The organism is Nocardiopsis sp. CNS-639, from assembly GCF_000381685.1.
Lineage (GTDB): Bacteria > Actinomycetota > Actinomycetes > Streptosporangiales > Streptosporangiaceae > Nocardiopsis > Nocardiopsis dassonvillei.
Genome location: NZ_KB906865.1, coordinates 115,343 through 217,008, shown reverse-complemented (window position 1 = coordinate 217,008; position 101,666 = coordinate 115,343). Strand labels below are relative to the sequence as shown.

The following is a 101,666-nucleotide window of genomic DNA, read 5'->3' as shown; positions in this document are numbered from 1 at the left end:
TGGCTGAGCTATGACACCACCGACCAGACCCAGATGCGCGGCGTCACCGACGTGCACGAGGGAACCCGGGTGGAGCGGCAGCTGTCCAACACCGCGCTCGGGGTCACCAACATCGCCTCCGAGGGTGAGCGCACCAGCTTCGTGCGCGACCCCGACGGGCGGTTGGTGTCCATGGTGGCCTGGGACGGCGATGAGCGGTTCCACTACACCCTCGACCAGCAGAACACCGTGCTGGCTCTGACAGCCGAGGGTTCGCAGGCCCAGTCCCCGGACGTGGTCTACGACTACAGCCCCTATGGCGAGCGCACCTCTGAGAGCCTGGAGGGGACCGCAGCGGCGGCGTTGAGCCCGTTCGGGTTCACCGGCGCCTACCAGTTCCAGGACGGCACGGTGCACCTGAACCACCGCTTCCACAGCACGTTCACGATGGGCTTCACCCAGCCGGACCCCTCCCGGCAGGAACTGAACAACTACAACTACGCGGCCTGCGACCCCATCAATAACACCGACCCCACGGGACTCCAAACTTATGGTGAGTGCATGGTCACGAACGTCGTCGTGGGTTTTTCTACTGCTGGCATTGTTGGAGCGGTGTGGGGCGGCGTCTCAGGTGGTGTGGGCGGTTCCGTTCTTGGTCCCGCAGGAACGTTCGCGGGAGTAGTCGGTGGGGCGTCGGTGGGCACGCTCAGCGGAGTTGCCCAAGGATTTATCGGCGGTGCAATTGCTGGCGTTCTTCTGTGTTGATTAATTGCCCGGATGACTTTCGATGAATGAAGAAGTAGGCATGAATAAGAAAACGATTTCGGTTGCGCTTGTTGGACTGCTGGTTATTTCTTCGTGGGCGCTTCTGATGCACTTGCTCATGGGGAGTGGTTTTGTGATCTACCTCGCGGTTGGAGTTGTGGTCTACTTTTCATTTCTTGGTGTCAAGGGGATTCTAAGGCGACGACATGAGTGAAGATGATTCTTGTTGTCGTTCGCATCTCGACCAGCATGACGGCCTGGCATAGTTTCTGCCTCCACACCCCTTCGGGGAGGTGGAGGCAGAAGTTATTTCGCAAAGGAAGGATGATGTGAAGAAAGGGTGGATGTGGAATATTTATATCGCCTTTGTGGTATTGGCGATATGTGCTCTGTTTTTCGCAATAAACCTCAGGCAGGGTGGAGGCGTCTGGGGTGCTACTTTGGTTACCATTGGGTTATTGGCGGTAATGTCTGTGTCTGGCCTGATATTCTGGGCTGCGCGTGGGGCAATTAGAAAGAATAGAGAATAATGTAATATTCTAATTTTCTGGAACCTGATTTCTCATGTGTGCTGGCGTTGACAGTCGAGGGTTCAGAGACTGATTCCCCGGACGTGGTCTACGACTACAGCCCCTACGGTGAGCGCACCTCTGAGAGCCTGGAGGGGACCGAGGCGGCGGCGTTGAGCCCGTTCGGGTTCACCGGCGCCTACCAGTTCCAGGACGGCACGGTGCACCTGAACCACTGCTTCCACAGCACGTTCATGCTGGGATTCACCCAACCGGGCCCGTCCCGACAGGGGGCGAAAAACTACGCCTACGCGGCCTGCGACCCCATCAATAACACCGACCCGACGGGTTTGATGAGCTGTAGCTTCAGTGTGATTACCCTACTCATCTCTGGCATTGGACTTGTCGGATCTGCCACGGCTACTGGGGTAAGTTTTGGTGCAGCATATTTTTTCCTCGGTGTCAGCGCATATGGAACACTGGTTTCAACCAAGTCGGCAAGTGAAGCATGTGGCTGGGGGTTTTAGTCTTAAATAAAGAGTTGGTTAAACCTTCAATTTAGTGGCCGCCCGAGTCCTTTTTGGGGCTCGGGCTCGGCCAGATGATTGGATACAATGTCTCGCTGGAAGCTTCTCAAGTATTTCGCACTCGGCATGTGCGCATTCGCTCCACTTTTTATTGTTGGATACCTTTCGTCTGGAGTCGCCTTCGGGTTAATTCTCGTTGCATGTGGGGTGCTCTTCGGTTTGCTTTTTTTGGGACTTCGGTTCACGTTTGATAAATTAAAAAAAGAAGAGTGAAAAGTTTGGTGTGGTGGCAGTGATTTATGGTGTGCACTGACAGGATGCCACTGATCAACGCCGTTTTTTGGGCTGTTCATCGGTTATGAAAGTAGCTTTCCGGGGTGCGTTGCCTTGTATCGTCATCAGATTTCCAGTGCCGCCTCGCGAGGGGAGCGTACTAGTGAACTCCTGGAAAAGGACCGAGCCAGGCAGCTGAAGCCGTCCGGGTTCACCGGTGCCTACCAGTTCCAGGACGGCACGGTGCATCTGAACCACCGCTTCCACAGCACGTTCACGCTGGGCTTCACCCAGCCGGACCCCTCCCGGCAGGAGTTGAACAACTACACCTACGCCCAGTGCGACCCGATCAACAACACCGACCCCAGTGGCCTTGCTTCGTGCGGAGTCGCTGAGGCCGTAGACATGTTCTGGATGGCCTTCTCTGTTCCTGGCCTTTTTGGCTCTATGGGTGTCACCACAGGTCTCTCCGCAGTCGGCCTCGGCGGAAGTCTCGCTGTCTGGACTGCGCGCGCCAACCGGGCGTGCAGTTGGAGTAACCCGGGTGCCCTTACAGAGGGCGCGTCAGCTGGGGCATCCTACCTCGGTGTCTAACCAGGCTTAACAGCCAGCTATCGGGTGGCACCAACATCTGGTGCCGCCCGATAGCCATCCCAGCTTTCTCCTAGTCGGCCTCCTGGCTTCTAAAGGAAGCTACAAACATTGCAATAAAAGGAATGAGTAAAAATGCCGCCCAGATAAATCTTGAAGCATCAGGTGGCCAGAATATGAAAAAAGTCGAACAGGCGCCAAGGATGCCTATGGTTGAAAATATGAGCAAGCCGGGGCGCTTGACTGCCCGCTTCTTCGGGGGGTGATATTCTTCCATGCCAATGATGATTCCCAGGCAGTGGCAACCTAAACCAGCCAGGGGACTGGTGAGGTTTCACATAGCTGCAATTTACTGACGAGCCCCCTTTGGAATACCATGAATTTTCATGATGAATTTTTCTTCATTGAGCTCGTTCGGGTTCACCGGCGCCTACCAGTTCCAGGACGGCACGGTGCGCCTGAACCGCCGCTTCCACAGCACGTTCACGATGGGCTTCACCCAGCCGGACCCCTCCCGGCCGGAACTGGGTAACTGCGCTCGGGCTTGCTGTGGCGGATCGACAACCAAGGAAGGGAGCAGGGCGCATGGAGGGAAGGTTTCCGAAGGACCCGACCAAGAAGGAGCTTCGCACTCTCATCGGGTTCAGGCTTGTTAGCATAGCCTTTTTCCTCGGTATAGCGGTATGGCGCGTGTGGGAGGGCGATTACCTGTGGTCCGCTCTGACCGTGGTCCTCGCCGCCATTCTCTTCGCGGTCTATGTGGCCCCTCGCATGCTGCAACTGCGCCGCAAGAAGAAGGAGTGACCTCCGGGAAAAGGGGGCGCGGGCACGACGGTGCCCGTACCCCCTTCTGTACGTCACCAAGCGCCGCGCAGGCTCCGGGGCGGCTCGGCGTCGAAGGCGGCCCAGACGTGGGTGCCGAGCCCGTAGCGGCGCGGAAAGGCGAAGCCAGCCCACGTGCGGGAGAGCTGGCGCACCAGCAGGAGTCCGCGCTGGCCCTCCGCCGCCTCCCACTCCTCGTCGGTGCGCTCGTTGGGAATGCGGGGCAGGGTGGGGCCGCCCGCGTCGCTGACGGTCAGGCGCAGCGTGCGTTCGTCGGGCATGGACAGGGTGCGGGTGACCCCCTCCTCCGAAGGGGCGTACTTGCAGGAGTTGGCGACGAGTTCGCTGGCCACGAGTTGGACGGTCGCGACCAGGTCGGGGTCGAACCCGGCCAGGTCGCGGGCGAGTTCGGAGCGGACCCGGGAGAGTTCGGACAGGTCGCAGGCGTAGTCGAGGTGTCCCCAGAAGGCGAACGGGCCGGGGACCGGTGCCGGGTCGTGCACGGGCGTGCGGGTCATACCGTCACCCCGTCCGCGTATCGGGCCCGGGCGGGTGCGGCGGCGAGGAGATCGCCGACGGGAACGGGCGCGGGGGCCGGGATCGGTGCCGGGGCCCGGGTCAGAGTCGGGGTCGGAACCGGAGGCGGGGCCTGGGCCGGGACGTGAACGGAGCCGTGCGACCACGCGCGCAGTCGAATGACGGCCTCGGCCTGGACGCGGGAGAGGTCGCGCTCACGCTCTTGTTCGCGGGCGGTGTAGTAGGGCCTGACCAGGGCGATGTCGTCGGCCGGGAAGATCTCCGGGGCGGGGGCCAGGCGGGGAGGGGGCACCGGGCGCGGAGCGGGGCGCGGGGCCCCGCGCTGTGGAGTCGGGGGCCTGCTGGACCGCGCGGAAGCGGGCGCGGGGACCGGGGCGTAGCGGCGGACCCGGGTGGAACGGTGACGGCGGACGGCGGCCGAGTGGCGTCCGCGCGCGGGGATGAAGAGGGATGTCACCAGAGCCAGGGCACGGGTGAGAAGGGCAGCGCTAAACTGGCGCATGCTGGCAGTTCCTGTTCTTAAAGGGTGAATGTTGCTGGCCGTGACCCCGGGCGGTATTCGACCGTCGCGGGGTCTTTCGTGTTCAGTTGTGTGTTCGGAGAAAGGTTAGGGGGTTGGTGGAGGGGTGGAGAACGCTACGGGGGAGTAGGGTTCGGAAAATGTGCGCGGGGGGTGTGTATGTGCTGGTCAGGGGCTTGGTTTGAGTGTGAAAAATCTGGCTGGCCAGCTTTCTCTATTGTCCGGAATGGTTGGTTTTGAGGGTCTTTTCCTGGGGCCTTTTGGGTAAGGAAAAGCCCCCGGCCGAAGCGGGCGCGGGGGCTGGAGGCGGTTAGAGGCGGTTACAGGCCGGAACGCAGGCCGCTGAGCAGCGCCACCCACTGGTCCCCGGGGACGGTGAGGTGTCCGGCCTCGCGGTGGACGGTGTCGCGGACGTCAGCGCCGGAGGCGTGTTCGCGGACCTCGACGCACTGGCTTCCGGTCTCGCTGTGGCTGCTCTTGTGCCACTCGTTGCTCATGATGCTTCCAATTCGCTCAACAGCTGCCGAGACTCTCTGGCGGGCAGCGCGGACGCCAGACACTTTCTTACCAGCGCCTCTGCTCGCGGATGCCCCTCGGCTTCCAGGATGACGTTTCCCGCGATGTAGTCACTCGATACGGCTATCGACCCGTCCACCAGACGGAACAAGTAGCTCGGCGACGTCACCCCCAGCATGGACACTCCGGGAGGGAGTAGGTGAACTTCAGCGCTGCCCTCGCCCATCAACCCGAGAAGGTGTGTCGCTTGCTCCTGCCGTACTTCCTTCGGTACGCAAGCCACTGCGCTGTGAGGGAACACAGCAGTTACCACCGGGTTGTGGTGATGCTCTCGCAGCGTTTTGAGTCGACTACATCGACTGTTAGACCAATGGTCGATATCAGTGTCCGAGGCCAGGGGCTGCCCGTCTTTGAACACTAGGCGGGCGTACGAGGGGGACTGGAGCAGACCCGGGACCAGCACTGGTGACAGGCAGTCGATGGCCACGGCCTGCTCCTGCAACCGGGCCACGTTCAGCTGCCACACCGGCAGCTCCGTCCCCGAGGTCTGCTTGCGCCACGCCTTGAGGAGCCTGCCGTCCGCCTTGAGCATCCGGTCCAGGGCCTCGGCGGTCTCCACCCTGGGCGTGAACTTCCCCGACTCCCACCGGGACACGGACGCGGGTGACGTGCCCATGTCGAAGGCCAGCTGTTTCTGTGTTCTCCCGGAGAAATCGCGAAACGTTGTGAGCAGGGAGGAGAAGTGATCTTGCGTCACCCTGCACAACTTACAGAGCCGTTGCGCTCCCTGTCATCCGTTCTCCCAAAAACGACAGACGCTGGAGATATCCCGGGCCCTGTGACGAGGGTGGATACAGGTCACGAACCCGCAGGTAATTGCGGCCTGTTCGTGGCTATGTTCCGGAGGATGGTGATTTCAGTTGGGATCAGTGACAAGCATGCAATCGCGTCGCGGCGGTTCGGGTTCGGGTTTCCAGGACGGCGGCGGCACCGGGCGTTTCCCCCTGCCCCGCAGGGGAGTGGAACCCCGCGACAGGGCACCCCTGGTGCTGGACCAGCGCTGGAGCAGCCTCGGCACCGCGCTCATCATCGCGGGGCGTCCCGACCAGGCCGCCCTGGTGCGCCACAGGGTCTCCGCCCTCTCCGCCCTGCCGCCGCTGGCGAGGGAAGCGGCCCAGGAACTGGCCGGCGAGGTGTTCAACAACGCGATCACGCACACGCGCAGCGGCCTGTCCGGGGGCGAGGTCATCGTGAGCGTGCACCGGCTTCCGGGCCGCGTGCAGGTCAAGATCACCGACCAGGGGCCGGTCGGCGAGGACGCCGTCACCACCACACCGTGCGTGCGGCCCGCCGACCCGCTGCGTGTGGGCGGGCTGGGGATGCGCCTGGTCGCCGCGCAGGCCAGCCGGTGGGGCACGCTCCACGAGGGCGGCCGGACCACCGTCTGGTTCGAGATCGACCGGCCTGACCGCAACCGGGGTCTTCCGGGTTGTCCGTGACACGGACACGACATCTCCGGTCCCGCGTTCGGTGGTGGCCAGCCCCTCGGGGTGGGCAGAGCGTGGACCGGTGGTGCGCCCGAGGCGGCTGGGCCCGCGCTGTTCCTGATGTCCCCGGCCGCGCGCGCCCTCACCGGCACGACGCTGCACGTGGACGGCGGGTACCACGCGATGGGCGCGCCGCTGTAACCCGGGGAGCCGACCGGGAGGGGGGAAGGGCGTCCGCGCTGGTCACCGCGCCGGGGGGACATTTGCGGACGTTCTTTCTTTCCGCTGAGAAGGCCGCCCCGCGCGTGCTACGGATGGACGCGTTCGCTGCCGGTCCCTCCTCCTTCTTCGCTGGGAATCCCCATGATGACAATGCTGACCGTCCTCGCCGTCCTGGCCGCCATGGTCGGCGGCGCGGTCCTCGCCGTAGGCAGGTTCCGCGTCGACGACGAATCCTCGGGGGGCGCCGTCAGCGTGGTCGTCGCCCCCTGCGTGCTCGCCCTCTACCTCGCGGCGGCGGCGATGGGGGTGGTGATCGGCTGGGAGAACTTCACCGGCGCCGGGGACGGGCTGACCGAGGAGACGGGCGCGGCCGACGCCCTGTACTGGAGCACCACCACCCTCCCCGCCGAGGAGGCGGAGACGGTGCGCCAGCAGTTGCGCGCCTACATGACCGCGGTCGCGGAGAAGGACTGGCCGATGATGCGCGCCGAGGGCGAACTGAGCGAGGAGGGCGACGAGGCCCTGGCCGACCTGGCCGCGTCGGTGCGGGCGCTGTCGGTGTCCGACACCGGCGACGGCCTGGACCGCCTGACCGCCCGCCAGGAACTCGCGGAGCTCAGCGACGCGCGCATCGAGCGCGCCGACGCGGCCGGGGACGGCATCCCGTCCGTCCTCAACGGCATCGCGGCCCTGTCGGCCGTCGCGGTGGCGGTGCTGCCCTTCGCCATGATCCGACGGGGCTCGACCGTGGCCTACTTCTGGGCGTCGGCCAACCTGGTGTTCGTGTTCGCCACGATCCTGCTGCTGTTCTACCTGGGCAACCCCTACAACGGGGCCCTGGCGCACGACGCGGGGGCGATCCAGGACGCGCTGGCCGGGTTCGAGCGGATCGACGCCTCACTCAGCCCCCAGTAGGGGCAAGCGGGCCGACGGGCCCCGGACGCGTCCTCGGGGGCCGCGTGCGGGGCCCGTCTGTCGGTGGTACGCGGCGGGGTCCGCGCCTCCTGCTCGGTGGCACGCCGCCCGCCGTCTCCGGGCACTGGCGGACGGCCGTGTCGGGCCGTGTCGGGTCAGGCGCGGATGCGGTCGCGCCGGGGCGCTCACCCGCGCACGGTCGCTCCGAGGTCTGTCCGCTGTCTTCGGGCGCTGGCGGACGGCCGTCCCGGGCCGGGGCGGGGCAGATGCGGGTGCGGGCCGTGCCGGGGCGCTCACCCGGGATCGGTCACCCCGGGGGCGGCGCCCGTCACGGCGCCGCCCCCGGAGCCGGTCAGCCCGAGGAGCGCGTGGCGGCGCGGCCCGCGCCCGCGGCGACCACGGCGACGACGACCATGAGCACCACCATGGTGCGCATGGGGGTGAAGGCGCCCGCGGCCTGCGGCGCGGAGTGCGGGGAGAGGTCGGCCAGCACCTGCTCCCGGACGGCCCGCTCCACCGGGGGCGGGGCCGACGGGGACTCGGACGGCTCTTCGGGCTGGGCCGCGCGCTCCTGGGCGGGCTCGGCCGGGGCGGCGGCCTCCGCCCCGGGCGGCGCCGCTCCGGGCTCCTCCTCGGCCGGGGGAGCGGGCTCACCGGGGGCGGGCGGTGCGGGTTCACCGGGTTCACCGGGCGCGGGCGGTTCGGGTTCGGGGTAGCCGGGCTCCTCAGGAGCGGGGGGCTCCGGCTGCTCGGGGCCCGGCGAGCACGGCGGCGCCTCGCCCGCGCGCACCACGACCCGCACGCCGTTCGCGCACACCAGGACGTAGGACCCGGGGTTGACGTCCACCAGTGCGCCCGAGGTCTCCACACGGACCCCGCCGGGGCCCACCTCCACGCGGGAGTTCCCGTCGTCCACGCTGACGCCGCCGCCGTCCGCGTTCACCTGCGGGACGGTGTCCACCGCGCCGACCAGGGAGGCCGTGTCCAGCGGTCGAGCGGGCGGGCCGTCCGGGGCGAGCGAGGGCGAGGCCCCGCAGGCGAGCAGGAGCGCGCCCGACGCCAGCAGCGCGGGCAGAGCACGGCGTGAGGGGGGCATGGGACTCCTCGTGTCGCTGTCGGCACTACGGGTGATCGTACGTGGTCAGTCCGGACCCTACACCCGAGAACGCGCCCCCAGTGGCCCGCCCGACACAGACGCCCCTGCTACCAGCGCCACCGCCGGAGCCGACACCGGAGTCGGCAGCAGGTTCACGGCCACGCGGGTCAGGGGGAGTGCAGGCGCAGCACGGCGTGCTCGGCCCAGTCCGGCGGCCTGGTCAGCCGCGAGACGAGCACCATCGTCCCGAAGGCCAGCGGGATGGTCCACGCCGCGGGCTGTGCCAGCAGCACCGCCAGCCACCCGACCGGGGGCGGCAGCAGGATCGACCATCCCACCGCGCCGGTCGCGGTCACCGCCCCCACGATCAGCCCGGACGCGGCCCCGGCCAGCGTCAGCCGCCGCCACCAGATGCCCAGCACCAGCAGCGGGCAGAACGTCGAGGCCGCCACCGTGAACGCCCACACCACCAGCACGTTGATGTCGATCAGCTGCGCGGGCAGCGCCAGCAGCACCGCCACGCACGCGCCCACGGCCACCGCCAGCCGCAGCCGCGGCACGCTGCCCTGGAACAGGTCGTGCGACAGCCCGCCCGCCAGGGCCAGCAGCAGTCCGGAGGAGGTGGACAGGAACGCGCCGAACGCCCCCGCCGCCACCAGCGCCGTCAGCACCGTCCCCACCGAGCCCGGCACCGCCTGGGCGGGCAGCACCACCGCGACCGTGTCGGTGCCCTGGAGCAGCACCAGGTGCGGGGTGAGCACCCGCCCGAGCAGCCCGTACACCGTCGGGAACAGGTAGAACAGCCCCAGCAGGGCGATCACGCCCACCGCCACCCGGCGCGCCGTCCGAGCCGTGGGGCTGGTGTGGAAGCGCATGATGACGTGCGGCAGCCCCATGCAGCCCAGCGTGATCGCCAGCAGCGTGGACCACGTCTCGAACAGCGGGTACCCGCCCACGTCCAGCAGCGGCGAACTCCACCGCTCGCTGCCCAGCTCCGGCAGCCCCGCCGGGTGCGGGATGGGCGCGCCCTCGGGGAACACGTACTCGGCGCCCGCCTCCACGGTGTGCTCCCCGGCCGCGAACTCCACCCGTTCGCCCCCGGAGGCGGTCACCGTCACCGGCTCGTCCAGGCTGAACCGGGTCCCCACGGTGAACTCCACCGGGGTCGTCTCGGGGAAGTGCGTGCCCCACTCGGGGTTGAGCGCCTCCGCCCGGGTCCGGGGACCGGCGTGCACCACCAGGTAGACCGCCGGGATGGCGATGAAGGCCAGCTTGACCACGTAGTGGAAGGCCTGGACGTAGGTCGCCGACCGCATCCCCCCGGCCGCGATCGAGGCGCTCACCACCAACCCGGCGAGCAGCACCCCCACCCAGTACGGCGTGCCGCTGACCAGGGCCAGCACGACACCGGCGCCCTTGAACTGGGGCACCAGGTACAGCAGCATGATCACCAGCACCACGCAGCCGCACAGCTTGCGCAGGCGCGGCGCGCCCAGGCGGTACTCGGCGAAGTCGGGCACGGTGAACGCCCCCGACCGGCGCATCGGCCCGGCCACCAGCGCCACCACCGCCACGTAGCCCGCGGCGAACCCCACCGCGTACCACATGGTGCCCAGGCCGTTCTTGAGCAGCAGCCCCGCCAGCCCCAGCACCGAGGCGGCCGACAGGTACTCGCCGGCGATCGCCATCGCGTTCCAGTTGGGGGAGATCCGCCGCGAGGCCACGAGGAAGTCGGAGGTCGAGCGGGCCGCCCGCACCCCGTAGACGCCGATGACCAGACTGGTGAGCAGGACCAGCCCGATGGCCAGGACCGCGATCACCACGTGCGCCCCGTGTCCTCACCGCTCGCGGATCCCGGTCCCCTCGCGCCTCCGGGTTTCCGTCGGGGCTCCCCGCTGCCGGACCCCGCGTGCTCCGGCGCCCCGGCGCTCTCGGCCCGGTCCTCGATCCGCTCGGCCGAGCGCACGTGCCACAGCGCCATCCCGAACAGCATTGGGTAGACCGCCACCGTCAGCAGCAGCCACGACAGCGGGACCCCGCCCAGGCGGACCTCCCCCAGGGAGGGGAAGAGCGCGAACGCGCCGCTCATCCCGAACAGCAGCACCGACAGCACCGCCACGGTGCGCACGGCGGTCCGCCGCTGGGCCCGGAAGAGCGCCCGGGCCGCCTCGGTGTCCACCGGCTCCGGGATCGGCAGCAGGTGCTGCGCGGGCCGGTTGCCCCGGGCCAGCGCGATCCGGGTCTGCGGGCTGGTCAGCTTCTCGCGGCGCGGGCTCACGGCGCCTGCTCCCCCTCACCGTCCCGCGACCGGGGGGCGGGGCCGCCCTGGGCGTTGGCGGACCGGCCGAGCTGGTCGCGCCGGGCCGCCTCCAGCAGTTGGGCGCGCAGGTGGCGGCCGTGGCGGCGGCTCACCGGCACGTCCCCGGCCGGGGTGCCCGCCACCAGGCCGGACGAGGAGGTCACCCGCAGGTCGCGCACCCACGGGATGGCGATGAGGAACCCCCGGTGGACCCGGACGAACCCGGCCGAGGCCCACACCTCCTCCAGGTAGGACAGCGACAGGCGGATGAGGTGGCCCCCGTCGGCGGTGTGCAGGCGCACGTAGTCTCCCTGGGCCTCCACGAACTGCACGTCGTCGCGCTTGACGAACACCGTGCGCCTGCCGGTGTCGATCTGCACCACGTGCAGGTCCTCGGCGGGCGGGGCCCCGCCCCCGGGCCTGCGCAGCTGGGCGATGCGGCCCACCGCCTCGGCCAGCCGCTCGGGCCGGATCGGCTTGAGCAGGTAGTCCACGGCGCCGATGCCGAAGGCCTCCACCGCGTGGGCCTCGGAGGCGGTCACGAACACGATGGACGGGGGCTCGGACAGCACGCTCAGCACCCGGGCCACGTCCATGCCGTCCAGACCGGGCATGAGGATGTCCAGGAACGCGGCGTCGATGGTGGTCGTCCCCAGCAGCCGCACCGCCGTGGCGCCGTTGTCGGCCACCAGGACCTCCGCCACCTCGGGCATGTCGCCGAGCAGGGAGGCCATCTCCTGGCGGGTGGAGGCCTCGTCCTCGACCACCAGCACCCGCAGTTCGGGCTTCAAGGCGCCACCACCCCCCTGGCGAACCTGGGCACGCGCACGGTCACCTTCGTCCCCTCCCCCAGCGCGGTCTCGATCACCAGACCGTACTCGGGTCCGTAGACGGCGCGCAGCCGCTGGTCCACGTTGGCCAGGCCGACGCTGCGCGACTCCGGGCCGGTGCCCGCCAGCAGGGAGCGGGCCAGGTCGGGGTGCATGCCGACCCCGTCGTCCTCGATCTCGATGACGCACAGCGGGCCCTCGCCGAAACCGGAGACGCTGATGTGGCCGCGGCCCTCCTTGCGCTCCAGCCCGTGCCGGATGGCGTTCTCCACGATCGGCTGCACGACCAGGAACGGGATGGCCACCGGCAGCACCTCGGGGGCCATTCGCACGGTGATGTCCAGACGGTCGTGGAAGCGGGCCCGCTGGAGTTCGAGGTAGGTCTGGGTGGCCTCCAGCTCCTCCGAGAGGGTCGCGTAGTCGCCCTTCTCCGAGAAGCCGTAGCGCAGGTAGTCGGCGAAGTCCGACAGCAGGTGGCGGGCCCGGTCGGGGTCGGTGCGCACCAGGGCGGCGATCACGGCCAGGGCGTTGTGCACGAAGTGGGGGGAGATCTGCGCCCGCAGGGTGCGCAGGTCGGCGGCGGCGATCCGGGCGCGGGCCCGGCGCAGCGCCGCGTGGTCCAGGCAGTCCGAGACCAGCGCGGCGGCGGCCTCCACGTCGGCCTCCACGGGGTGGCCCGAGGCCACCAGGGCGCCGGACAGCTCGTCGGCCACGGTCAGGGGGACCGCGCACACCGACGTGCCGTCGGGCAGGCGCATCCGGGCGTTGCTCCCGTACTCGAAGACCTGGGAGAGCAGCCCCTCGACCTCGGAGGGCGCGGGGTTGGTTCCGTGCGCGGCGACCGGACCGTCCAGGTCGGCCAGGACGACGCCGTCCACGGCCAGGAGCTGGCGCAGCCGCCTGGCGGCCGAGGGGACCCTCCGGCCGTGCAGCCCGTCCCGGAGGTCGACGCCGAGGGCGTGGACCTGGCGCATCAGCTCGACGCTCGCCCGCTGCTCCGAGGACGCTGGGCGACGTCGGGAGGGGGACACCCGCGACAGCCACCGGTATGACACGGAACGACCCTATCCCAGCGCACTGTGTCGGTGCTCACGTGGTCGGGGTCACCTTTCGAATCGTGACGCAAATGCGCGCTCGCGCCGAGGACAGGATCCGGGCCCGCCACCGGGAGCGGTGGCGGGCCCGGGGGAGCGCTCGGGGCGGCGGCCGTGCCGGGAGAAGGGTGGGCTCCCGGTCGGAGCGGGCCGCCGACGGCCCCCGAGCAGGTGGTTCGGGAGTCCTCCGGGCCCACGCGCGGAGCGCGGGCCCGGAGGAGGCACCACCCCTAGTGGTCGGCCGCCTTCTCCGCGCCCGCGCCGGTCAGGGCGCGGACCTGGAGCTGGGCGAACTTGTCGAAGTCGCGCTCCTTGGACGACAGGGTTCCCACGATCGCGCACAGCAGGCTGATCGGCACCGACACCAGGGCCGGGTTGGGCAGCGGGAACCAGGCGAAGTCCGCGGTCGGGATGAGCGCGGTCTCGCTGCCGGAGACCACGGGCGAGAAGAACACCAGGCCCACGGCGCTGATCAGGCCGCCGTAGATGCCCGCGAGGGCGCCGCGGGTGTTGAACCTCTTCCAGAACAGGCTGAGCAGCAGGGTCGGCAGGTTCGCCGAGGCCGCCATCGCGAACGCCAGCGAGACCAGGAAGGCCACGTTGAGGTTCTGCGCGAACACCGCCAGCAGGATCGAGACCACGCCGACGCCGAGGGCGGACAGGCGGGCGACCCGGACCTCCTCGGCGCCCGTGGCCCTGCCCTTGCGCAGGACCGAGTTGTAGAAGTCGTGCGCGATGGAGGACGAGGAGGCGATGACCAGGCCCGCCACCGTGGACAGGATGGCCGCGAAGGCCGCCGAGGCGATGATCGCCAGCAGGACCGCGCCCGCCATCTCGCCGCCGATGCGCTCGCCGACCACCTGGGCCAGCTGCGGGGCCGCGGTGTTGCCCGCGGCGTCCTGCGCCGTGATGGCCTCGTGGCCGACGATGGCCGCCGCGCCGAAGCCGAGCACCAGGGTCATCAGGTAGAAGGTGCCGATGAGGCCGATGCCCCAGTTGACCGACTTGCGGGCGCTCTGGGAGTCGGGGACGGTGTAGAAGCGGATGAGGATGTGCGGCAGACCGGCCGTGCCCAGCACCAGGGCCAGGCCCAGGCTGATCAGGTCCAGCTTGTTCCACAGGGTCTGGAGGGGGTCGCCCGCGACCTCCACGCCGTAGCGCAGGCCGGGCTCCAGGAAGCCCTCCTGGCCGCTGGCCGCGGCGGCGTCGCTCATCAGGGCGCCGAGGTTGAACCCGTACAGGGACAGGGTCAGCACGGTGAGCAGGGCGGCGCCCAGCATGAGGATGAGGGCCTTGATGATCTGCACCCAGGTGGTGCCCTTCATGCCGCCGAAGGTCACGTAGATGGTCATCAGCAGGCCGATGACCACGATGCCGACGATCTTGGCGGTGGCGGCGTCCATGCCCATGAAGGTCTGTCCGGGCTGGATGCCCAGTAGCAGGGCGATGAGCGCGCCCGCGCCGACCATCTGCGCCAGCAGGTAGAAGATCGACACCACGATCGTGGAGACCGACGCGGCGGTGCGCACCGGGCGCTGCCGCATCCGGTAGGACAGCACGTCACCCATGGTGTAGCGGCCGGAGTTGCGCAGCAGCTCCGCGACCAGCAGGAGGGCGACGAGCCAGGCGACGAGGAACCCGATGGAGTAGAGGAAGCCGTCGTAGCCGAACAGCGCGATCATGCCCGCGATGCCCAGGAAGGACGCGGCGGACATGTAGTCGCTGCCGATCGCCAGGCCGTTCTGGAGCGGGGAGAAGCCGCGCCCGCCCGAATGGAAGTCGGTGGCGGAGCGCGTGCTGCGGCCGGCCCAGACGGTGATGCCGAGCGTGGCCGCGATCATGAGGACGAAGAGGACGATGGTGATGATGCGGCTGCTGTCGCTGACCGTCTCGACAGCTTCCTGGGCGAGGTTCATCGGCCGCCCTCCTTGTTCGCCGCGGTGTAGTGGAGCTCGTCGCGCAGCTCGACCGCCTGGGCGTCGAGCCTGCGGCGCGCGTAGTTCGTGTACAGGACGGCGATCCCGAAGGTCGACACGAACTGGAGGACACCGAAGGCCAGGGCCACGTTGACGCTGCCGAAGAGCACGACGCCCATGAGGTCGCGGCCGAACGCGGACATGAGCACGTAGAGCAGGTACCACGCCATGAAGGCGAGGCTCATCGGGAAGACGAACCTGTACAGCCGCCGCTTGAGCTCCACGAAGCGCGGGTCGCCGTGCATGGTGACGTAGGCCTCGGTCGGGATCGCGTCGCCGCCTCCGTCGCCGTCGGGCGGCGGGGCCGGGTCCTTCGTCGGCCGGTCTGTTGACATGCTCTACCTCCGGGGGGATTGCCGTGCGTCCGGCGGCGACGGCGCCGCTCTGGTGTGATCTGCGTTACGGGGAACTGTAAGGAGCGGCACTACCGCGAAGGAGGGGGCTCGTGCGCACGCGCGCCGAACGCGGGGGAGGAGCGTCGAACGGTCGCCCAGCGCGCGGTGAGCGGTCGTCTGACGCGCCGAACGGCCGCCGAACGGCTCCGGTCCAGACCACGGGCCCCGAGCGCACACGCCCGCGGAGCCCGTTTCGCAGGGACTCCGGCACCCGGGGAAGGGCCCGGGGGCGTCCGGCCTCCGCCCCGCCGGGGGCCGTCCCGGCGGTGGGACACGCCTCCACCGGACCCGGAACGCCCGTCCGGCTCGGGGCGTTGTAGCTTGTGCACCATCACCGCCGTCGCGGGCATCCGCGTCGGCGCGTTCCGCGATACCCCGGACGAGGTGCGCCGTACCCGGTGACGACAAGACGGCGCGTTGGAAGACGCACGTCACACGTCACGGAGGTAGGCATCATGGCCTGGATCGTTCTGGTGGTCTCGGGGTTCCTGGAGACCGCGTGGGCCCTCTCGCTCAGCGCCTCGAAGGGCTTCACCCGACTGTGGCCGTCGGTGACCTTCGGGGTCACCCTGTTCCTGAGCATGGCCGGTCTGGCCTACGCCCTGCGCACCATCCCCGTCGGGACCGGCTACGCGGTGTGGGTGGCCATCGGTGCCGTCGGCACCGCGCTGGTGGGCATGTTCTTCCTCGGTGAGGGCTTCACCTGGGCCAAGCTGCTGTGCCTCGTGCTCATCGTCGCGGGCGTGGTGGGGCTCAAGCTCCTGCACTAGGACCCGTCGGGCGCGTCCGCCTCTTATGAGGGGGACGCGCCCTTCCGCTGTTTCGGACGGGGAAAGGCGAGCGGCGAACGGTGCCGGTGCGCCCTCCCCCCTGCCCTTTTCCCTGTTTCCCCGTGTTCCGCCGCCGAGTCCTTCCGTCATGCGGCCGAAAGAGGGGGCGAACGCGTTATTCCCCCGGGCGCGAGCCGTTCGCCGCCGGGGCCCCTGCGCGGGCGGTAAGGCTGATCTCGACCAGCAGTTCGGGGAAGGCCAGACGGGAGACGCCGATCAGGGTGCTCGCGACCTGGGGGTCGGGGCGGCCGTAGGCCTCCTTGCGCACCGGCCCGGCCACGGCGAAGGCCGCGTCCACGTCCAGCACGTAGACGGTCTCCTCCACGACGTCGTCCATCGAGGCGCCGAAGCGCCCCAGCAGCCCGGCCGCGTTGGCGTAGGCCCGGCGCATCTGCTCGCCCGTGTTGGCGAAGTCCGTGACGCGTCCGTCCGCGTCGACCGGAGCGGGAGCGACCAGCCGCTCCCCGTCGTGCGCCACCTGGCCGGACAGGTGGACGGTGTCACCGCGCCTGACCGCCTGGACGTAGCCGTAGCCCTCCTCCCACGAGACGCCGTGCTTCTCCACCTGGATCTCGCTGTTCATGGCACTCCCATATCGAAGACGGAATTTCCGGGGGGTGCTCGACAATCTAGGATTCGGGTCCGACCCGGACCAGCCGCTCGTGTGCCGAAAACAGCAAGGATCGTGCCATTCCGGAAAACGGCACCCTCGGCGGCGGAGAGTAGGATCAGCGGGCAGAGGCCACCCGGCACGGAAAGGCGAGGGAGAGCGTTGCGACCCCCACAGGCCCAGAAGGTCGTGGCGATACTCGCGGTCCCGCGGGGCTTCGCGCTGGACTACCGCATCCCCGCCCACGTCCTGGGCGGCCACCCCGGATACCGGGTCACCGTCTGCGGTGACGACCGCTACGGGACCGCAGGGGAGACGGACGACGGGTCGCCCGGCCCCGGACCGGTCGCGGAGATCAGGCCCACCCACCCGCTGTCCGCGGTGGAGTCCGCCGACGTCGTCGTGGTCCCCGGATACGGCGACCCGCACGTGCCACTGCCCCGGGCCCACCTGGACGCGCTGCGCCGCGCCGCCCGGGGCGGCGCCCGGATGGTCGCCATCTGCTCCGGGACCTTCGCGCTCGCCTCCAGCGGGGTCCTCGACGGGCGCACGGCCACGACGCACTGGCGCCACGCCGACCTGCTGCGGGCCCTGCACCCGGGGGTGGACGTCGTCGAGGACCGGTTGTTCGTCGAGGACGGACCGTTCCTGACCTCGGCGGGGGCGGCGGCCGGGATCAACGCCTGCATCCATGTCCTTCGGACCGACTTCGGCGACGCCGCCGCCGACGAGGCGGCCGCAGACTCCGTGGCCTCCCTGGCGGCGGCCGCGGCCGGACCCGGGTACGCGAACGTGCCCGCCCTCGCGCAGACCGGCCTCCAGGCCACCCGGGACTGGGTCCTGGACAACATCGGGTCCGCGATCACGGTGCAGCGGATGGCGGAGCACAGCATGCTCTCGCGCAGGACCTTCATCCGCCGCTTCGAGCGGGAGACGGGGATGCCGCCCATGCAGTGGGTCGCCCTGCAACGGATCCTGGGCGCGCGCCGCCTGCTGGAGACCTCGGACTGGTCGGTGGAGAGGATCGCCGGGGCGACCGGGTTCGGCACCGCCGCGAACTTCCGCGCCGTCTTCAAGAGGAGGACAGGGACGACGCCGTCCGCCTACCGCAGGTCGCACGGGCCCGCGCGGGTCACCGGTCCCTGACCGCCGCGCCCCGGGGAGCCGGGGCCGCGTACACGACGGCGGGGGCCGGACACCGTGCGGTGTCCGGCCCCTACGCCGTTACGGGGGAGCGGCGGTGCCGCGCGGATCCCCTGGACCGGGCGGGCCGCGGTGGCTAGGACGGGGCCCGGGGGGCGCCCCGGCGGGAACCGCCCCGCCGCCGGTCGAGGTGGACGGCGTGCTCCAGATAGCGTTCGACCAGGGACGCCGCCACGGGGTTGTGGCCCCGGACGCGGAGCAGCCAGTGCGGCGCGATCCGCTCGTGGAGCCACAGGAAGCCGATCGTGAACCCCAGGCTCAGCATCGCCTGGAGGGCCAGGAAGGACAGGAGCGGCTCCCCCAGCACGGTGTCGTCGCCCAGCGCCCACGCCACGGCGTAGGAGTCGATCAGCCGGGAGACGGGGAACCCCACCAGCCAGTACAGCGCCATGGGCGCCACCGCGCCGACCTGGAAGACACCGCGTGCCAGCAGCACGCAGTACCCGGCGCCGAACAGGGCCAGGGGTATCCCCAGTCCGGCCGCGAGGGCGAGGGTGACCACCGGGGACAGCCCGGCCATCACCGCGACGGCCGTGGCGAACAGACCGGCCACCAGGCCGATCAGCGCGCCCGGCAGCGTGATCTCCACGTGGTCGAGCACGGGCCTCCCGGTGGGGAGGACTTCCCGAGCGCCCATCAGTCGATCACGACCCCGAAGGCGAACAGCGAGTAGAACAGGGCGCCGAGGTAGAACACCGCCGCGAAGGCGATGACGGCGTTGGAGAGGATGCCCGGCCGGATCGGCTTGGGCAGGGTGAGGTTGTTGACCAGCAGCAGCACCACGCAGTAGGCGCCCATCGCGAACGCCGACAGGAAGGCCAGCACGTCCAGGATCGCCGCCGGGCCGTCGGCGGGGCCGAAGAGCAGGATGACGATGCCGAAGGCGATCAGGCCCCACAGGAAGAGGGCGTACAGCCTCGACATGCCGACCTTCTTGGCGCCCGGCACGAAGTTGAAGGTCATGTCGGCCTGGCCGCGCGAGAAGGAGTCGAACAGCCCCAGCGTGGCGTTGAGGCCGATGAGCGCGATGAAGCAGAAGAACACCGTGCCCAGGACCGGGCTCCCGGCCGCCGAGAAGGAGGCCGCCATGGCGTCCAGGGCGGCGTCGCGGTCGCCGTCGCGCAGCAGGTCGGTCACGTTCGGGTCGAAGCGGGCCGAGGCCTGGGCCAGCACGGTGAAGGAGATCGTCACCAGCATCGTGATGCCCCAGAACAGGACCATCGCGTCGAAGGTGACCCAGCGCCGCCAGCCCTTCCACTTCTCCATCTCCGAGGCGTCGGAGGTGTCGAACATGAAGCCGCGCGTGGGCATGGCCTCCTGCTCGCCCGCGTGCCGCAGGCCCCGGATCTTGGGGATGTGCGAGCCCATCCCGGCGCCCTTGTCGCGCAGGTGCAGGGTGTACCACATCTGCTGCATGCCCGAGGGCCCGGCGAAGGCGATGGAGCCCACGATCACGGGGAACCACAGGGCCGTGGTGGCCTCCTCCGGCAGGTAGCCGAACGCGAACATCCCGGTGAGGGTGGAGGTCAGGTCGGACAGGTCGCCCACGATGGCCGCGATCACGGCGCTGCCGACCACCAGCATGCCGATGCAGATCGACAGCACGTTCTCCAGCAGGTTGTAGATGACCTTCGCCAGGGTGAACACCACACCGACGAGGAGCATCCCGGCGACCGCCGTGGCCTGCCAGGGGATGCCGGTCACCCGTTCGAAGGCGGAGGCGCCCGCCGAGAGGTGGCCCGGCCAGATGTAGACCAGCATCGCCGTGATGAAGAAGAACCACATGAGCGGTTTGAACACGCGCGCGGCGCCGTAGAAGATGCTCTCCCCGGTGGCCATCGCGTAGCGCGACATCTCCAGCATGACCACGGCCTGGAGGGTGACGCCGACCAGGAACAGCCAGCGGATCTCGGGGCCGAAGACGAGGACCAGCCTCGGCCACATGTAGGACTCGCCCATGCCCACGCCGAGGGCGACGAGGAACACGGTGGGGCCCAGGATGTGGATCGAGGGCGGCGCCTTGGGCAGGGGGCGGATGGGCATCGGCTCCAGCCGGCCCGCCTTCCACACGCGCTCCTCGGGCGGAGCGCCGCCGGGAGCGGCCGTACCGGAGGCGGCCTCGGCCTCGGGGGGAGCGGCCTGCCTCTGGGCGGGGACGAAGGGTGGCTGTGCGTCGGTGGGGGACTGGCGGACCGGTTCGGGCGTGCCGCCGGTCTCGGGGCGTGAGGAATCCATGGCTGGGAACTCCCTGTGGGCTGTGCGGATGCGAGCTGCTTGCTGGCATGGCGCCCCCGGATGGTGCGGACTCCTCTCTGCCGGACGCACGGGCGAGGTCACCGCGACGTCGTGGCTGCGTCGCGCGGTGGGGGACCCGGCGGCCGTATGGCGGCGGCTCCGTGGCCGCCGGGTTCAGGGGTGGTGCGCGTTGCTGCGGGGCCCGGTCGGGGCCGGAGCACCGACCGGGCACTGGGTCAGAGTAGTCCCGCGGCGCGGGCCCAGCGATACTTCGCGCCGAGAATCTGCACGGGCTTCTCGGTGGTGTAGGGGAAGGCCACGACGCCGTGGTCGAACAGGTACCGGGAGGCCTCCTCGACCTCGGTGTCACCCGAGAGCGAGGCGACCACGGGCTTGTCGATCCCCTTGGCCCTGGCCTCGGCCACCACGTCGGCGACCACCTTCGCGAAGACCATCGGCGGCGTGATGATGGTGTGCCAGTAGCCCAGGATGAGCGCGTGCACCCGCTCGTCCTCCAGGCCCAGGCGGATCGTGGCCTCGTAGGTGGAGGGCGGCTCGCCGCCGGTGATGTCCACCGGGTTCCCGGCGGCGCCGAAGGGCGGGATGAAGGCCCGGAACGAGGCGTCCAGGTCCGGCGGGATCTCGTAGAGGCTCATCCCGTTGTCCACCACCGCGTCGGAGAGCAGCACGCCCGATCCGCCCGCGCCGGTGATGATGACGACGTTCTCGCCCTTGGGGGTGGGCAGGACCGGCAGCGCGCGGCCGAACTCCAGCAGCTCGTTGAGCCCGGGGGCCCGGACCACGCCCGCCTGGCGCAGGATGTCGTCGTAGACCTTGTCGTCGCCCGCCAGCGCGCCGGTGTGCGACCCGGCCGCGCGCGCCCCGGCGTCGGTGCGCCCGGCCTTGAGCACGATGACGGGCTTGTGCGGCACGACCTCGCGGGCGGCCTCGACGAAGGCGCGGCCGTCCTTGAGGTCCTCCAGGTGCATGGCGACGGCGTTGGTGTTCTCGTCCTGGCCGAAGAAGGTGAGCAGGTCGTCCTCGTCGATGTCGGCCTTGTTGCCGACGCCGACGATGGCCGAGACGCCGGTGCTCGTGCTGCGGCTGTAGCCGAGGATGGCCATGCCGATCCCGCCCGACTGCGAGGTCAGGGCGGTGCCTCCGCTGACGTCGTAGGGGGTGCAGAAGGTCGCCGACAGCTTCTCGGGCGTGTAGTAGTAGCCGTAGATGTTGGGGCCGAGCAGGCGCACGCCGTGCCTGCGGGCGACGGCGAGCACCTCGTCCTGGAGCTCCTGCTCGCCGGTCTCGGCGAACCCGGAGGGGATGAGGACCGCCGCGGCGGCCCCCTTCGTGCCGACCTCCTCCAGCGCGCCCGCCACGAACTTGGCGGGGATCGCGAAGACCGCCACGTCGACCTCGCCGGGGATGTCGAGGACGCTGGCGTAGGCCGTGCGGCCGTACACCTCGGGGGACTTGGGGTTGACCGGGTAGACCTCGCCCGCGTACCCGCCGTCGACGATGTTCTTGATGACGGAGTGGCCGATCTTGCCGGGCTCGTTGGAGGCGCCGACGATCGCGATCGACCGCGGCTTGAAGACCCGGTTCATCGCGGCGAGGATCTCGTCGCGTTCGAACCGCGCGGGCGGCTCGGGCGGCGCGAAGTCCAGGACGAAGCGCAGGTCCGCGGCCACGGCGGAGGCCGGTCCGGCGAAGACCGGGTTGAGGTCGGCCTCGGCGATCTCGGGGAAGTCGGTGACCAGGTCCGACAGCCTGCTGACCACGTCGGCCAGCCGCTCCCGGTCCACGGCGGGGCGGCCGCGCACGCCGCGCAGGACCTCGGCCGCGCGGATGTCGTCGATCTGGGTCAGCGCCTCCTCGCGGGAGACCGGGGCCATCCGGAAGGTGACGTCGCGCAGCACCTCGACCAGGACGCCGCCCAGCCCGAAGACCACGATCTTGCCGAAGGTGGGGTCGGTGGTCGCGCCGACGAGGACCTCGACCTCCGGCCCGCCGCCGACCTGCTGCTGGATCTGGACCCCGTCGATGCGCGCCCCCGGGGTGTGGGCCAGGGCGTTGGCGGTGATGCGGTGGTAGGCCTCGGTGACCTTCTCGGCGCTGTCCAGGCCGACCTCGACGCCGCCCGCGTCGGTCTTGTGCAGGATGTCGGGGGAGACGATCTTGGCCACGACCGGCAGGCCGAGCTCACCGGCGAGTTCGGCGGCCTCCTCGGCGGAGTGCGCCAGGGCCTCGCCCGGCACGGGGATGCCGTAGGCGTCGGCCAGGACGCGGCCCTCGGGGGCGGTCAGGGCGGTCCTGCCCTCGGCCCTGGCGCGGTCGAGCACCTCGCGGACCGCGGCGCGGTCGTGGTCGGGGCGGTCGGGGGTGTAGGCGGCCATGTGTTCAGATCACTCCGTTCGATGCGAGTTCGGCCAGGTCCTCGTCGGACAGCCCCAGCTCGCCGCCGTAGACCTCGGCGTTGTGCTCGCCGAGCAGCGGGGAGCGGACGACGTCCACCGGTGAGTCCGAGAGCCGGATCGGCGAGGAGACCGTGTCGTAGGAGCCCCGCTCGGGGTGCTCGACGGTGGTGACGACCCCGTTGGCCCGCAGGGTGGGGTCGTCGATGATCTCGCGGGTGGACATGATCGGCCCGCAGGGGATGTTGTGCGCGTTCAGCGCGGCCAGCACGTCCCACTTGGGGAGCTGGCTGGCCCACTCCTCGATGAGGGCGAACATCTTGTCGAGCTTGTCCAGCCGGGCCTCGGGGGTGGCCCACTCGGGGTCCTCGGCCAGCTCGGGGCGGCCGATGAGCCGCGTGATGGGTTCCCAGCCGGTGGGCTGGACGATGACGTACACGTAGTCGTTGGGGCCGCCGGGGGAGGTGCGCACGGCCCAGCCGGGCTGGCCGCCGCCGGAGGCGTTGCCGGAGCGGGGGACCTCGTCGCCGAAGTCGTCGTTGGGGTACTCCGCCAGCGGTCCGTGCGCCAGGCGCTGCTGGTCGCGCAGCTTGACCCGGCACAGGTTGAGCACCGCGTCCTGCATGGCGACCTGGACGCGCTGGCCCCGGCCGGTGGTGGTGCGCTGGTACAGCGCGGCGAGGATACCGGCTACTGTATGCATTCCTGTGCCCGAGTCACCGATCTGGGCGCCCGTCGCCAGCGGCGGGCCGTCCTCGAACCCGGTGGTGCTCATGGAGCCGCCCATCGCCTGGGCGATCACCTCGTAGGCCTTGAAGTCGGCGTAGGCGCCGGGGCCGAACCCCTTGATGGAGGCGTAGACCAGCCGCGGGTTGGCCTCGGCGAGCACCTCCCAGGTGAAGCCCATACGGTCCAGCGCGCCGGGGGCGAAGTTCTCCACCAGCACGTCGCTGCGGCGCACCAGGTCCAGGAAGATCTCCTTGCCCCTGGGGCTCTTGGTGTTGAGGGTGACGCTGCGCTTGTTGGAGTTGAGCATCGTGAAGTAGAGGCTGTCCACACCGGGCTTGTCCCGGAGCTGGCGCCGGGTGATGTCACCCGTGACCGCCTCCACCTTGACCACGTCGGCGCCCATCCAGGCGAGTATCTGCGTCGCCGACGGGCCCGACTGGACGTGGGTCATGTCCAGGACGCGGACCCCGTCGAGTGCCTTGCCCATGACTCTCTCCTTCCTGGTCAGGGCTACTTGTACATGGTCTGGTTCATCGTTCCCGGGGCGTAGACCTCGGGGTCGATCCAGACGTTGATCAGCGAGGGCTTGCCGGACTCGCGGGCGCGGCGCAGCGCCGGGGCGATGTCGGCCGGGTCCCGGACCTCCTCGCCGTGGCCGCCCAGCATCCGGGCGAACTCGGCGTAGTTGACGTCGCCCAGGGTGTTGCCGATCTCGCCCCGGTCCGCGCCGTACTTGGCGATCTGGCCGTAGCGGATCTGGTTCATCGAGGAGTTGTTGCCCACGATGCCGACGAAGGGCAGGTCGAACCGGACCAGGGTCTCGAAGTCCCAGCCGGTCAGGCTGAACGCGCCGTCGCCGAAGAGGGCCACCACCTCCTTGTCCGGGCGGGCGTACTTGGCCGCCATCACGAACGGGACGCCCACGCCCAGCGTGCCGAGGGGCCCGGGGTCCATCCAGTGGCCCGGCGACTTGGGCTGGACCACCTGGCCGGAGAAGGTGACGATGTCGCCGCCGTCGCCGACGTAGATGGAGTCCTCGGTGAGGAACTGGTTGATCTCGCTGACCAGCCGGTAGGGGTGGATGGGCGTGGAGTCGGAGGTGAGCAGGTGCGCCCGCTTGTCCAGCGCGGCCTGCTCCTGGGTGCGCAGCTCCTCCAGCCAGGTCTTGCGGCTCTGGGCGCCGTTGTCCCCGTAGCCCGAGGTCGCCTGGAGCACCGAGGACAGGATCACGTCGGCGTCCCCGACCAGCCCCAGGTCCACGTCGCGGTTCTTGCCGACGGTGGCGTAGTTGAGGTCGATCTGCACCACCGTGGCGGTGGGCGAGAGGCGCTTGCCGTAGCCCATCCGGAAGTCGAAGGGGGTGCCGACGATGATGATCAGGTCGGAGTTGGTGAAGGCGTAGCGCCGGGAGAGCTGGAAGTGGTGCGGGTCCCCGGGCGGCAGGGTGCCCCGGCCCGCGCCGTTCATGTAGGCGGGGATGTTGAGCGCGCGCACCAGGTCGGTGGCGGACTGCGTGGCCCGGGTGGTCCACACCTGGTTGCCGAGCAGGATGCTGGGCTTCTCGGAGCGCACGATCAGGTCGGCGAGCCGCTCGATCGCGGCGGGGTCGCCCGCCTGCCGGGTGGAGGCGCGGTAGCGGCCCTTGGCGGGGACGCGGGCCCGCTCCACGGGCACCTCGGCGTCCAGGACGTCCCGGGGGATCTCCAGGAAGGCCGGGCCGGGGGCGCCGCTGTTGGCCTCGCGGAAGGCCATCGAGACCAGGTCGGCGACCCGCTCGGTGTGGGGCACGGTGGCGGCGAACTTGGAGATCGGGTTGATCATGTCCACGTGCGGCAGGTCCTGGAGCGAGCCCATCTTGTGCTGGCTCAGGGCGCCCTGGCCGCCGATGACCAGCATCGGGCTCTCCGCGCGGTAGGCGTTGGCGATGCCGGTGACCGCGTCGGTGGTCCCCGGTCCGGCGGTCACGACGGCGCACCCGGGCTTGCCGGTGACGCGGGCGTAGCCGTCGGCGGCGTGCGCGGCGACCTGCTCGTGCCGCACGTCGACCACGTCGATGCCCTCGTCCGCGCATCCGTCGTAGATGTCGATGATGTGTCCGCCGCAGAGCGTGAAGATGACGTCGATCCCCTCGGCCTTGAGGGCCTTGGCGACCAGGTGGCCGCCGGAGATCGTGGTCTTCTCGCTGCTGGTGGACTCGCTGGTTGCCTTGTCGGCCATCGGTACGCCGACCCCTTTCGTGCGGGTGTGCGGGATGTGTCCTGCGGTGGCTTGTGTGCTGCGACCGTCTTCTGTAGGCGGGATACTGTATACCGTGTGCATCACATTGGAGCACGGTGCCGCGTCGCTGTCCAGACCCCGTGTGGGGCGGGTGTGGTCCGGACCGGAAGCGGGCGCCTGAGCAGGGCCGCCAGAACGGCCGCCGCGCCGCAGAGCACGCCGGACGCGGCCAGTCCCGCCGGCCACGCGGAGGTCGGCGCCAGGGCCAGGAACAGCGCGGCCCCGCCGACGCCGAGCAGGCCGCCGACCGCCTTGGAGCTGTAGACCAGGCCGTGGATGTCGGCTGTCCAACGCGGCCCGAAGTGGCCCTCGGTGATCGCCCGGGTCAGCGGGTAGCACGAGCCGGTGCACGCGCCCGCCGTCAGCGCCAGGAGCACCAGTGCGGCGCTCTGCCCGGCCGGGACGGCGGCGGCCAGTCCCGCCTGGGCGAGCGCCCCCGCCCCCAGCAGCGCGGTGAGGGTCCGCCTGCGGCCGGCCCGCTCGGCCGCGGCGCCCGCGGCCAGCCGTCCCAGACCGCTGCCCGCGGCGAAGGCCGTCACGGTCAGGGCGACCGCCGCGCCCGGGTGGCCGCCCTCCGCCAGGAGGACGGGCAGCGCGGCGAGGGTGGACAGCGCGCTCGCCCCGGACAGCGCGACCACCGCGTGCAGGAGCGGCAGGGAGCGGCCGGAGGACCACGCCTGGGCCGGGGTGAGGTCGCGGGCCCACGGCGGGTCGGCGCCCGCCAGCAGCGCGTTCGCGCGCGGGTCGGAGCCGGGCGGCCACCACCGGGGCGGGGCCGGGCGCTGCCCCGCGCCGCCCACCAGCCCCAGGACCGCGACCAGCAGGGCGAGCGCCCCGCAGGCGACGGGCAGGGCGGAGGGGGAGACCCCGACCGCGACGGCGGGCAGGAGGGGCAGCCAGCCCAGGGCGAAGGCGCCGCCCACGGCGCCCGAGCGCACGGTGCGCCGGTCCGGGAACCAGCCGTCCACCAGGTGTGTGCAGGAGTGGTAGACCAGCCCCGCGCCCAGGCCGCCCAGGAGGCCGTAGCCCAGGACGGCGGCGGGGAGCGACGGGAAGACGCCGAGCGCGACCAGGGCGGCGGCGCACAGCAGCGCTCCCGCCTGGACGGCCGGTCCGGCCCGCACAGCTCCCCGGGCCCGGAGCCGGTGCAGCGCCGGTGCGCAGGCGCCCTGCACCAGGGTCCACACGAGGAAGGGGAGCAGCGCCTGGGCGGGGGACCAGCCGTGCGCGGCCACCAGCGAGGGGACCGCGGCGCCGTAGCCGAACTGGAGACCGCCGACCGCCGCCGCGGCGGTCAGCGCGCGGAGCAGGATCGCGCGGCGGGACCGGCCGGTGAGCGCGCGGGCCGAGGGGCCCACCGTGTAGCTCCTGCCGCGCCAGTCGCGCACCTCCTCCGGGAGGGGGTGCGCGGAGGAGGGGGTGGAGGGGGACGGATCGGGGGCCGGGCGGCGGCTGCGCATGACGACACCTCCTTGTATGCAGTATGCAAAGAGCGCGCCGATCTGGAAAGGGGTGACCGGGGACACATTTCTGCCCGAGGGGCTATTGCATACTGCATACAGTATGGCGTAACACTGGAGGTGACCGAGAACCACGCACGTGAGGAGGCCCGGTGGATCTGTACGAGTACGAGGCCAAACAGCTCTTCGGGGAGTACGGCGTCCCCCTCGTCGAGGGCGAGATCGCGGACACCCCCGAACAGGCCCGGCTGGCGGCGGGACGGATCGGCCACCGGGTGGTGGTCAAGGCGCAGGTCAAGACCGGTGGTCGCGGCAAGGCCGGCGGCGTCAAGGTCGCCGAGGGCCCCGAGGACGCCCAGGCCAAGGCCGAGCAGATCCTCGGTATGGACATCAAGGGCCACACGGTCCACCGTGTCCTGGTCGAGGAGGCCTCCGACATCGCGGAGGAGTACTACTTCTCCTTCCTGCTGGACCGCGCGAACCGCACCTTCCTGTCCATCTGCTCCGCCGAGGGCGGCATGGACATCGAGGAGGTCGCCCGGACCCGGCCCGAGGCGGTCGTGCGCACCCCGGTCGGCCCCGAGGGCGTGGACCACGGGGCCGCCCTCGCGATCTGCCGCGCGGCCGGGCTGCCCGAGGAGGTGCGCGACTGCGCGGCCCAGGTGGTCACCCGGCTCTGGCAGGTCGCCGTCGGGGAGGACGCCACCCTCGTCGAGGTCAACCCCCTGGTCCGCACGGCCGACGGGCGGATCATCGCCCTGGACGGCAAGGTCACCCTGGACGGCAACGCCGCCTTCCGCCACCCCGAGCGGACCCCGTTCGCCGACGGCGCCGACACCGACGAGCGCGAGCGCATGGCCAGGGCCAGGGGCCTGAACTACGTCAGGCTCGACGGCGAGGTCGGCGTCATCGGCAACGGCGCGGGTCTGGTCATGTCCACCCTGGACGTGGTCGCCCACGCGGGCGGGGCGCACGGCGGGGTGCGACCGGCCAACTTCCTGGACATCGGCGGCGGGGCCTCGGCCGAGGTCATGGCCAACGGCCTGGAGATCATCCTGGGCGACCCCTCGGTCAGGAGCGTCCTGGTCAACGTCTTCGGCGGCATCACCGCCTGCGACGCGGTGGCCGAGGGCATCGTCCGGGCCCTGGACATGCTGGAGGGCCGCAGCGGAGACGAGGGCTTCGACCAGCTCGGCAAGCCGCTGGTCGTGCGTCTGGACGGCAACAACGCCGAGCTGGGCCGCGAGATCCTCACCAAGCGGGCCCACCCGGCCGTGCAGCAGGTGGACACCATGGACGGCGCCGCCGCCCGTGCCGCCGAGCTCGCGGCCGCCAACTGACAGCGGCCGGACACCCTCGACGGGAGCGACGAACACACATGGCCATCTTCGTGAACAGCGACAGCAGAGTCCTGGTGCAGGGCATGACGGGCTCTGAGGGCACCAAGCACACCCGGCGCATGCTCGCCTCGGGCACCACCATCGTGGGCGGGGTCAACCCCCGCAAGGCCGGCCAGAAGGTCGACTTCGACGGCACCGAGGTGCCCGTCTTCGGATCGGTGGCCGAGGGCATGGCCGCCACCGGCGCCGACGTCACCGTCATCTTCGTGCCGCCCAAGTTCTCGCGTGAGGCGGTCTTCGAGGCCATCGACGCCGAGATCGGGCTGGCCGTGGTCATCACCGAGGGCATCCCGGTGCACGACACCGCCGCGTTCTGGGCCCACGCCCAGGCCAAGGGCAACAAGACCCGCATCATCGGTCCCAACTGCCCCGGGCTGATCACGCCGGGCCAGTCCAACGCGGGCATCATCCCGTCCGACATCACCAAGCCGGGTCGGATCGGGCTGGTGTCCAAGTCCGGGACGCTGACCTACCAGATGATGTACGAGCTGCGTGACATCGGTTTCTCCTCGGCGGTGGGCATCGGCGGGGACCCGATCATCGGCACCACGCACATCGACGCCCTGGCGGCCTTCGAGGCCGATGCGGACACCGACGTGATCGTGATGATCGGTGAGATCGGCGGTGACGCCGAGGAGCGGGCGGCGGAGTTCATCCGTGACAACGTGACCAAGCCCGTGGTGGGGTACGTGGCGGGCTTCACCGCTCCGGAGGGCAAGACGATGGGCCACGCGGGCGCGATCGTCTCGGGTTCCTCGGGCACCGCCGCGGCGAAGAAGGAAGCACTGGAGGCCGTCGGCGTCAAGGTCGGCACCACCCCCAGCGAAGCGGCCCGGATGGTGCGCGCCGTCCTGGCCGGGGCTCCCCTCGGAGAGGAGGCGGGCGCCCTCTCCGAGGCGGCGCCCACGGCGCGATGACGGCGATGCTCAAGCCCGGCACCGACTGGGCGACCCTGTACACCCGCTGCCGCGAGGAGGCCCCGGAGGCCTTCGGACCCGACCGGACGCACAACCACTGGGGCGGCCGGTGGCGTGCCGACGGCGAGCCCCGGACCGCGTACTCGCCCGTGGACGGCTCGGAGATCGCGGGCCCGCCCATGCTCGACGGCGCCACCGCGGCCCGCGCGGTCGCCGGGGCGGCCGAGGACCACCGCCGCTGGAGCGCGCTGCCCCTGGCCGAGCGCCGGGAGCGGGTGCGCGCCGCGGTCCGGTCCTGGGAGCGGCACCGCGACACCCTCGCCCTGGCCCTGGTCTGGGAGATCGGCAAGCCCTGGCGGCTGGCCCGCCAGGACGTGGACCGGGCGATCTCGGGGGTCGAGTGGTACCTGGACGGCGTCGAGCCCATGCTGGAGGGCCGCCTGCCCCTGGACGGCCCGGTCAGCAACATCGCGAGCTGGAACTACCCGATGAGCGTGCTGGCGCACGCGATGTGCGTCCAGGCGCTGGCGGGCAACGGCGTGATCGCCAAGACCCCCACCGACGGCGGGCTGGTCTGCCTGACCCTGGCTGTGGCCCTGACGGTCCGCGAGGGCCTGCCGTTCACGCTGGTCAGCGGAGGCGGTAGCGACCTCTCCCCGGCGCTGGTGCGCGGGCCCGAGATCGGCTGCGTGTCCTTCGTGGGCGGCCGGGACACCGGCGGCCGGGTGGCGGCCGACCTCGCCGACCTGGGGCGTCCGCACGTCCTGGAACAGGAGGGGCTCAACTGCTGGGGCGTGTGGGAGTTCGGGGACTGGGAGACCCTCTCCGGGCAGATCCGCAGGACCTTCGACTACGCCAAGCAGCGCTGCACCGCCTACCCCCGGTTCGTCGTGCAGCGCTCCCGGTTCGACGCCTTCCTCGACGCCTACCTCACGGCGGTCCGGTCCGTGCGCTTCGGCCACCCCCTGGCCGTGGAGGCCCCGGGGGACGACCCGCCCGAGCTGGACTTCGGCCCGGTGATCAACGCGGCCAAGGCCAAGGAGCTGACCGACCGGGTGGCCGAGGCCGTCGCGGGCGGGGCCGTGCCGCTGTACCGGGGCGGCCTGGAGGACGCCCTCCTGCTGCCGGGCCAGAACACCGACGCCTACGTGGCCCCCGTGGCCCTCCTGGAGCCGCCGCGCTCCTCGCCGCTCTTCCACGCCGAGCCCTTCGGCCCGGTCGACTCGATCGTGCTGGTGGACACCGAGGCCGAGCTGCTGGCCGCCATGAACGCCAGCAACGGCGCCCTGGTCGCCACGGTCTCGTGCGACGACACCGACACGGCCGCGCGCCTGGCCGCCGGGGTGCGGGCCTTCAAGGTCGGCGTCAACCGGCCGCGCTCGCGCGGGGACCGCGAGGAGCTGTTCGGCGGCTGGGGCGACTCCTGGCGGGGCGCCTTCGTCGGCGGCGAGCTGCTGGTCCACGCGGTCACGAGGGGACCGGCGGCCGAGCGCCTGCCCGGCAACTTCCCGCACTACACCCTGCGCCCCGAGGGACGCGTCTAGGCAGCGCCTCCGGGGGCGTCCGGAACCGGGCGCCCCCGGAGCCGACACCGCGAAGCGGCCCTCCCCGGGAGCGGGAGGGCCTTCGGGGAAGCCTGGGCGGGTCCTCCCCCGGGAGGACCGGATGTCGGGAGCGGTCGGTGCAGGGGGCTGGAGCGCACCGGCCGCTCCCGCGTCTACCGACCCGGACCGCGGACGCCTCCCGTGGCCGCCGAAGGCGCGGTGTGCGCCTTCTTCAGGAGGATCCGGTGCCGTCCGGCGTAGACGTTCATGGAGGTTCCCCGGAGGAAGCCGACCAGGGTGATGCCCGCCTCGACGGCGAGGTCGACGGCCAGGGACGAGGGCGCGGAGACGGCGGCCATCATCGGGATGCCGGCCATCCACGCCTTCTGGACCAGCTCGAAGGAGGCCCGCCCCGAGACCATCAGCACCGTCTCGCGCAGCGGGAGCCGGTCCGAGCGCAGCGCCCAGCCGACCAGCTTGTCCACCGCGTTGTGGCGGCCCACGTCCTCGCGCAGGGCCAGCAGTTCGCCGTCGGCGGTGAACAGGCCGGCGGCGTGCAGGGCGCCGGTGCGCTCGAACACCCGCTGGGCCTCGCGCAGCCGGTCGGGCAGCGAGGTCAGGGTGTCCGCGTCCACGCGCAGCCCGTCCCCGTCCACCGGCCACACGGCCTGGGTGCGCACGGCCTCCAGGCTCGCCTTGCCGCACAGGCCGCACGAGGAGGAGGTGTAGAAGTTGCGCTCCAGGGAGGTGTCGGGGCGGGGGACCCCCGGGGCCAGGGACACGTCGAGCACGTTGTAGGTGTTCGAGCCGTCCTCGGTGGCCCCGGCGCAGTAGCGGATCGCGGTGACCTCCTCGCCCCGGGAGACCACGCCCTCGCTGACCAGGAACCCCGCGGCCAGGTCGAAGTCGTTGCCGGGGGTGCGCATGGTGACGCTCAGCGGGTCCCCGTCCAGCCTGATCTCCAGGGGCTCCTCGACGACCAGCGTGTCCACGCGCTCGGTCGCGGACCCGTCCCTGATCCGGAGCACCTTCTCCCGGACCGTGACCCGTCCCATCCGTTCCACCGCCTTCCGGTGTACCTCTGTCCCGGTTCTATCTGATTTCGTCCGGTTTCTCATCTCCGGAGGTGGGCCCGCTCCCGAGCGGGCCCACGGGGGGTCAGCCGCCGCCGCGCCGCTGTACGTGCTGGAAGCCGAACCGGCCCTTGATGCACAGGTTCCCGTGGGTCACCGGGTTGTCGTGCGGCGAGGTGACCTTGACGATCTCGTTCTCCTGCACGTGCAGCGTAACGTTGCAGCCGACCCCGCAGTAGGTGCACACCGTGGTGGTCTCGGTCTGCGCCTCCTCGTCCCAGGTGCCCGCCTCGCGCATGTCGAACTCGGTACGGAAGGACAGGGCGCCGGTGGGGCACACCTCGATGCAGTTCCCGCAGTACACGCAGGCGGAGTCGGGCAGCGCGACGTCGTGCTCGGTGGAGACGCGGGCGTCGAAGCCGCGCCCGGCCACCCCGATGGCGAAGGTGTTCTGCCACTGGTCGCCGCAGGCGTCCACGCACTTGTAGCACATGATGCACTTGGAGTAGTCGCGCACGTACAGGTCGTTGTCCACCTTGGCGGGCTGCTCGACCGTCTCCGCGACCGCGCCGTCGCCGGGCTCGTGGTCGCCCGCGTGGCGGGCGTCGCGCACGCCCAGCGCCGCGGCCTCGGCGCGCGGGCCGAACCGCCCGGGCTCGGCCTCGTAGCGCTCCATCCACCCGTCCACCTCGGGCGTGGTGGACAGGTCCACGGAGGAGCCGAGCAGCTCCAGGACCATCTTGCGGCTGTGCCGCACCCGCTCGGAGTCCGTGGCCACGCTCATGCCGGGCTCCAGCTTGCGCGAGCAGGCGGGGGCGAGCGTGCGCGCGCCCTCCACCTCCACCACGCACACCCGGCAGGCGTTGCGGGGGGTGAGGGTGTCGCCGTAGCACAGGGTGGGGATCTCGGTCCCCTCCCCGGTGCAGGCCTCCAGGATGGTGGTGCCCTCGGGAACGCGCACGGTGCGCCCGTCGATGGTCGCGTCGATCAGCCGCTTGGGCGGGGCCAGGAGTACGGGGACGGTCATCGGGCCTCCTCGGTAGCCGCCCGGGTGCCCGGGCCGGTGCTCTGGTGGGTGTCGTCGGTCGCGTCGAACAGGCCGAGCCGGTCGATGGCCGACTCCACGGCGTTCCACGCGGTCTGTCCCAGGCCGCAGATCGAGGCGTCGCGCATCGCCAGGCCGACCTCGCGCAGCAGGGGCACCTCGGCGGCGGCGTCGCCCCCGGCCCTGATCCGCAGCAGCGACTCCTCCTGGCGCACGGTGCCCACCCGGCAGGGCACGCACTGGCCGCAGGACTCGTCACGGAAGAAGGCCGCCACCCGGACCAGCGTCGCGACCAGGTCGGCGGTGTCGTCCAGGACCAGCACCACCCCCGAGCCCAGGGACGTGCCCGCCGCGCGGGCCCCCTCGAAGGTCAGCGGGATGTCCAGCTCGTCCCCGCGCACGAAGGTCCCGGCCGCGCCGCCGAGCAGGACCGCCTGGATGGTGCGCCCCTCGGGCAGCCCCCCGGCCGCCTCGATCAGGTCGCGCAGGGTGGCGCCGAAGGGCAGTTCGTACAGCCCCGGGCGGCGCACGCCGCCCGACAGGCAGAACAGCTTGGGACCGGTGGACTGGCCGGTGCCCACGGCCGCGTAGGCCGGGCCGCCCATCAGCAGGACGGGCAGCACGTTGACCAGCGTCTCGACGTTGTTCACGGCGGTGGGCTTGCCGAACAGCCCCTTCTCCACGGGGAAGGGCGGCTTGCTGCGCGGCTCGCCCCGCTGCCCCTCGATGGAGCCGAAGATCGCGGTCTCCTCGCCGCAGATGTAGGCGCCCGCGCCGCGCCGGATCTCGATGTCGAAGGCGAAACCCGAGCCCAGGACGTCCGGGCCGAGCAGGCCCCGCCCGCGGGCCAGGGCGACGGCGTTCTCCAGGTGGCGCAGCGCCCGGGGGTACTCGCCCCTGATGTAGAGGTAGCCGGTCCGCGCGCCCACGGCGTACCCCGCGATGGTCATCGCCTCGACGACGGAGAACGGGTCGCCCTCCATCAGGACCCGGTCCTTGAAGGTGCCGGGCTCGCTCTCGTCGGCGTTGCACACCAGGTAGTGCGGGCCGTCCGGCTGCTGGGCGGTGGCCTGCCACTTGCGCCCGGTCGGGAAGGCGGCCCCGCCCCGGCCGACGAGGCCGGAGTCGGAGACCTCCCGGATGACACCGGCGGGGCCCAATCGCAGCGCCTGGCGCAGCGCGGCGTACCCGCCCGCGGCGCGGTAGTCGTCCAGGCTCAGGGGATCGACGGTGCCGATCCGGCGCAGCAGCACGTGGTCGGGGGAGCCCGCGTCGGGTACGGCCGCCGCGGGGTCGGGCTCGGGCGCGGTACCGGGCAGCGGGTCCGCGCCGAAGGTGGTGGAGGGCCGGTGGCCGTTGGTCTTCGGCGCCCCGTTCTCGGGCAGGGCCCGCGCGACCATGGCGTCCAGCGCCTCGGGTGTGGCGGGGGCGGCGACGGCGTACCGGGCGGGGGCGCCCGCCTCCAGGGCCAGGGCCGCGGGGGCGCGCTCGCACATGCCCAGGCACGGGCTCTCGTGCCAGGCCGCCTCCCCGTCGTGGCCGCCGGGCGGGCCGAGGCGCTCGGTCAGCCGGGCGCGCATCCGGTCCGATCCCGCGGCCGCGCAGGCGATGTCGGTGCACAGGTGCACGACCCGGCGGGGCCTGCGGTGCAGGGCGAACATCGCGTAGAAGGAGGCGACGGCGTAGGCCTCCGCCGGGGGGACGGTCAGCCTGCGGCAGATGTGGTCGAGGGCGGGGCGGCTGATCCAGCCCACGCGGTCGTTCACCGCGTGCAGGGCCGGGAGGAGAAGGTCGCGCCGGTCGCGGGCGGAGTGGCCGCCCCGCGCGTAGCGCAGGTCGGCGTCCTGGCGGGTGCCGCCGTCCCAGCCGGACTCGGGCGGCCCGAGCACGCTCTCGACGGCCTCGCGTTCGGCGGTGGTGGGCGTCTCGTCCAGGAATCGCAGGTCCACGCCGTGGTCACCTCATATCGAGTGTAATCCAGATCACAGGATTCTGTATACAGAGAACAGTATGATGGCGGTGTTCGGGTTGACAACCCCTGTAAGCGGTAAGATCGCGTAAGGATGCGTCCGAGCGTTCGGGCCGCGACCGCAGGGCGCTGACCTGGCATGACGGGCCGTGCCGCCGCCGCAGGGGGCTGGGGCGACGGCACGGCCCTCCCTCTTGCCCTCCCTCAGCTCGCGGCGGCGGTCTGGCGGGCGGAGTGCTCCACCCGTTCGATCCGCACGGCGGCGGCCTTGTACTCCGCGGTCCCCGCGATGGGGTCCGTGGCGTCGATGGTCAGCAGCTGGGTGTCCACCTGGTCGGGGAAGTGGAAGGTCATGAACACCAGTCCGGGCCGCATGGCATCGGTGACCGAGACCGGGACCAGCACCGAGCCCCGCCGGGAGGTGACCCGGACCGTCTCCCCGTCGACGACGCCGAGCTTGGCCGCGTCCTCGGGGGACAGGTCCAGCAGCTCGCCCCGGCGCAGCGGCGAGGAGAACCCGCTGGTCTGCACGCCGGTGTTGTAGTCGTCCAGCCGTCGGCCGGTGGTCAGGCGGAAGGGGAAGTCCTCGTCCAGCAGGTCCACCGGCGGCGAGTGGCCCACGATCCCGAACGGCGCGGGTTCGCCGCGCTCGGCGGGGTCCTCCGACCACAGCCGCGCGTGCAGGTAGCTCGGCTCCACGGTGTCCTCGGAGTAGCACGGCCACTGGATGCCGTGCAGCTCGGCCAGGCGCGCGTAGCTCATGCCCCGGTGCATGGGGGAGAGCGATCGGACCTCGTCCCAGATCTCCTCGGCCGAGGGCCGCGTCCAGTCGTGGCCCAGCCGGGTGGCCAGGTCGCACATGATCTCGATGTCGTCGCGGGCGCCCTCCGGCGGGTCCAGCGCCTTGCGAACCAGCTGCACGCGGCGCTCGCTGTTGGTGAAGGTGCCGTCGGACTCGCACCAGGACGCGCTGGCCGGGAGCACCACGTCGGCCAGTTCGGCGGTGCGGGTCAGGAAGATGTCCTGCACGACCAGGTGGTCCAGGCCGCGCAGGCGGCGGGTGGTCTTGTGCGTCTCGGGCTCGGACTGGACGGGGTTCTCCCCGATCACGTAGAGCGTCCTGAGCTCGCGCTCGTCCATCGCCTCGAACATCTGGGTCAGGTTCAGGCCCTTGACGGGCTGGATCTCGCGTCCCCAGGCGGCCTCGAAGGGCGCGCGCACCCGGGCGTCCAGGATGTCCTGGAACCCGACCAGCCGGTCGGGGATGGCGCCCATGTCGCCGCCGCCCTGCACGTTGTTCTGGCCGCGCAGCGGGTTGAGCCCGGAGCCGTACCGCCCCACGTGCCCGGTGAGCAGGGACAGGTTGATCAGCGAACGGACGTTGTCGGTGGCGTTGTGGTGCTCGGTGATGCCCAGCGTCCAGCACATCTGGGCGCGCTCGGCGCGGGCGTAGGCGTGCGCCAGCTCGCGGATGGCCTCGGCGGGCACGCCGGTCTCGGCCTCGGCGGCGGCCAGCGTCCACGGCTCGACCAGCGCCCGGTACTCCTCCAGGCCGGTGGTGGCGCGCTGGACGAAGGTGTCGTTGGCCAGCCCGGCGTGCAGGATCTCGCGGCCGATGGCGTGCGCCAGGGGGATGTCGGTGCCCACGTTCAGGCCCAGCCAGCGGTCGGCCCACTCGGCGGTGGGGGTGCGCCGGGGGTCCACGACGAACAGGCGCGCCCCGCGCCGTACGGCCTTGAGCACGTGCTGGAAGAAGATCGGGTGGGCGAAGCGCGGGTTGCCGCCCCAGATCACGATGAGGTCGGTGTCCTCGATCTCGGTGTAGGAGGAGGTGCCCCCGCCCGAGCCGAAGGCCGCGGCCAGTCCCGCGACGCTGGGCGCGTGGCAGGTGCGGTTGCACGAGTCGACGTTGTTGGTGCCGACGACGACGCGGGTGAACTTCTGCGCCATGAAGTTCATCTCGTTGGTGGCGCGGGCGCAGGAGAGCATGCCGAAGGAGTTGGGTCCGTGCTCGGCCACCCCGCGCCGGAACCCGGCGGCCGCGCGGTCCAGGGCCTCCTCCCAGGAGGCCGGGCGCAGCTCGCCGCCGTCACGGACGAGGGGGCGGGTGAGTCGGGTGAGGGGTGCGGAGGGTTCGTCGGATCGCATGTGGCCTCGCATGGTGTTCGTGGCCGGATTCGTCCGGGCCGCCGGGCGGCGATATTGTGCGGATACTGCATACAGTATTGAGACGGTGTGGGCAAGGGTCAAGGGGCCGATTCGGGCGCCCCCGGGGTTCTGGAGACGGTGATTGTCTAGGCGGCGACGGAGGGCGCCGCGGGCGTGGGGGCGGACGCGTCGAGCATCCGGGCGTTGAGCAGTCCCGCGACGGCGTCCACCGCCCGGAGAGCGGGGGCGGGGGCGCCGGTCAGGTCGGCCAGCTCCACCACGGCGGACAGGATGACGTCCAGTTCCATGGGGCGGCCGCGCTCCAGGTCGTGCAGGGTCGAGGTGCGGTGGTCGCCGGCGCGCTCGGCCCCGGCCAGGCGCCGGTCGATGGAGACGGCGGGGCGCACGCCCAGCCGCGCGGCCACGTCCAGGGTCTCGGCCATCATGGTGCGGGCCAGCTCCCTGGTCGGGCGGTTGCGGCAGATCTGCACCATGGTGGAGCGGCTCAGCGCGCTCAGCGGGTTGAAGACGATGTTGCCCATCAGCTTCACCCAGATGTCCTCGCGCAGGTCCCGCTCGATCGGACACTTGAGCCCGCCCGCCTCCATCGCGGCCTGGAGGTCGCGGCAGCGCCGGGAGGAGGAGCGGTCCGGCTCGCCGATGGAGAACCGGGTCCCCTCGATGTGCCGGATCACGCCGGGTCCGGCGATCTCGGTGGCCGCGTAGACCACACAGCCCACGGCGCGCTCGACCGGTATCGTCCGGCTGACCGCGCCGCCGGGGTCCACGCTCTCGATCCGGTGTCCGGCCAGGGGCCCCTCGATCCCGTGGAAGTACCACCAGGGGATGCCGTTCTGGGCGGCGACGACCATGGTGGAGGGGCCCATCAGGGGACGCAGCAGCGGGCCGCAGGCCGCGTAGTGCTGGGCCTTCAGGCCGAGGATGACGGCGTCCACGGGCCCGACCTCGGTGGGGTCGTCGGTCGCGTGGGGGTGCGCGTCGAAGTCCCCGCGCGGGCTGAGGACCCGGACTCCCCGCTCGCGCAGGGCCCGCAGGTGCTCGCCGCGCGCGATGAGGTGCACGTCGGCCCCGCCCCTGTGCAGCGCGGCTCCCGCGTAGGCGCCGATCGCTCCGGCGCCGAGTACGGCGATTCGCATGAGGACTCCTTTCCATAAAATACTGTATACAGTATGCTTCGGGGCAGCGTTCTTCACCCGACCACAGGGAGAGAAGGAATGCCCGACCCGGTTGCCCCGGAAACTTCTCCGCTTCTTCCCGGAAAAAGCCGCCCGCGCGCACCGCTGCCCTGGACCAGGGCGCGAGAGCTGGCGTGGGCGACCGGCGCCGAGGGTGGACAGCCCATGGCCGAGGAGCCGCTCGACGGCGCCCTCGGTGCCACCCTCGGCGCCGACCTCGTCTCGGCGGTCGACGTCCCGGTGCTGGACAGCGCGGCCATGGACGGGTACGCGGTGGCCGGTGAGGGCCCCTGGACCGTCCTCGGCCGCTCGCTCGCCGGGCGGCGGGGACCCGTCGTCCGCCTGAACCCGGGGGAGGCGGTGGAGGTCGCCACGGGCGCCGTCGTGCCGGAGGGCACCACCGCCGTCCTCCCCTGGGAGCGGGCGGCGGTGTCCTCCGGGCGCGTGCGCGGCGCGGCCGAGACCGGCAGGCACATCCGCCGCAAGGGCGAGACCACCCCCGCCGGGGCGCTGGCCGCGCGCCGGGGCAGCCCCGTCACCCCCGCCCTCCTGGGACTGGCCGCGAGCCTGGGCCTGGACACGCTGCCCGTGGTCCGCCCCGCGGTGCGCGTCCTGGTCACCGGGGACGAGGTCGTGCGCCAGGGGAGACCGCGCCCGGGCACCGTGCGCGACGCGATCGGCCCGCTGCTCCCCGGCCTGGTCGCCTGGGCCGGAGGGCGCTGCCTGCCCCCGCTGGCGGTCGCCGACCGCGGCCGGGACACGGCCCGCGCCCTGGAGGCGTCCGGGCCCTCCGAGGTCGTCGCGGTCTGCGGCTCCTCCTCGGCCGGGCCCGCCGACCACCTGCGCCGGGTGCTCACCGCGCTCGGCGCGCGGATGGTCGTCGACGGGGTGGCCTGCCGCCCGGGGCACCCGCAGGTGCTGGCCGTGCTGCCCTCGGGAACCGTGGTCGTGGGACTGCCGGGCAACCCCGGTGCCGCGCTGGCCGCCGCGCTCACCCTGCTCGTCCCGGTGCTCGCCGGTCGCGCGGACCGGCGCGACCCCGCCCACCTCGGCCGACGGGTCCGGCTCATCGGACCGACCCGGCCGCACCCGACCGACACCCGCCTGGTGCCGGTGCGCGTCAGCCGCGACCTGGCGGTGGAACTGCCCGGCACCGGCTCGGCCGACCTGCGCGCCGCCGCCGTCGCCGACGCCCTCGCGGTCGTGCCGCCCGGCCGCCGGACGGGGCGCGTCGAACTCGTGGAGCTGCGGTGAGGGCACACGCGGCCGCCGCCTTTTGTACACTGTCTACAAAGCCCACGCATCCGGATGGAGCCGCCCTATGTCCCCACAGGGGTTGAACGCCGTGGCGGGACGGGTCCAGCGCCCCGTGCCGCTGCGTGAAGCCGTGTACGAGGCCATCCTCGACCTGATCACCAACCGGTCGCTCTCACCCGGCCAGCACCTGGTGGAGACCGAGCTGGCCCAGACCCTCGGCGTCTCGCGCCAGCCGGTCCGCGAGGCGATGCAGCGGCTCAGCAACGAGGGGTGGGTGGACCTGCGGCCGGGGTACGGGGCGTTCGTGCACACGCCCACCGAGAGTGAGGCCGACCAGCTCCTGGCCGTGCGCGCCCTGCTGGAGACGGAGTCGGCCCGCCTGGCCGCGCAGAACGCCTCGACCGAGCAGATCGCAACGATGCGCGACCTGGTCGCCGCCGGGCGCGCGGCCACCGACCGCGCCGACACCGACGCGGTCGTCCAGGCCAACGCCGACTTCCACCGCACCGTCACCGAGGCCTCGGGCAACCGGGTGCTCGCCGAGCTGGCCGCGCAGGTCGACCGGCGGGTGCGCTGGTACTACGCCCCGGTCGCCCGCGTCCGCGGCGCCGCCTCCTGGGACGAGCACTCCGCCCTCGTCGACGTCATCGAGGGCCGTGACGCGGACGCGGCTCTGCGGCTGATGAGCGAGCACACCGAGCGCACCCGCCGCACCTACCACGAGCAGGTGGACGGCGTGGAGGCCTGAGCCGCCCCGCGCCCGTCCCCTCACCCGCGGCGGCTCAGGCCTCCACGACCCGGTACGCGCCGCCGTCGTCGTCGCGGGTCAGGTAGCCCTCGTCCACGAGGTGGCGGCGCATGGCCGAGTGGTCGTCGCAGCAGGACCGCAGGGCGGCGTTCACCTGCTTCTCGGTGTAGGTCGCCCCGGGGGCGAAGAACCGGTCGGTGATCCGCGCGAACACCCGCAGGCGCAGCTCGCGCCTGGCGGGCAGCGAGCTCAGCCGCCCGTCGTGGAACAGTGCGTCCACCGGATCCCGGCGCGCGGGCCGGTGCTCCTCCAGAGCGGTGGAGAACACCTCCGGCACGCACACCACGCGGCCGTCGTCCTCGCGCACCAGGCCCGCGTCCGAGAGCCGGGCCAGGTTCCGGCGTCCCCGCCCGTCCGCGCGGACCTCCCCGGCGGGCAGCCCCCCGGCTCCCGCGCCGACCACGCGGGCGTAGAGCGCCAGGCGGTCGGGGTCGGCCAGGGAGGAGACGATCTGGGTGGGGTGCGGCAACGGTGAGCCCTTCTCCGGGTAGGTGTGGGGCGACCCTAGGACGCGGCCCCGGGGCGGGTCCAGGCGTTTTCCAGCCCGGTGCCCGGGGCCCGCTCCCTTTGCCGCGACCTTGTACCCGCAGCGAGGTCCGAGCGCCGACAGCGGCTACGAGTACGAGACCATCGCGGTTCAGCGCTCCGCGAGCAGCCGCTCGACCACCCGGCCCACACCGTCCTCGTTGGCTGGCGGGGCCACCCGCAGCCCCAGCGCCGGGTCGAGCAGGTCCGGGTGCCCGCTGGCCATGGCGTACCCCCCGCCCGCCCAGGACAGCGCGGCCAGGTCGTTGGGCATGTCGCCGAAGGCCACCACCTCCTCGGCGGCCACCCCCCACCGCTCGCAGACCATCGCGAGGGTGCTGCCCTTGTTCACGCCCGGCGCGCTCAGCTCCAGCAGGCTGTAGCTGCCGGAGAAGGTCACCTCCGCCAGCGACCCGACCGCCGCCGCGACCGTATCGTGCAGCTCCTCCACCCGCATGTCGCGGGAGCGCACGAGCATCTTGGTGATCGGGGTGGCCCGCCTCAACAGGGTCTCGGTGTCCTCCAGCACCTCGCGCACCCACTCACCGGACAGCCACGGCTCCAGGTGGTAGTCGGCGTCGTGGAAGAAGTCGGTGCCGGTCTCGATGCCGTAGCCGATCCCCGGCAGCTCCGCGTTGACCTTCTCGACCACCGAACGGGCGGTCTCCGGGGAGATGGCGCGTACCAGCGGTTCGTCGCCGGGCACGTGGGCCAGCGAGCCGTTGCCGCAGAGCACGGCGGCGCAGGGGAGCTGCTCGGCGATGTGCTGCGTGGTCCGCGGCGGTCGCGCGGTGGAGACCACCACCCTGACGCCCGCCTCCGCGGCGGCGACCAGCGCCAGCCGGTTGCGTTCGGAGACCAGGCCCCCCGCGTCCAGGAGTGTGCCGTCGAGATCGGTCGCGATAACCCGGGGAAAGACCATGGTGGGCATTATGTCTGTTCCCGGTGACGTTGCGAAACGGTTTCGACCCGTCTCACACGAGCGGGAGCAGGGAGCCGAAGGCCGCCGGGACCCGTTCCACCACCCCGCCCCGGAACACGTCGTACAGGTCCAGGGACTCCAGGTGGACGTAGCCGATGTGGCAGTCGCAGCTGGTCAGCGGGCACGCACGGGGGCCGAGCCTGGCGGCGAACGAGCCGTCGTACAGGTTGCCCATCGGCGTGTCCACGAAGTGGCACCGGCGCACGTCGCCGTCGCCGTTCACGGACAGCACAGTGTCACCGGTACGGCAGGGCAGACCCCGGCTGGGGTGGGGATCGCGGCTGTAGTGGAAGTGGGGGTCCAGGGCCTGCCACAGCTCGGCCTCGGCGTCGGTGTAGGTGCGCCCCTCGGCGGCGTTCACCCACAGGTACACCCGCTCGGGCAGTTCGGCGCGCATCCGCCGGGCCGCCTCGAGGTGCTCCGGTTCGCCGACCACGCCGACGCTGAACCGCACCCCCATCCCGTCCAGCTCGCGCGCCTTGGTCAGGAATCGCTCATGGGTCACCTGACCGGGGTGGTAGGTGGTCCACAGCGCGGCGGTGCCGGTGTCGCAGTCGGCCAGCCAGCCCAGACGGCCGCTCAGGTTGGTCTGGATGGCCACCCGTTCCACGTGCGGCAGGTGGCTGAGCCGGATGATCGCGCTCCGGTACCAGGACCGCACCAGCCCCTCGCCCCACGGGGTGAACAGCACCGAGACCCGGGTGCCGGGGTGCTCCGCCTCCAGCGCGGACACCCAGCCGGTGAAGCGCTCCAGCGCGGCGCGGTCGGCGCGCAGCGTCTCGGGGTTGTCGCGCCGCTTGGCGAAGGGGCAGTACGGGCAGTCGTAGTCGCAGCTGGCCAGCGGGCCGCGGTAGAGCAGGGTCAGGTGCGGCGGGAGCGCGAAGGCCCGGGCCGGGGACGAAGAGGAAGGGGTCACCGCGCTCACCGGGCCTCGTAGTCGGCCATCAGGGCCGCCACCCCGGCGGAGAAGAACATCGGTCCCACCGCGTCGGAGTGCGCGAGCCCCTCCGGGGTCAGCCTCAGCAGGTCCGGCGCGCCGTCCCGCTCCAGCCAGCCGCGCCCGTCGAGCACCGCCAGGGTCGCGGCGAAGTCCTCCTCGGGGCGGGAGCCGAACCGGTCGGTGTAGGCGGCGGTGTCCATCCCCTCCGCGAGCAGCAGCGACTGGAGCAGGTGGCGGCGGCGCCGCTCGTCTTCGTCCATGCGGAACCCCACCTCGGCCCGTCCGAAATCCGCTTGGTCGCGGCTCGTGTAGTCGGCGATGATCGACCGCACCTGCCCCACGCCCACGGCGTAGTCGAAGGAGTAGTGCGCGGCGGAGGTGTAGGATCGCGCCCCGCAGCCCAGCCCCACCATGCCGTCGGTCTGGCAGGAGTGGTCCGGGGCCTGCGTCTTCGGGGCGTCCGCCCGCCGGAACATGCGCATGGACACCTGCTCGTAGCCGCGTTCGCGCAGGTGGTCGCGGCCCTGCCGGTACAGGCCCAGCCGGTGGTCGTCCCACGCGCGGGCTCGGCGGCCCAGCCCGGTGAGCGGGCGCACGTACAGCGGGTACAGGTAGACCTCCTCGGGCTCCCACTCCAGCGCCGTGTCCAGGGAGTAGGCCCAGGTGCGGGCGTCCTGGCGGTCGATGCCGTAGATGAGGTCGAGGTTGAGGTCGGCCGAGGCGTGCTCGCGGATCGCGGCCAGCGCCCGGTCCACCTCGGCGCGCTTCTGCGGACGCCCGGCCGCGTGCGCCTCGGCGTCCAGGAAGCTCTGCACGCCCATGCTGATCCGGGTGGCGCCGCGCGCGTCGAGCACCGCCAGCCGGTCGGGCGTGGCCGTGGCCGGAGAGGTCTCCACCGACACCGGGATCGCCGACAGGTCCACCCCGAAGGCGCGCTCGGTGAGGTCGTAGACCCGGGTGAGCTCCTCGGCGGTCAGGTAGGTGGGGGTGCCGCCGCCCAGGGCGGCCCGGGCGAAGGCGGCGCCCTCCGGAAGCGTCCCGGCCACCGCCTCCGCCTGGCGCTCCAGCGCGTCCAGGTAGGCGGTGACCTGCTCGACCGGGGGAGTGGAGCGGGTGAACAGGTTGCAGAACCCGCAGCGCATCTCGCAGAACGGGATGTGCGCGTACAGCGACAGCGCGCCGACGTCCTCGCCGCGCCACAGGTCGGCGAGCGCGGGGCGCTCGGTGAAGGGCCGGTAGGCGCTCTTGTGCGGGTAGGCGTAGACGTAGGACTGGTAGGGGGAGTCGGCGCGCACCGGTTCGGGGCGCGGGGTCAGGGTGGTGGTCACGCGGTCGCCTCCTGTGCGTCGGCGGGAGCGGTGCGTCCCCGGGGCAGGAACGCGTGGGCGTAGGGGACCGTCCACACGGTCTCGTGGCCGATCCGGTGGCCGGTGTAGCCGTCCTCCCCGTAGGCGGTGCCGTGGTCGGAGCACACGATCGCGAAGCAGGGGCGGCGGGCCGACATCGCGGCCAGCAGCGGCGGCAGGTGCCGGTCCACGTACTCCAGGGCCGCGGCGTGGCTCTCCCGGGTGTCGCCGTCCTCCCGGACGGCCCCGGGCAGGTGGAACCAGTTGGGCTGGTGCAGCGCCGACACGTTGAGCAGCAGGAACAGCGGCTGGTCCGCGGGGCGCTCCCCGGCGATCCGGGCCGCGCACGCCACCTGGTTCTCGAAGGAGCGGGGGTCGGTCACGCCGAAGGACTCCTCCCAGTGGCTCTCGGCGAACATGTCCGGGATGACCGAGCCCACCGCCGACCGCCGGTTGAAGAAGCCCGTGCCCCCCACGCAGGCCGTGTGGTACCCGGCCCGGGCCAGCCCCGAGGCCAGGTCGGGCGCCTCGAAGGTCCAGGTGCCGGGCGCGGTGGACACGCTGCCGGGGAACGCGGCGGCGAACAGGCGCGGGTGCGGCCCGGGGGAGGCGGGGGTGGGCAGGAACCCGGCGAGCATCGCCAGGTGGGAGGCGTAGGTGAAGCTCGCGGGCGCGTGCCTGCGCTCCCACCGCCCGTCCGGCAGCAGCCGGGCCAGGTTCGGGGTGCGTCCCGCCTCGGCCAGCTCGGCGGCAACGTCGTGGCGGAGGGTGTCCAGGGTGAGCAGCAGGATGTCGTGCGTGCCCACCACGGCGTTCATGTCGGGTGCGGTGCTGTTCATACGCTCTCGGGTTCGGGGACGGGGAAACGGCCGGTGGTCAGGGCGTGCAGCTGCTCGGCGTAGGTGTCGCGGCCCTCGTGCAGGACGCCGGGGAGCAGGTCGCCGAAGGCGTTGACCTCGCACACGGCGAACTCCCGCCACCCCGGGGAGGCCAGCAGGTCCACCCCGGCGTACAGGGTGCGCGGGAAGCACGCGGCGGCGGCCTCGGCCGTGGCCATCGCCTGCTCCCAGGAGTGGGGGTCCACCGACTCCCGCAGGGCCGCCAGGTCGCCCCGGGCGTTGCCCAGGTGCAGGTTGGTCATGGGCGAGGACGAGGAGCGCACCACGACGTGGGCGGCCCGGCCCGCGACCACCACCACGCGCAGGTCAACGGTCCTGCCCGCGAACCCCGCCTTGGGCACCCACCGCTCCACGTGCAGGTGGTCGGGGGCCAGGGCGTCCACCACCGCCGCGACGTCCTCCTCGCGGGTGTAGGTGCGCAGCCGCAGGCTGTTGTACAGCTCCACGGAGCCGTCGGCGCCCCGGACCAGGTCGGCCGAGGTGACCGCGCGGACCCGTCCGCCCGAGGCGGTGGCCAGCGCCACCACGCCGGAGGCCGAGGAACCGTGCGCGGGCTTGACGAACACCCTCGGCCAGCGGTGGGCCTCCATCGCCGCGCGCAGCGACGCGTAGCCGGTGACCGGTCCGGGCAGGGCGGGCGGCACCGGCACCCCGGCCGCCGCCAGGCGGGCGTGGCAGCGCCGCTTGTCGCACATGTCCACCAGGTCGGCGGGCTCCTGGAGCAGGGCCGCGCCCGGTGTGGCGCGCACCGCCTCGGCGAGACGGTCCAGCGCGGCCCGGAACCCGGCGTGCTGGTCGCCGGTGCCCTCGGCCCGGTACAGGTCGGGGGTGTGCTCCCAGCCCCGCAGCAGGCGCTCGGTCTCGGCGTCGCCGCCGGGGGAGTCCACCCGGACCAGGGCGTCCCGCGGCAGCTCCACCGGCCCGGCGGCCAGATCGCGCCACGGCACGACCACCGGCCCGGGCAGGCCGAGGGCCCCGGCCGCGGCGTCGAACAGTTCCAGGCGCCGGTGGCCGGGGACCCCGACGACGACCAGAGGCCGTCCCGGGGTCACTCCGCGACCGCGGTGTAGTAGTACGGCTCGCCGCCCCCGTGGGTGTACGGCTCCCGGTGCTCGGACAGGTCCACCTCCACGCCCGGCAGGGCGGCGCGGATCCGCGCCTGCACGTCCTCGGACAGGTAGTGGTGGTGCAGGTCCAGGCGGCGCAGCCCCGCGAACGCGGACGCGGACTCCACCAGGGCCTCTCCGCCCTTGTCGGTGAGGATGCCCAGGGACAGGTCCAGGACGTCCAGGGAGGACACGACGGGGGCCTCGGCCAGGACGGGGACCCACTCGTCCACGTCCTCGGCGTTGCGCAGGCCCAGGTAGCGCAGTTCGGGGAAGGCCTCGCCGGAGAGCACCCGCGCCAGGTCGTCCGGGGTGGTGTCGCCCCGGTACTGCTCGCAGCCCAGCCACAGTTCGAGGTTCTCCAGGGAGGGCAGCGGCGAGGCGGCGACCTCGCGCGAGACCTGGCCGGGCAGGCCGCCGGTCTGGAGTACCAGGGTCCGCAGGCCGGTGTGCTCGGCCAGGGCCAGCTCCAGCTTGCCGTCGCCCAGGTAGGGGTCGCCGGTGCCGCGCACGGTCAGTTCCTCCAGCAGGGGGAACGCCGCCACCAGGGGGGCCAGGTCGGTCTGGTGGATCCAGGAGATCTCGTACTCCTCCTGGAGGATCTCGCCGAAGAACAGCGCCCGCAGCTCGGGGAACGCGTCGGCGCGGGCGATGAGCGCGTCGCGCGGGACGGTCGAGGGCGGCTCCTCCTCGAAGTCGCCCCAGCCGCCGACGATCAGGGCCCGGATCCGGCCGGTGTCCACGGCCGCGAGGAAACGGGCGAAGTAGTCCCCGAAGTCCTCGGCCGGGTAGACCGACGAGACGCGCAGCCGCCACGCCACCGAGCCGGGGTCGGCGATCGCCGCGGCCAGCGCCTCGGGGGACTGGGGCGGGTCCTCGGTGTAGGTGCCGCCCTCCTCGGTGTCGACCGCGGGGAACTCGACCACGGGCAGGCCCGCGAACTCGGTGATGTGGTGGTTGTTCGGCACAGGGGGCTCCTACCTCGGGGTTTCGGGCAGGAACATATCTAGCAGCCCGGAGTGACAGGACGGACGGCGCGGGCCCTACTCGGCGACGGCCGTGTAGTAGCAGGCCGAGTCGTAGTCGAAGTCCTCGTCCTCCCAGTCACTGCCGACCTCGCGCTCGGACAGGTCCACGTCCACACCGGTCCCGGCGAAGGCGGCCCGGACGTGCTCCTGCACGGCCTCGGACAGGTAGTGGTGGCGCAGGTCGAGCCGCTTCAGGTGCGCGAAGGCGGGCGCGGCCTCGACCAGGGCCCGAGCGCCCTTGTCGGTGAGGGTGCCCAGGGACAGGTCCAGGGTGTGCAGGCGGGAGGTGACGGACGCCGCGGCGAGGACCGGGACCCAGTCGTCGGTGTGCTCGGCGTTGCGCAGGCCCAGCGAGCGCAGCGCGGGGAAGGCCTCGCCGGACAGGACCGGGGCGAGGTCCCCCGGGGTCGTGTCGCCCCCGTAGTCCTCCACACCCAGCCACAGCTCCAGGTGCTCCAGGTTCGGCAGTCCGGACGAGACGACCTCGCGGGTGAGCTTCGCGGGCAGTCCGCCGCCCTGGAGGGTGAGGCGGCGCAGCGAGTCGTGCCGGGGCACGTGCAGGCTCATCTCGCCCGTGCCGCGCACCGCGAACTCCGTCAGCCGGGGGAAGGCGGCCAGGACCGGGGCCATGTCGCCCAGCTCGATCCACGAGACCTCGATCTGCTCGAAGGTCACGTCGCAGTAGAAGAGGGAGCGCACCCCGGTCAGGTCCGGCGCCACCTCCAGGAGGGCGCGCTTGAGGGGGTCGGGACACTGCACGGAGAAGGTCTCCCGCATGTCCCCGAGCACGACGGCGGAGACCCGGTCCTGGTCCACCTGCGCGATGAACCGCCGGTAGTCGTCCAGGGGCTCCTCATCGTCGCTGAGGCGCCAGGCCGCCGACCCGGGGTCGGCCAGGGCCGCGGCCAGCGCCGGGGGCGGGTACGGGCCGGGGTCGGTGAAGCTCCCGCCCCGCCACTTCGCCCTCTCACGCTCCTTCTCGGCCTCCCGGGTCCACCCCTCTGAGGAGCGGTACTCCACGACGGGCAGTCCGGCGAACTCGGTCAGGTGGGCGTCGAAGGCCACGGGATCTCCCAGGGGGTGCGACGGGGTGTCGCGTCCATACCTACCAGCGAGCCCCGACAGCCCGGGCCGTCCGTGTCCGGGCGGCCCGGGGCTCCCCGGCGGTTCCCGGGACTACTCCGACACGGCCGTGTAGTAGTAGAGCTCGGTCTCCTCGCCGTAGGCGTCGGCCTCCGGCTCCTGCCCGTCCGACAGGTCGGTCTCCACCCCGGCTCGGGTGAACACCGCGCGGACCTCCTTCTCCGCGTCCTCGGACAGGTAGTGGTGGTGCAGGTCCAGACGCCTGAGGCCGCGGAACACGGGCGACTCCAGCAGGGGCGGGACGTCCTCGTCGCGCAGGGTGCCCAGGGACAGGTCCAGGGTGTGCAGGCGGGAGGTGACGGGGGCCTCGGCGAGCGCGCGCACCCACGCGCCGGTGTGCTCTGCGTTGCGCAGGCCCAGCGAGCGCAGCGCTGGGAAGGCCCCGCCGGACAGGACGGGGGCGAGGTCCCGCGCCGTGGTGTCGCCGCCGTAGCCGTCCACTCCCAGCCACAGCTCCAGGTGCTCCAGGGCGGGGAGCCGTGCGGAGACGACCTCCCGGGTCAGCCGCGCGGGCAGTCCCCCGCCCTGGAGGGCGAGGCTGCGCAGCCCGTCGTGCTCCAGCGCCTCCAGGCCCAGGTGCATGGTGCCGCGCGCGGCGAACCCGGTCAGCCGGGGAAAGGCGTTCACCAGCGGGGACAGGTCCCCGTGCTGGATCCACGAGGCCTCGCATTCGTCGCAGATCAGGTCCGCGTAGAAGAGGGAGCGCAGACCGGGCAGGCGCGGTGCCGCCTCCGCCAGGGCGTCGCGGACGGCGTCGGAGGACTCCACCTCGAAACCGGTCACCAGGCCGCCGACGACGAGGGCGCGGACCGCGGCCGGGTCACCGACGAACTCCAGGAACCCCTCCAGGTACTCCCGGGGGTCCTCCGGGAGGTCGTCCCCGTACCGGTCCAACCGCCAGGCCACCGCCCCGGGGTCGGCCAGGCCGTCCCGCAGCGGGGACCGGACGCCGGGCGGGACGGTCTCCCCGCTCCGTTCCAGGCGGCGCGCCTCCGCGTAGTCCAGGACGGGCAGCCCGGCGAACTCGGTCAGGTGGTCGTGGAAGGTCAAGGGGGCTCCCGGAGTCTCGGAGGGTGTGTGCGGCCATGCATAGCAGCACACTCCGACACCGAGGCCTCCGCCGGCACCGCCCCCATGGTGGGGCACTCCAGGACGTCCGGCGCCCCGCAGGACCCGCCCTCCGGCGACGGGGAGTCCGCCACCGTCCCGTGCGCGCTCGCCCTGCGCGCCATCCCCGACCGGTACCGCGCCCTGTCCGAGACGCACCGCGTCCTGCGGCTGGGCGGGGTCGCGAGATCCGGCCCTTCGCCTCGGGGGCAGGGGGTTGTCCGAAAACCGTGAGCACACGGCTCTCCGGGGCCGTTGCGGCGCTTCGGCGGGACTTCCCGCGGGTGCGGTGTGACAGTGGTCCCATGGCTACGCACAGCGAACTGCGAGACTTCTGGGAACGCCGTCTCGAAGGCGACTGGACCGAGAGCGGCGTCGGCTACCGGGCCCTGGGCCGCCCCTTCAACACGTGGATGTACAAGGTGCGCGAGGAGGTGTTCCTGCGCGAGGCCGCCCGGCTGACCCCCGGCCGGTCCGGCGCCAGCGTCCTCGACGTCGGCAGCGGCACCGGCTTCTACGTGCGCCTGTGGGAGCGGATGGGCGTCGGTGACGTCACCGGGTGCGACATGACCGACGCCGCCGTGCAGCGCCTGCGCGGCAGGTTCCCCGACCACAGGTTCGTCCGCCAGGACGCCGCCGACCTCGACGCCTTCGACGACGACTCCTTCGACGCGCTGTCCTGCATGGACGTGCTCTTCCACATCACCGACGACGAGCGCTACACCCGGGCCCTCGGCGAGTTCTCCCGGGTGCTGCGCCCCGGCGGTCTCCTCGTCATCTCCGAGAACTGCCTGCGCCGCCCCGAGCAGCGCGGCGAGCACCAGGTCAACCGCACCCTGGAGTGGATCACCGACACCGCGGACCGGGCCGGGTTCGACCTGGTCCGCCGGGTGCCCATGCTCATGCTGATGAACGCCCAGGTGGACGCCCCCGCGCCCTGGCGCAAGGCGTGGGGAGGGGCCCTGCGCGCGGCCACCCTCACCGCGCCGACCGGGTGGCTCGCGGGCGCGGCGCTCTATCCGCTGGAGCGGCGCCTGGTCCGGGGCCGCAGTGAGAGCCCGACCACGGAGCTGGTGGCGTTCCGCCGCCGGGAACGGGGGTAGGAGGAGAGTCCTGTGTCACGGGAGACACGGGGCGGGCGCGCCGCCGTCCGCCGGTGTCCCGGGATACGGTTGACGTCCACTTTGTACCAGGGGCGTCCGCGGTCGGGCCCGGCACCGCGGAGGTCCCTGCCCGGGAGGCGACTGTGCGACGCTCCACCATCACCTCGGTGGCCAAGTGGGGGCTCGTCGGGCTGGTGACCACCCAGGTCGCCGTGGCCGCGACCCTCATGGGGGTCAACCACTGGCGCAGGAAGGTGCGGCCGCGCCGGGCCTTCTTCCCCCGCACGGCGCCCGCCGAGCTGCCGGTGGGCGACACCGGGACCACGGCGACCGTGTACACCTACGGCGAGGACCTGTTCGAGGACATGATCGCGGCGATCCGGGGAGCCCGGCGCCGCGTCCTGTTCGAGTCCTACATCATCAAGGACGACCGGGTGGGCCAGCGGTTCAAGCGCGCGCTCATCGAGGCGGCCGACCGGGGCGTCGAGGTGTACGTCGTCTACGACGGCTTCGCGAACCTGGTGGTGCCCCGGTCCTTCTTCCGCTTCCCGTCCAACGTCCACGTGCTGGAGTACCCGGCCCTCCGGCCCGGCGTGCTGCTGCTGAACATCCGCAAGTCCGGCCGGGACCACCGCAAGATCCTCACCGTCGACGGCGAGGTGGGCTTCGTCGGCGGGTACAACGTGGGCTCGCTCTACGCCACCGACTGGCGCGACACCCACATGCGCGTGACCGGCCCGGCGGTGTGGGAGCTGGAGAACGCCTTCAGCGACTTCTGGAACATGAACCGGCGGTCCCTCCAGCCCGAGCTGGAGAACTTCGGCGACCCCGACTGGGACGCGCACTTCCGCGTGCACCGCAACGTGCCCGAGATGCTCATCTATCCCATCCGGGCGATGTTCCTGGAGGCCATCGACCGGGCCAAGGAGCGGGTGCTGTTCACCCAGGCCTACTTCATGCCCGACCGGGAGTTCCAGAACGCCCTGGTCGCGGCGGTGGAGCGCGGCGTGGACGTCAACATCCTCGTACCGGAGGAGTCCAACCACGTCGTCGCGGACTGGATCTCCCGCAGCCAGTACTCGGTGCTGCTGCGCGGCGGCGTGCGCCTGTGGCTGTACCGCAACGCCATGGTGCACGCCAAGACGGCGACGGTGGACGGCCGCTGGTCCACGATCGGCACCGCCAACGTGGACCGGCTGAGCCTGACGGGCAACTACGAGATCAACGTGGAGATCTTCGACGAGGGCGTGGCCGCACACCTGGAGGAGGTCTTCGCCAACGACCTCGCCAACGCCCGCGAGCTGACCGAGTGGGAGTGGCGTGACCGCCCCTGGTACGCCAAGTTCGGCGAGGCCGTGCTGGCGCCCTGGCGGCCCTTCCTGTGATCGGCTACGTGCTCCGGCCGCGGCGTTGGACCGTGTTCGGCGGGCCGCCGGGCCAACGCCCGCTCAGGAGCGGCGTCGCTTGGGCGGCGGCCCCAGCCGGTTGGGGAAGAACGGGTCCGGGTCCGTCTTGCGGGGCCGGGGCCCGCCCCAGTGCTGGGGGCCCGGGTGAGGGGTGCGGTGGAGCGCCCCGGCGATGGCGGCGGGCGAGCCGCCCCGCTGCCGGGCGGGTGTTCTGTCCGGTTCCTCCGCCTGTCCGTCCCGGAAGTGCTCCGCGTGCGCCATCCGTGTGACCTCCCCCGTCCGGTACCTGCTCCCACCCCATGATCGGACGAGCCGCCCCCGGTGTCATGGCGACACGTGGGGGAAACGGCACCGATGACCGGGGAGAACGCGGACGCGCGGGGCCCGGTCACGGGTCGGTCGGCTCCGGGGCCGCGCCGGACGGCCGCCGGGTCGCGCGCCCGTCACCCGTCCGCCGCGGCGTGCCGCTCACTGGCGCGCCGGATGCGGCGCTGGACGAGGCCGCGGACGCCCGGGAGCAGGACGGCCCGGATCGCCAGGTCGTTCATCCACACGTGCGCGCGGCTGGAGGGGGCGTACTGGCGCGTTCCCCGCCGGGCGAGCGCCTGCCGCCTGCGGGTCTCGGGGCGCAGGCCCGCCTCCCACCGCGCCAGGGCCCCGGTGACGTCGCCGCCGTGCCGCTCCAGGGCGTCGCCGAGCCGGTCGGCGCCACTGAGGGCGAGGGCCGCGCCGTACCCGGCGAACAGGGAGGGGCACCAGGCCGCGTCGCCCAGCAGCACGACCCGGCCGCGGCTCCACCGGTCCGCGCGGACCTGGCTGACGGAGTCGAAGTAGGCGCCGGACGGGTCGGCGCGCAACTGGCGGAGCACGTCGGGCACGCCCCCGCCGAGGTCGCCGAACGCCGCGGTGAGCGCCCGGACCGGCCCCCGGGCCAGTTCGGCGTCCGGATCCGCGCAGCGGTAGGTGAAGAAGGCCGACGACCGGCCCGGACCGAGGTTGACGACCGCCGCCGTGCGCCCCGGCCCGATGAACGTGGTGCCGGTCCCCTCGGGCACGTCCTCGGGGAGCCGGTCGAGCGGGAGCGCGCCCACGACGTGGTCCAGGTCGACGCGGAAGTCCTCCTCCGGGCCGAACACGGCGGCGCGGACGCCGGAGCGCAGCCCGTCGGCGCCGACGAGCAGGTCGGCGCGCTCGGTGGTGCCGTCGCTGAGCCCGACCCGGACGCCGTCGGCGTCCTGGGCCACGTCCACGGCGGTGGTGCCGAATCGCAGGACCGCGCTACCGCGCACGGCCTCGTACAGCGCCGACTCCAGGTTCTCCCGGAACACGGTGAGCGCCCGGTCACCGAGGGCGGCCTTGGCGATCTCGGGAGGGACGGCGAACTTGCGCCGACCGTCGGCCCTCACCAGGACCGTGGAGAACAGGCCGATGTCGCTGGCCGAGAGCGCGGGGACGAGGCCGAGGCGCTCGGCCGCGTCGTATCCCCACCCGACCAGGTTCACCATGTAGCCGCCTCTGCGGCGGGCCGGGGCGCGCTCGACCACGAGCGTCTCCCAACCGGCCCGGTGGAGCCGTAGCGCGGTGGCGAGCCCGGCGATGCCCGCGCCGACGATCACCGCCCGCCCCGGGGGCGAGTCGCCGCCTCCGCCACCGACACGCTGGGAGGAGTCCCCGTCGTTCGTCACCGCGACCTCCGGACCACATTGGTATGAGCAAGCGTTCATTCAAGTATGAGCACGTGTTCATACCAAGCGCAAGCCGGGGCCCGGTGTGCGGCGGCCGACCGCGCCGGGGCCGTTCGAGGACCTAGACTTCCTGGCATGCCACGTGGTGTCGCCATCCCCGAACTCAGGCAGCGGCTCTTCTCCGCGGTCGAGCGGGTGATCGTCCGGGAGGGGCCGGGCGGACTCAGCGGCCGGGCCGTCACGCGCGAGGCCGGTGTCGCCACCGGGCTGCTGTACGCCCACTTCGCGGACACCGACGACTTCCTGGCCGCCTACGCCGTCGACCGGGGCTTCCAGGTCTGCGCCGGGGCCGCGTCCCTGCCGGAGCGCGCCGGTACGGGCGCGGTCGCGGACAACCTGGCCAGGGCTGTGCTGGCGACCCCGCCGACGGTCCTCCTGGCGCTGACCAGGCTCATGGCCTCCCGGCCGGAGCTGGCCGGACGCGTGCGCGCGGTCCTCGGCGACCGCACGGCCGGTCTGGAGGCGGTCGAGACCGCGGCCGCGGACTACCTCACCGCGGAGCGGCGCCTGGGGCGCCTCCACGGGAGTGCCGACCCCGAGGCGCTGGCGCTGGCGGTGGTCGGCGCGGTCCACCACCTCGTGCTCACCGGTGCGAGGGACTCCGTGGTCGGCGACCGGGTCCGGCGGACGGTGGCCGCGCTGCTCGCGGGTTTCACGGAGGCGGCCGACCGGCGGTAGCCACCTGTGGGGGCCGTTACGGGGTGGAGCTCGTGACGGGCCCCGGAACGCGCCGTACGGACCCTGGGAAGACCGACTGCGACCCCCGAGACGCAGCCTCGTGTCGTAAGGGCTCGCTCCGTCTGGCTCGCCGATCTGAGCGGCCCCAGCCGCGGGGGGTCTCCCCCGAAAAGCATCGCGGGCTGCGGCGAGCCGGTCGAAGACCGGCTCGCCGCAGCCCGCGCCGTGCGGCCCCGGCAGGATTCGAACCTGCGGCACCCGCTTTAGGAGAGCGGTGCTCTATCCCCTGAGCTACGGAGCCATGGGTCTGGTGCGGGTATGTCTTACCCCGTCACGGGACCAAGCCTAACCCAGGATGGACGTGGATGGGGTGTCGGTCCGCCTCCGGCGGGGGCGGTTGGGGGACTCTGCGTGCATGGCGGAGTACGCTGACCTACGATTGGTTGTCCTGGTGCGGTGTGACGTTGTTCATGGCGCATGTCGTGTTATGGCCGCATATGTACCCTCGATAACGATGGGGGCGCGGGCTCGGCGTTGACCAGCCCGGCGGTGACCAGGTGTTTCACCGAAGCCCGGAGCGGAGGGCGGCGGGGCGGGGTGGGGCCCGTCCGCGACCCGCTCCGTCCGGTGGACCGATCTCGCGTGGCCGCATGTGGACATGTAGTACGTTGCCTTGCGGCCACGGGTAGGTGTTCGAGGAAAAGCAGCCGGAGGATCATTCGTGCCGTTCACTTCTGATGCGGCGCGGCGCAGGTCCCGCGTACCGGGTGGCGGCGGGGCGCTCACCGCCTTCGCCCTGTCCTACCGGGTCCGCTTCGCACAGGCGCTGACGCTCACGCTCGTCACCGCGCTCCTCGTGGCGCCGGTGCACACCGGCGCGCTGGAACCCGCCGAGGCGAGCCTGGAGGAGTTCCGGGAGAGGGCCGAGACCGCCTCCCAGGAGCTGGAGGAGGCCAACCAGGACCTCGTCGACCGCCAGGACGCGCTGGAGGACGCCCAGTCGGAGCTGGTCCAGACCATCTACGACCTCCAGCAGACCGAACTCGAACTCAACGAGATGCGCGAACCGCTGGCCCAGCTGGCCAGCACGCTGTACAAGCAGCCCGACGGCGGCATGCTCGCCGTCCTGGCGTCGGGATCCCTCACCGAGGACCTGCAGATCCAGTCCTACGCGGCGAAGATCTCCGAGGACAACCAGATGCTCATCCAGGACGCCACCGACCTGCGCGAGGAGCAGGTCGAGCTGGCGAGCCAGGCGCAGGAGCTCCAGACCACCACCCAGCTCGAACAGGTCGAGCTGGCCGCGGACATCGAGGCCCTGCGCGAGCGGTCCGAGCAGACCACGAACGAGCTGGTGCAGGAGCTGGAGGACCGCGGCATCGACCCGGAGGCCTACATGGCCGCCGGGGACTGCGACCCGTCCGCCGCCGCGAACGCCCAGGGGGCGGCCAACGGCCTGCTCCCGGCCAACTCCCTGTGCGACCTCTACGACGACAAGAAGCTGCGCGCCGACGCGGCCGTGGACTTCCTCCAGCTCAACGCCAGGTACGTGGACGAGTTCGGCGAGAACATCTGCATCACCAGCGCCTACCGCGACCTGCCCAACCAGCACCGCGTCTACGGACAGGTCGCGCCGGGCTTCGCGGCCGTCCCCGGCACGAGCAACCACGGCCTGGGACAGGCCATCGACCTCGGCTGCGGCATCCAGAACTACCGGTCCGACCGCTGGCTCTGGATGGAGGCCAACGGCGCCGACTTCGGCTGGCACCACCCTGCCTGGGCCAAGTCCAGTCCCTTCGAGCCCTGGCACTGGGAGTACACCGGCTGACCTTCGGCCGGTGCCTGCCGGGGGCGGTCCCGCACGGGGCCGCCCCCGACGCGTCCGACCGCCTCAGGCGGCCGTCTCGGGCACCACCTCGCTGGTGCAGTGGGCGCAGCGGGACGCCTTCTTGCTGATCTCGCTGAGGCAGTGCGGGCACTCGCGCGTGGTGGCCTCCTCGGCCTTGACGAAGCGCTCCACCACCTTGGCCACGGGCAGGACCACGAAGAAGTACAGGATCGCTGCGGTGATCAGGAACGAGATCAGCGCGTCGACGAACGCCCCGTACAGGAACCGGCTCCCGTTGATCTCGAAGTAGAGGTCGCCGAAGGTGGGGACCCCGCCGAAGATGCCGATCAGCGGGGTGATGAACCCCTCGGTGAACGCGGTGATGAGGTTGGCGAAGACCGCGCCGATCACGACCGCGACCGCCAGCTGCACCAGGTTGCCCTGGAGCAGGAACTTCTTGAAGCCTTGCATGGATACAAGCCCTACATACTCGTGGTGTCCGTACGGGCGCCGGAGCGGGATCCCCGGGCGGGAGCCCGCGGCGCCCGGACAGCTTTGCCCACCGGACGTCGCCGGTCAACCGCGGATGGTGATGGACAGCCGGGAGGCGGCCGCGTGGCCCGCCAGACTCCTGGCCTCGACGGGCGTGGCCGCGACGACGATCAGCGCGCCGCCCTCCCCGCCGCCCGAGGACTCCTCCTCCGGCAGGGCCAGGACGGGACGGTCGCTGACCACCTCCACGGCGGGGCCCGCCCGTGCGGGCGCGAGGTCGTCGCTGCCCCCGGCGGCGAGGACGTCCACCCGGCTGCCGGGGGAGAGCAGGCCCACCGCGCCGGGGTCGGCCACCCGCACCGGAACGGCGACCAGGCCGGGGCCGTAGGCCCGCGCGGGAGGGTCGGCGAGCCGGGCGTCGGTGATCACCTCTCCCCGGCGTACCGGGGCGTTGAGACGGAGCCCGGCGGTCGCGGTGTCGGCCGCGAGCGCTCCGCCCGGCACGGACCCGGCCGGCAGGTCCCGGGCGGTGAGGTCGCCCTCGGCGAGGGGGTCCGCGGCGCCGAGGTCGCGGGAGGCGACCAGGACACGGGTGACGGGTACGGGTGCGGGGCGTACGGCCAGGACGGCGCTGAGGAGCGCGGAGGCGGCCAGGAGGGCGGCGATGACGCGCCGGTGCCGGTCCAGGAGCCGGGTGAGCGCGCGACGGTGCCGGTAGGGCGGGGGTGCGGCGTTGGTCATAACCTCAACGCTAGGCCGCGGAGGGGCCGTCCGGAGGTTGTCCACAGGCCCGATCGCGCGGGCCGCGCACCGGGGCGTCCGGTCGGGGACGCGGCGGGCGGCTGCCCGGCGCACCCGCACCGGGGCCGGACATGCCGCGCGCCGCCGAGGGGTCGGCGGCGCGGTGGGCGGTCAACGGCCCGGCGGTCAGCTCGTCGCGGCGGTGGCGCTGGTGCTGCCGGCCTTGGCCGTGGTGCTGCTGCTGGTGTCCGAGGAGGAGCCCTTGGTGTCCGAGGAGGCGGAGGACGCGGTGGAGGAGTCGGTGGAGCCCGAGTTCCCGCTGTCCTTGCTCTCGGTGGAGCCCGAGCCGGTCAGCACGGAGCTGTTGGAGGACTTGCCGCTGTCGGTGCGGTAGAAGCCGGAGCCCTTGAAGACGATGCCCACGGCGGAGTACACCTTGCGCAGGCGGCCCTCGCACTCGGGGCAGACGGTCAGCGCGTCGTCGCTGAAGCTCTGCACGACCTCCATCTGGGCGCCGCACTCGGTGCACGCGTACTGGTACGTAGGCACTGTTCGGGTCCTCCTTGCTGGCACTCTCGCCCGTTGACTGCTAAATAGTACGCGCTCGCCGACCGGAGCCGTGACAGGGCCTCGCCCACGGGGACCGGCGCGGGGGCGCGAGCGGTCGGACGCCGGGCGCCGCCGGAGCGCGACCGCCAGCGACAACGCCCCCGGGGCCCGGGTTAATCCCGCCCCGGCCCCACCCCGCGGTCCGGCCGCTCCCGCTCAGTCCTTCCGGCTCAGCCGCTCCCGCTCGGCCGGCCCGCCCGGCCACACGCCCGCGCCGAGGACCCGCACCCCGCCGGACGGGGTGACCACGGCGTCCACCGGCCGGTCGTGCGGCTCGGCGGGCAGCGACTCCACGAACTCCTCGTCGTGGACCAGGGCGATCGCCGGGGTGTGCGGGCCCTTGCGGGCCAGCGCGCGGTCGTAGCACCCCGCGCCGCGCCCCAGGCGCGTCCCCCGCCGGTCCACGGCCACGGCCGGGCAGACCACCGCGTCGGCCCGGGCCAGCGCGTCGGGCCCGTAGCGGCGGCCCACGGGCTCCAGCAGCCCGTGACCGGCCGGGGCCAGGGAGTCCGGCCCGTCGAAGGCCGCCCAGTCCAGTTCGCCGCCGGGCAGGAACACGGGCAGCAGCACGTAGGCGCCGCGCTTCCACAGCGCCGCCACCAGCTTGCGGGTGTCGGGCTCGCCGCCCACGGAGTAGTAGCAGGCGACCGTCCCGCCCATGGCCAGCCACGGGACGTCCAGCAGCGCGTCGCGGACCGCCGACCCGGCCCGGGCGCGCTCCTCGGGGCCCCGGGCGCGCCGCCGCTCCAGGAAACCCCTCCGCAGCCCGGCCTTGGCCTCACGCAGTCCGCTCTCGCCCATGGCCCCAGTGTGGCACCGCCCCGACCCGGCCGGTTGACCCGTGCGGTGAACGAGCGGTGGCGGTCCACCCTCCGCCACCCGAAACCATCCGTACTTCTTGGCGCCCTCCTGTGTGTGCAGGCGCGGAGACGGCCGACCGCTGGCCTAAAGTGCCGACATGAACGACTCCACCGACCACAAGCGACCCTCCGGTTCCGTGTCCGTCACGAAGGCGGTCGTACCCGCCGCGGGCCTGGGCACGCGTTTCCTGCCCGCGACCAAGGCCACGCCCAAGGAGATGCTGCCGATCGTGGACAAGCCCGCGATCCAGTACGTCGTGGAGGAGGCGGTGGCCGCCTCCCTCCAGGACGTCCTGATGATCACGGGCCGCAGCAAGCGCTCCATCGAGGACCACTTCGACCGGGCCTACGAGCTGGAGGAGGCGCTGGAGGCCAAGGGCGACGACGCCCGGCTGCGCTCGGTGCGCGAGTCCAGCGACCTCGCCCAGGTGCACTACGTCCGCCAGGGCGAGCCGCGCGGCCTGGGCCACGCGGTGCTGTGCGCGGAGGCGCACGTCGGTGACAACCCCTTCGCCGTCCTGCTGGGCGACGACCTCATCGAGTCCGCCGACCTGCTGCGCCGCATGATCGAGGTGCGCGAGCGCCACGGCGGCAGCGTCGTCGCCCTCATGGAGGTGGAGCCCGAGCAGGTCTCCCTGTACGGGTGCGCGGGCATCGAGCCCACCGACGAGGACGACGTCGTCACCGTCACCGACCTGGTCGAGAAGCCCGCCCCCGAGCAGGCGCCGAGCCGCTGGGCGATCATCGGCCGCTACGTCTGCGACCCGGCGGTCTTCCCCGTCCTGCACGAGACCCCGCCCGGCCGGGGCGGTGAGATCCAGCTGACCGACGCCCTGCGCGAGCTGGCCCGGCGCAAGCCCGAGGACGGCGGTACGGTGCACGGCGTCCTCTTCCGCGGCCGCCGCTACGACACCGGCAACAAGGCCGACTACATCCGCACGGTCGTGGACTTCGCCTGCCGGCGCCCCGACCTCGCCGACGAACTGCTGCCCTGGCTGAGCGACTTCGTCGACCGCGCGCGGGCCCAGCGCCCCTGAGCGGGACCCCCGAGCGCCCCGACCGGGGCCCGGCGCACCGCATACGGGGCCGGACGCGGCAAGAATGGGGCGCGAGCCGTCTCCTGAGGGAGGGGAGGCGGGGCCACCACAGGAACCGCGAACCGGGAGGAACCCCCGTGAAGAGCGTCGAACAGCACATCGCCGATGTCCTGGCACTGATCCCCGACCCCGTGCCGACCGAGCTGGACCTGCTCCAGGCACACGGCGCCGTGCTGGCCGAGGCCGTCACCTCGCCCGTGTCGCTGCCGGGCTTCGACAACTCGTCCATGGACGGGTACGCGGTGCGCGCCGCGGACCTGGAGTCGGCCTCGCCGGACCACCCCGTGCGGCTGCCGGTCGTGGCCGACATCCCGGCGGGCGACCCCTCCCCGACCGCGGTCCTGCCGGGCAGGTCCGCCCGGATCATGACCGGCGCGCCCATGCCCTCGGGCGCGGACGCGGTGGTCCCGGTCGAGTGGACCGACGGCGGCACGGCCAGCGTGACCTTCGACCGGCCGGTGAAGGAGGGCAACGCCGTGCGCCGCGCGGGGGACGACGTCACCGCGGGCGCCACCGTGCTGCGGCCGGGCGTGCGCATCGGCCCGGGGGAGATGGGAGTCCTGGCGGCCGTCGGGCGCCGTTCGGTCCCGGTCTACGCCCGCCCCCGCGTGATGGTGCTCTCCACCGGCGAGGAGCTGGTCGAGCCCGGGCGCCCGCTCGGCCCCGGCCAGATCTGGGAGTCCAACAGCTTCATGATCGCCGCCGCCGCGCGCGACGCCGGGTGCGAGGTGCACCGCCACGGGTTCGTGGGCGACCACCCGCAGACGGTGCGCGACACGCTGGACGACCTGCTGGTGCGCGCCGACATCGTGGTGACCACGGGCGGCGTGAGCATGGGCGCCCACGACGTGGTCAAGGAGGTGCTCACCCGCGAGGGCACCGTGGAGTTCGTCCAGGTGGCGATGCAGCCGGGCAAGCCCCAGGGCTTCGGCGTGATCGGCCCGGACCGGACCCCCATCATCACGCTGCCCGGCAACCCGGTGAGCGCCTTCGTGTCCTTCCAGGTCTTCGTCCGGCCCGCGCTGCGCCGCCTGCGCGGGCTCGACCCCCGGCCGCTGCCGAGCATGCGCGCCCTGCTCACCTCGCCGGTCACCTCCCCGCCCGGGCGCCGCTCCTTCCTGCGTGCGGTGCTGGAGGAGTCCCCCTACGGGCGCGACGCCGAGTCCACGGTGTCCCCGGCCTCGCACCAGGGCTCGCACCAGCTGTCCGCCCTGGCCGGGGCCAACGCGTTCGTGGTGGTGCCCGAGGAGGTGACCGAACTGGCCGCGGGCAGCCGCGTCGAGGTGGTGCGCCTGCCCGAACCCGCCTGAGCCGCGCCCGACCGGGTCCGCGGACCCGTGGAGCGGGGGCCCCGAGAGTGCCGTACGGTCGTGGTGGCGCGCTCCGGCGCGCCCGGACGCGGCCGACCGGCCGCGTCCCGCGTTCCGAGCGGAGGAGTTGGCGGGACCATGACCGACACCCCACGGCGGGAGGGGGCCGACCACCCCTCCGGGTTCACCCATCTGGATGGATCCGGCGCCGCCCGCATGGTCGACGTCTCGCAGAAGACGGTGAGCGCGCGCACCGCCACCGCGTCGGGCCGGGTGCTGCTCGGCCCCGAGGCCGTCGCCGCCCTGCGCGGGGGAGAGGTGCCCAAGGGCGACGCCCTGGCCGTCGCCCGCATCGCCGGGATCCAGGCGGCCAAGCGCACCCCCGACCTGGTGCCCCTGTGCCACCCCATCGCCGTGCACGGGGTGGACGTGGACCTCACCGTCGTGGACGCGGGCGTGGACATCCGGGCCACGGTCCGCACCGCCGACCGCACCGGCGTGGAGATGGAGGCGCTCACCTGCGTCATGGCCGCGGCCCTGGGGCTGGTGGACATGGTCAAGGCGATCGACCCCGCGGCCGAGGTCACCGGAGTGCGCGTCGAGGAGAAGACCGGAGGCAGGAAGGGCCACTGGAGGCGTGGTGACTGACGCCCCCGTCCCCCGCGTGGCGGTCGTCACGGCGTCCAACCGGGCGGCGGCGGGAGTGTACCCGGACCGCTCCGGACCGGTCGTGGCCGAGGGGCTGCGCGGGATCGGCTGCGAGGTCGTGGGGCCGTGGGTGGTCCCCGACGGCGAACCGGTGGCCCGGGCCATCGGCCGCGCCCTGGACGAGCGGCTCGACGCCGTCGTCACCACCGGGGGGACCGGGCTGACCCCGCACGACCACACGCCCGAGGTGACGCGCGCCCTGCTGTCCTACGAGATCCCCGGGATCGCCGAGGCGCTGCGTGCGGCGGGCCGGGACAAGGGCGTGCCCACGGCGATCCTGTCGCGCGGCCTGGCCGGGGTCGCCGAGCGCGCGGGGCACCGGATGCTCGTGGTCAACCTGCCCGGCTCCCGGGGCGGCGCCGCCGACGGGATGGAGGTGCTGGCGCCGGTGCTGCGGCACGCGGTGGACCAGCTGCGCGGAGGCGACCACGCCCGCTCCGAATGACACCGGACAATGACCGGAATCACATCCCGGGCATTCCGACCGTTGAGAATTCCTTGGGGCAGGGCCGGTTTTCGGTACGGGAGTATTGGAGTTAAGAATCAGCCGATTCTTGCCCGCGGGGACGACCGCAGCCATGCCGCGTCCCGGGGAGTGGAATACTGGAGCCCGTCACCGGCGACGGGAACCCGACGCCTCCGCGTCCGGTGTCGCAGCGCTGGGCTACGGTGCCGAGGGCATCGAAGGGACGGTCGTGAATCGCAGACATGGGTGGCCCGTCACCCTCCAGGAGGGTTCGGTCGTACTCCGGCCACTGCGGCTCCGCGACGCCGCGGCGCTCCGGGACACGCGTTCGCGCAACGAGGAGTGGCTGCGCCCCTGGGAGCCCACCTATCCGGAGATGCCGCTGCGCACCACCGGGCTCACCCCCTACGTCTCGATGCTCCAGTCCATCCGCCACGAGGCCAGGCAGGGCCTGTCCATGCCCTGGGCGGTCCTCTACGGCGACAGGTTCGTCGGCCAGATCACGGTGGGGGCCATCGTGTGGGGCTCGGCCAGGTCGGCGCAGGTCGGGTACTGGATCGACAGCGCCCACGCCGGGCTCGGCATCACCCCGACCGCGGTCGCGCTGGCCGTGGACCACTCCTTCTTCCGCGTCGGGCTGCACCGGATCGAGGCCAACGTCCGGCCCGAGAACCGGGCGAGCAGACGCGTGGTCGCCAAGCTGGGTTTTCGCGACGAGGGCGTGCGCAGGAGACAGTTGCACATCGACGGGGCCTGGCGCGACCACATCTGCTACGCGATCACCGCTGAGGAGGTCCCCCAGGGACTGATGTACCGGTGGCGCCACGAGTCCTCTTCTTCCGGACCGTCCGGGGAACCCGGTTCCGGCCCCGGTTCCGCTTTGGGGCCACAGGGCCCGAACGGCGGCCGGGATCCACACGATCCGGCGAGTCCGTACCCGGAGCCGAACTGAACGTGCCAACATCGCAGAAGCATCCGGAACTTAAACCTGACTTTAGTGACATTGACTCATTACTTTGCGTTGAATTGGGACTGCACTCCGCAGTCGTTGGCTGACCTGTGCTTTCACCCCCGGGGTCAGGGCGTCCGAAACTGAGAGTCCACAATCTTGCGACACTCCGGTCAGAATGTGGCGCATTTATGGACACGGGGTCGTACCGTGCGGAACATAGACGCATTGACGATGCGGGCAACGCGTGGATATGGCGCACCGGAAACTCCCCGGGTCCGGGGAGGGGCGGGTGCGGCGCTCCCCGGCGGGACGTCTCCGTCCCCGGGGGCACCACGCGGCGCGGTGTCGACGAGGTGTCGATCAACGTCCAGTGGCCGTCATCGTGAGGAGGGGTGATGAGCAGCTCTCCTCTGTACCTGGCCATCGTGGTGGTGTGGCTCATAGTCCTGGTGCCGATGCTGCTGCGGAAGGATCCCGACACCTTCCACGAGGACCCGCGGGAGGACGAGGAACCCGCGGGGGCCGCGGCCGACGAGGCCGGGGAGGACGCCGAGGGGCGTGCGGAGGACCCGGACGCCACCGAGACCCGGGTCCTGCGCCGTGACGACCACGACATCGCCCGGGCGGACGCCCCCGGGCCCGCCGGGGGCGCGCCGCGCCCGGGGCGCTACCGCGCCGAGTCCGGGCCGCGCGCCCGCGTCATCGCCCGCCGCCGCCGTCGCACCACGACGCTGATCCTGGTGAACGCCGCCACCCTCGTGGCCGTGGCCCTCGGGCTGGGGCCCTGGTGGGTGGCCGCCCCGCCGGTGCTGCTGTTCGCCGGACACCTGGTCCTGCTCCGTGAGGCCGCCAAGGCCGACGCCGAGCGCAGGGAGGCGGCCCTGCGGGCCCGCCGCCGCGAGGTCCTGCGCGCCCGCCGCGACGAGGCGGAGCGGCGGCGCGAGGCCGAGCGCGAGGCCGAGGTGATCGCCCTCAAGGAGCGGCGCAGCCAGGTCTACGACCAGTACGCGGACGCCCGCCTGCGGGCGGCCGGGGACTGATCCGGTCCGGACCGGGAGCGGTCCGGGCCGGGGCCGCGCCCGCCTCGGGACCGAACCGGGAGAAGCCGGTTCGGACCACTCCGGGTTTCCTGCTAATGTGGATCTCGTCTTCGGGGCTATGGCGCAGTCCGGTAGCGCACCTCGTTCGCATCGAGGGGGTCTGGGGTTCAAATCCCCATAGCTCCACCGCAGACAGCAAGGCCCCTCCCGGGTTCGGGAGGGGCCTTCGCCGTGTTCTGAGGGACACCCCTGGGAGACTTCTGGGAGATCTCCGGTGGTGCTCCCGTGCTCGTCCCCGGCGCGGAGGGGCCCGCACGGCGCCCCGGCGCGCACAGCCGGGCGGGCTCCGGTCCGGAGGCGGTGCTGCTGTTCCCTGCGGCGGGAGGTCGTTTCCGGACCGGAGCCCCGAGTGTCACCGGCGAAGCGGCTATCCCCTGTCGCGGGGCGGCCGGTACCCGTCCAGCGTACTCCCCGCCTTCGCGGCGGGGCAGGCCTCCGCAATCTTTACAGTGGCAACCCCCCGTCGTAGGGTGCGGAGCCATGGCACACGGATACCACCACGGGAACCTCCGGGCCGCCGTCCTGGAGAAGGCGGCCGAGGTCATCGCGAGGGAGGGGCCCTACTCCTTCAGCCTGCGCTCGCTGGCACTCGAACTCGGGGTCAGCCACACCGCCCCCCGGCACCACTTCGGCAGCCGTGAGGGCGTGCTCAACGCCCTGGCCACCGAGGGCTTCCGCGAACTGGCCGCACGGCTGCGGGCCAACCGCGAGTCCGGCGGGGGCTTCCTGGAGGCGGGCGTGGAGTACGTGCGCTTCGCGACCGGCCACCCGGCGCACTTCGACGTGATGTTCACCCCCAGCCTGCTGAGCGACGACGACGCCGAGCTGAACGCGGCGCGCACGGCGGCCTTCGACGAGCTCCGCGCCGGTGTGGAGTCCCTGGCCGAGGAGGGCCGGGAGGTCGAGGACGCGGCCGCCGCCATGGTCGCGGGCTGGTCGGTCGTGCACGGCATCGCCACGCTCTCCCTCACGGGGAACCTGGAGGGCTCGGGGTTCGGGGACCTGTTCCGCGACGCCGACCTGCTCACCGTGACCCGCCGCAGCGCCGGGCTGCTCTTCGGCCCCTCCGCCGCGGGCCGGGGCCCCTCCGCGGGGGAGTAGGTCCGCCCGGCGCGGCTCCCGACCGGCCGCGGGGCGTGCGCCGAACGGTGCCGCGCCTCCTCCCGGCGCCCCTGTGCGGCCCGCGGCGCGCAGGACGCGTCCACGCGGGCGCTCTTGGTGCTCCTGGGGCTCGTGCTGCTGCTGATGCCGGTCGGGCTCCAGCGTCCGGCTGGCGGCCGTCCGTCGGGCGCTGGAGCCCGACCCGGCCGGAAGGCCTCAGCGCCCGGAGACGTACTCGGCCCGGACGGCGTAGATGGCGGCCTCGGTGCGCGAGTGCACCTGGAGCTTCTCCAGGATCTTGCGGACGTGGTTCTTGACGGTGTTCTCGGTGATGAACAGCCGCTCCCCGATCTCCCGGTTGTTCAGGGAGCGGGCCAGCAGCTTGAGCACCTCGGTCTCGCGCCGGGTCAGCTCGGGGATGGTCGTGCGGCTGGGCGGGGCGCTCTCCTGCTTGGCCAGCTCGGCGAACTCACCGATGAGCTTGGTCGCCATCGCCGGGTTGATGAACGAGTCGCCCTTGACGATGGCGCGCACCGCCTCGGCGAGTTCGGTCACCGAGATGGCCTTGAGCAGGTAGCCCGTGGCCCCGGCCTTGAGCGCGTCGAAGAGGTCGCTCTCGTCGTCGCTCATGGTCAGCATGATGAACCTGGTGTGCGGCACCGCCTCACGGATGCGCGAGCAGGCGTCGATGCCGCTGGTGTGCGGCATCATCACGTCCATGATGACGACGTCCGGACGCAGCTCGGCGGCCAGGCGGACGGCTTCCTCCCCGTCGTTGGCCTCACCGACCACGTCGATGTCGGGCTCCTCGTCCAGGACCGACACCAGGCCCCGGCGGAACAGCGCGTGGTCGTCCACGACCATGGCGCGGATCGGGGCGGCCGGAGCGGCGGGCTCCCCGGCATAGGGGGCCTGGGCGGGGAAGAGGGGGTGTGCGCTCATGGATCTCCTACCCGTCCCGTCCCTGGCCGTGTGACGGGCTCTCGCGCACCGGGGACCCGGGTCTGTCCGGGCGGACGCGGTGCGGGCGTGTCCAACCGCCGGCCAGGAGGAGAAGGGCCGGCCGGGGGAGACGGATGCGCATGGAGACCTCCTGCTGGGGCTGCCCATTGTCTCATGTGCGCTCGGTGAGCGGAGTGGTAACGGACGAACTCACCGCCCGCTACCCCGCGCGCACCCGCGGGAAACGGTGCGAACGACACCGCGGGAACGGCGTGGAAGGGTGCCGCCACCATGAGCCCGGAAAGAGGGAAGTGGGATATGCGGTTTTGTGCATGACCGAAACAGGTGCCCTGGGGACTCCCCTCCGCGGGCGCGCCCGCGGGACCGGAACGAAGACGCCATGACGCAGAGTCACGTTCAGACAGAACGGATGTGATGGTGCAAAGCTGGCATAGCTCTGCTTTCCGACATTCGGTTCAGTAGGTTCTCCCTGGTAACAGCCCGTGTTGATCTCCGGGGTTGCGCCCAAGCACGCCGCCGGATATCCCGATTTCCCGTCCCGGGGAAATGGGAACGCCGTCGCTCTCCGTTATATTCATGGTGTTGATTTGACCTGGCGGATGTCTTGTTTTGGCAGGCCTCCAAGCTGGCAGTTGTTCTGTCTGCGGTAATGAAAGCCCTTCTGAACTGGGGAAACAAGTCAGGATTCGGCTATTCGGACCATGCTTCAGCGGGCTTCGGTGGTGCTCGTGCCATAAAATGATGAACATTCGCCCATGGGACTTGCGGACCGAGAGCGCTCTACGCCATCGTGGTCGTGGGATGGGCTGGAAGCCACACGAAAGGTAGATGCCATGACCACGCGCGTGATTACTGCCCGTGACAACGGGTGGGCCTGGCTGTAACCAGTCCGCCGAAAGGGTTCCGCCGAACCCCGGCACAGGGACCCGACCGGACCCCCGAGGACCGGTCGGGTCCTTTCTTCGTCCCCCGCCTCCGCCGTCCGGCCCGCACCGCCCCCGGAAGGCACCGGGACGGGGATTTGACCGAGCGCGGCACCGGGTAGGGATCCGGACACCGAACCCCGGCCCCGGCAGGGGCCCACCGCGCGACCGTGAAGGGGCGGACCGTGTCCGACTCCCCGAAGTACCCCGGCGGATACCACCCCGAAGAGTTCCCGCCGCAGGACCCCCCGGCCACGCCGGGGGACCCCGCGTCCCCGACGGAGGAGCTCCGGCCGCCGCCGGAGGCCGAACCCGTGGGGGGATACGAGCCCCCGCCCCCCGAACCCCCGCCTCCCGGGCCGCGTGAGACCACGGTCGCACCGGTGGAGGAGGAGCCCGCGGTCGCGGCGGAGCGCTTCCGGCGCACCACACCGGCCCGGCGCAAGGTCATCCCCGCACGCAGGACCGGCGGGCACTGGCGGCTGCTCGCGGGAACGACGACCTACGTGATGGTGGTCGGCGGGATGGCGGACTACGTCGATCCGCAGACCCGCGCGCTCGCCCACCTGGTGTTCTGGCTGCTCATCGGGGGCGCGTTCCTGATCACGCTCAACCGCGAGCGCCGCCACGGCTGGGAGCCGGGCCCGCGCTGGCCCTGGCTGGCCGGGGCCTTCGGCGGAGCGCTGGCGGTGGAGGTCCTGGTGCTGGCCTTCGGGTCGCCCGCGATCATCGTGGGCTCGGTGATCCTGCTGGGCCTGGCCCTGTTCGTGCTCATGCTCGTGGGGTGAGGCCGCGGACAGGGGAGGATGCGCTCCGGCCGGGGGCCCGCGTCAGGTGGCCTCGTCGTCGAAGGGAGGGCGCTTGCCGTTCAGCCGGGCCGCGGGCTTGCTCTCCTGCTCCTCTTCCTCCCAGAAGTGCTTCTGCACGAAGCGCCGGGGGTTGAGGTCCTGCACGTCGAAGTCCTTGAACTCCGGGCCCAGCCCCTCGCGGATGTCGTTGGAGGCGGAATTGGCCATCGTCCGCAGCTGGCGCAGCACCCTGCCCACCTGCTGGGCCGCCTTGGGCAGCTGGTCCGGACCGAAGATCAGCAGCGCGAGCAGGAGGAGGACGACGAACTCTCCTCCGCTGATGTTGAACATGCGCGACCTCAGTCCTTCGGTGTACCGACCGGCTTCAAGCAGGTTAACCGGTATCGGGGGGCTTGGGTAACCTCACCCCGGTCGTCCGCAAAGGGGGTGGTCACGGGCCAGCCCCCCGCTCGGCGAGCGGAGGGCTGGGCGCGGGCGCTCCACCCGGTCCCGGCTGCTCGGGTGCGCCGTCAAGTAAGGGAACGCGGACGCGGAAGGTGCCGTCGGGCGACCGGGAATTCCGTCGACCGCGTGGAAAGGACGGCTCTAGACCGCTTTGACGTCAGCGGCCTGCGGGCCCTTGGGGCCCTGGATGATGTCGAAGGTGACCTTCTGGTCCTCTTCCAGGTTCCGGAAGCCGGTGCCCGAGATCGCCGAGTAGTGGACGAACACGTCGGGCTGACCGCCCTCGACGGCGATGAACCCGAAACCCTTCTCAGAGTTGAACCACTTCACGGTGCCCTGAGCCATGTGCACTCCCTTGGGGACTACTGCGGGGCCGCACCCTGCTGGCCCCGGGCCGCCGGGCGCCTGACCGACGGGTGAATCCCGCACCGGCGAGCGCCCACGTGAAGTTCCGCGAGGCGCCCCGGGCATCCATGGAAACTACAACAGCAACCAGTTGCTGACAGTACCAGGGAGGGTGCTGCCCTGCCGAGGCCTTCCACACGGGAATCGCGCTCTTTCCCTGTCCTGTTTCGGCTACTCGCAACTGTTGATTTCCGTTCGCCGGGCCACTAATGGGGCGCGGCCGAACACGGATGCGCCGGGGCGCCGTTCACTAACCGCCGTTGCCGTAGATCCACACGTCGAACCACATGCGTTCACGCCACATACCCTCGTCGATCGGATACGCCGACAACACCGGGTAGAAGTAGGCGAAATTGGCCACGATCAACAGCAGGACCACGCCGTAGACGATGCCGCCCACCGCGCGCGTGTAGGGGGCGAAGCGCGGACTGTCCTCCCCGGCCCCCATGGCCAGGCCCAGCGCCAGCACGATCGCCAGGACCAGGAAGGGCAGCAGCGGGACGGCGTAGAACAGGAACATGGGCCGGTCCGGGTAGGCGAACCACGGCAGCCACCCCGCGGCCACGGCCAGCAGCACCGCCCCGGCCCGCCAGTCGCGGAAGGTCACCCACCAGCCGAGCATCACCGCCAGCGCGAGCAGGCTGGACCACCAGATGACCGGCGTGCCGATGGAGACCACGGAGGTGACGCAGTCGCCCGTGTCGCACGAGGCGACCTCGCCGTTGTAGTGGAACATCACCGGGGTGCGCATGACCAGCCACTCCCACGGCGCGGAGATGTAGGCGTGGTCGCTGGTCAGGTCGGTGTGGAAGGTCATCATCCGCTGGTGGTAGTCCACCAGGCTCCACAGCGCCTCCACCGGCGCCCGCAGGAACCCGGGCACCCACTCGGGGGCCATGCCGTCCGCGAAGTCGCGGTTGTAACCGCCCCGGGTGAACAGCCACCCCGACCACGAGACCAGGTAGACGACCCCCGCGACCACCACGGTCTGCACGAACGCCGGGACGGCGTCGACGCCCAGCCACCGCCAGAAGAAGCCGCGCTGGCCGACGCTGCTGCGGGCCCCGTAGTCCCACGCCACCGTGAGCAGGCCGAACGCCGCGACGAAGAACAGGGCCGACCACTTGGTGCCCACCGCCAGGCCGAAGCACAGACCGGCCGCCAGCCGCCACCAGCGCATCCCCAGCCAGCCCACCGCCGCCAGGTCCCCTCCCGCCTCCGCCAGGCGGGCCATCCGCTCCCGGGTGCTGTCCCGGTCGATCACCAGGCACGCGAACCCGGCCAGGATCCACAGGGTCAGGAAGATGTCCACCATGGCGATGCGGCTCAGCGTGAAGTGCAGGCCGTCCAGCGCCATGATCAGGCCCGCCGTGCAGCCCAGCAGCACCGAGCGGGTCATCCGCGTGGCCAGCCGCACCAGGATGAGGACCGAGAGCACCCCGGCCACGGCGGAGGCGAACCGCCAGGCCTCGGGGGTCATGGTCGTGCCGAACGGCAGGAGCGACCACAGCCAGTCGCCCAGGGCGATCATCCACTTGCCCACCGGCGGGTGCACGATGAAGTCGCCCGTGCCGGTGAAGATGTCCTGGTACCCCTGGGCGAGCAGGTCGTCGGCCTCGACGGGCTCCTCGACGGTCTCGTGCTCGTAGCCGAAGTTCCAGAGCCCGTAGGCGTCCTTGGCGTAGTAGGTCTCGTCGAAGTAGATCCGGTCGGGCTGGCCGAGGTTGAAGAACCTCAGCACCCCGGCGAACAGCGCGACGGCGAAGGCGCCCAGCCAGCCCAGCCAGCGGGGCGCGGGGTTGACGGGCAGGAAGCGGGCGCGGATCCGCGCCGACCGCGGCGGGGGCGAGGGCTCTGCCTCGGAGAAAGGTGCGGTGGTGGTCATCGGGTGTACGGGGTGGATACTCCCGCCCTCAGGCGGTGGAGGGAGCCCCTGCCTCCTTCTGGGTGGTGTAGCCGTAACCGTCCGCTCGCTGGAGCAGACACAGGTTCTTCCATGAGGTCTTGATCGGCCCATACGAGGTTTGCAGGGTGTGGCTCCCACCGCTGCGCACCGCCACCCGGCCTGTGTGCGTCCCCGCGTTCATGCCCGATGGCACGGCCGCTCGGGCCAGATCCCCGGTCTGGAAACCGAAGAACCGTTTGCGGCGGGGCAGACGCAACCGGGGGAAACCGTGCCTGTCCGCCCGGGTACGGGCGTAGGAGCCGCGCCCAGCGGCCCCGACGACCAGGACCGTTGAAACAGCCGTGGTGATGGCTTCGACCCTGCCCACGGCCAGGGCGTCCAGGGTGTGGGACTTGGGCAGGTGGTTGCGGGTGCGGTTCCACTTCGTCCGACCTCCCGATCCCACACGGGTGGGCAGGCACCCGTCCAGGGACCGCCACAGCGCCCACCGGGTGGCGTTGACCGCTGCGGCATCGCGCAGCGGCGCCTTGGTCTGCGCGCTGATCCCGGCGAGAGCGCGGGGGTTGGTCACGAACTCCTCGACAGGCTGGTCGGCTTTGGCCCGATTGCACGGGACACAGGCCAGCGCGAGGTTGGCCACCCGGTCCGATCCGCCCCGGGAACGGGGACGGACGTGGTCGATGTTGAGCGGGGCGCCGGTGGCACCGCAGTAGGCGCACGCCCGTCCCCACTTGGCCAGCAGGTACTCGCGCACCTCGTAGCCGTGCAGGGTGCCGTGCTGGTACTCCACCCCTTCCACAGGACGCCCCGCGCTCAGGGCGTGGACGTCGAAGGCGACCCGCTCCACGTGCACCGCACGGACCGGAGCCCACCGGGCCAGGCGACCCGCCCAGGCCAGCGTGGTGTCCACCCGGTGCCGGAGCGAGGGGGGCAGCCACCCGCGTGGACGGGTGCGGTTGTCGAACCGGGCCGTCCGGTAACGCAGGTTACGAGAACGGCGTCCCTTTCTGTAGGCGGCGCGTTGGCGCATCCTCTTGGCGATCTGACCGCCTCGGTGGTCCAGCCGTATCGCATAGCGGCCTCGGCGTTCTCCATGTCGGTCGGTGAACACGGCGATGCCGGTGCGCTTGCTACCTGGGTCAATGCCTGTCTCGACCCCGTCGACCTCGGACTCGGCGGTGGTGCGATCCTTCAACCGGATGACGAAGGGCGTGTGCCGGGCCACGATCGCCCGGCCCTTGGCCAGGAGCCTGCGGGCCCGCGCGGGGCGGGTGGGTTGTAGTGGTGTGCCGTGACGGTCCAGCACGAACACGTACGGGTGCCCCTTGCGGGGCGTGGTCTTCGGTGGACGGCCCTCACGGGCCTGCTCCCCGGCCCCTGAGGGCACGGGGGTGACGCCACCAGCGGTAGGTGAACCGCCGGTGGTCTCCCCTCGCACATGTTCCACACCGGGTGCCACGCGCACGTGGCTTCCGCGCCCCGTTTCGTTCCCGTTCCTTGGAATGTCTGCTGACGCGGATTCCAGAGCAGGCCGCTGAGGAAGCACGGCCTGGTGGGTCTTCTCACCTGTGTGAAACGTAGCCAACTGGTCACCTCCCTGGTGTTGGCTGGTGCTGGTAACGCCAGGCCCTCGACCCGGGGGTCGAAAGCCCCGCCTTCGAGCGGGGAACGCGTTACCTCGGCTCGTAGGTTGGGGTCGGAGATGGTTGTCCTTTGCGGACGGACCACGAAACCAGGTTTCGGATGGCGTGACGAGCCAACCGTAGCGCGACAGGACGGGGATCACAGTGGTTGAGGGTGGAGCTGGGACGAGTGGAGGGACGGGAACCCTGACGCTCGCCGGTGTGCCCATCGGGAACGTGGAGGACGCGCCGCCCAGGCTGCTGCGCGCCCTGGAGGGCGCCCGCGTCATCGCGGCCGAGGACACCCGAAGGCTACGCCAGTTCGCCTCCCGCGCGGACGTGCGCCTGGGCGGGGAGGCGGGCGCCCGGGTCGTGTCCTACTACGACGCCAACGAGAGCCGCCGCACCGACGAGCTGCTCGGCGACCTGCGCGCGGGCAGCGACGTCCTCGTCGTCACCGACGCCGGGATGCCGGGGGTGTCCGACCCCGGCTACCGGCTGGCCGCCGCCTGCGCGGGGGAGGGCATCCCGGTGACCGCCATCCCGGGGCCGTCCGCCGTCACCACGGCGCTGGTGGTCTCGGGTCTGCCCACCGACCGCTTCTGCTTCGAGGGCTTCCCGCCCCGCAAGGGCCTGTCGGGCTACCTGGCCGACCTGGCGGCCGAGCGCCGCACGATGGTGTTCTTCGAGAGCCCCCACCGCGTCGCCGCCACCCTGGAGGCGATGGCCGCGGCCTTCGGCGCCGACCGGCGCGCCGCCGTGTGCCGGGAGCTGACCAAGACCTACGAGGAGGTGCGCCGGGGCGGCCTCGGGGAGCTGGCGGCCTGGGCCGCCGAGGGCGTGCGGGGCGAGATCTCCCTCGTGGTGGAGGGCGCCCGCCGCGACCCCGGGACGGTCGGGGACGCCGACCTGGTCGCCGCGGTCTCGGACTTGGAGGAGGAGGGCGTGCGCCGCAAGGAGGCGATCGCCCGGGTGGCCAGGGAGTTCGGCGTTCCCAAGCGCCGCGTCTACGACCTGGTGCACGGGGTCGTGTCCGCCGACTGACCGAAAACGGCGGGCCCGCGGCGGAACCTTTCCGGTTCCGGAGCGTCTGACCAGGTGAACCAGCCAGACCGTCGATGGGGAACACGTTCATGCGAAGCCACCTCTTCCAGCAGGCCCAGGAGACCAGCCAGCCGGGTATGCACCTGCAGAACCACAAGATGCTCCGGGTGGGCCTCAACGGCGAGTTCTTCGCGCGTCAGGGCGCCATGGTCGCCTACCAGGGCCAGGTCGACTTCTCCTACGAGGGGTCCGGCAGCGTCAGCAAGTTCTTCAAGAAGGCCTTCACCGGCGAGGGGCTGCCGCTGATGAAGGTGTCCGGGCGCGGCGACGTGTTCCTGGCCCGCGACGCCTGGGACGTGCACCTGGTGGACCTGGAGGACGACCACCTCACGGTCAACGGCGACAACGTGCTCGCCTTCGAGGCCGGGCTGAACTGGGACATCCGCCGTGTGGAGGGCGCGGGCATGGCCGCCGGCGGCCTCTTCAACACGGTCTTCAGCGGCCGGGGCAGGGTGGCCATCGCCTGCCACGGCGCCCCGGTGCTGATCAACGTCGACCAGCCGACCTTCGTGGACACCGACTCCGCGGTCGCCTGGTCCAGCTCGCTGAGCACGGGCGTGCGCCGCACGGTCAAGGCGGGCGCGCTCATCGGCCGGGGCAGCGGCGAGGCGCTCCAGCTCTCCTTCGAGGGCCAGGGCTTCGTCCTGGTGCAGGCCTCCGAGGGCGCGCCGGTCGCGGTCCAGGCGTCCTGACCCGGTACAGCAGAGGGGCCCCGGGGACGCGCGTCCCCGGGGCCCCTCTGCTGTGCTGCCCGCCGCGCCGCCCCCGGGCGGCGCGGCGGGCCGTGTGAGACGCGGCGGGTTCCCGGCCGAGGGGCCGGGAACCCCGCGCGGCGCTAGACGACGGCGCCGTCGTCGGCCTCGCGGGCGGCCTTGGCGGCCACCTTCTGCTTGGCCTTGCGCTCCTTGACCACGTGCGGCGGGTCGGTCTTGTCCCACCTCTGGAGCCAGATGGCCAGCGGGACGGCGACGAAGATCGTCGAGAGGACGCCCGTCGCCAGACCCACCAGCATGGCGATCGAGAAGTCCTGGAGCGAGGACCCGCCGAGGAAGGTCAGGAAGCCCAGGATGATCAGCGCGCCGATGGAGGTGTTGACGGTACGCGGCAGGGTGTTGAGCACCGCGCGGTTGGCGATCTCGGAGAACTTCGACTTCTCGTCCCGGGCCCACTCGTCGCGCACCCGGTCGAACACCACCACCGTGTCGTTGACGGAGAAGCCGATGACGCTCAGGAGCGCGGCGAGGAACACGCCGTCGATCGGCTTGCCCAGCCAGATGAACAGCCCGACCACCAGGACCAGGTTGAAGGCCAGCGACAGCATGGTGGACACGCCGAACGACCAGCGGAAGCGCCAGGCCAGGTAGACCATCTGGAGCGCGAGGGCCGCGCCCAGGGCGATCAGCGCCCGGTTGCGCAGCTCGTCGCCCATGCTCGGGCCGATCAGCTCGTCGCTGACCAGTTCCACGCCGCCGGTCTGCTCGCCCAGGGCGTCCGCGATCCGGGCCGCGTCGTCGTCGGAGATGCTGCCGGTGCGCACCGAGATGTCGCCGTCACCGGACTCCTGGACCACGGCCGTGTCCGAGCCGGGGAAGTCCAGCGCGGAGATGACGGAGCGGGCCTCGTCGACCGAGACGCCCTCCCCGCTGGTGACCTCGTACTCCAGCACGCGGCCGCCGGTGAACTCCACACCGAGGTTGGTGTCGCGGATCAGCGGAGCGGCGACCGCGGCCGCCACGATCAGACCCGCCACGATCAGGCCCTTGGCGCGGTGGCCCATGAGGTCGGGGTTCTTCTCGACCAGCCAGGTGCGGACGCCGCCGATGCGGTTCAGGCCGCTGACGGCCGGGTGCTTGCGCACGACCGCGCGCCGCACCGCCCACTCGACGAACACGCGCGCGATGACCAGCGCGGAGAACATCGAGACGAGGGTACCGATGCTCAGGGTCACGCCGAAGCCCTGCACGGTGCCCGAGGCGAAGAAGAACAGCAGGGCGGCGGCGATGAGCGTGGTGATGTTGGTGTCGAGGACGGCGCTCCACGCCTTGCGGGAGCCCACGACGAACGCCTTCTCCAGGCTCGGCGGCACCGCCCGGCGCCGCTTGCGGGTGAGCACCCCGGACTCGGCCTGGGCCGCCTCGTCCTCGGTGGCGTCCCGCAGCCCGGCGGACTTGTTGGCCTCGTAGACCTTCGCCTGGCGCTGGTGTTCCTCACGTGTGCGTTCGAAGATCAGCACGTTGGCGTCGATGGCCATACCGATCGCCAGCACGAAGCCCGCCAGGCCCGGCAACGTCAGTGTGGCGTTGATGGCGACCAGGGCGCCGTAGGCGATGAGCGTGTAGAAGCCCAGGGCCAGGGCGGCCAGGAAGCCGACCAGCCGGTAGACCAGCGTGATGTAGAGCGTGGTGAAGGCCAGGCCCAGGACCGCGGCGACGGCGCTGGCCTGGATGGCCTCGGCACCCAGGGTCGGGCCGACCGTCTGGCGCTGGACCTCGGTGACCGGCAGCGGCAGCGAGCCGCCCTCGATCAGCACGGCCAGGTCGTTGGCGGTTTCACTGGTGAAGTCGGGGCTGGTGATGGTGGTGGTGTTGCCGGGCATGCCCACGTCGCAGGAGAACTCCGGGTTCACCTCCGGGGCGGAGATGATCTGCCCGTCCAGCACGATGGCCACGCGGCGGCGCGGGTCGCCCTGCTCGTAGCAGGCGGCGTCGGCGGTCAGCGCGGTCCACTGGTCGGCGCCCTCGCCGCGGAAGTTGACGTTGACCGTCCACTGCGCGCGGTTGACGCTGTCCAGCGCGGCCTCGGCGCTGGCCACCTGGTCGCCCTTGATGGCGGTCTCGCCGAGCTGGAGCTGGGTGCCGTCGGAGTCGGGGAGCGTCATCACGACGTCCTCGGGGTTCTCCGCGCTGGGACCGGCGGGGGGCTGCTGGCCGCCCATGCCTCCCATGCCGCCCTGCTGGGCCATGAGCTCTTCGAGCTGCTCCTGGGTCATCTCCCCGCCGCCGCCCTCGGCGGCCTCGTCACCGCCCTCGGCCGCGGCGTCGGACGGGGCGCGCGCCTCGTCCGCGGTGGCCTGCGGGGCGTTGGCGGAGTCGCCCGGGGCGGGCGCCTGCACGCCCTGGCCGCCGGCCTGGCCCACACCCAGCACGGGGTGGAAGGACAGCTGGGCGGTCTGGCCGATGATCTGCGCGGCCTCCGCCGGGTCCTGCACACCGGGCAGTTCGACGATGATCCGGTTCTCGCCCGAGCGCGACATGGTCGCCTCGGACACGCCCAGGCGGTCGATGCGCTGGCGCAGCACCTCGACGACCTGGTCGGTGTTCTCGGAGTTGGCGGGTGTGCCCTCGGGGCCGTCCTGGGTCTCCAGGACGATCTGTGTGCCGCCGCTGAGGTCGAGCCCCAGGCGCGGCGGGATGAACCACGCCGCGCCGAACGCGACGAGGATGACGAGAAGGGAGATGAGGGCGCGTGTCCAACGCGCGCCCGCTCCCGTTTGACTGGACAAGGACCTGGTACCTCTTCACTGCGAATACGGGTGATCCCGACGCACGCCGGAGACAGGGGGGTACGCGCGGGGATGGTCAGATGGCGGTGTTCGCGGTGGGAGGGGGAGCCCGTGTCGGCGGCAGCTCCCCGGGGGCGTCCAGGTCCGGGACGGGAACGGGCGCGGGGGGAGAGAGCGGCCACCAGGGCTGGTCCCACACCGCCAGGCGCAGTGCGCTGCTGGGCACGGTGTCGGGCAGGTCGCGCAGCACCGACCGCTGGTCGCACGTGGAGGCGGGCGGCCCGACGGTGACCATCGGGTTCTCGGCCAGGTCCGCGCGTTCGCGCGGGGTCACCCGCTCCTGGTCCGCCGCCGCGGCCACGGCGCCCTCGGGGGCGCTGAGCAGGCCGTGCGGCGGCAGGGGCGGTCCGGCCGGCTGCCCGCCGCCGGAGGCGACGGGGAAGGACAGGATGACGAGCAGGACCACGCTGGTCAGCAGGGCGGTCGTGTGCCGGGCAGGGCGGGGTAGGGCACCGGTAACCATGGTGACCACCGCCTCGGGGAAGGACCGGGAGGGAAGTGCTGCCCGACCGTGCGTCCCGGTGGCGCACGGCTCGTCCAGCAGAGCATACGGGTAGGGGCAAGCCCCGGGGAATGTCCCTTCGGCCCCTGTCGCACCGCCGGGCCGCCGTGCCCCGGACCGCGCGCGGGGAGGCCGGGCCCGGCGCGGCGCGTGCGGCGCCGCGTGCGCGCCCCGGGGCCGTGCGCGGGAAATGGAGTTCAGCACGGCGCGGCAGTACCTTTAGGCTTGGGTCATGTCGTCGAATCGTCACATCCTGACCGCGGTCGCCTGGCCCTATGCCAACGGACCGCGCCACATCGGTCACGTGTCCGGCTTCGGAGTCCCCTCCGACGTCTTCTCCCGCTTCCAGCGAATGTCGGGCAACCACGTGCTGATGGTCAGTGGGACCGACGAGCACGGCACCCCGGTGCAGGTCCTGGCCGACCAGGAGGGCGTGACCCCCCGCGAGCTGGCCGACCGCTACAACCGGATCATCGCCGAGGACCTGGTGGGCCTGGGTCTGTCCTACGACCTGTTCACCCGCACCACCACCGGCAACCACTACGCCGTCGCGCAGCAGCTGTTCACCGCGCTGCACGAGAACGGGTACGTGTTCGCCCACACCACCAAGGGCGCGGTGTCCCCGTCCACCGGCCGTACGCTGCCCGACCGCTACATCGAGGGCATCTGCCCCATCTGCGGTTACGACGGCGCGCGCGGCGACCAGTGCGACAACTGCGGCAACCAGCTCGACCCGATCGACCTCATCTCGCCGCGTTCGCGGATCAACGGCGAGAAGCCGGAGTTCGTGGACACCGAGCACTTCATGCTCGACCTGCCCGCCTTCGCCGACGCCCTGACCACCTGGCTCAAGGGCAAGGAGGGGCAGTGGCGCCCCAACGTCCTCAAGTTCTCCCTGAACCTGGTGGAGGACCTCCAGCCGCGCGCGGTCACCCGCGACCTCAACTGGGGCGTGCCCGTCCCGCTGGAGGGCTGGAGCGACAACGCCAACAAGCGCCTGTACGTGTGGTTCGACGCGGTCATCGGCTACCTGTCGGCGTCGGTGGAGTGGGCCAGGCGCATCGGTGAGCCCGAGGCCTGGCGCCGCTGGTGGCAGGGCGACGAGGCCCGGTCCTACTACTTCATGGGCAAGGACAACATCGTCTTCCACTCGGTGGTCTGGCCCGCGATCCTGCTGGGCCACAACGGCGAGGGGGACCGGGGCGGCGAGCCCGGCCCGCTGGGCGAGCTGAAGGTGCCCACCGAGGTGGTCTCCAGCGAGTTCCTCACCATGGAGGGGCGCAAGTTCTCCTCCTCGCGGCGCGTGGTGATCTACGTGCGCGACTTCCTGGAGCGCTACTCCGCCGACGCGCTGCGCTACTACATCATGGCCGCCGGTCCCGAGACGCAGGACACCGACTTCACCTGGGCCGAGTTCGTGCGCCGCAACAACGACGAGCTGGTGGCGGCCTGGGGCAACCTGGTCAACCGCTCCATCTCGATGGCGGCCAAGAACCTGGGCGAGATCCCGGCGGCCGGTGAGCTGACCGACGAGGACCGCCGGGTGCTGGAGGACTCGCGGGCCGCGTTCGCCAGGGTGGGCGAGCGGCTGGAGCGGTCCCAGTTCAAGGCGGGCCTGCAGGAGGCCATGCGCACCGTGGCCGAGGCCAACAAGTACATCTCCGACCAGGCCCCGTGGGCGCTGAAGAAGACCGACCCCGAGCGCATGGCCACCGTGCTGCACGTGGCGCTCCAGCTGGTCCAGGACGCCAACACGCTGCTCACCCCGTACCTGCCCGAGTCGGCGAACAAGGTGTACGCGATGCTCGGCGGCACCGGCACCTGGACGGGCATGCCCCGCATCGACGCCGGGCGCGACACGATCGGCGGCTCGGAGGAGGAGGTGGAGTACCCGGTCATCACCGGGGACTACGCCGACAACGAGGCGCGCTGGGAGTCGCGGCCGATCGCGGTGGGCACTCCGCTCGGCCGTCCGGAGCCGCTGTTCGCCAAGCTCGACCAGTCGGTCGTGGACGAGGAGCTGGCCCGCCTGGAGGGCGCCGCCGGGTAGGCCCCGGCCGCGGCGGAGAGAAGGACGACCGCGCCGGCGGGCACCGCCCGTCGGCGCTTCTTCGTGGAGGAACGTGAGCATGGGAAAGCGCAGCGGCAGAGCGGTCAGGGAGCGCAACGACCAGACGCCCCCTCCGGTACCCGAACCCCTGCGCGTACCGGTCGCCGACAGCCACACCCACATGGACATGCAGACCCCGGAGGTCGAGGAGATCATCGCCGCCGCCGAGGGCGCCGGGGTGACCCCGCTCGTCCAGGTGGGCGTGGACCTGGCCTCCTCGCGGTGGGCGGCCGAGGTGGCCGCCGCGCACCCGGGCCGGGTGTGGGCGGCGGTGGCCCTGCACCCCAACGAGGCGCCGCGCATCGTGCACGGTGACGGCGCCCCGGGCGTGGAGGTGGACGACACCGACTGGGCGGGCAAGCTCCGCGAGCCCGGCGGGACGGCGGAGTTGGAGGCGCAGCTGGCCGCCATCGACGAGCTGGCCGCTCTGCCCCAGGTGGTGGCGGTCGGCGAGACCGGTATGGACACCTTCCGCACCGGCCCCGAGGGCGCGCGGGCCCAGGAGGAGTCCTTCCGCCGCCACATCGACATCGCCAGGCGCCGCGGCAAGGCCGTGATGATCCACGACCGCGACGCCCACGAGGACGTGCTGCGGATCCTGGAGGAGGAGGGCGCGCCGGACAGGGTGGTCTTCCACTGCTTCTCCGGCGACGCCGCCATGGCCAAGGTGTGCGCCGAGCACGGGTACTTCATGAGCTTCGCGGGCAACGTCACCTTCGCCAGCGCCGAGTCCCTGCGCGAGGCCGCCGCCGCGGCGCCGCCGGAGCTGATGCTGGTGGAGACCGACGCGCCCTTCCTCACCCCCAAGCCCTACCGGGGCCGTCCCAACGCCCCCTACCTGATCCCGCACACGCTGCGGACGCTGGCGGGGGTCAAGGGCATGGACGAGGACGAACTGGCCGGGATCATCGCGGGCAACGCGGGACGCGCCTTCGGGTTCTGACCCCGGGATCCGCGGATCCGGATCCCCGCCGTCACGAACGGCGGCGGGGTTTCCGCGTCCCACCGGGAACGCGGGGACCCCGCCCTGGCGACCGCGGGCCGCCCACGCCGCAGGCGGCGCGCCGGCTCTAGCCGCCCCGCTTGCGCGGGAAGGCTGCGCGCGAAGCGCGTCCGTTGAGGGTGGTGGCGGGCGACGGGTGGGACGACGCGAAGCGGAGGTCCCCAAAAACACTGCCTAGCCGCCCCGCTTGCGCCAGGCGTTCTCCCGACCCTGCCGGTCGGCGGCCTTCCACTGCCTGCGGCGCTCGGCGCGCAGGCGCGCGTCGCCCCGGGAGCGGTTCCACTCGGACTCGCGCCGGAGCCGGTTCCAGCGCTCCAGCCGCCGGGCGTCCAGCTCGCCCTCGTCCACGGCGGCGGTGACCGCGCAGCCGGGCTCGCCGCCGTGACGGCAGTCCCGGAAGCGGCACTGTTCGGCGAGGTCGGAGACGTCGGCGAAGGTCCGGTCCACGCCCCGCGCGTCGCCGGGCACGTCGATGCGCCGCACCCCGGGGATGTCCAGGACCAGCGCTCCGCCCGGTAGCTGGAGGAGCTGGCGGCGGGTGGTGGTGTGCCGCCCCCGCCGGTCGTGGCGGATCTCGCCGGTGTCCATCAGCTTCCGTCCGGCCACCGCGTTGACCAGGCTGGACTTGCCCGCTCCGGAGGTGCCGAGCAGGACCCAGGTGGTGCCGGGCAGGAACCGCGCGGCCAGTTCCTCCACACCGAGGCCGGTGTGCGCGCTGACGGTGTACACGTCGGCGCCCGCGGTCACCGAGCCGACGAGTTCGAGCACCTCGGGGAGGCGGTCCCCGGCCAGTTCGGCCTTGGTGACCGCCACGACCGGGGTCGCCCCGCTCGCCCAGGACAGGCTGAGGAAGCGTTCGAGGCGGCCCACGTTGGGCCCCTGGTCGGCGGCCTCGCAGACCAGGACGCCGTCGATGTTGGCGGCCAGGACCTGGTCGTGGGAGTCGCGGGCCACGCCCTGGCGGACGAGGCTGCCGGAGCGTTCGAGGACGGCCTCGACGACCCAGGTGTCGCCGGAGCGGCGCACCGCGACCCAGTCGCCGCCGCACGGGGCGGAGGACGGGTCGGCCTGCGCGGCCCTGGTGACGGCGGGGGAGTAGTCGGCGGCGGCCTCACGGGGGAGGCGGATCACCGCCCCGCCCCGGCGGGAGGAGGAGACGCGCGCGGGGAGCAGGGGGTGGGGACTCGCCGCGGCGACGGCGTCGAAGGCCCGCTCGACGCGGCGGTTCCATCCCAGCGCGGTCAGCGGGGAGGCGGCGGGTGTGTCTGTGCTGTCGTACGTGTTCACGACGGACTCTCTGGAGCGGCGAGCCGTCAGGAGGGGAAGCGCCCCTCAGGGCTCGCGAACGGTTGGGAAGGCCGGGTTCGAACCATGCGCAGGAACGGTCATCACTGCTTCCTCTCCGTCGTCGGCGCCGAGGACACGGCGCGCTCCGCCTCCGCGAGTGTAGGACCGCCGGGGCGGAGCGCACCACGGGTTTTCCGAGTGCCGGCCCGGGGGCGGGGACCGGGTCGGCTCAGCGGCGCCTGGTCCACACGTCGTCGGACGGCACGGTCCTCGGGGCGGTGGCGTGCCGCGGCACGTACTCCCCGGCGGCGGGCTCCTCCGGTTCGCTCCCGGAGGCGGGCGCGGCGGGGGCGGGCGCGCGCCGGGAGTAGTCCGGGCGCTCCTCCTCCACCCCCAGCAGGAGGAAGAGGCTGCAGATCAGCATGAAGACGAACAGGCCCGCGAGCAGGGGCAGAACCAGGTCCGGCGCGCTGGAACCGTCCGGGGGGCTGTGCCGGGAGAAGCGCGGTTGCGTGAAGTGGACGCCCGTCATGCCGGTGTAGTGCATGGTGGTCACCGCGACGGCCATGGCCACGGAGGCGGCGGTGATGGCGGGGAGACCGCGCAGCCGGGAGGCGAACCACAGGGAGGCGGTGGCGGCCACCAGCGCGATCACGCAGGCCAGGGCGACGTAGAGCGGGTCGTGGTGGATCTGCCCGTGCACGTTCATCGAGAGCATGCCGAGGTAGTGCATCGCGATGATGCCGGTCCCGGAGATGAGACCGCCCAGCAGGAGCCGGGGGGTCGTCCTCCCGCGGATGGTCAGGGTGAGCGCCACGGCCATCACCGCGATGGCGATGACCCCGCTGACCACGGTGAGCGCGGTGTCGTAGCGGATGGCCGTGCCGGGCGGGGAGAAGCCCATCATGGCGATGAAGTGCATCGACCACACGGCCACCCCGCCCAGGGCGAGGGAGGCCAGGGACAGCCACTGCCACCGGACGAGTCCGCTCGTCCGGCGCGCGCGTGAGGCGAAGGACAAGCCGAGGAACGACCCGATCACCGAGACCGCGAAGGCGATGGAGGGGGTCAGCCAGTCCTGGGCGAGGTGGTCGAGCACGGCGCACTACTTTCCATGACCTTGGTCCCGTTTCGGACGGGTTCCATGGATAGTAGGGAGGCCTGAGACTGATGCGCCAGGGGTGTTTTCCAACGTGTGTGGCCTGATGTGGCCAGTGGCAACTCAGGGGAACAGGGGTGCGACCCTCAGTTCCGCCGGGCCCTCGCGTCGGCGGCGGCTCCGTCCGGGCCCTCAGGCACGCAGACCCGCGAAGGCGATCCTGGCCAGGGTGTCGGCGATCTCGTCGGAGTCCAGCCCGCGGTCCGGCTTGTACCACTCCGAGATCGAGTTGACCATGCCGAACAGCAGGCGGGCCGCGACGGCGGGGTCCACGTCCGGGCGGATGTCGCCGTCGGCGGCGCCCTCGCGCACCAGGTCGGCGATCAGGTGGTCGAACGCCCGGCGCCGCTCCAGCGCGCGCTTCTCCACCTCGGTGTTGCCGCGCACCCGCAGCAGCAGGGTCACGTGGGGCAGCTCGTCCACCAGCACCCTGACGCTGCCGCGCAGCACGTGCTCCAGGCGGTCGATGGCCGGGCCGGTGGTCGAGGCCTTCTCGCGGGTGACCGCGAACAGGGCGTCCATGGCCAGGTCCAGGGAGCGGCGCAGCAGCTCGGTCTTGCCGGTGACGTGGTGGTAGATGGCCGACTTGGTCACGCCCAGGGCGCGCGCCAGGTCCTCCATGCTCGTGCCGTCGTACCCGCGTTCGTTGAACACGCGCGCGGCCACGCGCAGGACGGAGTCGGCGTCGTGGCCGGGGCGGCCGGAGCGTCGCCGCCCCGCTGCCCCGCGGCGGGAGGGCGCTGGTTCGACAGGGGAAGATCTGGACACGGTTGTCGAATCTACCTGGTGGGAGCGGCCCCGTGGGCGGGGGACGGCCGCGGGCGCGTCCGCCTTCGCCGGGTCCCACGAGGATTTCCTAACGAACGGTCGGTTGGTAATACATCCTATCCCGGGTCCGGGGCGCCCCCGGACCACCCTCGCCGACCGGTCGCGCGGAGTGCTGCGGGGGGCACGTCTCGTAACACCCGGAGAAGGCCGGATGAACCGCGGGAAAACGTCCGCGCGCGGCGTTGTGCGAGTTCAGCGGCACGGAAAGGGATTTTTTTCGCATCCGTTCCGGGCGTGCGCCTCCGGGAAGGGCGTTAGGAGCGCGTTAAAAACTCTTGAACTGGTTCGCGGAGCAAGAGTAATTTGACCCTCGTTTGGCGGCAAAAGTCCATATTTGTCGACGTCAAGAATGAGACCCCACATGGCCATCACCCGTCGTAACGCCCTGCGCGTTTCCCTCGCCGGAGGGGTCGGGGCCGCGGTCGCCACCGCCGTCTCCGCCCCAGCCTGGTCGGCTCCCATGCCCGCGCCCCAACCGGGGGACGCCGCGGAGGCGCTGCGCCTCCTCAAGCGGGGCAACAGGCGCTGGCGCCGGTACGACTCCCGCCACCCCAACGAGGGCCCCGCCCGCAGGGAGGAGATGGCCCGCGGCCAGAACCCCTTCGCCGTGATCCTCGGCTGCGCGGACTCCCGTGTGGCGCCCGAGCTGGTCTTCGACCGCGGGCTCGGCGACCTGTTCACCATCCGCTCCGCGGGCCAGGTCCTGGACGAGTCCGTCCTGGGCAGCATCAGCTACGCCGCCGAGCACCTGGCGGTCCCGCTCATCGTCGTCCTGGGGCACTCCTCGTGCGGCGCGGTCAGCGCCGCCGTGGAGGCCCACGAGACCGGGGAGCTCCCGCACGGCCACGTCGGCTACCTGGTGGAGGGGATCCTGCCGGTGGTCGAGGCCACCCCCGACGAGGGCGGCGACTTCGTGGACGCCTGCGTCCGGGCCAACGCCGAGTACATCGCCGACCAGCTCCGCGTGGACGCCGACCTGCGCGAGCTGGTCGAGTCCGGCCGCCTGGACGTGGTCCCCGCCCGCTACGACCTGGAGACCTCCGAGGTCAGCTGGCTCTGACCCCGCGCCGCCGCGCGTTCGCCGCACCACGGACCCGTGCCCCCGGTCAACCCCGCTCACCGCTCCGCCCCTTCCCCCGTCCCCGCCCGGGCGGCCGCTCCGCCCGCCCCCCCCGCACCGGCACCACCCGGGTCCGAGGTCCCGAAACTCCCTAAAGGGAGAAAAGGTGATCATGCGCGACACCGGGGACGATCACCTTTCTCGGTGGGGCGAAACACGCTCCGGTGTCCCCCCGTCCTCCTTTCGGCTTTCCGCCACCCCCTCCGGTCAGGCATAACACAATAAATCACTGAAAAGGCTGCGCTGCGAACGTATGACGCCTATTCTCGTGATGTCCGCAAAGGACAGTTAGCCTGATTCGTCGCGGGCCGACCCGAGTCCCGGCCCCAGCCTTCGCAAAGGACCGACGTGCGCTTCGAGCAGCAGTTGCGGGAGATGCTCCAGACGCCGGGGGTGCGCAGTGCCTGCCTCGTGGACTGGCGGCGCGGGCGCGTCCTCGCCCACGCCGGCGCCGACGATCCGGCCGCGGACGCGGCGGCGATCCTCAGGGCCGTCAGGGAGGGTCCCCTGTGCGCCGGCCAGCGGGTGGAGGACGTCGTCGTCACCGACACCGACCACCACGTGCTGTTCGCCGTCCTGGAGGGCTCCGACCTGTGCGTACGGGTGCGGATGGGCCGCACGGAGGGCAGCCTCGGCTTCACCCTGCGGCGGCTGCGCGACCTGGTGCGCACGGCGAGGGTGCCGCCTCCCCGCGACGACACCGACCGCCCGCCCCGGCGGGACCTGCCCCGCCCCGCCGCGCCGGCGGTCGCGTCCGTGGACCGCAAGGTGCTGGAACGCGTGCTCACCGCGCTGCGGACGCTGTCCGTCGACCGCCCCCGGCCGGTGGCCGCGTGACCGGTGGGCAGCCCCGCCGAGGCGCCTCCGGCCTGCGCCGCTGGATCGCCGACCGCAGGGCGCCGCGCCGACCCACGTCAAGGAGAGAGAAGGACATGCCGAACATCGAAGCCGGGCTCAAGGAGATGATGGAGATCGAGGGGGCTGTGGGCGCCGCCGTCGTCGACTACAGCAGCGGGATGGCGCTGGGCACCCTCGCCTCCACCAACACCCTCGACCTCACCGTGGCCGCCGCCGGGAACACCGAGGTGGTCCGCGCGAAGATGCGCACCATGGACCAGTTGGGGATCAACGACGTGATCGAGGACATCCTCATCACCCTGTCCGGGCAGTACCACATCATCCGACCCCTCACCAGCCGCAAGGGGCAGGGGCTCTTCCTCTACCTGGCCCTGGACCGCTCCCGGGGCAACCTCGCCCTGGCCAGGCACCGCCTCAAGGGCATCGAGGCGGACCTGGAGGTCTGACCGGGCGGGCCGCCCCGGCGCCCCGCCCGCCCGGAGGATTCCCAGCCGGGGAGGCGATGGGGCAGAATGCCGGTGTCCGCCCCCCGGCACCCTAGGGAGACAGCACATGTTCCGGGTCGTTATCAGCCGTCTCACCGACAACGGACTGCGTGTCACCCCAGAGCAGAAGGACACCGCCATGTCCGTCCAGGAGGCGGTGTCCTTCATCCGTGAACACCTGCCCGGGGTGGACACCGCGGCCTTCGGCGACAGCGCGGTGCAGGGCTCCGTCAACCGGGTCAACGACTTCCGCTGCGACGTCTCCACCGCGGACGGGGGGCACTACCGGGTGGTCATCGCCCCGATGATCTGACCCCGCCTCCCTGTCGAGGGGGATCCCCGGTACGCGCCGCCCCGCCACCGCGCAGTGTCTTCGGGACCTCCGCTTCGGTCCGTGTCCGGGCGCCCGGAGCACGGGAATCGGGTTGAAGCAGGCACAGCGGCGCCTACGGCGGGTTCGCTCGTGCCCACCCGTCGCCCACCACCACCCTCAACCGACGCCTACGGCACAGTTCCTCCACGGAAACCCGCCCGCGCCGCCTCCGGAACCCCGTGGGCGCCCGAGCCGACCCCCCACGAGCTGAGGCCCGCCCAGAAAACAGGACCTGGACCTGCGGCCGGGTCAGTCCGACCCGAAGGCGGAGTCGAACGACGCCTCCGGCGGGTCGTAGGCGTGGGAGCGCACGAACTCCACCGCCTCGGCCGCCCCGACCAGCCGGTCCATGCCCGCGTCCTCCCACTCCACCGAGATCGGACCCTGGTAGCCGATCGCGTTCAGCGTGCGGAAGCAGTCCTCCCAGGGCACGTCGCCGTGCCCGGTCGAGACGAAGTCCCAGCCCCGGCGCGGATCACCCCACGGCAGGTGGGAGCCCAACCGCCCGTTGCGGCCGTTGCCCACCCGCTTGCGGGCGTCCTTGCAGTCCACGTGGTAGATCCGGTCCCGGAAGTCCCACAGGAACCCGACCGGGTCGATGTCCTGCCACACCATGTGGCTGGGGTCCCAGTTCAGGCCGAAGGCCGGACGGTGCCCCACCGCCTCCAGCGCCCTCTGGGTGGACCAGTAGTCGTAGGCGATCTCGGAGGGGTGCACCTCGTGCGCGAAACGCACCCCCACCTCGTCGAACACGTCCAGGATCGGGTTCCACCGGTCGGCGAAGTCGCGGTACCCGGCCTCGATGACGTCCTCGCCCACCGGCGGGAACATCGCCACGTACTTCCAGACGGCCGAGCCCGTGAAGCCCACCACGGTGGACACGCCGAGCCTGGCGGCCGCGCGGGCGGTGGTCTTCATCTCCTCGGCGGCCCGCCGGCGCACGCCCTCGGGCTCGCCGTCGCCCCACACCCGCGCGGGCAGGATGTCGCGGTGGCGGTGGTCGATCGGGTCGTCGCAGACGGCCTGGCCCAGCAGGTGGTTGGAGATCGCCCACAGGCCCAGCCCGTGGCGTTTGAGCGTGTCCAGCCGGTCGCGCACGTAGTCGTCGTCCACGGCGGCCCGGGTGACGTCGAGGTGGTCGCCCCAGCAGGCGACCTCCAGACCGTCGTAGCCCCACGAGGAGGCCAGGGAGCACACCTCCTCGAAGGGAAGGTCGGCCCACTGTCCGGTGAACAGGGTGACTGGTCGCGGCATGTTCGTCTCCTCCTGGAGTAGGGGGGTTTCGTGGTCAGTGGTCGTGTCCGTCGCCGGGGCCCTCCCCGGCGCCCTCCGGCTCCGCGTCCGCCCCGGCGCCGTCGGGTTCGAGGGCGCCGCTGTCGGGGGCGGCGGGCAGGTACAGGTGGACGTGGCCGTGCCCGGCGTCCACGCTCACCGCGTCCAGGTGCGTGGCCGCCACCGACCACGACACGACCGCCTCGTCGCGCAGTTCCATGGCGATGTGCAGCACGTCCATGCGCAGGTCCTCGTCCTCGACCAGGGCGGCCTTGGCGTAGGTGTCGACCGACATGGACAGCAGCCGGACGGAGGACACCAGGCCCGCGTGCGCGGTCCGGTGGGCGCCGCCGGAATCGGGAACCTCGCCGAAGTGCACCGAGGCGGCCTGCACCTCGGTGCGCCAGGAGTTGACCACCGAGGCCTCGGTCAACTCCAGGGGCGGGTGTGATCCGTCGGTGGGCAGGAACTCCTCCATGTCCTCCACCACGGGGACGAGTCCCTCGTGGGCCGTGCGGGTGTGGGTGAGCAGCGAACCGACCTGTTCGGCGTCGGGGTGGTCCGCCGGGGCCTGCGGCGCGGCGGAGGCGCCGTCCGCGCCGTCACCGCCGAGGAACACGGCGGAGGCGACGGCGGCACCGGCCACCGCGAACGACACCCCGGTCAGCCACCAGGTGGCGGGGGTGTCCGCCACCGGGTCCGGGAACTCGGATCCGGCGGCGGAGGGGGTCTTGTGAGCGGGCATGGTGACGTCTCCTCGTGGGGATGGAGCCGCCCTACCTCAGTCAGCGCTTTCCGGCGAGCGCGGCACCGAGCGGGGGTGGTGGACGTTTCCTCCTGGCCCGGGGGCACCGGCGGCCGTGGTGCGGACACGGCGGCCGGCTCCCGTCCCCCGTGGATCCCGGCCGCACCCGTACGGGCGGACCGCGGACCCCGAGGAGCGCTGCCTACCTGCACGGCGGCTCCTCTCGTCGGCTCAGGGCGCGAAGGAAGGCCAGGCCGTCGACGGCGATCGCGTCCTGGGTCGCCGCCAACGGTCGCCAGACGGAGGCCGCCGTGGCGATGCTGGCATTGTCCGCCGTGAACGACTCGATCACCAGGGGTCCTCCGTACCCCGCGTCGCCGAGCGCGCCGAGGATCGCGCTCCAGTCCAGGTGGTCGGCCCCGGGGGAGCCGCGGTCGTTCGCGCACACCTGCACGTGCGCCACCCTGCCCGCGGCGCGCCGCACGGCCGCCGCCACGTCCCGCTCCTCGATGTTCATGTGGTACACGTCCAGGGCCAGCCCGCAGTGCTCCGCGGGCAGGTCGGCCAGCATCTCCAGTCCCTGGTCCACCGTGTTGATCACGCTCGTCTCGTACCGGTTGAGCGGCTCCACCGCCAGCCGGACCCCCGCGGCCGAGCAGTGCCCGACCACGGGGGCCAGCGCCTCGGTCAGCTCCGCGCCGATCCCCGCCCGCTCACGCGGGGACATCCGCCACGTGCGGCCGACCGAGGCGTAGGCAGGACCGGCGGCGACGGGGGAGCCCACCGCCGCGGCCGCGTCCACGACCCGCCTGAGGTAGTCCTGCGTGGCCGAGCGGGTGGCCGCGTCGGTCGCGACCAGTTCCCGGCCCGGCCCCATGACCAGCACGACGCTGGCCGTCAGGCCCAGCCCGTCCAGCAGGGCCCGGGCGCGCCGGGGGTCCCAGTCGCCCGTGTTCTCCACGGGGAGTTCGATCACGTCGAATCCCCACTCCGCCACGCGGGGCGCGATCCGCTCCAACGCGGCGTCGGTCAGCGGCGACGTCCACACCCAGGTGTTGACCCCCAGCGCGCGCACCTACCGGTCCGTCCAGGCCTCGGGGAAGCCCGGCAGGTCCTCGCCGCCGAACTTCGCGTAGTGCAGGGACGGCATCTCCGCGTTGCGCTCCAGGTACTCGTCCAGCTCGTCCTGACGGATCGGCTCCTGCGGCAGGATCCACTCCGAGGGCACCTCCTCGCCGGCGAGGATCATGCCGGCGGCCAGGACCGGGGTCCGCCACTGGAAGTTGGAGTAGACGGGCGCGATCGCGGTGAGGTCCTCCTCCTGCCACTTGCGCATGAAGCTCAGCTCGTCCTCCCCGGAGATCACCGGGTAGGGCTGGCCCGCGTCCTCGAAGGCCTCCAGGGCGGCCACGGCGCCGTCCCCGGCGTCCATCCAGATGCCGTCGACCTCGCCGCGCTGGAGGTGCTGGGAGACCAGGTCCTTGATCATGGCGCCGTCGCCCTCGGTGAACTCGTGGCCGAGCACCTCCAGCTCGCTGTCGGCGAAGATCTCCTGGGCCGCCGCCCAGCGGTGTTCGAGCACGTCCACGCCGGGCAGGATGCGCAGCGCCAGCACGGTCGAGCCGGGCTCCAGCTCATCGACCAGGAACTCGGCCGCGTCCGCGCCGTAGGCGTAGCCGCCGATCGGGTGGATGAACGTGACCATGCAGTCGCTGTTCACGCCGCGGTCGAAGACCACGACCGGGACGCCGCTCTCGCAGGCGGTCTCCACCGCCGGGGTCAGGGTCGCGGTGGTGGAGGGGGAGATGATGATGACGTCGCAGTCCCCGGAGTCCACGAAGGCCTGGATGTCGGAGATCTGCTGGTTGTCGTCGTCGGCGGCGTCCGACACCCGGAACTCGCCGATGCGCCCCTCCTCCTGGAGCGCCTCCACCTGCTGCTCCATGGTGATGAAGCCGGTGACGCGCCAGGGGTTGGACACCGAGGCGTTGGAGAAGCACAGCGTCGCGTCCTCCGGCGCGTCGTGCGTGAACTCCGAGGTGTCGATCCACTCTGGCTCGATCGCCTGGAGCCAGGGCTGGTCCTCGGGGCCCTCCGGGGTGATCTCGCGCTGGGCCAGCTGCGCCTCGAACTCGGCCTCGTCGAACCACTCCCCGTCGGGGGTGAGTTCGGAGCCCGCCTCCTCGGGGGCGTCGGTGGGGGCGTCCGTCGTACACGCCGTGAGCATCAGGGTCAGGCCGGCGGCGCCGGCGAGCAGCACGCGGGGGACGCGCATGGTTACCTCCTGGAAGTGCCGAGCGGCCGCTCGGTCGGATGGTCCGGTCGCCGTCGCAGGCGCTCCGGCAGTCGAAGGTCGCCCCGGCGGGCGGCGTAGGCCACCGCGGCGATGATGATGAGCCCCTGCACCGTGGGCTGGAGCGTCGAGGGCAGGTACAGCTGGTTGAACAGCGTGAACAGGGCCTCCACGGTCAGGGCTCCCAGGACGGCGGCGACCACGGTGCCGCGCCCGCCGCCCAGCACCACCCCGCCCAGGACCACGGCGGTGATCGCGGTGAACTCCAGCCCGTCGCCGACCTGCGCGGTGACCCCGGCGTAGCCGCCGATGAGGACGGCGGCGACGGTGGCCATGAGGGAGGAGCCGACGAAGGCCATCGTGCGCACCCGCCACACCCGCACCCCCGAGAACGCGGCGGCGACGTCGTTGTCGCCCGTCGCCACGAGGGAGCGGCCGTAGGGCGAGCGCATGAGCACCACCGCGCCCGCCGCCAGCACCAGGGCGATGAGCAGCGCCCACGGGATCTCGCCGAGGACGGGCACGCCCTCGATCCCCTGTCGGCCGAACACGCGGAAGGACTCCGTCAGCGCCCCGGTGGGCGCCCCGCCGGTCCAGTAGCGCACGGCGCCGAACAGGATCAGCATCGTGCCGAGCGTGGTGATGATCGACGGCACCCGCAGCAGCGTGGTCACCAGGCCGTTGACCAGGCCCACGACCAGGCCGAAGACCAGCATGAGGCCGATCACCGGCCAGGTCATGGCCTCGTCTCCGTCGATGAGGCGGGCCGCGATCACCACCTGCGCGCCCACCAGGGACCCGACCGACAGGTCGAACTCCCCGGAGACGATCACCAGGTACTGGCCGATGGCCAGGATCACCAGCGGCGCGGCCTTCTTGGCGAAGGCCATCAGCGGCGGCCCCTCGAAGAACGAGGGGTTCTGGGTGGCGATCACCACGAAGATCAGCGCCAGCAGCAGCGCGACGGTCGCCGTGCCGCCCCGGCCCAGCGCGGCCAGCGCCGCCAGCGGTCCCGGGCCGCGCGACTCGGGCCCGCGCGGCCCGACCGGGCCGCGCGCGTCCTGGGTGGGGGTCGGGGTCATCGGCGGCCTCCGAGGGGTTGCGGTGCGGATCCCGTCCCGGGGTCCGGATCGGGGGCGGTCCCGGTGTCCGGAGCGGGCCGCGGCACGGGGGAGGACGGCGGCGCGCCGCCGGAGGGGAAGCGCGTCCGCACGGCGGAGCGCCCGCCGCGGGCGTAGACGGCCACGGCGGCGATGACGATGACGCCGCGCAGCACGTCCTTGACGAACGGGTCGACCGCCAGCACGTTGAACACGGTGTCGAGCGTGGCGAGGATGAGCACCCCCGCCACCGTCCCGGCCACGCCGCCGCGCCCGCCGAGCAGGTAGGTCCCGCCCAGCACCACGGCCGCGATGGCCTCCAGCTCGTAGCCCCCGGAGTAGACGGTGGCGCTGCCGGTCCCGAACCGGGCGGCCAGCAGCAGACCGGCCACACCGGCGGTGACCGAGCACAACACGTGCGCGGTGACCGTGGGCACCCCGGAGCGGACCCCGGAGAGCCGGGCCACGTCGGCGTCGCCGCCGACGGCGTAGATGTGGTAGCCCATCCGGGTGCGGCTCAGGAACAGCACCGCCGCCACCGCCACGCCCAGCATGACCAGGGTGGAGACGGGCAGCACGCCGATCCGGGTGTAGCCGAAGGTCTGGAAGGCGGTGGGCACCGCCCCGGCCGGGCCCTGGAAGTTCGTGTCCAGGTAGCCCTTGATCACCAGCCCCATGCCCAGGGTGGCGATGAAGGGGTTGACCCGCAGTCCCGTGACCACCAGCCCGTTGACCAGGCCGATCAGCGCGGCCAGGCCGAGCGCGGCGGCCACGCCGAGCACGATCCGGGACGGGTCGCCCGCCATGGTGGTGGCCGCGACCACGGTGGACAGGGCGGCCACGTAGCCGACCGACAGGTCCAGGGAGCGGCACAGGATGACGAGGGTCATCCCGACGGCCAGGAAGCCCAGCAGGCTGCTGCGGGTGAGCAGGTCGACGGTGTTGGCGGTGGTGAACAGGTTGCCGCCCCGGGCGGCCACGAAGGCCGCGCTGACCGCGAGCAGCAGCACCAGGGCCAGGTAGACCAGCCCGGTGGTGCCCGTCCGGGCGCGCAGGCTCCGGAGGACGGAGGTCGGTGGGGGTGTCACGGGGCGGCCTCCTCGTGCCGTGCGGGGGAGCCGCCGTTGCCGGTTCCGGCGGCCGGGTCGCCCCCGGCGGCCGGTGGGGTGGGAGTGCCCGAGCGCGGTGGAGCGGCGGCCGGGTCCTGCTTGGCGGCCGGGTTCTGCTGGGCGGACGGGCCGGTGGCCGGACCCTCCTCGGAGTCCGGACCCTGCTCGGCGGCTGATCCGGCGGACGCTCCGGTGGCCGGGTCCTGCCCGGGAACCGGTGCGGCGGACCCGCCCGGGTGCGGCGATCCGGTGGCCATCGCCATGACCGCCTCCTCGGCTGCCCCGCCGGGCAGCTCGCCCGCCACCCGGCCGTCCCGCAGGACGACCAGCCGGTCGGACATGCCGATCAGCTCGGGCAGCTCGGAGGAGATGAGCACGATCGCCACACCGGCCGCGGCCAGCTCGCGCATGAGCCGGTAGACGGCCTGCTTGGCGCCCACGTCGATGCCGCGCGTGGGCTCGTCGAGCACCATCACGCCGGGTTCGGCGGCCAGCCACTTGGCCAGCACGACCTTCTGCTGGTTGCCGCCGGACAGGTACCGGACCTCCTGGTCCTGGCCGCCGCGCGCCACCAGCTCCAGGGAGGAGAGGATGCCGGGCAGCCGCCGGGCCCCGCGCGCCGAGCCCAGGGGCCAGACCGCGTCCAGGACCAGGCGGCCGTTGGCCGCCACCGACTGGTTCAGCGCCAGCCCCTGCGCCTTGCGGTCCTCGGTGACCAGCACCAGGCCCGCGCGCACCGCCGTGCGCGGCGAGCGCGGGTCCACCCGCCGCCCGTCCACGCGGACCTCGCCCCGGGTGAAGCGCTCGACGCCGAAGAGGGCGTGGGCGACCTCGGTGCGCCCGCTGCCCTGGAGCCCGCCCAGGCCCAGGATCTCGCCGCCGCGCACCTCGAAGCCGATCCCGTCCAGCTGGGTGTTGCCGCCTCCGGTGACCGACAGCCGCACCCGTCCCACGTGCTCGCCGTGCGGCTCCAGGGGCTCGGGGAAGACCGCCGAGACCGGACGCCCGACCATCTTGCGGACCAGCTCGGCCGGACCGATCTCACCGGCGGGGACGGTGTCCACGAGGTGGCCGTCCTTGAGCACCGTGATGGTGTCGGCCAGGTCGAAGATCTCCCGCATGCGGTGCGACACGTACAGCACCGCCACGCCGCGTTCGCGCAGGCGGCCGATGATCCGGTAGAGCACCTCCACCTCGTGGTCGGCCAGCGCGGCGGTCGGCTCGTCCATGGAGATGATGCGCGCGTCGTGCGAGAGCGCCTTGACGATCTCCACGATCTGCTGTTCGGCCACCGACAGCGACCGCACCCGGGCCCGGGGGTCGATGCCCTCCAGACCGAGTTCGGCGAGCAGTTCGGCGGTGGCCCGCTCCATGGCCCGGCCGTCCACCAGGCCGCGGCGGCGGATCTCGCGGCCGAGGAAGACGTTCTCGGCGACGGTGCGGTCGGGCAGGAGGTTGAACTCCTGGAAGACCGTGGTCACGCCCGCGCGCTGGGCCTGGACGGGGTGCTCGAAGGAGACGGTGTCGCCCTCCAGCTCGACCGTGCCCCCGTCCGCGCGGTGCACCCCGGCCAGCACCTTCATCAGGGTGGACTTGCCCGCCCCGTTCTCGCCGACCAGGGCGTGCAGCTCGCCGGGGTGGAGTTCCAGGTCGATCCCGTGCAGGACGCGCACGCCCAGGAAGGACTTGGTGATGCCGCTCATCCGGAGCAGGGGCGGGCCGCTCATGCCCCGTCCACCTCCGGCACGTCGACCCAGCGGCGTTCCCGCGCCGAGGTCAGGACGGCCTCGGCCAGCACGGCGGCGCGCAGGCCGTCGGCGAACACCGGCAGGCCCTCGGGGGTCCGCCCGGCGATGGCGGCCCCGGTGTCGGCCACGAGCGCGTTGAAGCAGTCCTGGTAGCCCTGCGGGTGGCCGACGGGGGTCGTGGACAGGCGCGCGGCGTCGGCGCTCAGCTCGGGGTCGTCGCGGCTGATGGTGCAGCTGCGGCCCCGGCCGCCCGCCCAGAGGGTCTCGGGCCGCTCCTGGTCGAACAGCAGGGTGCCCTCGGTGCCGGAGACCTCCAGCACGAGCCGGTTCTTGCGGCCGGGGGAGACCTGGCTGATGACGGCGCCGCCGACCACGCCCCCCGCGGTGGAGAACTGGAAGGCCACCAGGTCCTCGGTGGCCACCGAGCGTCCGGCGCGGGTGTCGTTGACCCGCGAGGTCTGCGCGCTGACCGAGGTGATGCGGTCGCCGGTGACGAACTCCAGCATGTCGCACCAGTGCGAGCCGATGTCCCCGAACGCGCGGGTGGGTCCGCCCAGTTCGGGATCCACCCGCCAGTTGTCCTCGTCCGGGTACAGGAGCCAGTCCTGGAGGTAGCCGCCGTGGGCGAGGCTGACGCGGCCGATGGAGCCCGAGGCCACGCGGGCGCGCGCCTCGCGGGCCATGGGATGGAAGCGGTAGGCGAAGGGGACGACGGCGACCCGGTCGGCCTCCTCCGCGGCCCGGACCAGCTCGCGGGCGGTGTCGGCGTCGGTGGCCAGGGGTTTCTCGCACACGACGTGCTTGCCGGCGGCCAGGGCGGCCAGGCTCAGCGGCGCGTGCAGGTGGTTGGGGGTGCACACGTGGACCACGTCCACGTCGTCGCTGCGGACGAGTTCGAGGGCGTCGGCGTGGGCCCGGGCGACGCCGTGCGCGGTGCGGAACTGCTCGGCCTTGCCATGGGAGGAGCCCGCGACCCCGACGACCTCGCCTCCCGAGGCGCGGACGGCGTGGGAGTGGACCCTGCCCATGAAGCCGGTGCCGATCACCGCGGCGCGGTAGGCGTTGGGGGCGGTGGACCCGGGGTCGGCCGCCTCACCCAGGCTTGTGACCTTACTCACTGACATGCCACGAACGGTACGCTGGACTTCTGTCGATCGTCAAGCAAAAGTCGTAGGATCTATCTGCAATAGACGGATGACGGACAGTCAATAGATCCTGTGCTTCACTGTTCGCATGACGGAAGACGCGCTGACCCATACGGAGGGACGACCCGGCCCGGCCGTCGCTCCGACCGCCGCACCCGGTGCGGGCACCCTGCTCCGACTCCTGCGCGACGGCCGACCGCGCACCCGTTCGGAGCTGGCCTCGGTCACCGGTCTGGCCCGTTCGACCGTCACCCAGCGCGTGGACGCCCTGCTCGCCAGCGGGCTCATCGGGCCCGCCGGGGAGGCCGTGTCCACCGGGGGCAGGCCGCCCACGACCTTCTCGTTCCAGCCGGACGCCCGGGTGGTCCTGGCCGCCGACCTGGGCGCCACCCACGCCCGCCTGGCCCTCACCGACATGTCGGGGACCGTGCTCGCCGAGGAGCGCGCCGACCTGGACATCGCCCTGGGCCCCGAGCGCGTCCTGGACTGGGTCGTGGAGCGGGGCCGCGGCCTGCTGGAGGGCGCGGACCGGCGGGTGGACGAACTGCTCGGCCTGGGAATCGGCCTGCCCGGCCCGGTCCAGCACACCACCGGGCGCGCGGTGAACCCGCCGATCATGCCGGGGTGGGACAACTTCGACGTGCCCGGCTACGTCCACGACCGGCTCGACGTGCCGGTCCTGGTGGACAACGACGTCAACATCATGGCGATCGGGGAGCACCACACGGCCTGGCCCGAGGCCAGCCACCTGATGTTCGTCAAGGTCGCCACGGGCATCGGCTGCGGCATCGTCAGCGAGGGCAGCGTCTACCGGGGAGCGCAGGGCGCGGCCGGGGACATGGGGCACATCCACGTCCCCAGCGGCGACGAGCGGCCCTGCCGCTGCGGCAACACCGGCTGCCTGGAGGCCGTGGCCAGCGGCGCCGCCCTGGCCGCCGCGCTCACCGCCGAGGGCGTGCCCGCCAGCGGCGCCCGCGACGTGGTCGAACTGTCCCGCAACGGGTCGGTGCCCGCCCTGCGCGCGCTGCGCCAGGCGGGCCGCGACATCGGCGAGGTGCTCGCCGCGTCGGTGAACATGTTCAACCCGTCGGTCATCGTCATCGGCGGCGCGCTCGCCCTGGCCGGGGACCACCTGCTCGCCGGGGTGCGCGAGATCATCTACCAGCGGTCGCTGCCGCTGGCCACCGAGCACCTGAGCATCGTCTCGTCCGTGGCGGGCGAGAGCGCGGGCGTGATCGGCGCGGCGGTCATGGTGATCGAGCACTGCCTGAGCCCCGAGCACGCGGACGCGCTGATCAACGGCTGAGCCGGGTGGGCCGGGTGAGCCCCGACCGGGGCTCACGGCCGCCCCGCGCGGCGGGTGGCGGGCGGACCCCGAGCCCTGCGTCGGAGATGTCCCGGGGCGGCGCCGCGTCGGGGCAGCGTCCCCGGGGCGGTGCCGGGATCCCAGCGCACGGAGCCGCCTCGGGGCGGGAGCGGTGTCGGAGTGCGGGGGTGTTCCGTTAGGGACGCGGACCGCTCCGACTCCGGATCCGGGGCGCTCCGTCAAGGGCGCGGAGCGTTCCGTTCCCGGGCTCGGGGCCTTCGGCTTCGGGGTGTCCGGTCAGGGCGCGGACGCGGCTCGGGTGTCGCGGAGGGAAGAGGCCCCCGGAAAGCGAGAAAGCGCGTCCGGTGCGTCCGAACACCCGTCGGACCGGCCGCGCCGCGGCCGGAACACCGATTCCCGGGCGGAAACTCCGGAATCCCCCGCGCGCGTTATCGGCCCTTTGCGGAAAAGGAGATCCGGCCGGCCTGGAGGGTGGGGACGCGGCCGGATCTCCGCTTCACGGACCCGGAGGAGGGCTGGCGCGGGGAGGCTCCGCGCACGGGTACCGACCCGCTGGTCGGCGCCCTCCTCCGGGTCCTTGGGGGAGTGGGGGAGGGCTGAAAAACGACAGGAGGGGCGGGGTTCGGGGCTTGGAGGCGCGCGGGCGGGCGCGGGGCCCGCCGGAGGGCGGGTTCGTGGTTTCCTTTTCTTTTTCCTCGCCTTTCCTGTGCTCTGTTTTTTCCCGTGCGTGAGCGCCTCGAAACGCCCGCCGCCGGTTCCGCTGATGATTTCTCCGGCGCGCTCTTTCCCCGCCCTGATGGGAATTGTTTTGCTTTTTTGTCGGAAAAGGAGGGATGAGGAGTTATGCGGGTCGGGTGGCGTTTTCGGGGTGGCTGCGGTGATGTGACCCGCTTGGTGGTGCTTCGTCGCACCCGGTCCCTGCCCCCGGCCCGCCCCTCACCCGGGCCCCGGGGCACACGGAAGGGGGCGGAGCCGTTCGGCTCCGCCCCCTCGTGCGCCTCGGGTCAGGGGGCGCCGCTCTGGTTCCCGGGGTCACGGGTCACCCGGTCCGTCCGCTCGTCGGGACCGTCCGGCGGGCTGGTCGAACGGTGCGTCGGCCGCCCGGCGTACCGGTCATCCGGCGTGCTGGTCTCCCGGCGCCTGACGGCCGTGCTGGTCCCGCCTGGCCTCCTCGGCCTCCGCGTCCATCTGCTGGGCGCGGACCTGGTTCTTGCGGTACTCGCCCTGCTTCACGTCGGGCAGGATGCCCTCGTGCCGCAGGACGGGCTCCTCACCCTGCACGGGCTCCCTGGGATCCACGGCCTGCGTCTCGTCCCTGGGCTCCGGCCCGGGGTCCCCGACGGGCCTCACGGTCGCCTCGTGCGTCGTGTAGGCCGTCCGGGCGTCACCCGGGGCCCGGCCGCTCAGGGTGGAGGCGCGCCCCACGCTCCGCAGCAGGGTGATGATCGCGATACCCGTGACCAGGTTGATCACGGACGTGCTGACCTGGCTCGACGTGTCCACGGGCTCGCTGAACGGGGCGACGGCGGCGATCGCCGTGATCAGCCCCAGGATCCACCCGAAGAACTTCATCGCCCGCGGGGCGCTGAGCAGCAGCATGTGCATCAGCCCCGTGGCCAGCAGCGCCGCCACGGCGGCCATCAGCGCGTAGACCACCGTGCTCGCGTCGCCCAGTGCCCCCGCGTCCTCCGGTGCGAGCACCGGTACCCCGAACACTCCTCGGAAGACCAGTGCCCCCGCGAAGATCACCAGCGCCGCCACCACGGCGGTGGCCATCCCTCCGTACCACAGCCTCGTGGTGTTGACGGGTCGTTCGCTACCTATCTCGGTCATGCCAGTACCCCCAGATACTGTGCCTCTGGGCCGATCCCCTACCCCGCATCCACCCATGTACTACGGGTGACCGAGAAAACCCGCGTCGTGCCTGGTCACGCGGGACGCCCCGGGAGGCCGGGGAAAACGGTCACGCCCTCCCGGGCGTGTCCGACCCCTCGCCGGTCGTGTTCCGGCGCCGCTCCGCTCCGGTCCCGCGCACGTGGAACACTGGAGTACATGTCTCACTTCGCGCACGCTCGCGTCGACCTCGACGCGATCTCCCACAACGCGCGGGTGCTCCGCGAGTTCTCAGGGGGTACCCCGCTCATGGGTGTGGTCAAGGCCGACGGCTACGGGCACGGCATGCTCCCGGCGGCCCGCGCCCTGATCGCGGGCGGCGCGACCTGGCTGGGCACGGCCTTCATCGGCGAGGCCCTCGAACTGCGCCGCGCCGGACTGACCCCGCCCGTCCTGGCCTGGATCATCCCGCCCGGCGAGCCGGTCGCGGAGGCCGTCGAGGCCGACATCGACCTCGGGGTGAGCGACCGCGCGGTCCTGGACACCGTGATCGCCGAGGCCCGCCGCATCGGCCGCACCGCCCGTGTACAGCTCAAGGCCGACACCGGCCTCAACCGCGGCGGCGTGGGTCCCGCCGACTGGGGCGCCCTGGCCGAGGCCGCCGCCCGCGCCGAGGACGAGGGGCACCTGCGCGTCACCGGCGTGTGGTCCCACTTCGCCTGCGCCGACGAGCCGGGCCACCCCTCCGTCGCACGCCAGCTCTCCCGCTTCCACGAGGCCCTGGAGACCGCGGACAAGGTCGGCCTGACCCCCGAGGTCCGACACATCGCCAACTCGGCCGCGCTGCTCACCCTCCCCGAGGCCCGCTTCGACCTCGTCCGCGGCGGGATCGCCAGCTACGGCCTGAGCCCGATCCCCGGCCTCACGGGGACCGGGCTGCGGCCCGCGATGACGCTGCGCTCCCGGCTCGCCCTCACCAAGCGCGTCCCCGAGGGCAGCGGCGTCTCCTACGGCCACCGCTACGTGACCGACCGGGAGACCACCCTGGCCCTGGTGCCGCTGGGTTACGCCGACGGGGTCCCCCGCGCCGCCACCAACCGCGGGCCCGTCCTCCTGGGCGGACGCCGCCGGGCCATCGCGGGAACGGTCTGCATGGACCAGTTCGTCGTGGACGTCGGCGACGACACCGTGGAGGCCGGTGAGTACGCGGTGCTCTTCGGCGACCCCGAGGACCACCCGGACACCCCGACCGCCGAGGACTGGGCCGAGATCCTGGACACCATCCCGTACGAGATCGTCACGCGGGTGGGCCCCCGGGTCCCGCGCGAGTACGTCGGCGGGGGCGCCTGAGCCCCTCCGGCGCGGCCGTCCCCTCCGGGAGCGTGTCCCCTCCGGCGCGGAGCCCGTCCGAGCGGCACGGAGCCCGGTCCCGGCCCCGGCGCCGCACGGTCACGCGGGTCCCGCCGGACCGCGCGGCACACCGCGACGGCACGGCGGCCCGCGCGGCGGCGGGAGTCTGACCGGTCATCGCGATCCGGTCACAGACCTCCTCCATCCGGCCTAACCTGGGTGGAAGGGGGCGCGCTCCGGCGGCCCCGCCCGCGCACGCCCCGACCCGGCGCGCCGCGTTCCACCATCCACCCAGACCACGAGCAGCGAATCTGATGACAGACGCGACAGCAACCACTCCAGGTGCGGCCACCGTCCGCGAGGTCACCGCGGCCACCGATGACGCCATGCGCACCCTCGGCCGCGACCTCGCCGCCCTCGCCAGGCCCGGCGACGTGCTGATCCTGTCCGGGCCGCTCGGCGCGGGGAAGACCACCCTCACCCAGGGCCTGGGCGAGGGTCTGGGAGTGCGCGGACCGGTCACCTCCCCGACCTTCGTCAT

94 protein-coding genes, 2 tRNA genes, 1 pseudogene and 1 riboswitch (1 of these 98 cut by a window edge) are annotated in these 101,666 nt (G+C 72.3%); of the genes and pseudogenes, 39 read left to right on the top strand and 58 right to left on the bottom strand.

From position 1 onward, the window contains the following. The 5 genes from G011_RS30000 to G011_RS0119185 all read left to right on the top strand — a co-directional run. Positions 1-744, top strand: a 744-nt coding sequence (locus tag G011_RS30000) for an RHS repeat-associated core domain-containing protein (protein WP_036552814.1), incomplete at its 5' end; no start/stop codon positions are given. 613 nt (positions 745-1,357) lie between these two features. Continuing rightward, positions 1,358-1,780 carry an RHS repeat-associated core domain-containing protein gene (locus tag G011_RS0119190; protein ID WP_231391528.1) on the top strand — a complete coding sequence of 141 codons (423 nt, stop codon included), beginning with the start codon at positions 1,358-1,360 and terminating at the stop codon, positions 1,778-1,780. A gap of 516 nt (positions 1,781-2,296) precedes the next feature. Continuing rightward, positions 2,297-2,647: an RHS repeat-associated core domain-containing protein gene (locus G011_RS32535; protein WP_231391527.1), complete on the top strand. Its 351-nt coding sequence runs from the start codon at positions 2,297-2,299 to the stop codon at positions 2,645-2,647. A gap of 122 nt (positions 2,648-2,769) precedes the next feature. Then, on the top strand, positions 2,770-2,910 hold the full coding sequence (locus tag G011_RS31825) for a hypothetical protein (RefSeq protein ID WP_155979799.1): 141 nt from the start codon (positions 2,770-2,772) through the stop codon (positions 2,908-2,910). Between the two features lie 319 nt (positions 2,911-3,229). Further along, complete coding sequence (locus tag G011_RS0119185) at positions 3,230-3,448, top strand: hypothetical protein (protein ID WP_019609903.1); 219 nt, start codon at positions 3,230-3,232, stop codon at positions 3,446-3,448. A 53-nt stretch (positions 3,449-3,501) separates the two neighbouring features. Here the strand turns inward: G011_RS0119185 and G011_RS0119180 are convergent, their stop codons facing one another. The 4 genes from G011_RS0119180 to G011_RS0119165 all read right to left on the bottom strand — a co-directional run bounded on the left by G011_RS0119180 (position 3,502) and on the right by G011_RS0119165 (position 5,796). Continuing rightward, the gene (locus tag G011_RS0119180; RefSeq protein ID WP_019609902.1) at positions 3,502-3,984 is read right to left on the bottom strand and encodes an ATP-binding protein; all 483 of its coding nucleotides are present in this window, start codon (positions 3,982-3,984) and stop codon (positions 3,502-3,504) included. Beyond that, the gene (locus G011_RS33010) at positions 3,981-4,295 is read right to left on the bottom strand and encodes a hypothetical protein (protein WP_369757387.1); all 315 of its coding nucleotides are present in this window, start codon (positions 4,293-4,295) and stop codon (positions 3,981-3,983) included. The genes G011_RS0119180 and G011_RS33010 overlap by 4 nt, the downstream gene beginning before the upstream one ends. Positions 4,296-4,843: 548 nt before the next feature. Beyond that, positions 4,844-5,020, bottom strand: coding sequence for a DUF397 domain-containing protein (locus G011_RS30765; protein WP_019609900.1), 177 nt, complete (start codon positions 5,018-5,020; stop codon positions 4,844-4,846). Further along, a complete protein-coding gene (locus G011_RS0119165) occupies positions 5,017-5,796 on the bottom strand; it encodes a Scr1 family TA system antitoxin-like transcriptional regulator (RefSeq protein WP_019609899.1) in 780 nt (259 codons plus the stop codon). Before G011_RS0119165 ends, G011_RS30765 begins: the two co-directional genes overlap by 4 nt. Positions 5,797-5,977: 181 nt before the next feature. Between G011_RS0119165 and G011_RS0119160 the strand changes: the two genes are divergently transcribed. The 3 genes and pseudogenes from G011_RS0119160 to G011_RS0119150 all read left to right on the top strand — a co-directional run bounded on the left by G011_RS0119160 (position 5,978) and on the right by G011_RS0119150 (position 7,663). Further along, a complete protein-coding gene (locus G011_RS0119160) occupies positions 5,978-6,538 on the top strand; it encodes an ATP-binding protein (protein ID WP_026338447.1) in 561 nt (186 codons plus the stop codon). Between the two features lie 24 nt (positions 6,539-6,562). Beyond that, positions 6,563-6,727: pseudogene (locus tag G011_RS32795) on the top strand (SDR family oxidoreductase); the annotation flags it as partial. 162 nt (positions 6,728-6,889) lie between these two features. After that, complete coding sequence (locus G011_RS0119150; protein WP_026338446.1) at positions 6,890-7,663, top strand: DUF4239 domain-containing protein; 774 nt, start codon at positions 6,890-6,892, stop codon at positions 7,661-7,663. A 352-nt stretch (positions 7,664-8,015) separates the two neighbouring features. On the opposite strand, the gene G011_RS0119145 is transcribed toward G011_RS0119150, so the two are convergent. The 7 genes from G011_RS0119145 to G011_RS0119115 form a co-directional block, all read right to left on the bottom strand. Further along, on the bottom strand, positions 8,016-8,759 hold the full coding sequence (locus G011_RS0119145) for a hypothetical protein (RefSeq protein WP_026338445.1): 744 nt from the start codon (positions 8,757-8,759) through the stop codon (positions 8,016-8,018). A gap of 167 nt (positions 8,760-8,926) precedes the next feature. After that, positions 8,927-10,582 (bottom strand): cation acetate symporter, encoded by a 1,656-nt coding sequence (locus G011_RS0119140; RefSeq protein ID WP_019609896.1) that lies wholly within the window; start codon positions 10,580-10,582, stop codon positions 8,927-8,929. After that, positions 10,576-11,037, bottom strand: coding sequence for a hypothetical protein (locus G011_RS0119135; protein ID WP_019609895.1), 462 nt, complete (start codon positions 11,035-11,037; stop codon positions 10,576-10,578). Before G011_RS0119135 ends, G011_RS0119140 begins: the two co-directional genes overlap by 7 nt. Next, positions 11,034-11,849: a LytTR family DNA-binding domain-containing protein gene (locus tag G011_RS0119130; protein ID WP_019609894.1), complete on the bottom strand. Its 816-nt coding sequence runs from the start codon at positions 11,847-11,849 to the stop codon at positions 11,034-11,036. Before G011_RS0119130 ends, G011_RS0119135 begins: the two co-directional genes overlap by 4 nt. Next, entirely contained in the window at positions 11,846-12,862 is a 1,017-nt protein-coding gene (locus G011_RS0119125; protein ID WP_019609893.1) for a sensor histidine kinase, read from the bottom strand. Before G011_RS0119125 ends, G011_RS0119130 begins: the two co-directional genes overlap by 4 nt. A 350-nt stretch (positions 12,863-13,212) precedes the next feature. Then, positions 13,213-14,898: a cation acetate symporter gene (locus G011_RS0119120; protein ID WP_019609892.1), complete on the bottom strand. Its 1,686-nt coding sequence runs from the start codon at positions 14,896-14,898 to the stop codon at positions 13,213-13,215. Further along, a complete protein-coding gene (locus G011_RS0119115; protein ID WP_013155128.1) occupies positions 14,895-15,293 on the bottom strand; it encodes a DUF485 domain-containing protein in 399 nt (132 codons plus the stop codon). Before G011_RS0119115 ends, G011_RS0119120 begins: the two co-directional genes overlap by 4 nt. Before the next feature lie 412 nt (positions 15,294-15,705). Continuing rightward, a riboswitch (guanidine-III (ykkC-III) riboswitch) is annotated at positions 15,706-15,772 on the top strand. A gap of 36 nt (positions 15,773-15,808) precedes the next feature. On the opposite strand from G011_RS0119115, the gene G011_RS0119110 reads away from it, so the two are divergent. Next, positions 15,809-16,123, top strand: coding sequence for a multidrug efflux SMR transporter (locus tag G011_RS0119110; protein WP_013155127.1), 315 nt, complete (start codon positions 15,809-15,811; stop codon positions 16,121-16,123). 175 nt (positions 16,124-16,298) lie between these two features. Here G011_RS0119110 and G011_RS0119105 read toward each other — a convergent pair whose 3' ends face one another. Continuing rightward, positions 16,299-16,766 carry a RidA family protein gene (locus tag G011_RS0119105; protein ID WP_019609891.1) on the bottom strand — a complete coding sequence of 156 codons (468 nt, stop codon included), beginning with the start codon at positions 16,764-16,766 and terminating at the stop codon, positions 16,299-16,301. Positions 16,767-16,955: 189 nt separating this feature from the next. On the opposite strand from G011_RS0119105, the gene G011_RS0119100 reads away from it, so the two are divergent. Beyond that, positions 16,956-17,939, top strand: a complete 984-nt coding sequence (locus G011_RS0119100) for a GlxA family transcriptional regulator (RefSeq protein WP_231391526.1) — start codon at positions 16,956-16,958, stop codon at positions 17,937-17,939. 133 nt (positions 17,940-18,072) lie between these two features. Here G011_RS0119100 and G011_RS0119095 read toward each other — a convergent pair whose 3' ends face one another. The 6 genes from G011_RS0119095 to G011_RS0119070 form a co-directional block, all read right to left on the bottom strand. Then, positions 18,073-18,597, bottom strand: a complete 525-nt coding sequence (locus G011_RS0119095) for a hypothetical protein (RefSeq protein WP_019609889.1) — start codon at positions 18,595-18,597, stop codon at positions 18,073-18,075. Positions 18,598-18,632: 35 nt separating this feature from the next. Continuing rightward, positions 18,633-20,231, bottom strand: a complete 1,599-nt coding sequence (locus G011_RS0119090) for an Nramp family divalent metal transporter (protein ID WP_013155125.1) — start codon at positions 20,229-20,231, stop codon at positions 18,633-18,635. 236 nt (positions 20,232-20,467) lie between these two features. Beyond that, a complete protein-coding gene (locus G011_RS0119085; RefSeq protein WP_019609888.1) occupies positions 20,468-22,627 on the bottom strand; it encodes an acetate--CoA ligase family protein in 2,160 nt (719 codons plus the stop codon). A gap of 4 nt (positions 22,628-22,631) precedes the next feature. Then, on the bottom strand, positions 22,632-23,861 hold the full coding sequence (gene frc / locus G011_RS0119080) for a formyl-CoA transferase (RefSeq protein WP_013155123.1): 1,230 nt from the start codon (positions 23,859-23,861) through the stop codon (positions 22,632-22,634). A 23-nt stretch (positions 23,862-23,884) separates the two neighbouring features. Further along, positions 23,885-25,591 (bottom strand): thiamine pyrophosphate-binding protein, encoded by a 1,707-nt coding sequence (locus G011_RS0119075; RefSeq protein WP_013155122.1) that lies wholly within the window; start codon positions 25,589-25,591, stop codon positions 23,885-23,887. Positions 25,592-25,692: 101 nt separating this feature from the next. Beyond that, positions 25,693-27,111, bottom strand: a complete 1,419-nt coding sequence (locus G011_RS0119070) for an MFS transporter (protein ID WP_019609887.1) — start codon at positions 27,109-27,111, stop codon at positions 25,693-25,695. Between the two features lie 152 nt (positions 27,112-27,263). On the opposite strand from G011_RS0119070, the gene sucC reads away from it, so the two are divergent. From sucC to G011_RS0119055, 3 genes are read left to right on the top strand one after another with little or no spacing between them, the layout of a single operon-like run. Further along, the gene (gene sucC / locus G011_RS0119065) at positions 27,264-28,451 is read left to right on the top strand and encodes an ADP-forming succinate--CoA ligase subunit beta (RefSeq protein ID WP_019609886.1); all 1,188 of its coding nucleotides are present in this window, start codon (positions 27,264-27,266) and stop codon (positions 28,449-28,451) included. 38 nt (positions 28,452-28,489) lie between these two features. Then, positions 28,490-29,428 (top strand): succinate--CoA ligase subunit alpha, encoded by a 939-nt coding sequence (gene sucD, locus G011_RS0119060; protein ID WP_019609885.1) that lies wholly within the window; start codon positions 28,490-28,492, stop codon positions 29,426-29,428. After that, positions 29,425-30,972, top strand: coding sequence for an aldehyde dehydrogenase family protein (locus G011_RS0119055; RefSeq protein WP_026338442.1), 1,548 nt, complete (start codon positions 29,425-29,427; stop codon positions 30,970-30,972). The genes sucD and G011_RS0119055 overlap by 4 nt, the downstream gene beginning before the upstream one ends. 173 nt (positions 30,973-31,145) lie before the next feature. Here G011_RS0119055 and fdhD read toward each other — a convergent pair whose 3' ends face one another. The 5 genes from fdhD to G011_RS0119030 form a co-directional block, all read right to left on the bottom strand. Beyond that, complete coding sequence (gene fdhD / locus G011_RS0119050; protein WP_026338441.1) at positions 31,146-32,027, bottom strand: formate dehydrogenase accessory sulfurtransferase FdhD; 882 nt, start codon at positions 32,025-32,027, stop codon at positions 31,146-31,148. Positions 32,028-32,130: 103 nt separating this feature from the next. Then, positions 32,131-33,072, bottom strand: coding sequence for a 2Fe-2S iron-sulfur cluster-binding protein (locus G011_RS0119045; RefSeq protein WP_019609882.1), 942 nt, complete (start codon positions 33,070-33,072; stop codon positions 32,131-32,133). Continuing rightward, complete coding sequence (locus G011_RS0119040) at positions 33,069-35,039, bottom strand: NAD(P)H-dependent oxidoreductase subunit E (protein ID WP_019609881.1); 1,971 nt, start codon at positions 35,037-35,039, stop codon at positions 33,069-33,071. Before G011_RS0119040 ends, G011_RS0119045 begins: the two co-directional genes overlap by 4 nt. Before the next feature lie 224 nt (positions 35,040-35,263). Next, complete coding sequence (locus G011_RS0119035) at positions 35,264-37,207, bottom strand: molybdopterin oxidoreductase family protein (RefSeq protein ID WP_019609880.1); 1,944 nt, start codon at positions 37,205-37,207, stop codon at positions 35,264-35,266. Positions 37,208-37,353: 146 nt separating this feature from the next. Further along, positions 37,354-38,364: a 2-dehydropantoate 2-reductase gene (locus G011_RS0119030; protein WP_019609879.1), complete on the bottom strand. Its 1,011-nt coding sequence runs from the start codon at positions 38,362-38,364 to the stop codon at positions 37,354-37,356. Positions 38,365-38,568: 204 nt separating this feature from the next. Here G011_RS0119030 and G011_RS0119025 point away from each other — a divergent pair, with 204 nt between their 5' ends. Together G011_RS0119025 and G011_RS0119020 are read left to right on the top strand one after the other, a co-directional pair. Continuing rightward, positions 38,569-39,657, top strand: a complete 1,089-nt coding sequence (locus G011_RS0119025; RefSeq protein ID WP_019609878.1) for a molybdopterin-binding protein — start codon at positions 38,569-38,571, stop codon at positions 39,655-39,657. Positions 39,658-39,724: 67 nt separating this feature from the next. Continuing rightward, entirely contained in the window at positions 39,725-40,408 is a 684-nt protein-coding gene (locus G011_RS0119020; protein WP_026338440.1) for a GntR family transcriptional regulator, read from the top strand. Positions 40,409-40,442: 34 nt separating this feature from the next. Here G011_RS0119020 and G011_RS0119015 read toward each other — a convergent pair whose 3' ends face one another. The 9 genes from G011_RS0119015 to G011_RS0118975 all read right to left on the bottom strand — a co-directional run bounded on the left by G011_RS0119015 (position 40,443) and on the right by G011_RS0118975 (position 49,487). Beyond that, entirely contained in the window at positions 40,443-40,937 is a 495-nt protein-coding gene (locus tag G011_RS0119015; RefSeq protein WP_019609876.1) for a DUF2087 domain-containing protein, read from the bottom strand. A 168-nt stretch (positions 40,938-41,105) separates the two neighbouring features. Continuing rightward, positions 41,106-41,924, bottom strand: coding sequence for an HAD family hydrolase (locus tag G011_RS0119010; protein ID WP_019609875.1), 819 nt, complete (start codon positions 41,922-41,924; stop codon positions 41,106-41,108). Between the two features lie 43 nt (positions 41,925-41,967). Next, on the bottom strand, positions 41,968-42,900 hold the full coding sequence (locus G011_RS0119005; protein ID WP_019609874.1) for an STM4011 family radical SAM protein: 933 nt from the start codon (positions 42,898-42,900) through the stop codon (positions 41,968-41,970). Next, positions 42,897-44,243 carry an STM4012 family radical SAM protein gene (locus tag G011_RS0119000; protein ID WP_019609873.1) on the bottom strand — a complete coding sequence of 449 codons (1,347 nt, stop codon included), beginning with the start codon at positions 44,241-44,243 and terminating at the stop codon, positions 42,897-42,899. The genes G011_RS0119005 and G011_RS0119000 overlap by 4 nt, the downstream gene beginning before the upstream one ends. Then, a complete protein-coding gene (locus G011_RS0118995; protein WP_013155106.1) occupies positions 44,240-45,100 on the bottom strand; it encodes an STM4013/SEN3800 family hydrolase in 861 nt (286 codons plus the stop codon). Before G011_RS0118995 ends, G011_RS0119000 begins: the two co-directional genes overlap by 4 nt. Next, positions 45,097-46,212: an STM4014 family protein gene (locus G011_RS0118990; RefSeq protein WP_019609872.1), complete on the bottom strand. Its 1,116-nt coding sequence runs from the start codon at positions 46,210-46,212 to the stop codon at positions 45,097-45,099. The genes G011_RS0118995 and G011_RS0118990 overlap by 4 nt, the downstream gene beginning before the upstream one ends. Continuing rightward, positions 46,209-47,234, bottom strand: coding sequence for an STM4015 family protein (locus tag G011_RS0118985; protein ID WP_019609871.1), 1,026 nt, complete (start codon positions 47,232-47,234; stop codon positions 46,209-46,211). The genes G011_RS0118990 and G011_RS0118985 overlap by 4 nt, the downstream gene beginning before the upstream one ends. A 75-nt stretch (positions 47,235-47,309) precedes the next feature. Continuing rightward, a complete protein-coding gene (locus G011_RS0118980; RefSeq protein WP_019609870.1) occupies positions 47,310-48,359 on the bottom strand; it encodes an STM4015 family protein in 1,050 nt (349 codons plus the stop codon). Positions 48,360-48,470: 111 nt separating this feature from the next. After that, positions 48,471-49,487, bottom strand: a complete 1,017-nt coding sequence (locus G011_RS0118975; protein ID WP_019609869.1) for an STM4015 family protein — start codon at positions 49,485-49,487, stop codon at positions 48,471-48,473. A 362-nt stretch (positions 49,488-49,849) separates the two neighbouring features. Here G011_RS0118975 and G011_RS0118970 point away from each other — a divergent pair, with 362 nt between their 5' ends. Then, positions 49,850-50,647 (top strand): bifunctional 2-polyprenyl-6-hydroxyphenol methylase/3-demethylubiquinol 3-O-methyltransferase UbiG, encoded by a 798-nt coding sequence (locus G011_RS0118970; protein ID WP_019609867.1) that lies wholly within the window; start codon positions 49,850-49,852, stop codon positions 50,645-50,647. A 143-nt stretch (positions 50,648-50,790) separates the two neighbouring features. Then, positions 50,791-52,032: a phosphatidylserine/phosphatidylglycerophosphate/cardiolipin synthase family protein gene (locus G011_RS0118965; RefSeq protein ID WP_019609866.1), complete on the top strand. Its 1,242-nt coding sequence runs from the start codon at positions 50,791-50,793 to the stop codon at positions 52,030-52,032. Between the two features lie 63 nt (positions 52,033-52,095). On the opposite strand, the gene G011_RS0118960 is transcribed toward G011_RS0118965, so the two are convergent. Both G011_RS0118960 and G011_RS0118955 read right to left on the bottom strand, forming a co-directional pair. Continuing rightward, on the bottom strand, positions 52,096-52,314 hold the full coding sequence (locus G011_RS0118960; RefSeq protein WP_013155098.1) for a hypothetical protein: 219 nt from the start codon (positions 52,312-52,314) through the stop codon (positions 52,096-52,098). Positions 52,315-52,496: 182 nt separating this feature from the next. Next, on the bottom strand, positions 52,497-53,738 hold the full coding sequence (locus tag G011_RS0118955; RefSeq protein WP_019609865.1) for an FAD-dependent oxidoreductase: 1,242 nt from the start codon (positions 53,736-53,738) through the stop codon (positions 52,497-52,499). Positions 53,739-53,873: 135 nt separating this feature from the next. Between G011_RS0118955 and G011_RS0118950 the strand changes: the two genes are divergently transcribed. Continuing rightward, positions 53,874-54,476 carry a TetR/AcrR family transcriptional regulator gene (locus G011_RS0118950; RefSeq protein WP_019609864.1) on the top strand — a complete coding sequence of 201 codons (603 nt, stop codon included), beginning with the start codon at positions 53,874-53,876 and terminating at the stop codon, positions 54,474-54,476. Between the two features lie 228 nt (positions 54,477-54,704). On the opposite strand, the gene G011_RS0118945 is transcribed toward G011_RS0118950, so the two are convergent. Beyond that, positions 54,705-54,777: transfer RNA gene (locus G011_RS0118945), tRNA-Arg, on the bottom strand. Positions 54,778-55,197: 420 nt separating this feature from the next. On the opposite strand from G011_RS0118945, the gene G011_RS0118940 reads away from it, so the two are divergent. Continuing rightward, positions 55,198-56,304 (top strand): M15 family metallopeptidase, encoded by a 1,107-nt coding sequence (locus G011_RS0118940; protein WP_019609863.1) that lies wholly within the window; start codon positions 55,198-55,200, stop codon positions 56,302-56,304. Between the two features lie 63 nt (positions 56,305-56,367). Here G011_RS0118940 and G011_RS0118935 read toward each other — a convergent pair whose 3' ends face one another. The 4 genes from G011_RS0118935 to G011_RS0118920 all read right to left on the bottom strand — a co-directional run bounded on the left by G011_RS0118935 (position 56,368) and on the right by G011_RS0118920 (position 58,947). Beyond that, on the bottom strand, positions 56,368-56,775 hold the full coding sequence (locus tag G011_RS0118935; RefSeq protein WP_013155094.1) for an MscL family protein: 408 nt from the start codon (positions 56,773-56,775) through the stop codon (positions 56,368-56,370). A 105-nt stretch (positions 56,776-56,880) separates the two neighbouring features. Next, a complete protein-coding gene (locus G011_RS0118930) occupies positions 56,881-57,537 on the bottom strand; it encodes an SAF domain-containing protein (RefSeq protein ID WP_019609862.1) in 657 nt (218 codons plus the stop codon). Between the two features lie 186 nt (positions 57,538-57,723). Next, positions 57,724-58,086: an FmdB family zinc ribbon protein gene (locus tag G011_RS0118925; RefSeq protein WP_019609861.1), complete on the bottom strand. Its 363-nt coding sequence runs from the start codon at positions 58,084-58,086 to the stop codon at positions 57,724-57,726. A gap of 216 nt (positions 58,087-58,302) precedes the next feature. Further along, positions 58,303-58,947, bottom strand: coding sequence for a 5-formyltetrahydrofolate cyclo-ligase (locus G011_RS0118920; RefSeq protein WP_019609860.1), 645 nt, complete (start codon positions 58,945-58,947; stop codon positions 58,303-58,305). Positions 58,948-59,104: 157 nt separating this feature from the next. Between G011_RS0118920 and galU the strand changes: the two genes are divergently transcribed. From galU to G011_RS0118880, 8 genes are all read left to right on the top strand, one after another. Continuing rightward, positions 59,105-60,043, top strand: coding sequence for a UTP--glucose-1-phosphate uridylyltransferase GalU (gene galU, locus G011_RS0118915; RefSeq protein WP_013155090.1), 939 nt, complete (start codon positions 59,105-59,107; stop codon positions 60,041-60,043). A gap of 137 nt (positions 60,044-60,180) precedes the next feature. After that, the gene (gene glp / locus G011_RS0118910; RefSeq protein ID WP_019609859.1) at positions 60,181-61,413 is read left to right on the top strand and encodes a gephyrin-like molybdotransferase Glp; all 1,233 of its coding nucleotides are present in this window, start codon (positions 60,181-60,183) and stop codon (positions 61,411-61,413) included. A 138-nt stretch (positions 61,414-61,551) separates the two neighbouring features. Next, positions 61,552-62,061 carry a cyclic pyranopterin monophosphate synthase MoaC gene (moaC, locus tag G011_RS0118905; protein WP_019609858.1) on the top strand — a complete coding sequence of 170 codons (510 nt, stop codon included), beginning with the start codon at positions 61,552-61,554 and terminating at the stop codon, positions 62,059-62,061. Next, positions 62,054-62,566, top strand: coding sequence for a molybdenum cofactor biosynthesis protein B (locus G011_RS0118900; protein WP_026338439.1), 513 nt, complete (start codon positions 62,054-62,056; stop codon positions 62,564-62,566). Before moaC ends, G011_RS0118900 begins: the two co-directional genes overlap by 8 nt. Before the next feature lie 250 nt (positions 62,567-62,816). Further along, the gene (locus G011_RS0118895; RefSeq protein WP_019609856.1) at positions 62,817-63,539 is read left to right on the top strand and encodes a GNAT family N-acetyltransferase; all 723 of its coding nucleotides are present in this window, start codon (positions 62,817-62,819) and stop codon (positions 63,537-63,539) included. Between the two features lie 395 nt (positions 63,540-63,934). Further along, positions 63,935-64,579, top strand: coding sequence for a hypothetical protein (locus tag G011_RS0118890; RefSeq protein WP_019609855.1), 645 nt, complete (start codon positions 63,935-63,937; stop codon positions 64,577-64,579). Positions 64,580-64,691: 112 nt separating this feature from the next. Further along, positions 64,692-64,765, top strand: a tRNA-Ala gene (locus tag G011_RS0118885). 354 nt (positions 64,766-65,119) lie between these two features. Beyond that, entirely contained in the window at positions 65,120-65,740 is a 621-nt protein-coding gene (locus tag G011_RS0118880) for a TetR/AcrR family transcriptional regulator (protein ID WP_019609854.1), read from the top strand. A 216-nt stretch (positions 65,741-65,956) separates the two neighbouring features. On the opposite strand, the gene G011_RS0118875 is transcribed toward G011_RS0118880, so the two are convergent. Continuing rightward, a complete protein-coding gene (locus tag G011_RS0118875) occupies positions 65,957-66,682 on the bottom strand; it encodes a response regulator transcription factor (protein ID WP_019609853.1) in 726 nt (241 codons plus the stop codon). 1,129 nt (positions 66,683-67,811) lie between these two features. On the opposite strand from G011_RS0118875, the gene G011_RS0118870 reads away from it, so the two are divergent. Then, positions 67,812-68,414 (top strand): hypothetical protein, encoded by a 603-nt coding sequence (locus G011_RS0118870; RefSeq protein WP_026338438.1) that lies wholly within the window; start codon positions 67,812-67,814, stop codon positions 68,412-68,414. A gap of 42 nt (positions 68,415-68,456) precedes the next feature. Here G011_RS0118870 and G011_RS0118865 read toward each other — a convergent pair whose 3' ends face one another. The 4 genes from G011_RS0118865 to iscB form a co-directional block, all read right to left on the bottom strand. Continuing rightward, positions 68,457-68,765 (bottom strand): sec-independent translocase, encoded by a 309-nt coding sequence (locus tag G011_RS0118865; RefSeq protein ID WP_019609852.1) that lies wholly within the window; start codon positions 68,763-68,765, stop codon positions 68,457-68,459. Positions 68,766-69,020: 255 nt separating this feature from the next. Next, positions 69,021-69,224 carry a cold-shock protein gene (locus G011_RS0118860; RefSeq protein ID WP_013155080.1) on the bottom strand — a complete coding sequence of 68 codons (204 nt, stop codon included), beginning with the start codon at positions 69,222-69,224 and terminating at the stop codon, positions 69,021-69,023. A 310-nt stretch (positions 69,225-69,534) separates the two neighbouring features. Next, positions 69,535-71,169 (bottom strand): dolichyl-phosphate-mannose--protein mannosyltransferase, encoded by a 1,635-nt coding sequence (locus tag G011_RS0118855; protein ID WP_019609851.1) that lies wholly within the window; start codon positions 71,167-71,169, stop codon positions 69,535-69,537. 28 nt (positions 71,170-71,197) lie between these two features. After that, a complete protein-coding gene (gene iscB, locus G011_RS0118850; protein ID WP_081642990.1) occupies positions 71,198-72,577 on the bottom strand; it encodes an RNA-guided endonuclease IscB in 1,380 nt (459 codons plus the stop codon). Between the two features lie 400 nt (positions 72,578-72,977). On the opposite strand from iscB, the gene rsmI reads away from it, so the two are divergent. Both rsmI and G011_RS0118840 read left to right on the top strand, forming a co-directional pair. Continuing rightward, positions 72,978-73,856: a 16S rRNA (cytidine(1402)-2'-O)-methyltransferase gene (gene rsmI, locus G011_RS0118845; protein ID WP_036552810.1), complete on the top strand. Its 879-nt coding sequence runs from the start codon at positions 72,978-72,980 to the stop codon at positions 73,854-73,856. Between the two features lie 89 nt (positions 73,857-73,945). Beyond that, a complete protein-coding gene (locus tag G011_RS0118840) occupies positions 73,946-74,608 on the top strand; it encodes an AIM24 family protein (protein ID WP_026338436.1) in 663 nt (220 codons plus the stop codon). A gap of 143 nt (positions 74,609-74,751) precedes the next feature. Here G011_RS0118840 and secD read toward each other — a convergent pair whose 3' ends face one another. Both secD and G011_RS0118830 read right to left on the bottom strand, forming a co-directional pair. After that, positions 74,752-77,418, bottom strand: coding sequence for a protein translocase subunit SecD (gene secD / locus G011_RS0118835; RefSeq protein WP_019609847.1), 2,667 nt, complete (start codon positions 77,416-77,418; stop codon positions 74,752-74,754). A gap of 76 nt (positions 77,419-77,494) precedes the next feature. Continuing rightward, positions 77,495-77,941 carry a hypothetical protein gene (locus G011_RS0118830; RefSeq protein WP_051104383.1) on the bottom strand — a complete coding sequence of 149 codons (447 nt, stop codon included), beginning with the start codon at positions 77,939-77,941 and terminating at the stop codon, positions 77,495-77,497. A gap of 271 nt (positions 77,942-78,212) precedes the next feature. On the opposite strand from G011_RS0118830, the gene metG reads away from it, so the two are divergent. Further along, complete coding sequence (gene metG, locus G011_RS0118825; RefSeq protein WP_013155073.1) at positions 78,213-80,030, top strand: methionine--tRNA ligase; 1,818 nt, start codon at positions 78,213-78,215, stop codon at positions 80,028-80,030. 79 nt (positions 80,031-80,109) lie between these two features. Then, a complete protein-coding gene (locus G011_RS0118820) occupies positions 80,110-81,033 on the top strand; it encodes a TatD family hydrolase (RefSeq protein ID WP_019609844.1) in 924 nt (307 codons plus the stop codon). A 234-nt stretch (positions 81,034-81,267) separates the two neighbouring features. Here the strand turns inward: G011_RS0118820 and rsgA are convergent, their stop codons facing one another. The 3 genes from rsgA to G011_RS0118805 form a co-directional block, all read right to left on the bottom strand. Further along, a complete protein-coding gene (gene rsgA, locus G011_RS0118815; protein ID WP_019609843.1) occupies positions 81,268-82,380 on the bottom strand; it encodes a ribosome small subunit-dependent GTPase A in 1,113 nt (370 codons plus the stop codon). Between the two features lie 229 nt (positions 82,381-82,609). Next, positions 82,610-83,479, bottom strand: a complete 870-nt coding sequence (locus tag G011_RS0118810) for an MHYT domain-containing protein (RefSeq protein ID WP_019609842.1) — start codon at positions 83,477-83,479, stop codon at positions 82,610-82,612. Between the two features lie 192 nt (positions 83,480-83,671). Beyond that, positions 83,672-84,205 carry a TetR/AcrR family transcriptional regulator gene (locus G011_RS0118805; RefSeq protein ID WP_019609841.1) on the bottom strand — a complete coding sequence of 178 codons (534 nt, stop codon included), beginning with the start codon at positions 84,203-84,205 and terminating at the stop codon, positions 83,672-83,674. Positions 84,206-84,728: 523 nt separating this feature from the next. Here G011_RS0118805 and G011_RS0118800 point away from each other — a divergent pair. The 4 genes from G011_RS0118800 to G011_RS0118785 all read left to right on the top strand — a co-directional run bounded on the left by G011_RS0118800 (position 84,729) and on the right by G011_RS0118785 (position 87,143). Further along, positions 84,729-85,427 carry a carbonic anhydrase gene (locus tag G011_RS0118800; RefSeq protein WP_019609840.1) on the top strand — a complete coding sequence of 233 codons (699 nt, stop codon included), beginning with the start codon at positions 84,729-84,731 and terminating at the stop codon, positions 85,425-85,427. A 408-nt stretch (positions 85,428-85,835) separates the two neighbouring features. Beyond that, positions 85,836-86,324, top strand: a complete 489-nt coding sequence (locus G011_RS0118795; RefSeq protein WP_019609839.1) for a hypothetical protein — start codon at positions 85,836-85,838, stop codon at positions 86,322-86,324. 95 nt (positions 86,325-86,419) lie between these two features. Beyond that, a complete protein-coding gene (locus G011_RS0118790) occupies positions 86,420-86,791 on the top strand; it encodes a hypothetical protein (protein ID WP_013155066.1) in 372 nt (123 codons plus the stop codon). A gap of 106 nt (positions 86,792-86,897) precedes the next feature. Further along, positions 86,898-87,143 (top strand): hypothetical protein, encoded by a 246-nt coding sequence (locus G011_RS0118785; RefSeq protein WP_019609838.1) that lies wholly within the window; start codon positions 86,898-86,900, stop codon positions 87,141-87,143. 309 nt (positions 87,144-87,452) lie between these two features. Here G011_RS0118785 and G011_RS0118780 read toward each other — a convergent pair whose 3' ends face one another. The 8 genes from G011_RS0118780 to G011_RS0118745 all read right to left on the bottom strand — a co-directional run bounded on the left by G011_RS0118780 (position 87,453) and on the right by G011_RS0118745 (position 96,588). Next, on the bottom strand, positions 87,453-88,457 hold the full coding sequence (locus tag G011_RS0118780; protein ID WP_019609837.1) for a sugar phosphate isomerase/epimerase: 1,005 nt from the start codon (positions 88,455-88,457) through the stop codon (positions 87,453-87,455). Between the two features lie 34 nt (positions 88,458-88,491). Further along, complete coding sequence (locus tag G011_RS0118775) at positions 88,492-89,220, bottom strand: hypothetical protein (RefSeq protein ID WP_019609836.1); 729 nt, start codon at positions 89,218-89,220, stop codon at positions 88,492-88,494. Between the two features lie 202 nt (positions 89,221-89,422). Continuing rightward, positions 89,423-90,295 carry a sugar phosphate isomerase/epimerase gene (locus G011_RS0118770; RefSeq protein WP_019609835.1) on the bottom strand — a complete coding sequence of 291 codons (873 nt, stop codon included), beginning with the start codon at positions 90,293-90,295 and terminating at the stop codon, positions 89,423-89,425. Beyond that, positions 90,296-91,495 (bottom strand): substrate-binding domain-containing protein, encoded by a 1,200-nt coding sequence (locus G011_RS0118765; protein ID WP_019609834.1) that lies wholly within the window; start codon positions 91,493-91,495, stop codon positions 90,296-90,298. A gap of 2 nt (positions 91,496-91,497) precedes the next feature. Continuing rightward, the gene (locus G011_RS0118760; RefSeq protein ID WP_019609833.1) at positions 91,498-92,595 is read right to left on the bottom strand and encodes an ABC transporter permease; all 1,098 of its coding nucleotides are present in this window, start codon (positions 92,593-92,595) and stop codon (positions 91,498-91,500) included. Next, positions 92,592-93,701 carry an ABC transporter permease gene (locus tag G011_RS0118755; protein WP_019609832.1) on the bottom strand — a complete coding sequence of 370 codons (1,110 nt, stop codon included), beginning with the start codon at positions 93,699-93,701 and terminating at the stop codon, positions 92,592-92,594. The genes G011_RS0118760 and G011_RS0118755 overlap by 4 nt, the downstream gene beginning before the upstream one ends. After that, positions 93,698-95,449, bottom strand: coding sequence for a sugar ABC transporter ATP-binding protein (locus G011_RS0118750; protein WP_019609831.1), 1,752 nt, complete (start codon positions 95,447-95,449; stop codon positions 93,698-93,700). Before G011_RS0118750 ends, G011_RS0118755 begins: the two co-directional genes overlap by 4 nt. Then, positions 95,446-96,588: a Gfo/Idh/MocA family protein gene (locus G011_RS0118745; protein WP_019609830.1), complete on the bottom strand. Its 1,143-nt coding sequence runs from the start codon at positions 96,586-96,588 to the stop codon at positions 95,446-95,448. The genes G011_RS0118750 and G011_RS0118745 overlap by 4 nt, the downstream gene beginning before the upstream one ends. Before the next feature lie 115 nt (positions 96,589-96,703). On the opposite strand from G011_RS0118745, the gene G011_RS0118740 reads away from it, so the two are divergent. Continuing rightward, positions 96,704-97,921: an ROK family transcriptional regulator gene (locus G011_RS0118740; protein WP_019609829.1), complete on the top strand. Its 1,218-nt coding sequence runs from the start codon at positions 96,704-96,706 to the stop codon at positions 97,919-97,921. Between the two features lie 1,134 nt (positions 97,922-99,055). Here the strand turns inward: G011_RS0118740 and G011_RS0118730 are convergent. After that, on the bottom strand, positions 99,056-99,775 hold the full coding sequence (locus tag G011_RS0118730) for a DUF6069 family protein (protein ID WP_026338435.1): 720 nt from the start codon (positions 99,773-99,775) through the stop codon (positions 99,056-99,058). A 219-nt stretch (positions 99,776-99,994) separates the two neighbouring features. Here G011_RS0118730 and alr point away from each other — a divergent pair, with 219 nt between their 5' ends. Continuing rightward, positions 99,995-101,125 carry an alanine racemase gene (gene alr / locus G011_RS0118725; protein WP_019609826.1) on the top strand — a complete coding sequence of 377 codons (1,131 nt, stop codon included), beginning with the start codon at positions 99,995-99,997 and terminating at the stop codon, positions 101,123-101,125. A 314-nt stretch (positions 101,126-101,439) separates the two neighbouring features. Then, positions 101,440-101,666: the 5' end (the start) of a tRNA (adenosine(37)-N6)-threonylcarbamoyltransferase complex ATPase subunit type 1 TsaE gene (tsaE, locus tag G011_RS0118720; protein WP_013155048.1), read on the top strand. It continues 286 nt past the right edge of the window; only the first 227 of its 513 coding nucleotides appear in the window; it begins with the start codon at positions 101,440-101,442; its stop codon lies off the right edge, out of view.

What these genes read in the sequence shown, in the direction of transcription:
- G011_RS31825 (WP_155979799.1), top strand. Translation starts at nt 2,770, where the DNA reads ATGAGTAAAAATGCCGCCCAGATAAATCTTGAAGCATCAGGTGGCCAG.
- G011_RS0119185 (WP_019609903.1), top strand. Translation starts at nt 3,230, where the DNA reads ATGGAGGGAAGGTTTCCGAAGGACCCGACCAAGAAGGAGCTTCGCACT.
- G011_RS0119180 (WP_019609902.1), bottom strand. Translation starts at nt 3,984, where the DNA reads ATGACCCGCACGCCCGTGCACGACCCGGCACCGGTCCCCGGCCCGTTC.
- G011_RS30765 (WP_019609900.1), bottom strand. Translation starts at nt 5,020, where the DNA reads ATGAGCAACGAGTGGCACAAGAGCAGCCACAGCGAGACCGGAAGCCAG.
- G011_RS0119160 (WP_026338447.1), top strand. Translation starts at nt 5,978, where the DNA reads ATGCAATCGCGTCGCGGCGGTTCGGGTTCGGGTTTCCAGGACGGCGGC.
- G011_RS0119150 (WP_026338446.1), top strand. Translation starts at nt 6,890, where the DNA reads ATGATGACAATGCTGACCGTCCTCGCCGTCCTGGCCGCCATGGTCGGC.
- G011_RS0119145 (WP_026338445.1), bottom strand. Translation starts at nt 8,759, where the DNA reads ATGCCCCCCTCACGCCGTGCTCTGCCCGCGCTGCTGGCGTCGGGCGCG.
- G011_RS0119125 (WP_019609893.1), bottom strand. Translation starts at nt 12,862, where the DNA reads ATGCGCCAGGTCCACGCCCTCGGCGTCGACCTCCGGGACGGGCTGCAC.
- G011_RS0119120 (WP_019609892.1), bottom strand. Translation starts at nt 14,898, where the DNA reads ATGAACCTCGCCCAGGAAGCTGTCGAGACGGTCAGCGACAGCAGCCGC.
- G011_RS0119115 (WP_013155128.1), bottom strand. Translation starts at nt 15,293, where the DNA reads ATGTCAACAGACCGGCCGACGAAGGACCCGGCCCCGCCGCCCGACGGC.
- G011_RS0119110 (WP_013155127.1), top strand. Translation starts at nt 15,809, where the DNA reads ATGGCCTGGATCGTTCTGGTGGTCTCGGGGTTCCTGGAGACCGCGTGG.
- G011_RS0119105 (WP_019609891.1), bottom strand. Translation starts at nt 16,766, where the DNA reads ATGAACAGCGAGATCCAGGTGGAGAAGCACGGCGTCTCGTGGGAGGAG.
- G011_RS0119090 (WP_013155125.1), bottom strand. Translation starts at nt 20,231, where the DNA reads ATGGATTCCTCACGCCCCGAGACCGGCGGCACGCCCGAACCGGTCCGC.
- G011_RS0119085 (WP_019609888.1), bottom strand. Translation starts at nt 22,627, where the DNA reads ATGGCCGCCTACACCCCCGACCGCCCCGACCACGACCGCGCCGCGGTC.
- frc (WP_013155123.1), bottom strand. Translation starts at nt 23,861, where the DNA reads ATGGGCAAGGCACTCGACGGGGTCCGCGTCCTGGACATGACCCACGTC.
- G011_RS0119075 (WP_013155122.1), bottom strand. Translation starts at nt 25,591, where the DNA reads ATGGCCGACAAGGCAACCAGCGAGTCCACCAGCAGCGAGAAGACCACG.
- G011_RS0119070 (WP_019609887.1), bottom strand. Translation starts at nt 27,111, where the DNA reads ATGCGCAGCCGCCGCCCGGCCCCCGATCCGTCCCCCTCCACCCCCTCC.
- sucD (WP_019609885.1), top strand. Translation starts at nt 28,490, where the DNA reads ATGGCCATCTTCGTGAACAGCGACAGCAGAGTCCTGGTGCAGGGCATG.
- G011_RS0119055 (WP_026338442.1), top strand. Translation starts at nt 29,425, where the DNA reads ATGACGGCGATGCTCAAGCCCGGCACCGACTGGGCGACCCTGTACACC.
- fdhD (WP_026338441.1), bottom strand. Translation starts at nt 32,027, where the DNA reads ATGGGACGGGTCACGGTCCGGGAGAAGGTGCTCCGGATCAGGGACGGG.
- G011_RS0119045 (WP_019609882.1), bottom strand. Translation starts at nt 33,072, where the DNA reads ATGACCGTCCCCGTACTCCTGGCCCCGCCCAAGCGGCTGATCGACGCG.
- G011_RS0119035 (WP_019609880.1), bottom strand. Translation starts at nt 37,207, where the DNA reads ATGCGATCCGACGAACCCTCCGCACCCCTCACCCGACTCACCCGCCCC.
- G011_RS0119030 (WP_019609879.1), bottom strand. Translation starts at nt 38,364, where the DNA reads ATGCGAATCGCCGTACTCGGCGCCGGAGCGATCGGCGCCTACGCGGGA.
- G011_RS0119025 (WP_019609878.1), top strand. Translation starts at nt 38,569, where the DNA reads ATGGCCGAGGAGCCGCTCGACGGCGCCCTCGGTGCCACCCTCGGCGCC.
- G011_RS0119020 (WP_026338440.1), top strand. Translation starts at nt 39,725, where the DNA reads ATGTCCCCACAGGGGTTGAACGCCGTGGCGGGACGGGTCCAGCGCCCC.
- G011_RS0119010 (WP_019609875.1), bottom strand. Translation starts at nt 41,924, where the DNA reads ATGCCCACCATGGTCTTTCCCCGGGTTATCGCGACCGATCTCGACGGC.
- G011_RS0118995 (WP_013155106.1), bottom strand. Translation starts at nt 45,100, where the DNA reads ATGAACAGCACCGCACCCGACATGAACGCCGTGGTGGGCACGCACGAC.
- G011_RS0118970 (WP_019609867.1), top strand. Translation starts at nt 49,850, where the DNA reads ATGGCTACGCACAGCGAACTGCGAGACTTCTGGGAACGCCGTCTCGAA.
- G011_RS0118960 (WP_013155098.1), bottom strand. Translation starts at nt 52,314, where the DNA reads ATGGCGCACGCGGAGCACTTCCGGGACGGACAGGCGGAGGAACCGGAC.
- G011_RS0118950 (WP_019609864.1), top strand. Translation starts at nt 53,874, where the DNA reads ATGCCACGTGGTGTCGCCATCCCCGAACTCAGGCAGCGGCTCTTCTCC.
- G011_RS0118935 (WP_013155094.1), bottom strand. Translation starts at nt 56,775, where the DNA reads ATGCAAGGCTTCAAGAAGTTCCTGCTCCAGGGCAACCTGGTGCAGCTG.
- G011_RS0118930 (WP_019609862.1), bottom strand. Translation starts at nt 57,537, where the DNA reads ATGACCAACGCCGCACCCCCGCCCTACCGGCACCGTCGCGCGCTCACC.
- G011_RS0118920 (WP_019609860.1), bottom strand. Translation starts at nt 58,947, where the DNA reads ATGGGCGAGAGCGGACTGCGTGAGGCCAAGGCCGGGCTGCGGAGGGGT.
- galU (WP_013155090.1), top strand. Translation starts at nt 59,105, where the DNA reads ATGAACGACTCCACCGACCACAAGCGACCCTCCGGTTCCGTGTCCGTC.
- moaC (WP_019609858.1), top strand. Translation starts at nt 61,552, where the DNA reads ATGACCGACACCCCACGGCGGGAGGGGGCCGACCACCCCTCCGGGTTC.
- G011_RS0118890 (WP_019609855.1), top strand. Translation starts at nt 63,935, where the DNA reads ATGAGCAGCTCTCCTCTGTACCTGGCCATCGTGGTGGTGTGGCTCATA.
- G011_RS0118880 (WP_019609854.1), top strand. Translation starts at nt 65,120, where the DNA reads ATGGCACACGGATACCACCACGGGAACCTCCGGGCCGCCGTCCTGGAG.
- G011_RS0118875 (WP_019609853.1), bottom strand. Translation starts at nt 66,682, where the DNA reads ATGAGCGCACACCCCCTCTTCCCCGCCCAGGCCCCCTATGCCGGGGAG.
- G011_RS0118865 (WP_019609852.1), bottom strand. Translation starts at nt 68,765, where the DNA reads ATGTTCAACATCAGCGGAGGAGAGTTCGTCGTCCTCCTCCTGCTCGCG.
- G011_RS0118860 (WP_013155080.1), bottom strand. Translation starts at nt 69,224, where the DNA reads ATGGCTCAGGGCACCGTGAAGTGGTTCAACTCTGAGAAGGGTTTCGGG.
- G011_RS0118855 (WP_019609851.1), bottom strand. Translation starts at nt 71,169, where the DNA reads ATGACCACCACCGCACCTTTCTCCGAGGCAGAGCCCTCGCCCCCGCCG.
- G011_RS0118840 (WP_026338436.1), top strand. Translation starts at nt 73,946, where the DNA reads ATGCGAAGCCACCTCTTCCAGCAGGCCCAGGAGACCAGCCAGCCGGGT.
- G011_RS0118830 (WP_051104383.1), bottom strand. Translation starts at nt 77,941, where the DNA reads ATGGTTACCGGTGCCCTACCCCGCCCTGCCCGGCACACGACCGCCCTG.
- metG (WP_013155073.1), top strand. Translation starts at nt 78,213, where the DNA reads ATGTCGTCGAATCGTCACATCCTGACCGCGGTCGCCTGGCCCTATGCC.
- G011_RS0118820 (WP_019609844.1), top strand. Translation starts at nt 80,110, where the DNA reads ATGGGAAAGCGCAGCGGCAGAGCGGTCAGGGAGCGCAACGACCAGACG.
- G011_RS0118800 (WP_019609840.1), top strand. Translation starts at nt 84,729, where the DNA reads ATGGCCATCACCCGTCGTAACGCCCTGCGCGTTTCCCTCGCCGGAGGG.
- G011_RS0118790 (WP_013155066.1), top strand. Translation starts at nt 86,420, where the DNA reads ATGCCGAACATCGAAGCCGGGCTCAAGGAGATGATGGAGATCGAGGGG.
- G011_RS0118785 (WP_019609838.1), top strand. Translation starts at nt 86,898, where the DNA reads ATGTTCCGGGTCGTTATCAGCCGTCTCACCGACAACGGACTGCGTGTC.
- G011_RS0118780 (WP_019609837.1), bottom strand. Translation starts at nt 88,457, where the DNA reads ATGCCGCGACCAGTCACCCTGTTCACCGGACAGTGGGCCGACCTTCCC.
- G011_RS0118775 (WP_019609836.1), bottom strand. Translation starts at nt 89,220, where the DNA reads ATGCCCGCTCACAAGACCCCCTCCGCCGCCGGATCCGAGTTCCCGGAC.
- G011_RS0118765 (WP_019609834.1), bottom strand. Translation starts at nt 91,495, where the DNA reads ATGCGCGTCCCCCGCGTGCTGCTCGCCGGCGCCGCCGGCCTGACCCTG.
- G011_RS0118760 (WP_019609833.1), bottom strand. Translation starts at nt 92,595, where the DNA reads ATGACCCCGACCCCCACCCAGGACGCGCGCGGCCCGGTCGGGCCGCGC.
- G011_RS0118750 (WP_019609831.1), bottom strand. Translation starts at nt 95,449, where the DNA reads ATGAGCGGCCCGCCCCTGCTCCGGATGAGCGGCATCACCAAGTCCTTC.
- G011_RS0118740 (WP_019609829.1), top strand. Translation starts at nt 96,704, where the DNA reads ATGACGGAAGACGCGCTGACCCATACGGAGGGACGACCCGGCCCGGCC.
- G011_RS0118730 (WP_026338435.1), bottom strand. Translation starts at nt 99,775, where the DNA reads ATGACCGAGATAGGTAGCGAACGACCCGTCAACACCACGAGGCTGTGG.
- alr (WP_019609826.1), top strand. Translation starts at nt 99,995, where the DNA reads ATGTCTCACTTCGCGCACGCTCGCGTCGACCTCGACGCGATCTCCCAC.